Consider the following 115,343-nt stretch of genomic DNA (forward strand, 5'->3'; position numbering starts at 1 on the left):
TTACTGGTGTGGATCTTGTTGTTTCACGTGCTGGTGCTACAACATTAGCGGAATTGACAGCGCTAGGAAAGCCAAGTATTTTAATTCCAAGTCCTTATGTGACAAATAATCATCAAGAGAAAAACGCGAGATCAGTTGTCGATAAAGGGGCGGCAAAAATGCTTCTTGAAAAAGATTTAACTGCTGAAACTCTTCTTCATGATATTGATGAAATTCTATTAAATACACAAACATTACAAAATATGAAACTAGCTGCTACGCAATTAGGAATGCCTGATGCAGCAAATAAATTATTTGAAGTGATGAAACAACTTGTACAAAATAACGTTAGGTGAATGCCCTGCATACTACTGTAATACGGAGATTTCATATGGGGGAGATCATCATGAAACGATTAGCAAAGGAACTTGTCGAAGCAAAAGTTGGTAAAGTGCTAGAAAATGAAGCGTTAGCTCGTTATACAACTATGAAAATAGGTGGGCCGGCTGACATTCTAATTTTGCCAAGTAGTGTTGTTGGTGTGGAAAAGACTTTAGATTTAGTAAAGAAACATAACACAAAGTGGACAGCGATTGGACGTGGTTCTAATCTTCTCGTATCTGATAAGGGAATTGAAGGTGTTGTAATTCGTTTAGGAGAAGGATTAGATCACCTAGAAGTAGAAGGAACTACTGTACGAGTAGGAGGAGGATATCCTCTTATTAAGTTGTCAACATTACTTAGTCGCCAAGGTTTAGCTGGATTAGAGTTTGCTAGTGGTATTCCAGGAAGTGTCGGTGGAGCAGTATATATGAATGCTGGTGCACACAAATCAGATATGTCAGAAATTTTGATGAGCGCGCGTGTTATGTTTGACGATGGTACAATGAAGTGGCTAACAAAAGAAGAGATGGAATTTTCTTATCGCACTTCTGTTTTGCAAACAAAACGTCCGGGCATTGTAGTAGAAGCGGAATTGCAACTGAAAGCAGGAAATCGTGAAGAAATAGTTGGTATAATGCAAAAGAATAAGGAGTATCGTCGTGAAACTCAGCCGTGGAATCACCACTGTGCGGGGAGTATATTTAGAAATCCACTACCCAATTTCGCTGGGAATCTAGTTGAAAAGGCAGATCTACGTGGTTATCAAATCGGCGGTGCAAAAATTTCTGAAATGCATGGGAATTTTATTGTTAATACAGGATCTGCATCAGCAAAAGATGTGCTGGATTTAATTGCATTTGTCAAAAAAACAATTAAAGAAAAATTTGGTGTAGATATGCATACGGAAGTAGAAATCATTGGAAGATAGCTGTTATTTGTTCCGCTCGTTATCATTTATGGTATAATAAGAAGATAAGAACGGCATGCGTAACATGCCGTTCTTTATGTTACATAGGGGGATCGTACATGAAAAATAGTAAAGTGATTAAACTACAAGATCGTGTACCAAAACTAAAGAACCAAAAGAAGAAGAAGAAAAAACCTGTCAATCAGAGATTAATTTTATATGTGTCGATTTTATTTTTATTAGTACTTTTTTTAATTTATTTTCGATCTCCGCTTAGTAATATAAAAAAGATAAGTGTTTTAGGAAATCATTATATGACAGATGAACAGGTTATGAAGGAATCTGGAGTTACATATGAAACGAGTTATTTTCGAGTGACGGCACATAAGGCTGAAGAAAATTTGACAAAACGAAATGAAATCAAGAAAGTAATTGTCAAAAAGCGTTTTCCTAACAAAATTGATATTCACATTGAAGAGTATGTAACGATAGGTTATATAAACAAAGGTGGGAAGTTACAACCACTTCTAGAAAATGGTAAAACACTTGACGTGTTACCGAACGGAAAATTACCTGTCGCAGCTCCGATTTTTGAACCATTTAAGGAAGAGAAAATGAAAGAGTTAATTGAAGAGCTAGAAAAGTTAACTCCGACTACTCTCAGGTCTATTTCTGAAATTCATTATGCTCCAACGAATTCAAATGAAGATCATCTTACTTTATATATGAATGAAGGTTATGAAGTGAGTACAACTATACAAGATTTTGCCAAGCGTATGGAAGTATATCCACTTATTATAAAAAATATAGAATCAGGTAGAAAAGCTCTAATTGATTTAGAAGTTGGCGCGTATTTCAAATATTTAGATAACGAAGAAAAAAAGCAGTAGAATAGTAGATTTATTTCTTTTTAAATACAATAACGACAATTGTGTTCTTCTATATGTAAAATTTATTACAATTATGATTAATTTGTTGAAAAATAACTAGATTTTCTTCGATTCATGCTAGGATTGGTACAAGTTTAGCTTTTCTATGAGTACATCTTAGTGTAGACTTATATTTGGCGGTAATCTTTGCATTTGAAATACAGTTATTTCAAAGATAAAGTAGTCATTCACAGATTACGGTGATATCAATAAGTGAATGTTAAATAAAAATAAGAAAAATACCGGGTTAAAAAAGGGAAACGCATAAAGACGTTGAATATTTTTCTTATAAATAGTAAAGCTGCGATTGTTGTTCCATATATTGACTTGTATGGTATAAATAAAGAAGGAGGTGCCAAAGAATGAACAGCAATGAAATATATGTTAGTCTTGACATCGGTACATCCAATGTTAAAGTCATCATTGGTGAAATGGTTAATGACGGCTTAAACATTATTGGTGTTGGAAATGTAAAATCAAATGGTTTGAAAAAGGGCTCCATAGTTGACATAGACGAAACTGTTCGATCAATTAAAAAAGCAATTGAACAAGCTGAGCGTATGGTGGGAATTCACATTGAACAAGTTGTTGTAGGTGTGAATGCAAATCAGGTACAGCTTCTTCCTTGTCATGGAGTTGTCGCTGTTTCAAATGAAGATCGTGAAATTGGAAATGAAGATGTCTTACGCGTTCTGGATGCAGCACAAGTTGTATCAATTGCTCCTGAGCGTGAATTTATTGATGTGGTGCCTCGACAGTTCATTGTAGACGGTCTTGATGAGATTAACGATCCACGCGGGATGATTGGTGTAAGATTAGAAATGGAAGGCACATTAATTACAGGTTCAAGAACGTTACTACATAATTTACTACGTTGTGTAGAAAAAGCGGGCCTTGAAATTGTTGATATTTGTCTGCAACCTTTAGCTGCTGCGACGGTTGCTTTATCTTCTGATGAAAAAAATAGAGGTGTAGCTCTTGTTGATATAGGCGGGGGATCTACAACTTTATCAATCTTTCAAGATGGAGAATTACAAGCAACAAGTGTACTGCCTTTAGGTGGAGATCATATAACGAAGGATATTGCTATAGGATTTAAAACTTCAACTGAAAATGCAGATCAAATTAAGCTGAAATATGGACATGCTTTTTATGATACAGCATCTGAAGAAGAAGTGTTTACGGTTCCTATTATGGGAAACGATCAAACAGAACAATATTCACAATTAGAGTTATCTGATATTATTGAGGCACGTGTAGAGGAAATCTTGATGTTTGTTCAAGAAGAGGTCCGAAAGCTAGGAGTAAAACAAGTAGCGTCTGGCTACGTACTTACTGGTGGGATTGCTGCTATGCCAGGTGTTCTTGATCTTGCATATGATATTTTACATGAAAATGTTCGTATAGCAACTCCCGATTATATTGGTGTTCGTGAACCACAGTATACAATTGGGGTTGGATTAATTAAACATTCTTATCAAAAAGCGAAATTGCGCGGAAAAAATGTTCAGGAAAAGGAAGAACTTTTTGAACCAGTACCAGCACCAATGCCGGTACAGCAACAACCTGCAAAACAAACAACTCGTAAGCAAAGTAAAAATAATGAAGATAATGAGCGAATGATGTCAAAAGTAAAACGTGTATTCCGCTATTTATGGGATTAAAATTGCACACGAAAAATGAGGTTCTAGGGGGATTTCGACATGTTAGAGTTTGATACTACTCAAGATCAATTAGCGAGCATAAAAGTTATCGGTGTCGGCGGCGGTGGAAATAATGCCGTAAACCGTATGATTGAGCATGGTGTACAAGGTGTGGATTTCATCGCTGTAAACACTGATGCACAAGCATTAAATTTATCAAAAGCTGAAACAAAAATGCAAATTGGCGGAAAATTAACGCGTGGACTTGGTGCCGGCGCAAACCCTGAAGTAGGGAAAAAAGCCGCTGAAGAAAGTAAAGAACAAATCCAAGAAGCACTTCGCGGTGCAGATATGGTCTTTGTAACAGCTGGTATGGGCGGTGGAACTGGTACGGGAGCAGCTCCAGTTATCGCGCAAATCGCAAAGGAATTAGGCGCGTTAACAGTTGGCGTTGTAACACGTCCATTTACATTTGAAGGTCGCAAGCGTGCGACACAAGCTATATCTGGGATTACAGCATTTAAAGATAATGTAGATACAATCATTGTTATACCGAATGATCGTATTTTAGAAATCGTTGATAAAAATACACCAATGCTTGAAGCGTTCCGTGAAGCGGATAACGTATTGCGACAAGGTGTACAAGGTATTTCAGATTTAATTGCTACACCTGGTCTCATTAATTTAGACTTTGCAGACGTAAAAACAATTATGTCTAATAAAGGTTCTGCGTTAATGGGTATTGGTGTTGGAACTGGTGAAAATCGTGCAGCAGAAGCAGCAAAACGTGCAATTTCTAGTCCGTTATTAGAAACATCTATCGATGGTGCGCAAGGTGTTCTTATGAATATTACTGGGGGCACGAACTTAAGTTTATATGAAGTACAAGAAGCGGCAGATATCGTTGCTTCAGCTTCAGATCCGGAAGTAAATATGATTTTCGGTTCTGTAATTAATGAGAGTTTGAAAGATGAAATTGTTGTTACTGTAATTGCAACTGGTTTTGATGATAGTGTTTCAGTTCAGCCACCAAAACCATTTGTACGTTCGGCAACAACTACAAATCATGCGCAACAACAACCAGTAGCTCAACCACCAAAACAACGTGAAGTAAAACGCGAAGTGAAGCGTGAAGAGCCTGTTGTACACGAACGTAATACCGATTCAGACGATATCGATATTCCAGCATTTTTACGTAATCGTCGTAGACGATAAAAAAGAAAGGAGCTCAGCTCCTTTCTTTTTTATTACATAAACTTAAATATTTTCACATGAAAAACTTATCGCACTATTTGTAAATATGTAAATTCATTTTGATTTTTCAACATATAGGTCACGGTTATGAAAACAAAAGAACATCCCTACTCATTTTCTTACTTTATTTTTATATGGTATGAGGCTAAAATAGGTCCTGACCGTTTCTATGCATGGCCGGGCGCTCTCACCCTAAAAAGAGAGATTTTATGCTGATTTTTCAATTTGTATTTATATAGTAAGATCATCATCTAAGTTATAGAAAGTTTGCAATATATCCCTCACGACAGATTATGTCTAGAAACCACAAAATAACAAAAAAACCCCTCCGTAAATTGACACACTTTCCTATTGGATATGCTTTATACTAGTCTCAACTTAAAAAAAGAGGTGAATTGTTTGGTTGTTTACGCCGATGTTGTGTGGTTGTTAAACGCCTGCATTGATTTTCTTTTACTTTTATTAACAGCAACTGTGTTGAAAAAGAGGATCAAAAAATGGAGGTTTGTGCTAGGAGCATTCATTGGTTCTACAATTGTTATTTTTGCCTTTACTCCTTTTGCTTCTATGATGACACATCCAATTATGAAACTAGTATACTCATTACTTATTGTGTATACAGCGTTTGGATTTTCTACTTTTAGAGATTATACACAAACTGTTTTTACCTTTTATTTTGTAACATTTATGGTAGGGGGAGGGTTAATAGGGACTCATTTTTTCCTACAAACAAATGAAATGGTAGGTGGATTAGTCCAGTCAAAATCAATTTCTTATGGTGATCCTGTAAGCTGGATGTTTGTAATCTTTGGATTCCCGATCATTTATTACTTTTCAAAAAAACGTATTGAAAATGTGGAAGTCACTAAGATTCACTATGACCAAATTGTACAGGTGAATATTAAACTTGTTGAAAATGAAATTACATTAGATGGTTTAATTGATAGTGGAAATCAGCTTTATGACCCGTTAACAAAAACACCGGTTATGATTATGCATATTTCATCATTAGAGCATTGTTTACCAACATGGTTAACACAGCAGATTTATTCCAAGACAGAGATTCCGCAAATACCAGAAAATGATTCTGGCTGGGCAACGAGGCTTCGCTTAATTCCTTTTCGAGCAGTAGGAATTGATCATCAATTTTTATGGGCAATTAAGCCTGATATTGTTCAAATTCATCATGAAGGAAGTGATATGGTCGTAAACAAAGTACTAATTGGCTTAAATACACAGCAATTGTCTACAAATGGAGAGTACCAATGTATTATACATCCGAAAATGTTGATATCTCAGAAAGTTACAATTGCTTAATTATGAGAGGTGGGAGAGTATGGCGAAATTAAAATTTTATTTCATATATATTTGGTATAAAGTATTATTGAAACTTGGAATTAAGACCGATGAAATTTACTATATAGGTGGAAGTGAGGCATTGCCACCACCTTTGACAAAAGAGGAGGAAGAAGTACTCCTTAATAAGTTGCCAAAAGGTGATCAAGCGGCACGGTCATTACTTATTGAGCGTAACTTGCGACTTGTTGTGTATATAGCGCGAAAATTTGAAAATACAGGAATTAATATTGAGGATTTAATTAGTATTGGAACCATTGGGCTTATTAAGGCTGTGAATACATTTAATCCTGAAAAAAAAATCAAACTCGCAACTTATGCATCACGTTGTATAGAAAATGAAATTTTAATGCATTTACGTAGAAATAATAAAAATCGTTCAGAAGTGTCATTTGATGAACCATTAAATATTGATTGGGATGGGAATGAATTGTTATTATCAGATGTTCTTGGTACGGATGATGATATTATTACAAAAGACTTAGAGGCCACTGTAGACAGGCACCTTCTTATGAAAGCCCTACATCAATTGAATGATCGTGAAAAACAAATTATGGAGCTCCGCTTTGGACTTGCAGGAGGAGAGGAAAAAACACAAAAAGATGTGGCGGATATGCTAGGGATTTCACAGTCTTATATATCTCGACTTGAAAAGAGAATTATAAAAAGGCTTCGAAAAGAATTTAATAAAATGGTATAAAGTGATGTTTTTGAAAAGCTGTATTATCAAGGGGAGTGTATAAAACCAATCGGTATTCCGATTGGTTTTGTCATGTTTTCTTGTAAAGTGCGAATGATATTTTAATCAAAGGCAACAAAAAAACGGTATGCATAAAATTCCCTCCAAAGGAGATACTTTACACTGTACAGCAACTCCCGATAGGAGGGAACACTTTGACGAGAAACAAAGTAGAAATTTGCGGTGTTGATACAGCTAAACTTCCAGTACTAAAAAATGAAGAGATGCGTAAATTATTTCGAGAAATGCAAAGTGGAGAGATAAGCGCAAGAGAGAAATTAGTAAATGGAAACTTACGTCTTGTACTGAGCGTCATTCAGCGATTTAACAACAGAGGAGAATTTGTTGATGATTTATTCCAAGTCGGCTGCATTGGACTTATGAAATCCATTGATAACTTTGATTTAAGCCAAAATGTTAAATTTTCAACATATGCTGTGCCAATGATTATTGGGGAAATCCGGAGATATTTACGTGATAACAATCCAATTCGAGTCTCTCGTTCATTACGAGATATCGCGTATAAAGCATTGCAGGTAAGAGAAAAGCTAATTGCTGAAAATTCAAAAGAGCCAACGGCAATGGATATTGCAAAAGTGCTTGAAGTGACACATGAAGAAATTGTTTTTGCGCTTGATGCCATTCAAGATCCAGTATCATTATTTGAGCCGATTTATAATGATGGGGGCGATCCTATTTTTGTAATGGATCAACTAAGTGATGATAAACAAAGGGACGAGCAATGGGTGGAAGAATTGGCGTTGAAAGAAGGAATGAAGCGATTAAATGATCGCGAAAAAATGATTATTCGAAAACGTTTTTTTCAAGGGAAAACACAAATGGAAGTTGCCGAAGAGATTGGGATTTCTCAAGCACAAGTATCACGCCTTGAAAAATCAGCAATTAAACAAATGAATAAAACAATTCAAGGATAAGGTCTCATCATTTAAGATGAGACCTTTTTAAGTTGTGAGTCTCAAGATTCTGTTCATAGGAAAGATTACGTGTTCATATAATGGCAATAAAGTGAAACTGCTGCAGGAGGAGAATAATAATGATACGGATTTCAGAGTTTCAAATTAAGGATGTTGTAAATGTCTCTGACGGAAAAAAACTTGGAAACATTAGCGATATAGATATTGATATGAACACTGGAAAGATTCAAGCTGTCATTATTTCAAAACAAGCGCGTATGCTAGGGATATTTGGGAAAGAGGCGGAGTTTGTTATTCCGTGGAAGCAAATTGTAAAAATTGGAGAGGATGTAATATTAGTAAGAGCTGATCATGTCAATCCTGTAACAGAATCAATACAAACACCGACAATTTCTTAAAGAATATTACAAATTCCTCTTTTTTTTATGTTGTCATTATGGAAAAATAAAAGTATGGTAAAATAGACAGGAAGTACCATGCTTTTTATGTTATTTTATTAAAAGGAGCCGCTTTATGAGAGAACCATTTATATATGAGGACGGTATATTGTATTTACAAGCGTGGAAAGAACTTGGAAACATTACAGCAGGATTTACTACAAAAGATGGTGGAGTAAGTACAGGCTCCTTTCATGCGATGAATTTAGGACTACATGTAAATGATATGATGGAGAATGTTCATGAAAATAGACGTATTTTAGCAAACAAGTTACAAAAACCATTAGAAAATTGGATTTGTTCAGAGCAGGTTCATGATCAACACGTTGAAAAAGTAGGACACGGAGAAAAAGGACGAGGAATCTATTTATATGAAGATGGTATCCCAAATACAGATGGTATTTATACGACTGATAGAGAGGTATGTTTAACGTCGTGTTATGCTGATTGTGTTCCACTCTATTTCTATGCACCATCACATGGAATGGTAGGACTTGCACATGCTGGATGGAAGGGAACTGTAAAAGAAATTGCAAAAGAAATGATTCAAAAGTGGAATGCAGAAGGGGTACCAGTTCATGAGATGTATGTTGCAATTGGACCAGCCATTGGGTCCTGCTGTTATGTAGTTGATGATCGTGTATTATCAGCAGCAAAACAAGCCGTAAACGGACCTGTTCCATATAAATTGATTTCAGACGGACAATATGCAATTGATTTAAAAGAAATCAATCGTATATTATGCATTCAAGCTGGCATAAAAGAAGAGCATATTGTGATGTCGTCTCTTTGTACAAGCTGTGAAGAACAATTGTTTTTCTCGCATCGCCGTGATCAAGGGAAAACAGGAAGAATGTTGAGTTTCATAGGCTTTAAGGAGGATTGAAAACAGTGGTAGTACAAGAGAAATTAGCATTTGTAAATGCGGAAATCAAAAAAGCATGTGAACGAGCAGGGCGCTCGGCACAAGAGATTAAGCTCGTTGCAGTAACAAAAACAGTAGGAATTGAAAAAACAAATGAAGTAATAGAAGCTGGACTTACTGATTTAGGTGAGAATCGTAATGAAGGTCTTTTACAAAAGTATGAGCATTTCGGTTCAAAAGTAAGCTGGCATTTCATTGGTTCGTTACAAACGAGAAAAGTAAAAGAAATTATTGATAAAGTTGATTATTTGCATTCATTGGATCGCATTTCGCTAGCAAAAGAAATCCAAAAGCGTGCTACAAAGCAGGTTCGATGTTTTGTACAAGTGAAAACATCGTCTGAAGAATCGAAGCAGGGGATAGCAGCTGAGGAAACGATTGCGTTTATTCGTGCTTTGCAAGAGTTTGATAAAATTGAAGTGGTTGGATTAATGACAATGGCACCATTTACTGAGGAAGAAGCAGAAATCCGTCATTGTTTTAAGGTGTTACGTGGGGTGCAAAAACAAGTGCAGGAACTAGAGTTATCAAATGCTCCGTGTGAAGAGTTATCTATGGGAATGTCAAATGATTATACAATTGCAATTGAAGAAGGCGCTACATATATTCGTTTGGGAACGATTTTAGTAGGAAAAGCGTAAAAGGAAGGAGAATGTTATTATGAGTTGGTCAAAAGTAAAGTACTTCTTTTTTGACACACCAGAAGAGCGAGAAGCTTACGAAAAGGAAAAGGAGCAAGTTGAAATGAAAAAACAGGAACCTCAGCAGCAGGATATCCCGGTTACGAAAGCACAGCCAAAACAAAATATTGTAAGTATTGAAACAGCAAAGCAGTCTTCTAAAGTTGTTTTACTAGAACCGCGTACATATTCGGAAGCACAAGGTATTGCGGATCATTTGAAAGGAAGAAGAGCTGTTGTCATTAATTTGCAAAGAATGTCCACAGATCAAGCTGTACGTATCGTTGACTTTTTAAGTGGTACTGTATACGCTATAGGCGGGGATATTCAAAAATTAGGACCGAAAACATTTATTTGTACACCTGAGACTGTCGATATTGTTGGGGCCATTTCTGAGTTGTTCGGTGAAGAGGAAGAGACAAATATAAAGAGGTGGTAATACGCCATGATAACTATTTTACAAGCATTGCTTTGGATCATCCAGATTTATTCCTGGGCGCTTATTATCTATATTCTTCTATCTTGGTTTCCAGGGGCTAGAGAATCGACATTTGGTGATTTTCTAGCGCGTATTTGTGAACCATATTTAGAGCCGTTTCGGAGATTTATCCCACCTTTTGGTATGATTGATATTTCTCCAATTGTCGCAATTATTGCGTTGAAATTGGCTAGTAGTGGTTTAGTAAGTCTGTTTCGTTATTTCTTGTAACAAGAGGTTGCATGAATGAGCATCTATGAGCATTTTAGACCTGAAGAAGTGGTCTTTGTTGATAAAGCATTAGAATGGAAACAGATGGCTGAAGAATATCATCAAGTGAAACTAACGGATTTTCTTGATCCACGTCAGCAGCAAATTGTTGCTACGATAGTGGGGAATCAAGGAGATGCTACTTTACGACTTTATGGTGCTACGCCAAAAGCGGAAAGGAAAAGAGCTCTTATTTATCCGAGTTACCTTAATTTAAATGAAGAAGATTTTCAAGTTGAAGTATTAGAAATTGACTATCCTTCCAAATTTTATGCGCTTGAACATAGGCAAATATTAGGTGCATTTATGTCTCTTGGTCTCACAAGAGAAAAGTGTGGTGATATTTTGCTTCGAGAAAATCGTGCCCAAATTATAGTTGCAAAAGAGATTGTTTCGTACATTGAAATGAATTTACAATCGATAGGGAAAATGAAGGTCTCACTTTCCTCTGTACAAGCAGATAAAGTATTACAATTACAAGAAGAGTGGAGAGAACAGTCTGGAACTGTTTCATCACTTCGATTAGATGTCCTGTTAGCTGAAATGCTCCATATATCACGGCAAAAAGCACAGCCGCTTATAAAGAATGGTCTTGTGAAAGTAAATTGGAAAACGGTTGAACAAACTGCATACGAGTGTTTTCCAGGTGATGTTTTTTCAGTTAGAGGATATGGACGTGGGAAATTATTTTCTGTAGAAGGAAAAACGAAACGCGACAAATGGAGAGTTTTGTATGGTATACTAAAATGATTGGTTTTTTAGAAGGAAAATCTCTTATTTTGTCGAAGAAAAGATATAATTAAAAAGAGGAAAATTTAGATAACTACTTGGAGGTGGCGTTTGTGCCGTTAACACCATTAGATATTCATAACAAAGAATTTGGTCGCGGATTCCGTGGCTATGATGAGGATCAAGTAAATGAGTTTCTTGATCAGATCATCAAAGATTATGAATTGGTCATTCGTGAGAAGAAAGCATTAGAAGAAAAAGTTGCTCAGCTAGAAGGGAAATTGGATCATTTCTCTAACATTGAAGATACACTAAATAAATCTATCGTTGTTGCACAAGAAGCAGCGGAAGAAGTAAAGCGTAATGCACAAAAAGAAGCAAAATTAATTGTACGTGAAGCTGAAAAAAATGCAGACCGTATTATTAATGAAGCTTTAGTGAAATCAAGAAAAGTTGCATTTGATATTGAAGAACTAAAGAAACAAGCGAAAGTATTCCGCACACGTTTCCGTATGTTATTAGAAGCGCAGCTTGAAATGTTAAACAACGATGATTGGGACAAATTAATTGAGCTAGAAGAAGAAGTGGACGAGCTGTTAAAGAAAGAAGAAACAGTGTAAGCTTGACGTTTTTCTCATTATTACATATAATTTTAAACAACATATTTATTAAGAAAAACGAAGATAGGGATAAGTACCTTTTTTATACCTTATATAGCGAACTGAGGATGGTGTAAGCTCAGGATAAGGAGATAATGGGAAAATCACCCTGGAGTTCCGCGCTGAACAAAAAAGTAAGCGTAGGCGTATATTCGCGTTAAGAATACAAAGAGGACCAGTGCATATATGTATGGTCTACTAGGGTGGTACCGCGGGAGACTTTCTCGTCCCTTTTTGGGATGAGAAAGTCTCTTTTTTATTCCATTTTTTAGGGTCTTTCTTTTATACATTCGAGGAGGAATTGAGCATGGAGTATAAAAATACATTACTAATGCCGAAAACAGAATTCCCAATGCGTGGGAATTTACCAAAACGTGAGCCTGCAATGCAAGAAAAATGGGCTGAAATGAATATTTACGAAAAAGTACAAGAACATACAAAAGGCCGTCCTTTATTTGTATTACATGATGGTCCTCCATATGCGAATGGTGACATTCATATGGGACATGCATTAAATAAAGTATTAAAAGATTTTATTGTTCGTTACAAATCGATGACGGGATACTGTGCACCATATGTACCAGGATGGGATACACACGGTTTACCAATTGAACAAGCTTTAACAAATAAAGGTGTAAAACGTAAAGAAATGACGGTTGCAGAATTTCGTAAATTATGTGCAGAGTATGCATATGAACAAGTAAATCGTCAACGTGAGCAATTTAAACGCCTTGGTGTACGTGCAGATTGGGATAATCCATATATCACTCTAGAGCCAGCGTATGAAGCACAACAAATTAAAGTATTTGGTGAAATGGCGAAAAAAGGTTACATCTATAAAGGACAAAAGCCTGTTTATTGGTCTCCGACGAGTGAATCTGCTTTAGCTGAAGCTGAAATTGAATATCAAGATAAAAAATCAGCATCTATTTACGTAGCATTCCCAGTAAAAGACGGGAAAAACGTATTAGAAGGTGATGAGAAATTTATCATTTGGACAACAACACCTTGGACATTACCAGCAAACTTAGGTATTTCTGTTCACCCAGAGCTTCAATATAGCATTGTCAAAGTAAATGGTGAAAAATATATTATTGCTTCTGAACTATTTGACACAGTTTCTAAAACGTTAGAATGGGAAAATGCTGAAGTTGTGAAAACAGTTAAAGGTAGCGAACTTGAGTATACAGTTGCGAAACATCCATTCTATGATCGGGATTCTTTAGTTATGCTTGGAGAACATGTTACAACGGATGCTGGTACAGGATGTGTACATACAGCACCAGGACATGGGGAAGACGATTTCATTGTTGGGAAACAATATGGATTAGAGGTTCTTTGCCCAGTTGATGATAAAGGTGTATTAACAAATGAAGCGCCTGGATTTGAAGGTTTATTCTACGATAAAGCAAATAAGCCAATTACGGAAAAATTAGAAGAAGTGGGTGCGTTATTAAAATTAACATTTATCACGCATTCTTATCCACATGACTGGAGAACGAAAAAACCGATTATCTTCCGTGCGACAGCGCAATGGTTTGCATCTATTGAAGCATTCCGTAAAGAGTTATTACAAGCCGTTGAAGAAACGAAATGGGTGCCAGCATGGGGTGAAACACGTCTTCATAATATGGTTCGTGACCGTGGTGACTGGTGTATTTCTCGTCAACGTGCGTGGGGTGTACCAATTCCTGTCTTCTATGCAGAGAATAACGATCCAATTATTACAGATGAAACAATCAATCACGTAGCAGATCTATTCCGTGAGAACGGTTCTAACGTATGGTTTGAACGTGAAGCGAAAGATTTATTACCAGAAGGATTTACACATCCATCTAGTCCAAATGGTGAGTTCCGTAAAGAAACAGACATTATGGACGTATGGTTTGATTCAGGTTCTTCTCATCAAGCTGTTCTAGAAGAGCGCGAAGACTTACAACGTCCAGCTGATTTGTATTTAGAAGGATCTGACCAATACCGTGGTTGGTTTAACTCTTCGTTATCAACAGCAGTTGCAGTAACAGGTAAAGCACCATATAAAGGTGTTTTAAGCCATGGATTCGTCTTAGACGGTGAAGGTCGTAAAATGAGTAAATCTATCGGGAATATTGTTGTACCGAAGAAAATTATGGACCAATTAGGTGGAGATATTTTACGTCTGTGGGTATCTTCTGTTGATTATCAATCTGATGTACGTATTTCAGATGATATTTTAAAACAAGTAGCAGAAGTATATCGTAAAATCCGTAATACTTTCCGTTTCTTATTAGGAAATTTAGCTGACTTTAATCCAAGTCAAGATGCAGTAGCAAAAGCTGAACTACGCGAAGTAGATCGTTACATGCTGGTGAAACTAAATGACTTAATTACAAAAGTAAAAGAAGCATATGAAACATATGATTTTGCGGCAGTATATCATGCAATTCATAACTTCTGTACAATCGACTTAAGTTCATTTTATTTAGACTTTGCAAAAGACATTTTATACATCGAGGCTGCAAATCATCATGACCGTCGTGCAATTCAAACGGTGCTTTATGATGTTCTTGTTGCATTAACAAAACTTGTAACACCAATCTTACCGCATACAGCTGATGAAGTATGGCCATATGTTCCTGGTGTGGTTGAAGAAAGCGTTCAGCTAACTAATATGCCAGAAGCTGTTGAAATAGAAGGTGCGGAAGCGTTAAAAGCGAAATGGGATGCATTCATGACCCTTCGCGATGACGTATTAAAAGCGTTAGAAGTGGCTCGTAATGAAAAAGTAATCGGTAAGTCATTAAATGCGAGCATTACCCTTTATCCAACTGCAGAAATGAAACAAATGTTAGAGTCTATTAGTGAAGATTTAAAACAATTGTTTATTGTCTCTGAGTATAAACTTGGTGGAACAATTGAGGAAGCTCCAGCAGATGCTCCGAAATATGAGCATACAGCTGTTGTTGTGGTACAAGCAACTGGTGAAACATGTGAACGTTGTTGGATTGTTTCTGAAACAATTGGCAAAGACGTTGAGCACGAAACATTATGTGAGCGTTGTGCGACAGTTGTAAAAGAAAATTATGTAAAATAATAATGAAAAACTGACTGCTAATTATTGCAGTCAGTTTTTTATATGCATTACATGATTCACAGGTGGTAAAACCTTGTTTATGACATTATTATTTTATCAGTGATTCATCTCTTTCCTAGGAAGGAAAAATGTGTGAGCGGTAAGTGAGAAATTTTCGGACACACTAACGGTACATTGCAGCCGGGAGGAATGTACACGTGAATGAAATCTACATGGAAATCAAAGAAGAATTACAATTGATGAGAAAAGAATTACAGGAGCGACTGGCAAAAGAAGCGATGCACACATATCATATGGAATTCGGACAAGAACTAGGGTATGACATGAAGGAAGATGCGAAAAAGAAGTTATTTTTACATGATATAAGAGAAGATTTAAAAGATGTGGAACGAGCATTATTTAAAATGGAAATTGATATGTATGGAATTTGTGAAGAAACTGGAAAATATATTCCTGTAAAGCAAATGCAAATCATGCCAACAGCTCGTACAATTCATGAATTTTTATATGAGAAAGTAAATGTCTGATAGTACAATGATATTATATTACCTTTTTCCATTTTATTTTATTCTTCCGTAAAGGTTCATTGTGAAAAGACCGTAGCTATGCTAAAATTTTGAGGTACACTGTCTTTGTGGGGGAAATGAAAATGATATATTATTTAATAGCCTTATTTGTCATTGCCATCGATCAAATATCGAAATGGTTAATTGTAAAGAACATGGAATTAGGTACAAGTATCCCGATTATCGATAATGTATTATACATAACATCACATCGGAATAGAGGAGCTGCCTGGGGTATTTTAGAAGGTAAAATGTGGTTCTTCTATGTTATTACAGTTGTTTTTGTAGGGTTTATCGTATTTTATATGAAAAAGTATGCGAAAACAGATAAACTCCTAGGAGTTTCATTAGGCCTTATTTTAGGCGGAGCAATTGGCAATTTTATTGATCGTGTATTTAGACAAGAAGTGGTGGATTTCATTCACGTGTATATTTTTTCATACAACTATCCGGTATTTAACATAGCTGACTCAGCTTTATGTATTGGAGTTGTATTAATTATTATCCAAACATTATTAGAAGGAAAGAAAATGAAGGAGTAATTGAATGAGCGAAGTAGTACAAGTAACAGTTGCAGAAGAACAAAAAAATGAACGGATTGATAAGTTTGTTGCAGGTGTAAATAATGAATGGTCACGTACACAGGTGCAGCAATGGATTAAAGATGGTGTTGTAACCGTAAACGGAAATACCATTAAAGGGAATTATAAAGTAAAAGAAAAAGATGAAATTGCAGTAGCAATTCCAGAGCCAGAAGAACTAGATATTCGTGCAGAAGATATGAACTTAGAAATTTATTATGAGGATGCAGATGTATTAGTTGTCAATAAACCACGCGGTATGGTTGTACATCCAGCTCCTGGACATACAAGTGGTACCCTTGTAAATGGATTAATGTATCATTGTACAGATCTATCAGGTATTAACGGTGTAATGCGTCCTGGTATTGTGCATCGTATTGATAAAGACACATCTGGTTTATTGATGGTTGCTAAAAATGATATGGCACATGAATCTCTTGTAAATCAGCTTGTAGAAAAAACAGTAACAAGACGATATAAAGCAATCGTCCATGGTGTAATTCCACATGATAAAGGGACAATTGATGCTCCAATTGGCCGTGATAAAAAGGAACGCCAAAGTATGACGGTTGATGAAAATGGGAAGAATGCTGTTACGCATTTCCAGGTGTTAGAACGATTTAAAGATTTTACACTTGTAGAATGTCGTTTAGAAACCGGCCGTACGCACCAAATTCGTGTTCATATGAAATATATTGGATACCCGATTGCGGGAGATCCGAAATATGGTCCGAAAAAGACGTTAGATATAAATGGACAGGCGCTTCATGCAGGAATCTTAGGATTTGATCACCCTCGTACAGGGGAATATATCGAGTTTGAGGCACCAGTTCCAGCAGTGTTTGAAGAAGTCTTAAATGTTTTACGGAAATAGTATTGACAAAACAAGTGGAATTTGCGATACTAACAACAGTTAAATAATGATCCTTTAACACAGCCCCGTGAGGTTGAGAAGGTAACGGTTTGAAATACTTAGGGTATAGTTATACCCTTTTTTCAAAAGTCCTCTCGCACACGCTGAGAGGACTTTTTTTATACCATTCCTCTCACGCAAGAAAAAAGCTTGGAGGTGTAGAACATGCAAGAAAAAGCAGTCGTTTTAGATGACCAAATGATTCGCCGCGCTTTAACACGCATCAGTCATGAAATTGTGGAACGTAATAAAGGTGTTGATAATTGTGTTCTTGTCGGGATTAAAACACGTGGTATCTTTATTGCACAGCGTTTAGCAGAACGCATTGGTCAAATTGAAGGGAAAGAAATAGAAGTAGGGGAGTTAGACATTACATTGTATCGTGATGATTTAACACTACAATCTAAAAATAAAGAGCCACTTGTAAAAGGTTCTGATATTCCTGTGGACATTACGAAAAAGAAAGTTATTCTAGTGGATGATGTACTATATACAGGAAGAACGGTTCGAGCAGCAATGGATGCTCTGATGGATTTAGGTAGACCGTCACAAATCCAGCTTGCGGTTCTTGTAGACAGAGGTCATCGTGAATTACCAATTCGCGCTGATTATGTAGGGAAAAATATTCCAACATCAAGTGAAGAGCGTATTGAAGTTGATTTGCAAGAGACAGATCAACAAGATCGAGTAAGTATATACGATAAGTAAAGCCCTTTTAAATGTAGTCCTGTGAGGCTGCCAAAGGGTCTTGACTTTCGTATGTCAAATTTGACATACGAAAGTATAGGACTCTTTGTGCACAGTCACAAAGAGTTTTTTTATTGCAAAGTTTTAAACTGAAGGAGGATATAACAATGGAGCAAAAGCCAGTGTTAGACGTTCAGGAAGTACCGAAACCCGGGAAATGGTTATTTTTAAGTATACAGCATTTGTTCGCTATGTTTGGATCAACAGTGCTTGTTCCATTTTTAACAGGACTGAACCCATCAGTAGCTTTAATATCAAGTGGATTAGGAACACTAGCGTTCCTTCTTATAACAAAAGGTCAAGTACCAGCATATCTAGGATCATCATTTGCGTTTATCGCACCAATCATTACAGCAAAAACAGCAGGTGGGCCAGGAGCAGCAATGCTTGGTGGCTTACTAGCAGGACTTGTTTACATCTTAATTTCACTGGGAATTAAGAAGTCAGGATCAGAGTGGATCATGAAGTTACTCCCACCAATCGTAGTTGGTCCAGTCGTAATGGTTATCGGTTTAGCTTTAGCACATACAGCAGTTGATATGGCGATGAATGGTGCGGATGGCAAGTATAGCTTTACTCACTTTTCAGTAGCATTAGTAACATTAGCAATTACAATCATTTGCTCCATATTCGGAAGAGGATTTTTCAGCATCATACCAGTTTTACTTGGAATCGTCGGGGGATATATCTTCGCTTACTTCCAAGGGCTTGTAGATTTAAAACCGGTAGCTGAGGCAAAATGGTTTGACGTACCAGACTTCACAATACCATTTGTAACATATACTCCAGAGTTTTCATGGAAGATTGTACTCTTAATGGTACCAGTTGCACTCGTAACAATCTCAGAACATATCGGGCACCAAATTGTACTTGGAAATGTCATTAAAAGAGATCTAATTGAAAAACCAGGTCTACATCGCTCGATCTTCGGGGATGGGGTAGCAACATTAATTGCATCATTAATAGGTGGACCACCGAATACAACATACGGTGAAAACATCGGTGTACTAGCAATTACAAGAGCATACAGTGTATACCTATTCATTGGATCAGCGGTGTTCGCGATTATGTTCGGATTTATCGGTAAGATTTCAGCACTGATTCACTCGATTCCAACACCAGTTATGGGCGGAGTATCGATCTTACTTTTCGGTGTAATCGCATCAAGTGGTTTACGCATGATGGTAGATGATAAAACAGACCTAAGTGATAAACGAAACTTAATGATTGCATCAGTAATCCTGGTAATCGGTATTGGCGGCGCAGTACTACGCGTTGGAGAATCTTTCCAAGTAGAAGGCATGGCACTTGCAGCAATTGTAGGTGTACTATTAAATCTACTATTACCTGAAATGAAACAAAAACAACAATCTAAGCAGATTGCTTCATAAAAACAACCTTTTAATTCAGTCCTGTGAGACGAAAAAGGGGAGCTTCTTTCTTGCACCCTAGTCTCACATGACTAGGGTATTTTTATGCAGTTATTGTTATATAAATACCAAAGGTGTTATCATAAAAATCAGAAAGATGAGGGATGACAATGAGCCATTTGTTAACGATGAGTGAATTATCGAAAGAAGAGATTTCAGAAATCCTAAAAGACGCAGAAGATTTTGCGAATGGAAAAGAGAGAAAATCAACAGAGCAAACATTTGTAGCAAACTTATTCTTCGAAAACAGTACAAGAACAAAGTTTAGCTTCGAAGTTGCCGAGAAGAAATTAGGACTTGATGTGCTAAATTTCGAAGTAGATTCCTCTAGCGTACAAAAAGGAGAAACGTTATACGATACGATAAGAACACTAGAATCAATCGGAACAAGAGCGGTAGTCATCCGCCATCAGCAAGATCGCTACTTCGATGAACTAAAAGATAAAGTAAGTATTCCAATCCTAAATGCTGGAGATGGATGTGGAAATCATCCAACGCAATGCCTGCTAGATCTTCTAACAATTAAACAAGAGTTTGGAAGCTTTGAAGGATTAAAGATTGCGATTGTTGGAGACATTCGTCATAGCCGAGTAGCTCGTTCCAATGCGGAAGCATTAACGAAATTAGGAGCAACAATTTACTTTGCTAGCCCAGAAGAGTGGAAAGGTGAAACAAAAACATTCGGAACATACAAAGAATTAGATGAACTTGTTCCAGAAGTTGATGTGATGATGTTACTTCGTGTGCAACATGAGCGTCATGACCATTATGAAACAGACATCATGAAAGAGTATCATGAGCAGCACGGTTTAACAATTGAACGAGAAAAACGTATGAAACAAGGAAGCATTATTATGCATCCAGCTCCTGTAAATCGCGATGTAGAAATTGCGAGTGAACTTGTTGAGTGTGAGCGTTCCCGTATTTTCAAACAGATGGAAAATGGAGTTTACGTAAGAATGGCTGTGCTAAAACGCGCGTTACCAAATGTATTAGGAGGAATGAAACATGAATTATTTGTTTAAAAATGGACGCTATCTAAATGAAGAAGGAAACATTGTAGTAACAGATCTTCTCGTACAAGACGGTAAAATTGCGAAAGTAGCAGAAAATATTACGGCAGATAATGCTGAAGTAATCGATGTAAACGGAAAATTAATCTCACCTGGATTAGTAGATGTACACGTTCATCTTCGCGAACCAGGTGGTGAACATAAAGAAACAATTGAAACAGGTACACTTGCAGCAGCAAAGGGTGGCTTTACAACAATTTGTGCAATGCCAAATACACGCCCAGTACCAGACAGCAAAGAACATATGGAAGACTTGCAAAAGCGAATTAAAGAAAAAGCACATGTAAATGTATTACCATATGGTGCAATTACAGTACGCCAAGCAGGTTCTGAAATGACAGACTTTGAAACATTAAAAGAACTTGGTGCATTCGCGTTTACTGACGATGGAGTAGGGGTACAAGATGCAAGCATGATGCTAGCTGCTATGAAACGTGCAGCAAAATTAAATATGGCAGTCGTTGCACACTGTGAAGAGAATACATTGATTAATAAAGGTTGTGTACATGAAGGGAAGTTTTCTAAGAAACACGGATTAAACGGTATCCCATCAGTATGCGAATCCGTACATATTGCCCGGGACATATTACTTGCGGAAGCAGCAGATTGTCACTATCACGTATGTCACGTAAGTACAAAAGGATCTGTACGTGTAATCCGTGATGCAAAACGTGCTGGAATTAAAGTAACAGCAGAAGTAACACCGCATCACTTAGTATTATGTGAAGATGATATCCCATCAGTTGATCCAAACTTTAAAATGAATCCGCCGCTTCGAGGAAAAGAAGACTATGAAGCTTTAATTGAAGGATTATTAGATGGAACAATCGATATGATTGCAACTGACCATGCACCGCACGCTGCGGAAGAGAAAGCACAAGGTATTGAAAGAGCACCATTCGGAATTACTGGTTTTGAAACAGCATTCCCACTCTTATATACAAACCTTGTGAAAAAAGGAATTATCACATTAGAACAGCTAATTCAATTCTTAACAGAAAAGCCGGCTGATACATTTGGTTTAGAAGCAGGTCGCCTGAAAGAAGGTAGAGCAGCTGATATCACAATTATCGATTTAGAACAAGAAGAAGAAATTGATCCAACAACATTCTTATCAAAAGGAAAGAATACACCATTCGCAGGTTGGAAATGCCAAGGTTGGCCGGTTATGACAATCGTTGGTGGTAAGATCGCATGGCAAAAGGAGAGTGCATTAGTATGAAAAGACAACTTATCTTAGAAGATGGAACAGTATTAATTGGAAAAGGTTTCGGAGGAGAAATCGAAAAGTCAGGTGAGGTTGTATTTACAACAGGAATGACAGGATATCAAGAAACATTATCTGATCCATCATATTGCGGTCAAATTGTAACATTTACGTATCCGTTAATCGGAAACTACGGAATTAATCGTGATGACTTTGAATCTATTCATCCATCTGTAAATGGTTTAATTGTAAACGAAATTTGTGATCATCCATCTAACTTCCGAAGTGAAATTTCGTTAGATGCATATTTAAAAGAAAGAAATATTCCTGGATTAGCAGGAATTGATACAAGAAAATTAACGCGAAAAATTCGTCAATATGGAACATTACGCGGACGTCTTTGCAACATGGATGCGGATGTAGAATACATCGTTAGCCAATTAAAAGCGACAGTCTTTACAGATCATGTAAAACGCGTATCAACAAAAGATCCATACCCAAGCCCAGGCCGTGGTCATCGTGTTGTACTTGTTGACTTCGGAATGAAACATGGTATTTTACGAGAATTAAATAAGCGCGACTGTGATGTAATTGTTGTACCTTACAATACAACAGCTGAAGAAATTTTACGCCTAAGCCCAGATGGAATTATGTTAAGTAATGGACCTGGGGATCCAAAAGATGTACCGGAAGCGATTGAAATGTTAAAAGAAATCATTGGAAAAGTACCTTTATTTGGGATCTGTCTTGGACATCAATTATTCGCTTTAGCATCTGGTGCAAATACAAGTAAGTTAAAATTCGGTCACCGTGGTTTAAACCATCCAGTAAAACACCTTGCAACTGGAAAAGTAGCAATTACTTCTCAAAATCATGGTTATGCAGTAGAAGAAGCATCAGTTGAAAATACAGAGCTTGAAATTACACATGTAGCTTTAAATGATGGAACAGTAGAAGGTCTTCGTCATAAGAAATTCCCAGCATTTACAGTACAATACCATCCAGAAGCTTCAGCAGGACCAGAAGATGCAAATGATTTATTCGAAGATTTCTTAACAATGATTGAAAACTTCAAGAAAGAAGGGGAAGAGTTATGCCAAAACGCCTAGACATTAACACAATTTTAGTAATCGGATCAGGACCAATTGTAATTGGGCAAGCAGCGGAGTTTGATTATTCTGGTACACAAGCTTGTCAATCTCTTAAAGAGGAAGGTTACAAAGTAATCCTTGTTAACTCAAACCCAGCAACAATTATGACGGATACTGCAACAGCAGATAAAGTATACATTGAGCCATTAACATTAGAATTCGTAAGCCGTATTATTCGCAAAGAACGTCCAGATGCGATCTTACCAACATTAGGTGGTCAAACAGGTTTAAACATGGCTGTTGAACTTGCAAAATCAGGCGTACTTGACGAGTGCGGAGTTGAAATTTTAGGCACAAAATTATCAGCAATCGAGCAGGCGGAAGATCGTGATTTATTCCGTACATTAATGAGAGATTTAAACGAACCAGTACCGCCTAGTGAAATTATTCATAACCTTGATGAAGCGTATGAATTTGTAAATGAAATTGGTTATCCAGTAATCGTTCGTCCTGCATTTACGCTAGGCGGAACTGGCGGCGGGATTTGCCATGATGAAAAAGAGCTAATTGAAACTGTAACAAGCGGTTTAAAACATAGCCCAGTAACGCAATGCTTATTGGAAAAAAGTATCGCTGGTTTTAAAGAGATTGAATATGAAGTAATGCGCGACGCGAACGATAATGCGATTGTAGTATGTAATATGGAAAATATTGACCCAGTTGGTGTGCATACAGGAGATTCCATTGTTATAGCGCCAAGCCAAACATTAAGTGACCGTGAATATCAAATGTTACGTAATACTTCATTAAGAATTATTCGTGCATTAGGAATTGAAGGTGGATGTAACGTTCAGCTTGCACTTGATCCATATAGCTTCCAATACTATGTAATCGAAGTAAATCCACGTGTAAGTCGTTCATCTGCGCTAGCATCTAAAGCAACTGGATATCCAATTGCAAAATTAGCGGCGAAAATTGCAGTCGGTTTAACATTAGATGAAATTGTAAACCCAGTAACACAAAAAACATATGCTTGCTTCGAGCCAGCATTAGATTATGTTGTTTCAAAAATTCCACGCTGGCCATTTGATAAGTTTGAATCAGCGAACAGAACGCTTGGAACACAGATGAAGGCAACTGGTGAAGTTATGTCAATTGGACGTAACTTAGAGGAATCATTATTAAAAGCGGTTCGCTCTCTAGAACTTGGCATTTATCACTTAGAGTTAGATCACTTAAAAGAACTTGATAAAGAAACGATGAAAAAGCGCATTATTAAAGCGGATGATGAGCGCCTGTTTATTGTAGCAGAAGCAATTCGTCAAGGTGTAACGAAAGAAGAAATCAACTCATGGTGTGAAATGGACTTCTTCTTCTTACAAAAAGTTGAAAACATCGTAAACATGGAACGCGAAGTAAAAGCGAATGTAGGAAATATGGAAGTATTACAATCTGCGAAAGAAATGGGATTCAGTGACCACTACATCGCAGCAGCTTGGAATAAAACTGAGCGTGAAATTTACGATATGCGTAAAGAAAATAATATGACGCCAGTATTCAAAATGGTTGATACTTGTGCGGCAGAATTCGAATCTGCAACGCCTTACTACTACAGCACATATGGCGATGAAAATGAATCAATCGTTACAGATCGTAAAAGCGTAGTTGTACTTGGATCTGGTCCAATCCGCATCGGTCAAGGTGTTGAATTTGACTATGCAACAGTTCACTCTGTATGGGCAATTAAAGAAGCTGGATATGAAGCGATTATTATTAATAATAACCCAGAAACAGTTTCAACAGACTTCAGTATTTCTGATAAGTTATACTTTGAGCCATTAACAATCGAAGATGTAATGCACATCATCGATTTAGAGAAACCAGAAGGTGTTATCGTTCAGTTCGGTGGACAAACGGCAATTAACTTAGCTGCAAAATTGGAAGCGCATGGTGTGAAAATTTTAGGAACATCTCTTGAAGATTTAGACCGTGCAGAAGATCGTGATAAATTTGAAGCAGCCTTAACACAGCTTGGTATTCCGCAACCAGTTGGTAAAACAGCAACGACTGTAGAACAAGCGGTAGCAATCGCTGAAGAAATTGGTTACCCAGTATTAGTAAGACCATCTTACGTACTAGGTGGGCGTGCGATGGAAATCGTATATCGTCAAGAAGAACTACTGCACTACATGAAAAATGCGGTTAAGGTTCATGCGGATCATCCGGTATTAATTGACCGCTATATGGTTGGTAAAGAAATTGAAGTAGATGCAATTTCAGACGGTGAAAATGTATTCATTCCAGGTATCATGGAACATATTGAACGCGCTGGAGTTCACTCTGGTGACTCAATTGGAGTATATCCACCGCAAAGCTTATCTGCAAAACTGAAAGAACAAATCATTGAAAATACAATTGCACTTGGAAAAGGATTAAACATTGTTGGATTACTGAATATCCAGTTTGTAGTATTCAAAGACGAAGTGTATGTAATTGAAGTAAACCCACGTGCGAGCCGTACAGTACCATTCTTAAGCAAAATTACAGGTGTACCAATGGCGAATATCGCAACGAAAGTTATTTTAGGTCAAAACCTTGTAGAACAAGGATATGAAACTGGCTATCGCCCAGAAGAGAATGAAGTGTATGTAAAAGCCCCAGTATTCTCATTTGCGAAACTACGTTCAGTTGATACAACATTAGGGCCTGAAATGAAATCAACAGGGGAAGTAATGGGTAAAGACTTGACGCTTGAAAAAGCACTATATAAAGGACTTGTTGCTTCTGGAATTAACATTCCAACGCACGGATCAGTAATCATTACTGTAGCGGATAAAGATAAAGAAGAAGCAATGGAAATTGCAAAACGCTTCCATGAAATCGGCTATAACTTATTAGCAACAGCTGGAACAGCAAAATCGTTAACAGAGCAAAATATTCCGGTGCAAGTTGTAAACAAAATTGATTCTGAAGACTACAACTTACTTGATATTATCCGTCAAGGGAAAGCACAGTTTGTAATCAATACATTAACAAAAGGAAAACAACCAGCGCGTGATGGTTTCCGCATTCGCCGTGAATCAGTAGAAAATGGTGTGGCTTGCTTAACATCACTTGATACAACAAGAGCAATTTTAAGAGTACTAGAATCAATGACATTCTCGGCTCACGCAATGAAAGAAATCGCGCCAACAAAGCGTCACGAGGTGGTACATGCATGATGCAAAAGCAAAATATGATCGTCGTTAACCAAAAAGAAATCGCAAAAAACATTTACGAATTAGTGCTTCAAGGGGATCTTGTGCAGCAAATGAACGATCCAGGGCAGTTTGTACACATTAAGGTAGCAGAGGGCATTACGCCTCTTCTGCGCCGCCCAATTAGTATTTGTAATGTCGATCAAGACAAGAACGAATTTACAATGCTATATCGTGCGGAAGGACAAGGAACGAAAACATTAGCAAAAAGAAAACAAGGTGAACTTGTTGATGTATTAGGACCACTTGGACATGGTTTTCCTGTAGAAGAAGCGGAAGCTGGACAAACGGCTTTATTAGTAGGCGGTGGAATTGGTGTACCACCACTATATGAATTGTCACAACGTTTAGCAGCAAGGGGAGTACGTGTTATTCATATCTTAGGTTTTCAAACGAAAGATGTTGTCTTCTATGAAGAGAAATTCGCAGAGCTTGGTGATACGTATGTTGCAACGGTTGATGGTACACACGGTACAAAAGGATTTGTAACAGATGTAATTGATAGCTATGGAATTGACTTTGACATTCTATATTCATGTGGACCTTTAGCGATGCTTCGAGCATTAGAAGGGCGCTATAAAGAGAAAAAAGCCTACATTTCATTAGAAGAACGCATGGGCTGTGGCATCGGAGCATGTTTCGCATGCGTATGTCACTTACAAGAAGATCCGAGTGGACATTCTTACAAGAAGGTGTGTAGCGACGGACCAGTATTTCCAATCGGGGAGGTTGTACTATGAACAGATTGCAAGTTGAATTACCAGGATTATCATTAAAGAATCCAATCATCCCAGCATCTGGTTGCTTCGGATTTGGTCGTGAGTACGCACAGTTTTATGACTTAAGTGTACTTGGATCCATTATGATTAAAGCGACGACAGAACAACCTCGTTATGGAAACCCAACGCCTCGTGTTGCTGAAACACCGGGCGGAATGCTAAATGCAATCGGACTTCAAAATCCTGGATTAGAAAAGGTAATGAATTCTGAATTACCGTGGCTCGAGCAATTTGATCTTCCGATTATTGCAAACGTTGCTGGTTCACAGGCTGAGGATTATGTAGCGGTTGCGAAAGAAATTTCAAAAGCACCAAATGTTCATGCGCTAGAATTAAATATTTCTTGTCCAAACGTAAAGACGGGTGGTATCGCTTTTGGTACGAACCCTGAAGTTGCTGCTGATTTAACGAAGCGGGTAAAAGAGGTTTCTGAAGTGCCGGTATATGTGAAATTGTCACCGAACGTGGCAAACATTGTGGAAATTGCAAAAGCAATTGAAAATGCAGGTGCGGACGGCTTAACGATGATTAATACATTGCTTGGTATGCGTCTAGATTTAAAAACAGCAAAACCAATTTTAGCAAACCGTACAGGTGGACTATCAGGCCCTGCGATTAAGCCGGTAGCAATTCGTATGGTACATGAAGTAAGTCAAGCTGTTAACATTCCGATTATCGGAATGGGTGGTATTGAATCAGCGGAAGATGTAATTGAATTCTTCTATGCTGGAGCAAGCGCGGTTGCAGTAGGGACGGCGAACTTTATCGATCCTTTCATATGTCCAACAATTATTGAAGAGTTACCAGCATTACTAGATGAATTAGGATTTGATCATATTTCGGAATGTCAAGGAAGGAGCTGGAAGCAAGTATGTCACAGTCGTTAATTGTTGCGCTAGATTTTCCAGGGAAACAAGAGGTAGAACAATTCTTACAACACTTTGAAGGGGAAGAGTTATTTGTCAAAGTTGGTATGGAGTTGTTTTACAAAGAAGGACCAGCAATTATTACGTACTTAAAAGAAAAAGGACATAAGATTTTTCTAGATTTAAAGCTTCATGATATTCCAAATACAGTAAAGAGCGCTATGCGTAGCCTAGCTAGTCTAGATGTTGATATGGTGAACGTTCATGCTGCTGGGGGAAGCAGTATGATGAAAGCTGCGATTGAGGGATTAGAGGAAGGTAAGCAAGAAGGAAAAGAGAGACCGATTTGTATTGCAGTTACACAACTAACAAGCACTTCGGAAGCTATGATGAAAAAAGAGATCGGCATTGAGAAAACGTTAGAAGAAGCGGTTGCGCATTATGCAAAATTAACGAAAGAAAGTGGACTTGATGGAGTTGTTTGTTCAACACTTGAAGTTCCGAAATTACGTGAAGTATGTGGAGATGAATTTGTAACAGTAACACCGGGTATTCGTCTTGCAAGTGATGATATAAATGACCAAGTGCGCGTTGCAACACCGAAACGTGCGAGGGAACTTGGTTCAAGTTACATTGTGGTTGGACGTAGTATTACAAAAGCAGAAAATCCGCTTGAAGCGTATGAAACAGTAAAACAACAGTGGGAAGGTGTAACAGTATGAAAAAAGAAATCGCATCACATTTATTAGAAATTGGAGCAGTATTTTTACAACCGAATGATCCATTTACTTGGTCTTCTGGTATGAAATCACCAATTTATTGTGATAATCGTTTAACTTTATCTTATCCAAAAGTACGCCAAGCGATCGCATCTGGATTAGAAGAGTTAATTAAAGAGCACTTCGGGGCTGTAGAAGTTATTGCAGGAACAGCAACTGCTGGTATCGCGCACGCTGCATGGGTAAGCGATCGTATGGATTTACCAATGTGCTACGTACGCAGCAAAGCAAAAGGACACGGTAAAGGGAACCAAATCGAAGGAAAAGCAGAAAAAGGTCAAAAAGTAGTAGTAGTAGAAGACTTAATTTCAACTGGAGGTAGTGCAATTACATGTGTAGAAGCACTTCGCGAGGCTGGTTGTGAAGTATTAGGAATCGTATCAATCTTCACATACGAGCTTGAGGCAGGAAAAGAGAAACTAGAAGCAGCAAACGTAGCATCATATTCTTTAAGTGATTACAGTGCATTAACTGAAGTTGCAGCAGAAAAAGGTATGATCGGACAAGCTGAAACGAAAAAATTACAAGAGTGGCGTAAAAATCCAGCTGACGAGGCTTGGATTACAGCGTAACAAAGAAAACACGACCGTGGGGGGAAACTCGGTCGTGTTTTTTAATCTATTTAACAAGAATGGATACAGCACTAAATACCAACAAAATTGCCATAACTATATTAAACTGCTGTCTATATTGTAATAAGAGCTTTTGAAAAATAGAGCCAAATAGACTCCAACTAAATGTACTCATTAAGCCAACCATTCCTAAAAATAATGAGTAAATAAGGAAGCTGGAATAGGAATGGTAATAGGGGAGAATAAAGGTTGCTACTACTGTAAGCCCAAAAAGGATACCTTTTGGATTCACAAATTGTAACAAGATACCTATTAAGAAAAGATTTCGATTCTCTTCATCATTTCCCCCCGTATTTCCTTTACTAGTAAGTGTTTTAAAAGCCAAATATAGCATATAAGCTACACCAAAAATGGTTAAAGGAAATTCAATGATTGGCAGAGTACTTGTAAGTATGATGTTAAAAAAACTACACAATAATGTGAGAACAAAAAATCCAAAACTGACTCCTAAACAAAATGTAAAGGTTTTCTTTAATCCATGTTTATTCGCAAACGTCATTGCCATGATGTTATTGGGACCTGGAGTAAAACTGCTAATAAAAACAAATAACAAAAATGAAAATAAAGGCATTTTTGGACCTACCTTTCATGGGTGTATGTTATAATGTCCAAAATGAACAATATAACGTTGTGTGTTTTATTATACAAATCGGTCGTTATAATGTATATAGATAGGAGTGATTTTATGGAAGAAATTCATCTTATTCTTGCAAGAAATTTAAAAGCGATCAGAGAGAAGGAGAAATTGAGTTTAGAAAAGGTCTCTCAATTAAGTGGAGTAAGTAAAACGATGATAGGGCAAATTGAAAGAGGTGAATCTAGTCCAACTCTTACAACAATTTGGAAAATAGCGAATGGATTGAAGGTTTCCTTTACTGCTTTAATAAATAATCCGCAGCCTGATACTACTGTGGTATTAAGAAATGAAATTCAAGTATTGTCTGAAGACAATGGAAGATATAGAGTCTATCCTTCTTTTCCATTCCAAGAGGATAGACGATTTGAAGTGTACGCTGTTGAAATTGAAAAAGACGGAGTATTAAGTTCCGAATCCCATAAAGAGGGAACTGAGGAATTTATTACTGTTTTTGATGGAGAAGTAACGATTCGTGTTAGTGAATGCAACTATACATTAAAAAGTGGTGATTCAATCAGGTTTAAGGCTGATAGACCACATACATATTATAATTCGGGAGAAACATTAGCTAGATTAAGTATGACGATATATTATCCAAGTTAATAAGTAACCTAAAAAATCGGCTTCCTTAATATAAAGGAAGCCAATTTTTTACTGGAAGAATGTTTAATCAATCATTTTTTTCGTGATGATCACTTGTATACGAAGAAATAGGACTACCTCATAGAAGTGCTGAATTTTTCTTAATTATCAATATTATGAGCGCGATTATATTACTTACATAAAAGATATTAGTGTCTCCCCTCTGCAGCTTCATAGCCCTTTACAAATAATAAAGTCATATAAGAAACGATAAATGAGAAAATGCAATACATGCCAATCCAAAAGAAAAAGGATGGGGGAAACAATGTAACTCCTATTATGAGAAAAATAGCAAACGTTACAATTGGCATCACGTAATATGTTTTTGTTCTACGTGTTCCAATTACTGAAACAATGAAAATAAGTAATGGCCAAATAAATAAGACGAACACCAATTCATTCATGGTCATGTCCCCTTTTTTGAAGAAGTAATCTGTTTCTCGTAAACGTTTTGAGAATATTGTTCTTCTAATATAATTTCAACGAGGGGTTAAAAATCCCTTTGTAAAATCAGTATATTGCAACAATTCACAAAGAGAAACCGTAAGTAAAGAAAATCTTACTTACGGTTATAATGAATGTTATAATACAAATAATCCTAAAAAATGGAATGAAAGGAGGGCTTATGTTTAAGAAAATAGGTTTTTATGGTGTGATGACTTATTTAATTGTATCTATTATTTCAAGTCGATTCATTGAAAGTGATTGGATAGCGGTTATGATTGCTGTAGTTGGATTGATTTTTGCTTTATTATATCGCCGGGGAGAATGGAAAACATATGGCCGAAAAAAGAAGCTGATTTTAAGTGTTGAGTACGTTGTTTTAATGAGTACGCTCCCATTCATCTTAATGGAAGGCGGTAAACAAATGAACACGATGCAGATTCTCCAAGGGTGGTTATCTTTTCCTAAGTTACTATATTTAATTGCTATTTTAATCATAGTGGGCATAATTGTCACAAAAGTAAATGGAAAATTATTAGTAGATAATGAATTTAAAACATAAAAAGTGCTACCTCGTTAAGAGATAGCACTTTTTATTATTTTACAACATGAGTTTTATGCATCTTTTTAATCAATCGAATTTGCCCACGATGGCTGATTTCGTCTTCAAAGACATGGAACCATTTAAAGTAGTTATTTGCAGGTTTGTCATGCCAAAACGGTGTTGTCTTATAGAGCCACTCATCCGGAAGGGATTGGAACGTTGCTATCGTTTTAGCACGAACCTCTTGTAAAGTATTTATATAGTATTCTATTGGGTGATTTTTAATGTTTTGGCGTCCAAGGTCGCCCAATTCAACTCCTGGCAACCAACGTTCTAATTCTTCGTCTGTCGGCTCGCGGTCTTCAAAGGTATGAATTTGATAATAAAACTCAACTGCAGCCATATGATACAAAAGCATACCAACAGAGTTTGCCGTATCATCGTACAAATAATCGAGTTCTTCAATTGTTAAATCTTGTACATCTTGCATTGTTGTGTAACGAGCATAATTCATCATAGAAACAAGTTTTGAAAACTCTGTGTTTAATCCATCGATCTTATCAATTACGAAATTCAATCAAAATTCCTCCTAGTAAATGACATCTTTATAGAAAGATTTCTCTATGTAGGCAGGAATTCCTGTTAGAATAATAAGAAAAAAACGCCCCTATGATAAATGAAAGAATCATTACATAGAGGAGAGTTTCTTATTAGCCTATAACAATAAGGTCTCTATTCGCCTTTGTAATTACTTCATGTCCATCTTTTGTAATGACAATATCATCTTCAATTCTACAGCCACCCCAGCTAGGGATATAAATACCTGGTTCAACAGTCACAACCATTCCTTCCTGTAAAGTTGATTTACTTTCTTTTGATAATCGAAGTGGTTCATGAAGTTCTAATCCAACGCCATGGCCAGTAGAATGACCAAAGTATTCACCGTAACCGTGATCTGTAATGTAATTTCTTGTTACATCATCAATTGTTTTTGCTGATTCGCCAGGCCGGATTGCTTCGGTTCCTCGTTTTAATGCTTCTAATACAATACCATATATCTTTTCAAATTCTTTGGAGTAACTTCCAATCGCGATAGTACGTGTTAAATCAGAGCAATACCCATTGTAAAGTGCACCAAAATCTAATGTAACCATATCTCCGTTTTCAATCATCTTATTTGTGGCAACGCCGTGAGGAAGAGAAGAACGGACTCCAGAAGCTACGATAATGTTAAATGATGAGGAAGAAGCTCCTTGTTTTCGCATAAAAAACTCTAATTCATCTCGGACATCAAATTCAGATACACCGGGTTTTAGAAATCCTGTTATATGTTGAAATGCTTCATCAGCGATACGTGCTGCAATTTTGATTGTTTCGATTTCAGATTCTTCCTTAATGGCACGGATTGTTTCTACTAGTTCACTTACTTGTACAAGTTCGATGTTTGTATATTTTTTTAACGAACTATACTGTTGTAAGGTCATATTATTTTCTTCAATTCCTAGTCTTTGGATGTTTAATTTAGTTATATGATTTGCGATCTCTTGTTCCATGTTTCCTTTATGCATAATGATTTCAGATTCTTGTACCTGTGTCTTTGCTTGATCGACATAGCGGAAATCTGTAATGAATACAGCTTCAGTTGCAGATAGTAATACGGTACCAGCGCTACCTGTAAATCCAGTTGCATACTGGCGATTTTCCTTTTTCGTAATGAGTAATCCATCTATTCCATATCGATCTAGCTGTTCTTGTATTTTCTTTATTCTTGAAGTCATTTTGATTCCTCCCTTTCACTTCCTTATATAAAGCAATAATTGTGCCAATGTAATTTTCTTTGTATAAGAAATAATTACTACATAAAGTGTCTAAAAGTTTAGGAATATAACTCTTGTTTGTGTCTATATTTTTTTACACGAAACATATAAAGTGTCAATTTTTTTTATCATTATATATTGGTTTGATAGAGGGGGATAAGGGGGGAACGTCTTTGTGAAAGACAGGAAATATAATTTTATAAGAAAAAACGCAATGATCACCCATATTCATTGCGTTTTTGTTTCCTATAATCTTAGGCCTTTAATTTCATCACGGTATCAGCATCAGGTGTTACATACAATGTTTGTTGATTATCATATGTAACAAATCCTAGTTTGGCACCGCTTGGTTTTTTAACATGGCGAATTTTTGTGAAATCTACAGGAACAGAACTAGAATCTTTTGCTTTACTGTAATAAGCAGCAAGTTTGGCAGCTTCTAGCAAAGTTTCCTCGGTCGGTTCTAATGAACGAATGACAACGTGAGAACCAGGAATATCTTTTGTATGTAACCAAATTTCATCACGGCGTGCAAACTTCGTTGTTAAATAGTCATTTTGCTTGTTATTTTTACCGACAAAAATTTCTGTTCCATCGCTAGCGATATATTTATCTAATATTGGTTTTGTCGGTTTTTTCTTTGCGTTTTTTAATTTGCGGTTACGCATGTAGCCTTCTTCAGCTAATTCTTCGCGGATTTCTTCAATATCTTTTGAAGAAGCAGCTTCCATTTGTTGAAGTAAGCTATCAAAGTAAAGGATTTCTTCATTCGTTTTTTCGATTTGTTCTTCTACAATTGCAACAGAATTTTTCGCTTTTTGATACTTTTGGAAATAACGTTGTGCATTTTCAGATGGTGTTTTTAATGGGTCTAACGTGATTTTTACTGTTCCACCATTCTCGTCGTAGTAGTTAACGGCTTCAATTTCTTTATCTCCTTTTTTTAATGCATACATGTTAGCAGTAAGAAGCTCACCGAATAATTGATATTTATCTGCTTTTCCCGCGTCTTGTAATGTTTTCTTTAATTTAACTAATTTCTTTTCGTTCTTTGTTTTTTCATTGTACATAAATCGTTCTAAATCATGTGCTTGTTGTTTTACACGGTCGCGTTCTGCTTTTCCAAAGAAGAATCGATCTAATAATTCACTTACAGATGAGAATGTTTTAGCGTCACCTTTTAAATGTGTGAGCGGGAATAGATAAAAGAACTCTTTTCCATTTGCCGTTATCATTGTTGGCTCATATTGGTGTGCTTGCAGCGGTTTTTGTAATGTGAAAAATGCTTCTGATAATGCTTTTTCATTTATCATACCGGCTTTTCTTACAACTTCTTTTGCGAATAGTGGCGAAATCCCCATAAAGGTTCCGACGAGTTGTTTATCCATATTTCCAGCCAAAAAGTCTAGTGGTCTAATAAATTCATCTTGTGTTTCAATCTGCAATGGATTGATTTTATGCTGCGCTGGTGGTGCAACATATTCTGCGCCAGCATATACAGTACGATGCCTATTTACTGCTAAAGAAACGTGCTTTAAGCTATCTAAAATGATATTCGTTTTTGCGTCTACTAAAATAATATTACTGTGACGACCCATTATTTCAATCACTAATGTTCTTAACGATTCGTCACCAATTTCGTTACGGCTTCGAACGGTAATTTGAATGATTCGTTCTAAATCGACTTGTTCAATTTTCTCAATAAATCCACCTTCTAAATGTTTGCGAAGAAGCATACAAAACATTGGTGGTAATGCAGGTGAATCATAACCTTGACTTGTAAGATGCATACGTGTGTATGTAGGGTGTGCGGAAAGAAGCAGTTTTTGATTTTTTCCGTTCGCTCGAATATGTAACAAAATCTCATATTTTGAGGGCTGATATATTTTTGAAATTCTTCCTGTTTGAAGAGAATTAGCAATTTCATGTGTAATCGCTCTTGTAAATAATCCATCGAATGCCATTATGAACACTCCTTTCTAACTAAATGTTAATTATAGCATTTTTTTGGACGGGGCTGAATAAGCTTTCATTAGAGCATGTCTGCAATCAGGAGGTCGATAGCGAGATGAATTGGTATGAAATGCGTGCGCATGAAGTGGAAGAACGAACGAATACAAATGTGAAGGTAGGGCTGTCAGAGCAAGAAGCGGAAGGACGCTTAAAGAAACTAGGTCCAAATGAATTGCAAGAAGCAAAGCGGCCTTCTGCACTCGTTGTATTTTTATCACAATTTAAAGATTTTATGGTGCTTGTTTTATTTGGTGCAACAATTATTTCAGCGTTTTTAGGAGAGTATATTGATGCAATTGCGATTGTGGCAATTGTGATTATTAATGGGATCCTTGGTTTTTTTCAGGAACGAAAAGCAGAAAAATCACTCGAAGCTTTAAAGGAACTAGCCGCCCCACAAGTAACAGTTTTACGAAATGGAAAATGGATAAAGGCGCCATCAAAAGCTCTTGTTCTTGGTGATGTCATTAAATTTTCTAGCGGGGATCGTATTGGAGCAGACATTCGTCTTATTGAAGCATCTAGTTTATATATTGAAGAATCAGCTTTAACAGGTGAATCTGTACCTGTTCAAAAGAAGGTAGAAGCATTACAAGGTGAAAATGTTGCGATTGGTGATCAAAGAAATATGGCTTTTATGGGGACGATGATAACGAGAGGATCAGGAATAGGCGTAGTAGTAGGGACAGGGATGAATACTGCAATGGGACAGATTGCAAATATGTTACAAAATGCAGAGCAAATGGAAACACCGCTGCAAAGAAGGTTAGAACAACTTGGAAAGATTCTAATCGTTGTTGCCCTTATCTTAACGACGCTTGTTGTATTAGCTGGAGTGTATCAAGGAAATGAAGTGTACCATATGTTCTTGGCGGGTGTGTCACTTGCTGTTGCGGCAATTCCAGAAGGATTACCAGCAATTGTTACGGTCGCATTGTCACTCGGTGTACAGCGTATGATTAAAAAGAGAGCGATTGTTCGAAAATTACCAGCGGTAGAAACTTTAGGATGTGCTTCTGTTATTTGTTCGGACAAAACAGGAACGATGACACAAAATAAAATGATGGTAACACATATGTGGTCAGGTGGCGAAACATGGTATGTAACAGGGCAAGGCTATGAACCTACTGGATCGTTTATGAAAGATGAGCAGAAGATTAATCCAACATCGACAAGGTCGTTATATCAATTATTAACATTCGGGTGTCTATGTAATAACGCGAGTATTGTAAAAAAGAAAAAAACGTATGTTTTAGATGGAGATCCGACAGAAGGAGCACTTGTTGCAGCAGCGATGAAAGCGGGAGTATCACGTGAAGCTTTAAAAGAGAAATTTGAAATTATTCATGAGTTCCCATTTGATTCCACACGTAAAATGATGAGTGTGATTGTCCGCGATCGTGATGGTAAAAAATTTGTAGTCACAAAAGGAGCACCGGATGTTCTTTTACAAATGAGTCAAACCATTTTGTGGGGAAATAAACAGCAACCTTTAAGTGAATTGTATCGTAAAGAAGTACAGGCGGCTATTCATAGTCTTGGAAGTCAAGCGCTTAGAACAATTGCAGTGGCTTTTAAGCCGTTAAAAGTTACGGATTCAATTGAACATGAAAGAGAAGTAGAAAAAGACTTTATGCTTGTCGGGATACAAGGAATGATAGATCCACCAAGACCAGAAGTAAAACAGGCTGTAAAAGAGTGTAAAGAGGCTGGTATTAAAACGGTAATGATTACAGGTGATCATAAAGTAACAGCGATGGCAATTGCGGAGCAGTTAGGGATTTTACCGCCGAACGGTCGTGTTATAGAAGGAGTAGAATTAGCAAATATGTCTGTAGATGAACTAGAGAATATTGTGGAAGATACTTATGTATTTGCGCGTGTATCACCGGAACATAAGTTGAAAATTGTCAAAGCTCTTCAAAATAAAGATCATATTGTTGCAATGACAGGTGATGGAGTAAATGATGCTCCAGCAATAAAAACAGCTGATATTGGGATAGCGATGGGGATTACAGGAACGGATGTAGCAAAAGAAGCGTCTTCTCTTGTATTGTTAGATGATAACTTTGCCACGATTAAATCGGCAATTAAAGAGGGAAGAAATATATATGAAAATATTCGAAAATTCATTCGTTATTTATTGGCATCAAATGTTGGAGAAATTTTGGTTATGTTATTTGCGATGATGCTCGCACTGCCACTTCCGATGGTTCCAATTCAAATTTTATGGGTCAATTTAGTAACAGATGGTTTACCTGCAATGGCATTAGGGTTAGATAAAGCTGAGGGAGATGTAATGCGAAGAAATCCACGTCATCCGAAAGAAGGGGTTTTTGCGAGAGGATTGGCTTGGAAAATTGTGAGCCGTGGCTTTTTAATTGGTATTGTAACCTTGCTCGCATTTATTATTGCGTTTAATCAACATCCAAATGAATTGAAATATGCACAAACAGTAGCTTTTGCTACATTAGTTTTAGCGCAGCTTATTCATGTATTTGATTGCCGAAGTGAACATTCTATATTCCATCGTAATCCTTTTGGAAACGTGTATTTGGTTGGAGCAGTTATTATCTCGGTGTTATTAATGCTTGTGGTTATTTATTATCCACCATTGCAACCGATTTTTAGTACGATGCCAGTTCAAGCGAGAGATTGGTTATTAATTGTTGGTCTATCGTCTATTCCAACATTTTTATTAGTGGGCTCTTTATTGACAGGGAAAAAGGAGAAGAAGAAGCGTGTGTTGTATAAGAAAGGGCTAAACTTGAAATAGTCAATGATATGAAAATGTGATATAATTTACGAAAGGTAGTAGAGTTGCATCTCTATTACCTTTTTCATTGAGTTATTTCATGGCGTGGATGTGATAAAAATGATTTCTAGTATGACAGGTTTTGGAAGGTCGAAGGTAGAAAACGAAACTTTTCAAATTACAGTAGAAATGAAGTCAGTGAATCATCGGTTTTTAGAGATGAACATTCGACTTCCGAAACAAATGATGGTTTTTGAGGACAAAATTCGTAAGTTAATTGCAGAACAAGTTCGCCGCGGACGTATTGAAGTGTCTGTTAGCATTACGGGTGAAGGGCTTGTGGAAAGAAAGCTGAGTGTGAATTGGCCACTTCTTGAGCAGTACAAATCCATTATGGAAGACGTGAAAACAAAATTTCAATTACAAGATTCCATTACGCTTCAACAACTCATGGAGATGCCAGAAGTAACGGCAATTGAGGAAATGGAAAATGAAAATGAACAATTTGAACAAAGTTTATATGAAGCTGTTCGCCAAGCTGCTAGTATGTTAAAAACAATGAGAGATGGCGAAGGAGAACGCTTACATAAAGATATAGTATATCGTCTACAAGAGATTCATAATTGTGTAAATGCGATTATTCCGCACGCACCGATTGTGATTCAAAAATATCGTGAGCGATTAGAAAATCGCTTAAAGGAATTACATAATCAGGATTTAGATGAACAACGACTGCTGACAGAAGTAGCGATGTTTGCAGAGCGGTGTGATATTCATGAAGAATTAGTTCGTTTGCAAAGTCACTTGGATCAATTTCAAGAAGCGCTTGAGATTGCAGAGCCTGTTGGAAGAAAAATGGACTTTATCGTACAGGAGATGCATCGTGAAATTAATACAATTGGTTCTAAGGCAAACGACTTAACAATTTCAAAATATGTTGTAGAAATGAAAAATAATCTTGAAAAAATTCGTGAACAGGTACAAAATATTGAGTAGCTGTCAAAAAATATATAAAGTTATACGTGGTGGGGAAATCGGATAGACTTACTAGGAGGCGCAAACTATGGCCATGCGGTTTTTAAATATTGGATATGGAAATATCGTATCTGCTCATCGAATTATTGCAATTGTAAGTCCGGAGTCAGCTCCTATTAAACGAACAGTGCAGGAAGCGCGTGAACATAACGTGTTATTAGATGCTACGTATGGGAGAAAAACAAGGGCGGTTATTGTTATGGATGATGGACATATTGTATTAAGTCCAATTCAACCAGAGACGATTGCACATCGTTTAAATAATAAAGAAGATTTAAGTGAGGAAGGGTAGGTTTTACATATTTATGAGAAGTAGAAGAGGGTTGCTCATCGTTCTTTCAGGACCTTCTGGCGTTGGGAAAGGGACAGTTCGAAAAGAATTGTTCAGCCATGAAGATACAAAATTCCAATACTCTATTTCAGTAACGACACGTAAGCCACGTGAAGGTGAAGTAGATGGTGTGGATTATTTCTTTAAAGAGAGAGAAGAGTTTGAAGAAATGATTCGTAACGAAAAGCTACTTGAGTGGGCAGAGTTCGTTGGGAATTACTATGGAACACCAATCGATTATGTTGAAAAGACATTGCAAGAAGGAAAAGATGTGTTCTTAGAAATTGAAGTACAAGGAGCAATCCAAGTAAAGAAAGCTTTCCCTGAAGGTGTATTTATTTTCTTAGCTCCTCCAAGCTTATCAGAGCTTAAGAATCGCATCGTGGGTCGTGGTACAGAGACTGAGGATGTTATTGAAAATCGTTTAACTGTAGCAAAAGAAGAAATCGAGATGATGGACGCTTATGACTATGTAGTAGAAAATGATAAAGTAGAACTTGCTTGTGATCGCATTAAAGCTATTGTGGTTGGTGAACATTGCCGCCGAGAAAGAGTAGCGAAATATTATAAAGAAATGACGGAGGGTATATAATATGTTAAATCCATCAATTGATTCATTACTAAAAAAAATCGACTCTAAATATACATTAGTAACGGTAGCTGCAAAACGCGCTCGTGAAATGCAAATAGCTAACAACTGTGCAATTGAAAAACCTGTTTCTCATAAATGTGTAGGAAAAGCGTTGGAAGAAATCGATGCAGAAGCATTAAATTATGTACCAAGCGAAGAGAAAGTATCTGATTAAGGCATTCTCTTCGACAAATGAAAACATAGAATTTATACTTTTCTATGTAACGGTAACAACCTATTTACAAGTAGGTTGTTATTTTTTTACGATAGAGCTAAAAAGACATAGCTTTTTGTTTAATGAAATACTGGCACTGACGAACTGGAATGAATACATTCCAGCAGAATAAGTTTGAAAAAGAAAGAGGACGAGTCATATGCTAAAAGAGAAAAAGATACTTCTATGTGTGACAGGGGGCATCGCTGTTTTTAAGGCAGCTGCGTTAACGAGTAAATTAACACAAGCAGGGGCACTTGTAAAAGTAATGATGAGTGAATCGGCGATGAAATTTGTTACACCTCTTACATTTCAAGCGCTTTCTCGCCATGATGTATATACGGATACATTTGATGAAAAAGATTCAGCAGTTATCGCTCATATTGATTTAGCAGATTGGGCAGACATTGTGCTTGTTGCTCCAGCAACAGCAAATTGTATCGGAAAACTAGCAAATGGTATTGCTGATGATATGATTACAACAACATTGTTAGCTACTACAGCTCCAGTCTGGATTGCACCTGCTATGAATGTGCATATGTATGAAAATAAAATTGTTCAAAAGAATATGATGACGTTAAAAGCATTGGGATATACATTTATTGAGCCTGGAGAAGGTTTTTTAGCATGCGGGTATGTTGCGAAAGGTCGATTAGAGGAACCGGAAACAATTATTAATCGGTTACAAGAAGCTTTTTCAGAACATAAACCATTAAAAGGAAAGAAAATTTTAGTAACTGCTGGTCCAACTCGTGAGAAGATTGATCCAGTACGTTTTATGACGAATTTTTCTTCAGGGAAAATGGGGTATGCGCTAGCGGAAGTTGCTGCTCACTTAGGAGCGGATGTAATACTTGTTTCCGGTCCAACTGCAATCACACCACCTGTAAATGTAACAACTGTGCAAGTAGAATCTGCACAAGATATGTTAGAAGCTGTCATGCAACATTATGGATCTATGGATGTCGTTATTAAAACAGCAGCAGTAGCAGATTATCGCCCAAAATTTGTGCATGATCAGAAGATGAAAAAGAAAAGTGGCGATGCAGTTATTGAGTTAGAAAGAACAATTGATATTTTGAAAACTCTCGGGGAGAAAAAGGAGCATCAACTTCTTATCGGTTTTGCTGCTGAAACGACAAATATAGAAGAATATGCAACGAAAAAGTTACGTGAAAAAAATGCGAATATGATTGTAGCAAATGATGTGAAAGCGCAAGGCGCAGGATTTGGTACGGATACAAATATTGTAACAATGTATAGAAAAGATGGAGAAATTATTCGATTGCCTCTTTTAACAAAGAAAGAAGTTGCACATGAAATTTTAATGCAAATTGAAGCAATGTTAGAAGAGGATCGTGTATGAAATTTGCAAGTGTAATTGTTGATGTACCGGCACGGCAAACAGATCGCCCGTTTGATTATATAATCCCTAAGAAATGGGAAGATATTGTACAAACAGGTATGCGTGTAGTCGTTCCGTTTGGTCCAAGGAAATTACAAGGTTTTATTATTGAAATAAAAGATTCAGTTGATGTGGAAAGTAAGAAGTTAAAAGCGTTGTATGAAATACTAGATGTTACCCCAGTTTTAAATGAAGAGTTATTAAAAATTGGATTTTGGCTAACAGATGAAACGCTATGTTATATGATTTCAGCTTTTCAAGTTATGCTTCCAACTGCAATAAAAGCAACTTATAAAAAGCGACTACAGCTCCATAAACCAGAAGAAGTAGCGCCGGAAATTTGTAATTTATTTCAAGGGAAAGAAGCGATAGATTGGGAAGAAGTTGCCGCGCACCCACATATGTATCGCACAGTTCAAAAAGAGATAGTAAATGGAACGATTGAAGTCATCTATAAAGTAAAGGATAAAGTGCAAAAGAAGAAACAAAGAGTGGTTCAACCAGAATTGCCACAGGAACAATTAGAGGCAGCTGCATTTGAGCTGAAAAGTAAAAAGCAACAGGATGTACTTTATTATTTTGTAGAAAATTATCACAGTGTGGCATTAAAAACATTAACGGAAGAGCTGCAAATAACAGATGCACCTGTGAAGTCGCTTGTAAAAAAAGGATTGCTTTTAGAAAAGTATGTTGAAGTATACCGTAACCCATATGACGACGAAGCTTTTGAACAGACAAAGCCATTTCCGCTCACAGATGAACAAAACCAAGTGATTACGCCTATTTTGTCATCTATTGAGGATGGAACATATAATCCGTTTTTACTATATGGTGTTACAGGAAGCGGTAAAACAGAAGTGTATTTGCAATCCATTGCTGCGGTATTAAAAAAAGGTAAGGAAGCCATTGTACTCGTTCCTGAAATTGCATTAACACCACAAATGGTGGACCGTTTTAAAGGACGATTTGGCTCGCAAGTTGCAGTTCTTCATAGTGCTCTTTCTGTTGGGGAAAAATATGATGAATGGCGAAAAATTTTAAGAAAAGAAGTAAAGGTTGTTGTTGGAGCACGCTCTGCTATTTTTGCTCCATTTGAAAACTTAGGAATTATTATTATTGATGAAGAACATGAATCAAGTTATAAACAAGAAGATAATCCGAGATATCATGCTAGGGATGTTGCGATTTGGCGAGGACAATATCATAATTGTCCAATTGTGCTCGGCAGTGCAACACCGACACTGGAATCGTTTGCTAGAGCGAAAAAAGGTGTTTATGAGCTACTAACTATGCAAAAGCGTATGAATGAACAGGCGTTGCCAACAGTAGAAATTGTTGACATGCGTGAGGAACTGCGTGATGGAAATCGATCGATGTTTTCCAAGTTACTTTATGAGAAGATAGCGGACCGGTTAGAAAAGAAAGAACAAATGGTTCTTTTTTTAAATCGAAGAGGCCATTCAACGTTTGTCATGTGTCGTGATTGTGGTTATGTCGTGCAATGTCCACACTGTGATATATCACTCACCTATCATAAAATGAATCATCGTTTAAAATGTCACTATTGTAGTTATGAGGAAAGTATGCCAACTGCTTGTCCTGCTTGTAACAGTTCGTATATTCGTTTCTTTGGGACAGGAACACAAAAGGTAGAAGAAGAAATTACAAAGCTATTTCCAGAGGCAAGGGTTATTCGTATGGATGTTGATACAACGAGTCGCAAAGGAATGCATGAAAAGTTATTAAAAGCCTTTGGTGAAGAGAAAGCTGATATCTTACTTGGAACACAGATGATAGCTAAAGGGCTTGATTTTCCAATGGTTACGCTTGTTGGTGTTTTAACAGCTGATACGATGCTGCATTTACCGGATTTTCGTGCAAGCGAGAAGACGTATCAGTTATTGACACAGGTGAGTGGACGTGCAGGTCGACATGAATTACCAGGAGAAGTAGTGATTCAAACATATACGCCAGAACATTATAGCGTAGAACTGGCAAAGAATCAGCAGTACGATGTATTTTTTGAACAAGAAATGCAAATGAGAAAAATGAGGCAATACCCGCCGTATTACTATGTCGCACTTGTAACCGTTTCACATCCAGAGTTATTAAAAGCAGTTCAAGTAACGGAAAAAATTGTCGGTTATTTACGAACGCATTGCTCACAGCAAACAATGGTGTTAGGACCGGTTGCTTCAGCAATTCCAAGGATAAAAGATAGATATCGATACCAATGCATGATAAAATACAAGCGGGAACCAAACTTAAAGTACGTGCTTAAAATGGTAAATGAACATTATCAGGCAGAAATGCAAAAAGATTTGCAGATCTCAATCGACTTTAATCCAACAATGTTAATGTAGCGGAGGAAAATATGGCAGTTTTAGAAATTGTAAAGCACCCAGATGAAGTGTTAGAAACCCCATGTGAACGGGTAATCAACTTTGATAAAAAGTTAGTGAATTTGTTAAAAGATATGCACGAAACAATGTTAGTTGCAGATGGAGTCGGTCTAGCAGCGCCGCAAGTCGGTGTAAGTTTGCAAGTGGCAGTTGTTGATATTGGTGATGACACTGGAAAAATCGAACTGATTAATCCAGTTATTTTAGAAAAACGTGGTGAACAAGTAGGTCCCGAAGGCTGCTTAAGCTTTCCGGGACTTTATGGTGAAGTGGAGCGTGCAGAGTATATTAAAGTACGTGCGCAAAATCGTCGTGGTAAAATCTTTTTGTTAGAAGCAAATGATTTTTTAGCACGCGCAATCCAACATGAAATCGATCATTTACACGGTGTGTTGTTTACATCAAAAGTGACGAGATATTACGAGGAAAATGAATTAGAAGAGATGTAAAAGGAGCGGTTTTTGAATGATAAAAGTAGTATTCATGGGAACACCGGACTTTTCTGTACCGGTGCTTCGTCGTCTTATTGAAGATGGATATGATGTGATTGGTGTTGTAACGCAGCCAGATCGTCCAGTAGGCAGAAAAAAAGTTATGACACCAACACCTGTTAAGGTGGAAGCGGAAAAACATGGTATCCCAGTATTACAACCGTTAAAAATTCGTGAAAAAGACGAATATGAAAAAGTATTGGCATTAGAGCCCGATTTAATTGTAACAGCTGCGTTTGGACAAATTGTGCCAAATGAAATTTTAGAAGCACCGAAGTACGGATGTATTAATGTCCATGCTTCATTACTGCCAGAGCTTCGCGGTGGTGCACCAATCCATTATTCCATCATGCAAGGAAAAGAAAAAACAGGTATTACAATTATGTATATGGTGGAAAAATTAGATGCTGGTGATATTTTAACGCAAGTAGAAGTGGAAATTGAAGAGCGTGAAACAACTGGTTCATTATTTGATAAATTGAGTGAGGCTGGAGCGCATTTATTATCAAAAACAGTTCCACTTTTAATACAAGGGAAATTAGAACCAATTAAACAAAATGAGGATCAAGTAACATTTGCTTACAATATTAAACGTGAACAAGAAAAGATTGATTGGACGAAAACAGGAGAGGAAGTATATAACCATATTCGTGGTTTAAATCCGTGGCCAGTTGCTTATACGACTTTAGCAGGACAAGTTGTAAAAGTATGGTGGGGCGAAAAAGTTCCTGTAACTATGCAGGCTGAAGCGGGTTCTATTGTAGCGATTGAAGAAGATGGTTTCGTTGTGGCAACAGGGAATGAAACGGGTGTTAAAATTACTGAACTGCAGCCATCTGGTAAAAAACGTATGAGCTGTTCACAATTTTTACGTGGAACAAAACCTGAAATTGGGACGAAGTTAGGAGAAGACGCATGAGACAGAATGTTCGTGAGTTAGCTCTTGATGGTTTAATGCAAGTTGAAAAAAGTGGTGCTTATAGTAACTTACTTTTAAATAACTTGATTGAGAAGAGTCAAATTGATAGAAAAGATGTTGGTTTATTAACAGAAATCGTTTATGGAACGATTCAACGTCGTGATACGCTTGATTATTATTTACAACCATTTTTAAGAAAAAAGGTAGAGGCATGGGTAAAAGTTTTACTACGTCTGTCCCTATATCAAATGGTATATTTAGATCGTGTTCCAGAAAGAGCGGTAATTCATGAAGCGGTTGAAATTGCAAAACGCCGTGGTCATAAAGGGATTGCAGGAATGGTAAATGGAGTACTGCGCTCAATTCAACGTGAAGGTGTGCCGTCTTTAGAAGAAATACAAAATCCGATATCGCGACTTGCTGTTGCAACGAGTCATCCAGAATGGCTTGTAAAAGAGTGGACTGCAGCATATGATTTAGAAACAGCGGAAAAAATGTGTGAAATGAACTTGATTCCACCTGTTTCAGCAGCGCGTGTAAATGTCGATAAGGGAACAGTAGAAGAAGCGATTAGCTTATTAGAAGATGAAGGCGTAGAGGCAAAACGTGGTGATTTATCCGAAGATGCTATCCAACTTGAAAAAGGAAATGTAGCGCATACAGAAGCGTTTCAAAAAGGTTTCCTCTCTATTCAAGATGAAAGCTCAATGCTTGTTGCACGTGCTCTAGAACCAGAAGAAGGAGATATGGTTCTAGATAGCTGCGCAGCACCTGGTGGGAAAACAACACATATTGCAGAACGCTTAAAGGGAACTGGACAGGTGATGTCGCTTGATTTACATCCGCATAAAGTTCGTTTAATTCAGCAACAAGCGAAGCGCCTTGATTTAGAAAATGTTGAAACAAAGGCACTTGATGCCAGAAAAGTTCAAGAGCATTTTGCAAGCGAAAGCTTTGATAAAATATTAGTGGATGCACCGTGTTCTGGGTTTGGTGTAATTAGACGTAAACCTGATATTAAATTAGGGAAAGAGAAAGGCGATAGTGAAAGACTGTCGACAATTCAGCTATCGATACTAGAAAAGGTAGCTCCTCTGTTAAAAGCAGGTGGTCGCCTTGTTTATAGTACGTGCACAATTGAAAAAATAGAAAATGAGCAAGTGATAGAGCGATTTTTACAAGAGCATCCTGAATTTACATGGGATACTACTATGAAAGAACGCATGCCAGAAAAATTACGTCCCTATATAAATGAGGGACAAGTACAAATTTTACCGCATTATTTTGCAACAGATGGCTTTTATATTGCTTGTTTAAGAAAGAAGGTGTAGCATCATGGAAACGACTGTAAAAAAACAAAAGAAAAATTTAGAAACAAAAAAACCATCTATTTACTCTTTACAACTTCATGAAATGCAAGATTGGTTAAAGGAAAAAGGTGAACCGAAATTCCGTGCAGGTCAAATTTTTGATTGGTTATATAAAAAACGTGTAAAAAATTATGAGGATATGACAAACCTTTCCAAAGGATTGCGTGATAAATTGTCGAATTCCTTTGATATTACTACTTTAAATACGCTAGTAAAACAAACATCTTCTGATGGAACCATTAAATTTTTATTCCAATTATATGATGGGTATTCTATTGAGACAGTATTAATGCGACATGAATATGGAAATTCCATTTGTGTAACAACGCAAGTTGGATGTCGTATTGGCTGTACATTTTGTGCATCTACACTAGGTGGTTTAAAACGAAATCTAGAGGCTGGGGAAATTGTAGCACAAGTAGTTGAGGTTCAACGTGCGCTTGATGAGACAGAAGAACGCGTGAGCTCTCTTGTTGTAATGGGTATCGGAGAACCGTTTGATAATTACGATAATTTAATGGCGTTCCTACGCATTGTAAATCATGAAAAAGGAATCCACATTGGTGCGCGTCATATGACGGTTTCAACAAGTGGAATTATCCCGAAAATTTATAAGTTCGCTGAAGAAGATATGCAAATTAACTTTGCGATTTCATTGCATGCTCCAAATACAGAATTACGTTCAAAATTAATGCCAATTAACCGTGCATATAAGCTGCCAGATTTAATGGAAGCTATTAAATACTATGTAAATAGAACGGGGCGTCGTATTACATTTGAATATGGTTTATTTGGAGGAGAAAATGACCAAGTTGAGCACGCTGAAGAACTTGCTCAATTGTTAAAAGGTGTAAAGTGTCATGTGAACTTAATTCCGGTAAACTACGTACCAGAGCGCGATTATGTAAGAACGCCACGTGAGCAAATTTTCTTATTTGAAAAAACGCTAAAAGACCGTGGAGTGAATGTAACGATTCGCCGTGAACAAGGTCATGATATTGATGCTGCCTGCGGTCAGTTGCGTGCAAAGGAGCGCAAAGAAGAGACGAGGTGACAAGATGAAAGCCGTGTTTCTATCGGATAAAGGTAAAGTTCGTCAACATAATGAAGATAGTGCAGGAGTTTTTCATAATTTAGATGGAGATATTTTAGCTGTAGTAGCTGATGGAATGGGAGGTCATCGAGCTGGCGATGTTGCTAGCTCGATGGCCATTCAATTATTCCATGATTATTGGAAGCAAACGTATAGTATGGATACACCAAAAAAGGCGGAAGAATGGTTACATATAAACGTTGAAATGATTAACGAGAGGGTATACGAATACTCGAAGCAACATGTAGAGTGCAATGGTATGGGAACCACTGTTATTGTTGCAATTTGTACGGCAGGGTTTGTAACAATTGGACATATAGGAGATAGTCGTTGTTACATGTTATCAGATGGTGAGATTTCACTTATAACTGAGGATCATTCACTTGTAAATGAACTTGTCAGGTATGGTGAAATTTCAAAAGAAGATGCAGAGTATCATCCAAAAAAGAACGTGCTTTTACGAGCGCTTGGAACAGAAGAAAAAGTTGGATTAGATGTTAAAACATTAGTGTTAGAAGAAAATGATCAATTGCTTCTTTGCTCTGACGGATTATCAAATAAAGTTGCTATGGATGATATGCGAAAAATTTTGCTATTAAACGAACAGCTCGAGACAAAGGGAGAACGTCTTATTCAACTTGCGAATGATCGTGGTGGAGAAGATAATATTACTCTTGTCATTGTTGATTATGTGGATTCGGCAAACGAAAGTAGGTGAATAACAACGTGATGATTGGAAAACGCCTAAACGACCGTTATAAGCTGCTAAAAATGATTGGTGGCGGAGGAATGGCCAATGTATATTTAGCTCATGATGATATACTAGGCCGGGATGTAGCGGTAAAAATACTACGACTCGATTATGCGAATAATGATGAGTTTATTAAACGTTTTCATCGAGAAGCGCAATCTGTTACAACGTTGTCGCATCCAAATATTGTGAATATGTATGATGTTGGGGAAGAAGATGGAATTTATTATCTTGTTATGGAATATGTACCTGGACAAACATTAAAGCAATACATAAATCAGCGTGGGATGTTACCTATAGGGGAAGCCCTTGATATTATGGAGCAGCTAACATCTGCAATGGCACACGCTCATCATTTTGAAATTGTCCATCGAGATATAAAACCACATAACATCTTAATTCGGAATGATGGAATTGTGAAAGTGACCGATTTTGGTATTGCGACAGCTACAAGTGCAACGACGATAACGCATACGAACTCTGTACTCGGTTCTGTTCATTATTTGTCGCCAGAACAAGCGCGCGGAGGCATAGCAAATAAACAATCGGATATTTACTCACTTGGGATTGTTATGTTTGAATTGTTAACAGGTCGTCAACCTTTCTCAGGGGAATCGGCAGTTGCGGTAGCTTTAAAACACTTACAAAATGAGACGCCGTCTCCAAAGCGATGGAATCCGGATATTCCACAAAGTGTAGAAAATATTATTTTAAAAGCAACCGCAAAAGATCCATTTCATCGCTATCAGTCTGCTAATGCGATGAAAAGAGACATTGAAACAGCTTTATATCCAGAACGGATTAATGAGCAACCATTCTATATACCTGAAGATATGGAAGCGACGAAAGCAATTCCAATTATTCAACAAGAACAATTATTTGAAAATGTAAGTGATGAAACAATTGTATTGAATGGAAGTAAGGTAGACGAACAGATAAAAAATGAAGAAGTGAAACCAAACGAGAAAAAAAAGCGAAGTAACAAATTGTTGAAAATTTTAATTACAACATTTTTACTTTTAGCAATCGGTATAACGTTAGCCCTTACTGTGATTCCAGGGTTCTTTATACCGAAAGAAGTGAAAATTCCAGATGTGTCTAGTATGAAATATGAAGCAGCTGTGAATGCACTTGTTGAGAAAGGTTTTGAGGTTGCTGAGCCTAACATTGTTTATACAGATAAAGTAGAAGCAGGAAAGGTGATTAAAACAAATCCAGCAGCGGGAAGAGTTGTAAAGGAAAATACAAAAATCACTATTTATCAATCTGGCGGAAAACAAAAGAATAAGATGAGTAATTTAATTGGGCAAGATTTTGAAACCTTGAAAAAAGAATTAGAAGGGAAGTATAAAATTATTGTCCCATACTATATTGAAAGTGAAAAACCAAAAGGTGAAGTTGTTGAGCAAATTCCAACGGCAGATCAAATGGTTGTTGAAGCTGAGCAAGATGTAAAAGTGTGGATAAGTAAAGGTCCGTACCAAATTCGACCTGTTGATTTTTCTGGGTGGACTGAAAATAGCGTGAATAGCTATTTAAGTGAAAAGAAACTGGTTCCAGATGTGAAAAGAGAATATTCAGATACAGTTGATAAAGGACTGGTAATTTCACAATCACCAAAACCAGGAATACCGCTAAAAGAAGGGGATAAAGTAACGATTACTGTCTCTGATGGTCCGAAACCAAAAGTAACGAAAACAGTAAAAGTGGATAACATCCCGATTCCTTACGAGTCTCCTGTAGTAGGTGAGAAAAAACCGCAAACAATTGAGATATATAAAGAAGATATGCAGCAGAAAATGGATAAACCGATTGAAACACGGACGATAACAGAGTCAACTACTATTTCTTTAGCATTTGTTATCCAAGAAGGAACAAAAGGTCATTATAAAATTGTTCGAGATGGAACGACAATTATTGATAAAGATGTACCATATCCAGCTGAGTAAAGGTGTGTCTCCATATTATGGATTCCACCTTCTTTGTATGGAAAGTGGAATTTGTTGTTCTTGCCTGTTATGCTGTTAACGTAGCGGATGGGAAAAATGGCGAAAATTTACGTTTTGAAATAGAAGAACGGCCATAAAAGTGAAGTGAAAATAAAGGGGAATCTGAACTGGTAGTTAGTTTTATCCCAGTACTCGCTGGCAGTACCTCGTCTCAAAGCATGTAAAAGTCTGTTTGATGAAGGGCTGATAAAAATTTTACTTTATATAGAATAAAGGAGAATTATATGGCAGAAGGAAAAATTGTAAAAGCTTTGAGTGGCTTTTATTATGTGCAGCATGAAGATGGCATTACACAATGTCGCGGTCGTGGTGTGTTCAGAAAAAATAAAATTACACCGCTTGTAGGAGATCAAGTAGTTTTTCAAGCGGATAATCCGAATGAAGGCTATGTTTTAGAGGTTTTTGAGCGGAAGAATGAACTTGTTAGACCGCCAATTGCTAATGTAGATCAAGCAATCCTTGTTTTTTCAGCGGTTGAACCAGATTTTAATCCGGGGTTATTAGATCGATTTCTCGTATTAATTGAACATCATAACATTAAACCGATTATTTGTATTAGCAAAATGGATTTAGTAGATGAAAAAATGCGAGAAACTGTTGAATCTTATGCGAATGATTATCGTGAAATGGGATATGATGTGTTGTTTACTTCTATAAATACATCGGAAAGTATTGATATTCTCAAACCATTTTTAGAAGGTTGTGTCTCAGTTGTTGCAGGACAGTCTGGTGTGGGTAAATCTTCCATGTTAAATGTATTACGCCCAGATTTAGCGTTAAAAACGAATGATATTTCCTCTCATTTAGGACGTGGAAAGCACACGACAAGACATGTGGAATTAATTGCAGTAGGAAGCGGTCTTGTTGCAGATACACCTGGTTTTAGCTCTCTTGATTTTATTGACATAGAAGTAGAAGATCTTACGCATTGTTTTCCAGAGTTGAAAGAAGAAAGCCAATACTGTAAGTTTAGAGGGTGTACACATCTTTCAGAGCCGAAATGTGCGGTAAAAGCTGCAGTTGAAGAAGGAAAGATTACGCAATATCGTTATGAACATTACAAACAATTTGTAGAAGAAATTAGAGAGAGAAAGCCGAGGTATTAATTATGATTAAAATTGCACCATCGATTTTATCAGCAGATTTTTCCAAACTAGGGGAAGAAATTAAAGATGTAGAAAAGGGCGGAGCGGATTATATCCATGTTGATGTAATGGACGGCCATTTTGTTCCAAACATTACAATTGGTCCATTAATTGTAGAAGCGATTCGTCCAATTACATCTTTACCATTAGATGTACATTTAATGATTGAAAATCCGGATAACTATATTCCTACTTTTGCAAAAGCTGGAGCGGATATTATTACTGTTCATGTAGAGGCTTGCCCACATTTACATCGTACAATTCAATTAATTAAATCGCATGGTATTAAAGCTGGGGTTGTATTAAATCCTCACACACCAGTTTCAATGATTGAACACGTATTAGAAGATGTTGATATGGTATTACTTATGACAGTAAATCCAGGGTTTGGTGGACAGAAGTTTATTCATTCTGTATTACCGAAAATTAAACAAGTTGCAGAGATGGTCAAAGAGCGTAATTTACAAGTAGAAATCGAAGTTGATGGTGGTGTAAACACTGAGACTGCAAGACTTTGTGTGGAAGCAGGAGCGAATGTTCTTGTAGCAGGATCGGCAGTTTACAATCAAAAAGACCGCGGTGAAGCAATTCGAATAATTCGTGGATAAGGAATAGATGTAAGAAAACTTTCATGACCTGTAAGAACGGGATAATGTGAAAAAAGGTAATCTACCGAATGGCAGATTGCCTTTTTCTATAGAAGGGAAAGAAAAGATGATTATTCATATTTTAGCTGGAGGACCTAAGGAGTATTGTGCCGATTTCTCTCTTTATGAAAACGAGGAAGTAGTATGGGCTGCGGTTGATCGTGGTGTATATTATTTGTTGCAAAGAGGAATCGCACCTACTGTTGCATTTGGTGACTATGACTCGGTTACAGGTGAAGAATTAGCGTGGATGCAAAAACAGACAGATGAGTTACATATTGTTCCGCGGGAAAAAGATCAAACGGATTTAGAAATTGCAATTCATTGGGCATTGGAGCAAAAGCCGAAATTGATTCGTATTTTTGGTGCTACAGGTGGAAGGCTTGACCATGGATTAGCGAATATTCAAATGCTTTTAAAAGGATTAGAAGCGCATACTGAAATGTATATCGTTGACAATAAAAATGAAATCTCTGTAAAAAAAGTAGGCACATATACAATTGAAGAAAATGAACAATTTCCATACGTATCCTTTGTACCTGTTACGGAAATTGTAAATGGTATTACACTTCGCGGTTTTAAATATCCTCTCACTGATAAAACGATAGAATGGGGATCCACGCTTTGTATTAGTAATGAACTCATTGTGGAAAAAGGTACTTTTTCATTTACTTCTGGCATATTAATGGTGATAAGAAGCACTGATTAAAGAAACACTTTTGCTGCTTGCATCATATAGTAAACAAGTGGAGTAATGGGGGTTAGGAGGGAAACCATGAGATTTTATACAATTAAGTTACCTAAATTTCTTGGTGGAATTGTTCGCGCGGTGTTAAATACCTTTAAAAAGGACTAAAAAAGCACCATTAATGGTGCTTTTTTCATGAGGATAATAAAAAAAGAGCCTATCGGCTCTTTTTTTTATTATTAAACACGTTCGATTTTGCCAGATTTTAATGCTCTAGCAGAAACGTAAACACGTTGAACTTTACCGTCGATGCGTACGCGAACTTTTTGAAGGTTAGCGCCCCATTTACGTTTTGTAGCGTTCATTGCGTGAGAACGAGAGTTACCAGAACGAGCTTTTCTTCCAGTAATAGCACAAACACGAGCCATCTATATTTCCCTCCCTTAACTACCTTACCATACGTAATTTTTTCAATGTTAGTCTTTTATGCGATGCTAAAAACACTACTATAATTTAACACAACTAAAAAGAGAATGCAACAGTGTATAAAAAAGAAATCAAGAAAAATTACTTGACACCAAATGTTAATAAAGAAAAGTAAAAATCAAGAAAAATTACTTGACATATTATAGTAGTACATGTTGTATAATAACAATGGACTATTTTGCTCGTCATAAATATGAGAGCGAAAAGAAAGAACGATGGAATTTTCTTTAAAAAGATTATATGATAGTAATTAAAGTAGTCTAGCTCACTTTCACCATTAATGAAGGGGGAAACGAGATGTCAATTGAAATTAAAACGAAGTACGGTCAAATTGATATTAGTACAGATGTAATTGCAACAATTGCTGGAGGTGCCGCGGTAGATTGCTACGGTATCGTTGGTATGGCTTCAAAGAATCAATTAAAAGATGGATTAACAGACATTTTACGAAAAGAAAACTTCACTAGAGGCGTTATTGTTCGTAAAGACGAAGATGAAGTACATATTGATATGTATATTATTGTGAGCTATGGTACAAAAATTTCAGAGGTAGCACATAACGTCCAAACGAAAGTGAAATATACATTAGATCAAACGGTAGGACTAGCAGTAGATTCTGTAAACATCTACGTACAAGGAGTTAAAGTAATAAACTTGTAATGTGCATTAAGGAGGAAAATCTGTGTCAATTCAAAAAATTGATGGAAAACGTTTATCACAAATGATTATTCAAGGAGCGAATAATTTAACGAACAATGTTCAGCTTGTTGATGCATTGAACGTTTTCCCAGTTCCAGATGGCGATACCGGTACAAATATGAATTTATCAATGACTTCAGGCGCACGTGAAGTAAAATCAAACCCTTCGCAGCATGCTGGTAAAGTCGGTGTAAGCTTAGCAAAGGGATTATTGATGGGCGCGCGCGGTAACTCAGGAGTTATTTTATCTCAATTATTCCGAGGTTTCTCTAAGTCTATTGAGCTAAAAGAAGAGTTAACAACAGTTGATTTTGCAGCAGCTTTAGAAGCTGGTGTAGAAACAGCGTATAAAGCGGTTATGAAACCGATTGAAGGAACGATTTTAACAGTTGCAAGAGAAACGGCTAAATATGCAGTCACAGTTGCGAAAAAACAACGCGACTTTGTTTTGTTTATGGAAGACGTTGTAAAAGAAGCGAATGCATCGTTAAATCGTACGCCAGATTTATTACCTGTATTAAAACAAGTTGGCGTTGTAGATAGCGGTGGTAAAGGTCTTGTTGTTGTATACGAAGGCTTTTTAGCTGACTTAAAAGGAGAGACAATCTCTTCAGATGAAATTGCGCAACCATCTATGAATGAAATGGTACGTGCAGAACATCACCGTAGTGTACAAAGCCAATTGAGTACAGAAGATATTAAATACGGATATTGTACGGAGTTTATGGTGAAATTAGAGCCTGAAAAAGTAAAGGAACATAATTTCTCTGAACAAAAATTCCGTGAAGATATTAGTGTATATGGAGATTCACTACTTGTTGTATCGGACGATGAAATTGTAAAAGTTCATATTCATGCAGAACATCCTGGGGATGCAATGAACTACGGTCAACGTTACGGTAGTTTGATTAAAATTAAAGTAGAAAATATGCGTGAACAGCATACTGCTCTATTAGATGGACCAACACCAATGCATGAAGAAGTGAAAGAACAGAAAGAAAAACAGCCGTATGGTATCGTAACTGTAGCGATGGGATCCGGTATTAAAAACTTATTTGAGAGCATTGGTGCAACTGAGGTTATCGAAGGTGGTCAAACGATGAATCCGAGTACGGAGGACATCGTGAAAGCAATTGAAGACACAAATGCTGAAAAAATCATTATTTTACCGAATAACGGGAATATTGTGATGGCAGCAGAACAAGCTGCTTCTGTTGTTGATCAAGAAGTTATTGTTATTCGCTCAAAGACTGTTCCTCAAGGAATGGCTGCGATGTTGGCATTTAACCCAGCTGGAACATTAGAAGAAAATGAAGAGAATATGAAAGAAGCGCTAACGCATGTGAAAACAGGTCAAATTACGTATGCAGTTCGTGATACGGAAATTGACGGTGTAGAGATTCAAAAAAATGATTTCATGTGTATTGCAGATGGGAAAATCGTATCTACAAATGCTACAAAGGTAGATGCAGGGAAGCAGCTGCTAGAAAGCATGATTGATGAAGATTCTGAGATCGTAACAATTTTGCAAGGTGAAGATGCAACAGATGAAGAGGTTGCAGAATTAGTTGCGTTTGTAGAAGAGAAGTTTGAAGAGGTAGAGGTAGAGGTACACCAAGGAAATCAACCTGTATATTCTTTCATTTTCTCTGTAGAATAAGATAAATTCCTTTTGATAATAAGGGGAAAATTGTTTATTTGCTAATGAGCAAGAATGAATGACGTAAATTGTCTGCAGTTCTTATTCAAAAGGCTAGTATATGGATGAGAAAAGGGCCTTACTGCTATAGTGAGGCTCTTTTCTTTCATATATCTTTTTTCGAATTATACATGATAAAAAATTCACATAGTTTGCTTGTTTAAATAAGTAGACATTTATATAAATACAAATTGAAAAATAGATAGAAAACTTTTTTTTAGACGGTAGAGATGGTCCGATCATGGATAGAGGTGGTTGCCTATTTTAACCCCATGTCATGTGAAAGCAGAGTGAATGTCTCCTTTTGTTTTTGTAGCTGCGACGTATATGTTAGAAAATCAAAATCGTTTTATATAGGTGATCATGTATAAGGCTAGTGTCCTTTAGAATGCCTATGATAGAATAGAAAAGGCAGAAGTGGGCGATTACAAGCTAGGACGACATTAGATGTATGAGTTATATGGAATTGTATATCTATCTAAATTGGTATATAGAATATACTTGAATAAAACTAAGAAAAATGATGTGACGGAGCGTGAAAATCTTGAATGAAGTTGTGCAAATTCCTATTACGGATGTAAAGGGAATCGGGGAAGAGACATCTGAATTATTACATGAGATGGGAATTTATACAGTTTCCCACTTATTAGAGCATTTTCCGTACCGTTATGAAGACTACGCGATGAAAGATCTGGCAGAAGTGAAGCATGAAGAGCGTGTAACAGTGGAAGGGAAGGTACATAGTGCTCCTTTATTACAATACTATGGAAAGAAAAAATCACGTCTTACTGTTCGTGTGCTTGTTGGACGCTATTTAATTACAGCTGTATGTTTTAATAGACCGTACTATAAGCAAAAATTGAAGCTTGATGAAACGGTGACGATTACTGGGAAATGGGATCAGCATCGTCAGACGATTTCTGTTTCTGAGCTTCACTTTGGTCCAGTTGTACGTCAGCAAGAAGTAGAACCTGTGTATTCCGTCAAAGGAAAATTAACAGTAAAGCAAATGCGACGTTTTATTGCACAAGCTATAAAAGAATATGGTAACTCTATAGTTGAAGTGTTACCAGATGGTTTATTAAGCCGTTATAAGTTGCTACCTCGATATGAAGCACTTCGGGCATTGCATTTTCCAGTTGGACAAGAAGATTTAAAGCAAGCGCGTCGACGATTTGTATATGAAGAATTTTTCTTATTCCAGCTCAAAATGCAAACTCTTCGTAAGATAGAAAGAGAAAATTCAAAAGGGACAAAAAAAGATATTTCTATGAAAGAATTAGAAGAGTTCACTGATGCGCTTCCATTCCCGCTCACTGGTGCGCAGCGCCGCGTTGTTTCTGAGGTTATGAAAGATATGCAGTCTCCTTATCGGATGAATCGGTTATTACAAGGAGATGTTGGATCGGGAAAAACGGTCGTAGCTGCGATTGCTCTTTATGCAGCAAAACTTGCCTATTATCAGGGAGCGTTAATGGTTCCTACTGAAATATTGGCAGAACAACACTATCAGTCACTAGCAGAGACATTTTCTCATTTTAATATGAACGTAGAATTATTAACAAGCTCGGTTAAAGGAGCACGTCGTCGTGAAATTTTAGCAAAACTTGAACAGGGCGAGATAGATGTTCTTGTTGGGACGCATGCTTTAATTCAGGATGAGGTCATTTTTCATAGACTTGGACTTGTTATCACTGATGAACAACATCGCTTTGGTGTAGCGCAGCGTCGCGTTTTGCGAGAGAAAGGTGAGAGCCCAGATGTGTTGTTTATGACAGCAACACCTATTCCTCGTACATTGGCAATTACAGCCTTTGGAGAGATGGATGTTTCTATTATTGATGAAATGCCAGCTGGACGTAAAGTGATTGAAACGTATTGGGCAAAACATGACATGTTAGAACGGGTTCTTGGCTTTGTGGAGAAGGAAGTGAAGAAGGGGAGACAAGCTTATGTAATTTGTCCACTTATTGAAGAATCTGAAAAGCTTGATGTGCAGAATGCAATTGATTTACATAGCATGCTAATGCATCATTATCAAGGGAAATTTCAAGTAGGATTAATGCACGGACGCTTATCTTCTCAAGAAAAAGAAGAGGTGATGGAGCAATTTAGTGAAAATACAGTGCAAATTCTTGTTTCAACAACTGTAGTTGAGGTTGGTGTTAACGTGCCGAATGCAACAGTTATGGTAATTTATGATGCGGAACGTTTTGGTTTATCGCAATTGCATCAGCTTCGAGGTCGTGTTGGGCGTGGGAGTGAGCAATCTTACTGTTTGTTAATTGCGGATCCGAAATCGGAAACTGGGAAAGAGCGTATGCGCATTATGACGGAAACAAATGATGGATTTGTATTATCGGAAAAAGATTTAGAGTTACGTGGTCCTGGGGATTTCTTTGGAAGTAAGCAAAGTGGTCTACCAGAGTTTAAGGTAGCTGATATGGTACATGATTATCGAGCATTGGAAACGGCGAGACAAGATGCATCCATACTGGTTGATTCAGAAGCATTTTGGCATAATGAACAGTATGCGCCGCTGCGTGTATATCTTGAAGGAACAGGTGTGTTTCAAGGGGAAAAGCTCGATTGAAAGTGAAATGTGCAAATTTTTTTGTTGCATTCTACTTTTAATGATTATATACTACTGTTAGTACCTAGTCATAAAAATGGATGGTGCGGTATGAAAAAAAGAAGAAGTAAGAAAGAAAGACAAGCATTATTACAACAAACAATAGAAACAAATCCTTTCATCACGGATGAAGAATTAGCAGAGCAATTTCAAGTAAGTATACAAACGGTTCGTCTTGATCGAATGGAATTATCTATTCCAGAGCTAAGAGAGCGAATTAAATATGTAGCAACACGGCAACATGAAGAAGATGTGAAATCTTTACCGTTAGAAGAAGTGGTAGGGGAAATAATTGATATAGAATTAGATAGACATGCAATTTCTATCTTTGAAGTAAAGATGGAGCATGTATTTAAAAGAAATCAAATTGCACGTGGGCATCATTTGTTTGCTCAAGCAAACTCACTAGCTGTTGCAGTTATTGATGAAGAACTAGCTTTAACTGCAAAGTCTACCATTCGATACATTCGTCCTGTAAAATTAGGAGAACGCGTTGTTGCAAAAGCACGCGTTGAGGATGTGGAGAATGATAAAGGACGGACGGTTGTCAAAGTGCGTAGCTTTGTTGGAGAAGAACTTGTTATTACAGGCACTTTTGAAATGTATCGATCTAGTAACTATAGTGAGGAAGGTAACAATTTATGAAAATCGTAATAGATGCAATGGGTGGCGATCACGCTCCAAAAGCAGTTGTATTAGGAGCAATGAAAGCTATTAAGGAATATTCAGATTTACATATAACATTAGTAGGAAAAGAAGAGGGAATTCGTCAATATTTAACAAATGAAGAACGTATTACAATCCTTCATACAGACGAAATGATTGAAGCAACAGACGAGCCGGTAAGAGCTGTTCGCCGTAAAAAGCAAGCTTCAATGGTGCTCGCAGCACAGCAAGTAAAAGATGGTATAGCAGATGCTTGTATATCAGCGGGTAGTACAGGAGCTTTGATGGCGGCTGGATTATTTGTTGTAGGTCGAATGGAAGGGATTGAACGACCAGCTTTATCCCCTACAATGCCAACTGTGGATGGCGAAGGTTTTGTGATGCTAGATGTTGGAGCAAATGTTGATGCAAAACCGATCCATTTATATCAATACGCGGTTATGGGGTCTGTTTACGCTGAGAAGGTAAGAGGGATTCAAAATCCACGCGTCGGACTTTTAAATGTTGGTACGGAAGATGGGAAAGGAAATGATCTTTCAAAACAAGTATTTTCCATGCTAAAAGATGCACCAATTAATTTTGTAGGAAACGTTGAATCAAGGGATTTATTACAAGGTGTAGCCGATGTAGTTGTATGTGATGGTTTTACTGGTAATGTTGCATTAAAATCATTAGAAGGAACTGCACTTGCATTATTTTCTATGTTAAAAGAACAATTAATGAGTTCGTTCACAAGTAAATTAGCGGCAGCGGTATTAAAACCGAAGCTGATGGTATTAAAAGATAAAATGGATTATTCGGAGTATGGCGGAGCGGCTTTATTTGGATTAAAAGCGCCTGTCATTAAGGCTCATGGATCTTCTAATGATCAATCGATTTTTAGTGCGATTCGTCAAACGAGAGAAATGGTAGCGAAAGAAGTAATTCCTACAATTTCAAGTGTAATGGAGAAAGAGCCGCTTCAATAAGAGGAGGATTTGAAATGGGAAAACTGGCATTTCTTTTTCCGGGCCAAGGTTCACAGGCAGTTGGAATGGGACAGCAATTAGCAGGGAATAATAAAGAGGTTGCAAGAATATTTCAAAAAGCAGATGAAGTTTTACAAGAGTCTCTTTCATCGTTGATTTTTGAAGGACCTCAGGAAAAGTTAACATTAACGACAAATGCGCAGCCAGCACTATTGACGACAAGTATTGCAATCTTAACAGCTTTGAAACAATATGATATTACGCCCGATTATGTTGCAGGACATAGTTTAGGTGAGTATAGCGCACTTGTGGCAGCGGGAGCATTAACATTTGAAGATGCTGTTTACGCTGTGAGAAAACGTGGCGAATATATGGAAGAAGCTGTGCCGAGTGGAGAAGGTGCAATGGCTGCTATTTTAGGAGCAGACCCAGATGTTCTGAAACAAGTTACAGAAGAAGTGACGAGTGAAGGTCATGCTGTGCAAATTGCTAATATGAATAGCACGAAGCAAATTGTTATTTCTGGAACGAAACGAGGAGTAGAACTCGCTTCTCAAAAAGTGAAGGAAAATGGTGCGAAACGAGCAATCCCACTTCGTGTGAGTGGTCCATTCCACTCTTCATTAATGAAGCCGGCAGCTGAGAAGTTTCAAAGTGTTCTAAACGAAATTACAATTCAAGATGCGAACATTCCAGTTGTTGCGAACGTTACGGCAAATTGCGTAAGTCGTAGTGAAGATATTCAAGAAAAGCTAATTGAACAGCTCTATTCACCTGTGTTATGGTACCCATCTATTGAACAAATGGTAGAACAAGGGGTAGATACATTTATTGAAATCGGTCCTGGGAAAGTTCTTGCTGGTCTTATGAAATCAATTGCTCCATCTGCGAAGGTATATGCGATATATGATGAAGAGACATTGAAAGATACCATTTCAAGTTTGAGAGGAGAAAGCGGATGTTAAAAGGGAAAGTAGCGTTAGTAACAGGTGCATCACGCGGGATTGGTCGTGCAATTGCAATTGATTTAGCAAAGCAAGGAGCATCGGTTGTAGTAAACTATGCTGGTAATGAGCAGAAAGCAAACGAAGTAGTTGATGAAATAAAAAAACTTGGTTCAGAAGCAATCGCAGTAAGAGCGGATGTTGCTAATACTGAAGAAGTTACAAGCCTGGTAAAGCAAACTGTAGATACATTTGGACAAGTTGATATTCTTGTGAATAATGCCGGAGTAACAAGAGACAATTTATTAATGCGTATGAAAGAAGAAGAATGGGATACAGTTATTGATACAAACTTAAAAGGTGTATTCTTATGTACAAAAGCAGTATCTCGTTATATGATGCGTCAGCGCCATGGTCGCATTATCAATATCGCTTCTGTTGTCGGTGTTACAGGAAATCCTGGTCAAGCGAATTACGTTGCAGCAAAAGCGGGAGTAATTGGATTGACTAAGACTTCTGCGAAAGAATTAGCTAGTCGCAATATAACAGTTAATGCAATTGCTCCAGGGTTTATCGCTACTGATATGACAGATATATTAGGCGAAAACGTAAAAGAGGAAATGCTAAAATTAATACCTGCTGCTAAGTTTGGAGAAGCGCAAGATATTGCGAATGCTGTTACATTTTTTGCTGCTGATCACAGCAAATATATTACAGGACAAACACTACATGTTGATGGCGGTATGGTAATGTAATAAAAGAAAAGATTTCACCTAGTTTTTTTGTGAAATATTTAATATAATATTTGAGGGGAGGTGAATGAATTATGGCAGATGTTTTAGAGCGTGTAACGAAAATCATCGTGGATCGTTTAGGAGTAGAAGAAACAGAAGTAGTACCAGCTGCAAGCTTTAAAGAAGATTTAGGTGCAGACTCCCTAGATGTAGTTGAACTTGTAATGCAATTAGAAGATGAGTTTGAAATGGAAATTTCTGATGAAGATGCAGAGAAAATTGCTACTGTTGGCGATGCTGTGACTTACATAGAGAGTCATCTATAATGTTTGAGCGAAGTCCCGTTTTATAGCGGGGCTTTCTCGGCTTATATCTGGAGGGACCTATGCCGTACCGAAAATATAGAGAAAAGAAATACGAAACAAAATATCGTGAAGCTTTTAAAACGTTCCAACAAAAAATAGGTATTACGTTTACAGACGAAAAATTATTGATTCAAGCATTTACGCATTCATCGTATGTGAATGAGCATCGAAAAAAGCCACATGAAGACAATGAACGTCTTGAATTTCTCGGAGATGCTGTATTAGAACTAACTGTATCACAGTATTTGTTTCAAAAATATCCGACAATGAGCGAAGGAGAATTAACAAAGTTGCGTGCAGCTGTTGTGTGTGAACCATCTCTTGTCCGTTTTGCGAATGAAATGTCATTTGGTAATCTCGTTCTATTAGGAAAAGGTGAAGAAATGACAGGCGGACGTGAACGACCAGCTTTATTAGCGGATGTCTTTGAAGCGTTTATTGGTGCCCTTTACCTTGATCAAGGATTGGATACAGTTTGGGAATTCTTAAAAGAAATTGTATATCCGAAAATTAATGAAGGTGCTTTTTCTCATGTGATGGATTATAAGAGTCAATTACAAGAATTAATTCAACGTGATGGTAGCGGTAATATTGAGTACCAAATTTTGCAAGAAAAAGGACCTGCTCACAATCGAGAATTTGTGTCACGTGTGACATTAAATGGCGTAGCTCTTGGTCTTGGTAGCGGCAAGTCGAAAAAAGAAGCAGAACAACAAGCTGCTGCAGAGGCGTTGAAAACGTTAAAAGAACAATCATAAGGAATCCCCCTTTAAATGAGGGGGATTCCTTGTGCATAGAATAAAACTTTATATTTATTTCGATATAAAAAATAAATATGAATCCGTACAGTAGCTTGGTTTTACAGACATAAACCATGGAAACGGAGAATAGGGGGAAGGCCTTTCGTGTTTTTAAAGAGATTAGAAATAGTAGGATTTAAATCCTTTGCGGAGCGTGTATCTGTTGATTTCGTCCCAGGTGTAACCTCTGTAGTTGGTCCCAATGGAAGCGGAAAGAGTAATATTACAGATGCAATTCGCTGGGTGCTTGGTGAACAATCTGCAAAATCATTACGCGGTGCAAAAATGGAGGATATTATTTTTGCGGGAAGCGATACACGAAAAGCAGTTAATGTTGCAGAGGTAACATTAACATTAAATAATGAAGATCAGCGTTTACCAATTGAGTATAATGAGGTGAGTGTTACACGTCGTGTTACTCGCTCGGGAGATAGTGATTTTTTTATTAACAAGCAATCTTGTCGACTAAAAGATATTGTTGATTTATTTATGGATTCTGGTATGGGACGAGAAGCTTTCTCGATTATTAGCCAAGGGAAAGTAGAAGAAATTTTGAGCAGTAAATCTGAAGAACGTCGTGGTGTGTTTGAAGAAGCGGCAGGCGTATTAAAATATAAGCTTCGTAAAAAGAAAGCTGAAGGGAAATTAGGAGAAACACAAGAAAATTTAAATCGTGTGCAAGATATTATTCACGAATTAAGTAGTCAAGTAGAACCGCTTGAACGACAAGCTTCTATTGCGAAAGATTATCTTGAGAAAAAAGAAGAATTAGAAAAAGTTGAAGCCGCTCTTATTGTATATGAGATTGAAGAATTACATGAAAAATGGGAAGCGCTTAGAAAGCAGTTTGGACATAATAAAGATGAAGAAGTAAAAATGTCAACGCATTTACAAAAAAGTGAAACAGAGCTCGAGGAATTGCGCGGACAATTGCAAGCGATTGATGAATCTGTAGATTCCTTGCAAGAAGTTCTCCTTCTTTCTAGTAAAGAGTTAGAAAAATTAGAAGGTCAACGTGAATTATTAAAGGAACGAAAGCAAAATGCAACAACGCATTGCGCGCAGCTTGAGCAATTAATTATTGAGTTGACAGAGAAAGCTAAGATTTACGATGGAGAAATAGAAACAAGTACAGAAGAACTTATGAAATTTGCGAATCAGGTAAAAGAGTTAGAACAGAAGCTACATGAAAATGAGAAACTTCTTTCTACATATGTGGAAGACCTGGAAGAGCAAATTGAACATTTAAAAGGTGATTATATTGAATTGTTAAATCAACAAGCAAGTAACCGTAATGAACTATCTATGCTTGAGGAACAATTCAAACAACAAAATTCTAAAAATCAACGCCTTGATGAAGAAAATGAAAAGTATGTACAAATGCGCCTGCAAATTACAGCTAAAAAGGCAAAACTTGTAGAGGGTTATGAACAAGTAAAAGAGAAAGTTACAAGTGTTATTACAAATATACAAAAAACAGAATCGGCACTTGGAAAATGTAAGGCGCAATATAGTGAAAATGAAACAAAATTGTATCAAGCATATCAATTTGTTCAACAAGCTCGTTCTCGAAAAGAAATGCTAGAAGAGATGCAAGAAGATTACTCTGGATTCTATCAGGGAGTGCGTGAAGTATTAAAAGCTCGTGAAAACAAGCTTCAAGGTATTGAAGGTGCGGTAGCTGAACTACTTACGGTACCGAAAGAATATGAAGTTGCTATGGAGATTGCACTGGGCGCAGCGATGCAACACGTTGTTGTTCAAACGGAAGAGCATGCCCGCAAGGCAATTGCCTTTTTGAAGCAAAATCGCCATGGGCGTGCAACGTTTTTACCGCAGGCAGTTGTTAAAGGAAGATCGTTATCAATTGAACAACTACGCATGGTAAAGCAACATCAAGCGTTTGTAGGTGTGGCAGCGGAACTCGTGCATTACGATAATAGATATGAAAACATAATTTCAAATTTATTAGGAACAGTCATTGTTGCTAAAGATTTAAGAGGTGCGAATGAACTAGCAAAGCAATTGCAATATCGTTACCGTATTGTAACGGTTGAAGGTGATGTTGTGAATCCAGGCGGTTCTATGACTGGTGGAGCTGTGAAGCAAGCTAAATCATCCTTATTAGGACGCCAGCGAGAATTAGAAGAGTGGAGCAAGAAACTTGCTGAAATGGAAGAAAAAACTTCTAAGTTAGAAAACTTCGTTAAAGCGTTAAAACAAGAAATTCAAGAAAAAGAAGTTAAGATAAAAGAATTACGTCACGATGCGGAACAAGAGCGTGTCGTTGAACAAAAATTAAAAGAAGAAATTAATCAACTAGAGCTAGAAGAGCATCGCATTAATGACCGTTTATCCATCTATGATTTAGAAATAGAAGGATTTTTACAAGATCAAGTGAAAATGCAAGGGCGAAAACAAGAGTTGGATGGAATTTTAGCAGAGCTTCAAAAAGATATCACAGAGCTTGATGAAAGAATTATTGCTTTAACCAAGCAAAAAAGTGAGCAGCATTCTTCAAGAGAAAAAGTTCAGACAGAGATGACGGAGCTAAAAGTACAAGCGGCAGAACAGCAGCAACGTTTGTCTAATCAAAAAGAGAAAGTAGCTCGTTTAACGAAAGAACAAGAAGAAACAGAGCGAACATTGGTAAAAACAAAAGAAGATTTAGCGTTCTTAAAGCAAGAAATGACATCCAATTCAAGCGGTGAAGAGCAAATTACGAATATGATTGAAAAGAAAGCACACGATCGAAATCAAACATCGGAATTAATTAGTTCTCGTCGTGAGCAACGTCTGACTCTTCAAGAACGGGTAGAACATATAGAGCGTGAAGTAAAAGAGACGAAAGGACGACATAAATATGTTCTTGAGGTCTTAAAAGATCAAGAAGTGAAAATCAATCGTCTCGATGTTGAATTAGAAAATAGATTGCAACATTTACGCGAAACGTATACGATTTCATTTGAAGCAGCAAAACTGAAATATACAATGACGATGCCTGCAGAGGATGCGCGTAAAAAGGTGAAATTAATTAAAGTATCTATTGAGGAACTCGGAACCGTAAACTTAGGGGCGATTGAGGAGTACGAACGTGTAGCGGAACGACATGAGTTCTTGTTAGAACAGCGAGACGATTTAGAGGAAGCAAAAGCGACATTGCACCAAGTTATTATGGAAATGGATGAGGAAATGAAAAAACGTTTCTCTACTACATTCCAAGCAATTCGTATGGAATTTCAATCCGTTTTCTGTGAGTTGTTCGGCGGGGGAAGAGCAGACTTAGTGATGACAAATCCGGAAGATTTATTAAATACGGGCATTGATATTGTTGCGCAGCCACCAGGTAAGAAACTACAAAATCTAGGTTTGCTTTCAGGTGGAGAACGTGCTTTAACCGCAATTGCACTGCTATTTGGTATTTTAAAAGTGCGACCTGTTCCGTTCTGTGTACTAGATGAGGTTGAAGCGGCGCTTGATGAAGCAAATGTAGCTCGTTTTGCGCAGTATTTGAAAAAGTTTAGTGATGAAACGCAGTTTATTGTTATTACACATCGAAAAGGTACGATGGAAGAATCGGATGTACTGTACGGGGTGACAATGCAAGAATCAGGTGTTTCTAAGCTTGTTTCCGTTCGTTTAGGTGACGGGGAAGAAGAACTTGTTACAAGTGAATAGGAAGGATGAGAAGAATGAGTTTCTTTAAAAAATTAAAAGAAAAGATTTCAAAGCAAACAGATACTGTAACTGAAAAATTTAAGCAAGGATTAGAAAAAACAAGAAATTCATTTGCGGATAAAGTAAATGATCTAGTATATCGTTATCGTAAAGTTGATGAGGATTTCTTTGAAGAATTAGAAGAGATTTTAATTGGTGCAGATGTTGGTATTACAACTGTAATGGAGCTTATCGATCAGCTGAAGGAAGAAGTACAACGTCGTAATATTCAAGATCCAAAAGAAGTACAAGCTGTTATTTCTGAAAAATTAGTAGGGATTTACAAAGGTGATAAGGACTTCAGTAATGAACTGAATATGCAACAAGATCAATTAACGGTTATTTTATTTGTTGGTGTTAATGGTGTTGGGAAAACGACAACAATTGGTAAAATGGCTCATAAGTTTAAATCAGAAGGCAAGTCTGTCCTATTAGCAGCAGGAGATACGTTCCGTGCAGGAGCGATTGAACAGCTAGAAGTATGGGGAGAGCGTGTTGGTGTGGAAGTAATTAAACAAGGATCTGGTTCTGATCCAGCAGCTGTTATGTATGATGCAGTTCAAGCTGCAAAAGCGCGTAAAGCAGATGTCTTGCTATGTGATACAGCAGGACGCCTGCAAAATAAAGTGAACTTAATGAAAGAGTTAGAAAAAGTAAAACGTGTCATTGAGCGTGAAATTCCAGGTGCTCCTCATGAAGTGTTGCTTGTCATTGATGCAACGACTGGACAAAATGGTTTAAGTCAAGCAAAAACATTCCGTGAAGCAACAAATGTTACAGGTATTGTTTTAACAAAATTAGACGGAACGGCTAAAGGTGGTATTGTATTAGCAATTCGTAATGAGATGGACGTACCAGTGAAATTTGTTGGGCTTGGAGAACAAATGGACGACTTACAACAATTTGATCCAGAACAATATGTGTATGGTTTATTTGCAAATTTAGTAGAAAAAGAAGAAATATAAAGTGGAAGAAGCGGTGTTATCGCTTCTTTTTTATAAAAAATATAGGATGTTAAGAAAAAAACTTGACACTCTTTTAGACTCCATGTAAACTAATCCATGTAAAGGGAAATCACTTAACAAAGGATGATCCAACATGCTCGAAAAAACAACGAGAATGAATTATTTGTTTGATTTTTACCAATCGTTGTTAACGCAAAAACAAAGAAGTTATATGTCGCTTTATTATTTAGATGATTTATCTCTTGGTGAAATTGCGGAAGAATTTGATGTGAGTCGCCAAGCAGTGTATGATAACATTAAACGGACTGAAGCGATGCTTGAAGAATATGAAGAAAAATTAGTATTACTTCAAAAGTTTCAAGAGCGAAAGCGACTTGTTGCAAAGCTAAAACAGCTAATCGGCGAAGAAGAGCATGTGAATGAAGAAATGAAACAAGTTGTTGAAGCTATCGAAAAATTAGATTAGGAGGGCGGCAATATGGCATTTGAGGGATTAGCCGACCGACTTCAACAGACGATGCAAAAAATCCGCGGCAAAGGAAAAGTTTCCGAAGCCGATGTAAAAGAAATGATGAGAGAAGTTCGTCTAGCTCTTTTAGAAGCGGATGTTAACTTTAAAGTAGTAAAAGATTTTGTAAAGCGTGTGTCTGAGCGTGCTGTCGGACAAGATGTGATGAAGAGTTTGACACCTGGACAACAAGTAATTAAAGTTGTACAGGAAGAACTGACAGAACTTATGGGTGGAGAGCAAAGTAAAATTGCTGTCGCTAATAAGCCTCCAACTGTTATTATGATGGTTGGACTTCAAGGAGCAGGTAAAACAACAACGACAGGTAAACTTGCGAATTTGCTTCGTAAAAAGCATAATCGTAAACCAATGCTTGTTGCAGCTGATATTTACCGTCCAGCAGCGATTAAACAGCTTGAAACACTAGGAAAGCAATTGGATATGCCTGTATTCTCATTAGGAGATCAAGTAAGTCCTGTTGAAATTGCAAAACAAGCGATTGCAAAAGCAAAAGAAGATCATCATGATTATGTTTTAATCGATACAGCAGGTCGTCTGCATATTGATGAAGAACTAATGGATGAATTAGCGAAAGTAAAAGAAGTTGCTAAGCCGGATGAAATTTTCCTGGTTGTCGATGCGATGACAGGACAAGATGCGGTCAATGTTGCACAAAGCTTCCATGAACAGTTAGGTTTAACAGGTGTTGTATTAACAAAATTAGATGGTGATACGCGCGGTGGTGCAGCATTATCTATTAAAGCAGTAACAAACACACCAATTAAATTTGCTGGTATGGGCGAAAAGTTAGATGCACTTGAAGCATTCCATCCTGAACGTATGGCATCTCGTATTTTAGGGATGGGTGACGTTCTAACATTAATTGAAAAGGCGCAAGCCACAGTTGATGAAGAAAAAGCAAAAGAACTTGAGCAAAAAATGCGTACGCTTTCGTTTACACTTGATGATTTCCTTGAGCAACTTGGACAAGTGCGTCAACTTGGACCGCTTGATGAATTGCTAGGGATGCTTCCAGGTGCAAATAAAATCAAAGGGCTGAAAAATGCACAAGTTGATGAAAAGCAAATTGGGCATATTGAAGCTATTATCCGTTCTATGACAAAAGTAGAACGCGAACAACCGGAAATAATCAATGCTAGTCGTAAAAAACGCATTGCCAAAGGTAGCGGTACAACCGTACAAGAAATCAATCGTCTATTGAAACAGTTTGAAGATATGAAAAAAATGATGAAGACGATGACAGGCATGCAAAAAGGTAAGAAAAAAGGACTAGGTGGATTGAAGTTTCCATTTATGTAAGGAAAAAAAGATGGCTCTGTTAAGAAAAAATACTTTACAAAGCAATAGTCTTTTTGCTAATATAATTATCTGTGTGAAATAAATTCGGAGGTGCTTTATAAATGGCAGTTAAAATTCGTTTAAAACGTATGGGAGCTAAAAAGACTCCTTTCTATCGTGTAGTTGTTGCAGATTCTCGTTCTCCTCGTGACGGACGTTTCATCGAGGAAATCGGTACTTACAATCCAGTTGCTCAACCAGCTGAAGTGAAAATCAACGAAGAAGCAGCATTAAAATGGTTAGGAAACGGTGCGAAACCATCTGATACAGTTCGTAATCTTTTCTCTAGCCAAGGCATTATGGAGAAATTCCACTTATCTAAACAAGGTAAGTAATTGAGGTAATGGCTATGAAAGGGTTAATCGTAACGATCGTCAAGCCTCTTGTAGATCATCCTGAAGATGTAAAGGTTACACAGGAACTTTGCAACGGAGAGATAAAATATCGATTAACCGTACATCCTAAGGATGTTGGAAAAGTCATTGGAAAGCAAGGGCGAGTTGCGAAAGCAATTCGAATGCTCTTGTATTCAGTGGGACATCATAATCATGAAAAAGTTACACTGGAAATTCAATAAATATGAAAAGGGCGAGGATCTATTCCTCTCCCTTTTTTAACATTTTAAGAGAAGTTGCATGTTCTACATATGGAATGGAGATGCTTAAATTATATAGAAAACAGGGGTGACATGCTGTTTATGACAAAATGGTTTAACGTAGGAAAAATTGTAAATACTCATGGTGTTAGAGGAGAAATTCGTGTCATTTCTCGTACTGATTTTCCAGAAGAACGATATCAGGTAGGGAATACACTATACATATGGAGCGATAAAGGAGCGGAACCGCTTCCGGTAAAAATCACTTCTCATCGTCAACATAAAACATTTGATTTATTGACATTTGAAGGATATAACAACGTGGATGAAGTAGAGAAATTTAAAGGGTCTCTATTAAAAGTACCAGAAGATCAATTAGGTGAACTTGCTGAAGGTGAGTATTATTACCATGAAATTATTGGTTGTAAAGTTGTAACAGAGGATGGAGAGGCGTTAGGGACGATAAAAGAAATTCTATCTCCTGGTGCAAATGATGTATGGGTAATTAAACGTCCAAAAGGACAAGATCTTTTAATTCCATATATTGATGATGTTGTACTGCAAGTTAACATCGAAAATAAACTAGTAACCATTCATGTGATGGAAGGATTGCTATAATGAAAATTGATATTTTAACATTATTTCCAGATATGTTCACTGGTGTATTTGGATCTTCAATTTTAAAAAAAGCGCAAGAAAAAGAAGCAGTTAAGCTGAGGGTTGTAAATTTCCGTGACTATACAACAAGTAAGCATAACAGTGTGGATGATTATCCGTACGGCGGAGGTGCAGGTATGGTTTTAACTCCGCAACCCATTTTTGATGCTGTAGAAGAATTAACGAAAGAAACAGAATGTAAACCAAGAGTTGTATTAATGTGCCCGCAAGGAGAACGATTTACCCAGAAAAAGGCAGAAGAGCTTGCTGGGGAAGAACATGTTATTTTTGTGTGTGGTCATTATGAAGGATATGATGAACGGATTCGCGAACATCTTGTAACAGATGAGATTTCTATTGGTGATTATGTGTTAACGGGTGGAGAATTAGCATCTATGGTTATTACGGATAGTGTTGTGCGTCTTTTGCCAGGAGTGCTTGGAAATCAAAACTCACAAGTGGAAGATTCTTTTAGTACGGGCTTATTGGAACATCCACATTATACACGTCCAGGCGATTTTCGTGGTATGAAGGTACCGGATGTACTCATGTCAGGAAATCATAAGAATATTGAAGAATGGCGTCATAAGGAATCATTGCGCCGCACATATACGCGTAGACCGGATTTACTTGAAGAACGTGAGTTGTCAAAGCAAGAAGAAAAATGGCTTGAGCAGATTAAAGAAGAACAATAACAGCTGCATATATTTTCTATTGCAACAGGCCTAGCAATGTGCTATTATAACATTTGTGCTACTGAAAGCAGTAGCCGTATTAACGATGTTCCGCTGTAATTTATTAATGACTTTATAAGAGCATCTGTTTAAAGGAGAGAATTGAATATGCAACAATTAATCGCAGAAATTACAAAAGGCCAATTAAAAACTGACCTACCTTCATTCCGTCCTGGTGACACTTTACGTGTACACGTAAAAGTAGTTGAGGGTACTCGTGAGAGAATTCAGCTTTTTGAAGGTGTTGTAATTAAACGTCGTGGTGGCGGAATTAGTGAAACGTTCACAGTTCGTAAGATTTCTTACGGTGTAGGTGTTGAACGTACATTCCCAATTCACACACCAAGAATCGCGAAAATCGAAGTACTTCGCCGTGGTAAAGTACGTCGTGCTAAGTTATACTACTTACGTAACCTTCGCGGTAAAGCAGCACGTATTAAAGAAATTCGATAAGACATGTATGGGAGCTTGTAAATGCACAAGCTCCCTTTTTCCAATCTATATGAAATTTTGATATAATACGGACAGCTTACAAAATTGTGGAGGGGAAATGCATGAAGAAAGAGAAGAGTTCCCTTTGGGAATGGATAAAAGCAATTTTGATTGCTGTTGTGTTGGCTGGTGTCATTAGGCAGTTTTTCTTTGCGCCGATTCTTGTAGATGGCGTATCAATGTCACCGACGCTACATGACCGTGATCGAATGATTGTTAATAAAATCGGCTATCACATTGGAGAACCGAAGCATTTTGATATCATTGTATTCCGAGCGACAGAGGAAAAAGATTATATTAAACGTGTTATCGGCTTACCAGGCGATGAGATTGAGTATCGTAATGATAAACTCTATATTAACGGAAAACCTTATGAGGAACCGTATTTAGACAAGCAGAAAAAACAACTTACTGATGGACCACTTACATATGATTTCAAACTTGAAGAAATCACAGGTAAAAAAACAGTTCCAAAAGGTCAATTATTTGTACTAGGTGACAATCGTCGTTTTAGTAAAGATAGTCGTACCATTGGAACGATTTCGATGGACCAAGTAATTGGGAAAGCGAATACGTTATATTGGCCATTAAAAGATGCACGTATTGTGAAATAAATGAGAAAAAGAAGGTGGCAACATGGCAATCCAATGGTTTCCAGGGCATATGGCAAAAGCGAGGCGCCAAGTAACAGAGAAGTTAAAGTTAATCGATGTTGTAATTGAACTTGTAGATGCTCGTTTACCTTTATCTTCCCGAAATCCGATGATTGATGAAATTATTACACATAAACCAAGATTGGTTGTTTTAAATAAAGCTGATATGGCAGATGATCGTTTAACTAAGCAATGGATTGTTTACTTTGAAGAGAGAGGTCATAAAGCAATTTCAATTAATGCACAAGCTGGACAAGGTATGAAAGAAATTACGGCAGCATGTAAAGTACTTGTAAAAGAAAAGTTTGATAAAATGATTGCGAAAGGGATTAAACCAAGAGCAATTCGCGCATTAATCGTTGGGATTCCGAACGTTGGAAAATCTACGTTAATTAATAAATTAGCCAAGAAAAACATCGCGAAAACAGGCGATCGCCCAGGTGTTACAACAGCTCAACAATGGATTAAAGTGGGTAAAGAGATGGAACTGTTAGACACGCCAGGTATTTTATGGCCAAAATTTGAAGATGAGTTAGTAGGACTTCGCCTTGCAACGACTGGTGCAATTAAAGACTCTATTTTAAACTTGCAGGATGTAGCGGTTTATGCACTTCGCTTTATGGAAAAATATTACCCAGAACGTTTGCAAGAGCGTTATAAATTAAATGTAATTCCAGAAGATATTGTAGAATTATTTGATGCAATCGGAAAGAACAGAGGCTGTTTAATGGGCGGTGGCCTTGTTGATTATGATAAAACATCAGAACTTGTTCTGCGAGAACTTCGGGGTGGTAAACTCGGAAAAATGACATTTGAAACACCAGATGAATTTGTAGAAGAGGTATAAGACGTGCGTTTGTGCGTCTTTTCTTTTTGGTTATGTTTAAAAGGAGTGTACACTAATGCAAAAAATTACGATACAAGAAGTGGAAAGTATACTACAAGAGATTACGAATGAAGAAGATGAACGTTTTCAAATGTTGACGCAAGATGAACGAAAAGGTGTTCAAAAATTAATTGTGAAATGGCATAAACAAAAAGAACTGGTACAAAAAGAAAGAGAGCAATTTTTAGAGATGTCTAAATATGAACAAGCATTGCGTGAACGGGGGCTCTCCTATATTGCGGGGATTGATGAAGTAGGGAGGGGACCACTAGCTGGGCCTGTTGTTACGGCTGCTGTCGTTCTTCCGGAGGATTTCTATGTGCCAGGGTTAAATGACTCTAAAAAGCTAAGTGAAGCGAAACGTGAGCGTTTCTATAATGAAATTAGAGAAAAGGCAATAGCGATTGGTGTTGGAATTGTATCACCTCAGGTTATTGATGAGATAAATATTTATCAAGCAACAAAACGAGCAATGTTAGATGCGATTGCGAATTTATCATGTACACCAGATCATTTATTAATTGATGCAATGAAACTTCCTACTCAAATTCCACAAACGTCTATTATTAAAGGAGATGCCAAAAGTATTTCTATCTCGGCTGCTTCCATAATTGCGAAAGTCACACGTGATCGTATGATGAAGGAGCTAGGTAAGGAACATCCTGAATATGGTTTTGAACAGCATATGGGGTATGGAACGAAACAACACTTACAAGCGATTGAAACATATGGTGTATTAGAAGAACACCGAAAAACATTTGCCCCGATTAAAGATATGATTGAAAAATAAACTGTGAATTCACAGTTTATTTTTTTATTTTCGCATATTAACATTACTATTTTCAAAAAAGAATAAAGCGATTTCAGTTTTCTGACACTTTATTGTAGACAGCGTGGCAATCATTTTATACAATGGCAATGTAGTGTTTTTTAAACATTAAAAAACTTTTTGAGTAAAACAGGAAAACAGGGGAGGATGGGACCATGAATATCCATGAGTACCAAGGTAAGGCAGTCCTTAGAAGCTATGGGGTTAGCGTTCCGAACGGAAAAGTTGCCTTTACAGTAGAAGAAGCTGTAGAAGCAGCGAAAGAATTGGGAACAGATGTATGTGTAGTGAAAGCGCAAATTCACGCTGGTGGACGCGGCAAAGCTGGCGGTGTAAAAGTTGCGAAAAATTTAGATGAAGTTCGTACATATGCGGAAAGTATTTTAGGTACTACGCTTGTTACACATCAAACAGGTCCTGAAGGTAAGGAAGTAAAACGCTTACTTATCGAAGAAGGTTGCGATATTAAAAAAGAATATTATGTTGGTCTAGTTTTAGACCGTGCGACTTCTCAAGTTGTTCTAATGGCTTCTGAAGAAGGCGGCACAGAAATTGAAGAAGTAGCAGAGAAAACACCAGAAAAAATCTTTAAAGAGTATATCGATCCAGCAGTAGGTCTGCAAGGCTTCCAAGCACGCCGCATTGCATTTAACATCAATATTCCAAATGAGCTTGTAGGACAAGCTGTGAAGTTTATGATGGGCTTATATCGTGCTTATATCGAAAAAGATTGTTCTATTGCAGAAATCAATCCACTTGTTACAACAGGTGACGGGAAAGTAATGGCATTAGATGCAAAATTAAACTTTGATTCTAATGCATTATATCGTCATAAAGATATTTTAGAACTTCGTGATCTTGAAGAAGAAGATCCAAAAGAAATCGAAGCTTCTAAATATGACTTAAACTATATTCCTTTAGATGGAAATATTGGTTGTATGGTAAATGGTGCAGGGTTAGCAATGGCAACAATGGATATCATTAAACATTATCATGGTGATCCAGCTAACTTCTTAGATGTTGGTGGCGGTGCTACAGCTGAAAAAGTAACAGAAGCTTTCAAAATTATTCTTTCTGACAAAAATGTAAAAGGTATTTTCGTTAACATTTTTGGTGGCATTATGAAATGTGACGTAATCGCAGAAGGTGTTATTGAAGCAACGAAACAAGTAGGTCTTGAATTACCACTTGTTGTTCGTCTTGAAGGTACAAATGTTGAATTAGGGAAGAAGATTTTAAATGAATCTGGTTTAAATATTGTTGCAGCAGAATCTATGGCAGACGGTGCACAAAAAATTGTTTCACTAGTGGGCTAATAGAAAGCGGGGGAGAAAAATGAGCGTATTAGTTAATAAAGATACAAAAGTTATTGTACAAGGTATTACGGGTTCACAAGGTTTATTCCATACAAAGCAAATGATTGAATACGGTACGAAAATTGTCGGTGGTGTAACACCTGGTAAGGGTGGCACTGCAATTGAAGGCGTACCTGTCTTTAATACAGTAGAAGATGCTGTAAAAGCAACGGGCGCAAACGCTTCAGTTGTATACGTTCCACCCGCTTTTGCGGCTGATGCAATTATGGAAGCTGTTGATGCAGAGATTGATTTAGTAGTATGTATTACAGAAGGAATCCCTGTATTAGATATGGTAAAAGTAAAAAAATATATGGTAGGTAAACAGACACGTTTACTTGGACCGAACTGCCCGGGTGTAATTACACCTGATGAATGTAAGATTGGGATTATGCCAGGATATATTCATAAAAAAGGTCATGTAGGTATTGTATCTCGATCTGGTACATTGACATATGAAGCTGTACATCAATTAACACAAGAGGGCATTGGTCAATCAACTGCTGTAGGTATCGGTGGTGACCCTGTTAATGGTACAGACTTTATCGATGCGTTAAAAGCGTTTAATGAAGATGAGGAAACACATGCTGTTATTATGATTGGTGAAATCGGTGGAACAGCAGAAGAAGAAGCTGCTGAGTGGGTAAAAGCAAATATGACAAAACCTGTTGTTGGATTTATCGGTGGTCAAACAGCGCCTGCAGGGAAACGTATGGGCCATGCTGGTGCCATTATTTCTGGTGGAAAAGGTACAGCTGCTGAAAAAATTAAAACAATGGAAGCTTGTGGTATCAAAGTTGCTGAAACACCAGCTGTTATGGGTGAAACTTTAATCTCTGTTTTAAAAGAAAAGGGATTATTTGAAACTTGTAAAAACTATTAATCTTTTTGAAAGACACCTTCGTGCTAGAGGGTGTCTTTTTACATTTTTTACAGTTAACATAATAAAAATTATGGGTGAGGAGAATAGTTATGAAAAAGGAACGATTGCTCCATCTTCATTATGTGTTAGCAGATCATTGGAAAGCATTAACTCGCTTATTATATATTGATCCAGAGGTAAAAAAACTGTATAGTTTTAGTGCGATGGAATTGGAAAAATATACTGGGTTAACTTCGAAAAAATCTTCAGAATTAGTTAGCTTCTTACAAACAACTACCCCTTCGCAATGTATACGCCATTTAGAAAAAAATCATATTTTTTATATTACAATATGGGATGAGGATTACCCGAAATTGTTGCGTGAAATACCGAATCCTCCCTTTGTTTTATACGGAAAAGGGCAAAGGAAGTTTCTTAATAAAGCAAACAAAATAGCTGTAGTGGGAACAAGAAAACCGTCTTTATATGGAAAAGATAGCATACAATCTATTTTACAACCGCTGATATACAAAGACTGGTTAATTGTGAGCGGCTTTGCAAGTGGAATTGATACAATCGCCCACGAAATTACAGTGCATCAACAAAGTTCAACTATTGCTGTATTAGGACATGGGTTACAGTATATGTATCCAAAAGAAAGTAATTATTTTTATAATATGTGGAAAAAACATATGTTGCTATTAACTGAATATCCACCTCATTACCCTCCACGAAAATGGTATTTCCCAAAAAGAAATCGAATTATAAGTGGACTTTGTAAGGGTGTTTTAGTTGTAGAGGCGAAATCAAGAAGTGGATCACTTATTACTGCAGATTTCGCTTTAGAGCAAAATAGAGAAGTATTTGCGCTTCCTGGCCCCATATTTAAGGAAAGTTCAGCAGGGACAAATCAGCTTATTCAGCAAGGCGCGAAACTTGTGCAGAAAGCGGAGGATATTCTCGAGGAATTTTTAATTTAACCTTATATTTTTATGTTTTTATTAAACAATTATTGACAAATGGTAGACTATCACTGTATGGTATACTCATTCTTGATTGACAAAAACAAGAGAAATCAATAAGATTAATGAAGACTTGAATCCACCTCTTAAGGAGGCACTAGCATGTCAGATTACCTCGTAATCGTGGAGTCGCCTTCTAAGGCGAAAACCATTGAGAAATATTTAGGAAAAAAATACAAAGTCGTCGCGTCTATGGGACATGTTCGCGATTTACCAAAAAGTCAGATGGGGATAGAAGTCAAAAATAACTTCAATCCGAAATACATTACCATTCGTGGTAAAGGTCCTGTTTTAAAAGATTTAAAATCAGCAGCAAAAAAAGTGAAAAAAGTCTATCTCGCAGCCGATCCAGACCGCGAGGGAGAAGCAATCGCTTGGCATTTAGCGAATACGTTGAATGTAGATGTTGAATCAGATTGTCGGGTTGTATTTAATGAAATTACAAAAGATGCAATTAAAGAGTCATTTAAACATCCTCGTGCAATCAATATGGATTTAGTAGATGCGCAACAAGCAAGGCGGATACTTGATCGACTTGTTGGTTATAATATTAGTCCTTTATTGTGGAAGAAAGTCAAAAAGGGATTAAGCGCAGGACGCGTACAATCTGTAGCAGTTCGCTTAATAATTGAGCGTGAAAAGGAGATTCAAAGTTTTATTCCTGAAGAATTCTGGACAATTAAAACAGAATTTGTAAAAGGAAAAGAAACATTTGAAGCGTCATTTTACGGTGTGAACGGTGAAAAAGTTCAGCTAACAAATGAGACGCAAGTAAAAGAAATAATTGAAAAAATGAAGGACAATGCGTTCTCAGTTGAAGATGTAACGAAAAAAGAGCGAAAACGGAATCCTGCATTACCATTTACAACATCTTCCTTGCAGCAAGAGGCGGCGCGCAAATTAAATATGCGGGCGAAGAAGACAATGATGCTTGCACAACAGCTTTATGAAGGGATAGATATTGGTAAGCAAGGAACTGTGGGTCTTATTACGTATATGAGAACAGATTCAACACGCATTTCAGAAACAGCTCAAGAAGAAGCACGTTCTTACATTACTGAAGCGTTTGGTTCGGAATACATAGGAACAGAGAAGAAGAAAGAAACGAAAAAAGCAAATGCACAAGATGCGCATGAAGCAATTCGTCCAACTTCTGTGATGAGAAAGCCAGAGGAACTGAAAAGTTTCTTAAGTCGTGATCAACATCGTTTGTATAAATTGATTTGGGAACGATTTGTTGCAAGTCAAATGGCATTTGCTATAATGGATACCGTTACAGCTAAACTCATTAACAATGATGTTCAGTTCCGTGCAAGTGGATCAGTAGTTAAATTCCCAGGATTTATGAAAGTATATGTAGAGTCAAAAGATGATGGTGCAGAAGAAAAAGATAAAATGTTGCCTCCATTAGAAATAGGAGAAACGGTATTTTCAAAAGATGTGGAACCAAAGCAGCATTTTACGCAGCCACCGCCACGTTATACGGAGGCTCGCTTAGTTCGGACACTTGAAGAACTTGGAATTGGGAGACCGTCTACTTATGTACCGACACTCGAGACGATTCAAAAACGAGGATACGTTGCATTAGATAATAAACGATTTGTTCCTACTGAACTTGGAGAAATTGTAATTGAACTCATTTTAGAGTTTTTCCCGGAAATTATTAATATTGAGTTTACTGCCAACATGGAGCAAAGCCTTGATGAGGTAGAAGAGGGGAAAGCAAATTGGGTAAAAATTGTTAATGATTTCTACGTAGGTTTTGAACCCCGTTTAGAAAAAGCGGAAAAGGAAATGCGTGAAGTTGAAATTAAAGATGAACCCGCTGGGGAAGACTGTGAGTTGTGTGGTCACCCGATGGTCTTTAAAATGGGTAAATATGGGAAGTTTATGGCTTGCTCAAATTTCCCTGATTGTCGAAATACAAAACCGATTGTGAAAGAAATTGGTGTAACTTGTCCGAAATGTGATAAAGGACAAATTATTGAACGTCGAAGTAATAAAAAGAAGCGTCTTTTCTATGGATGCGGCACATATCCAGAATGTGACTTTGTATCTTGGGATAAACCGATTGGCCGGAAATGTCCAAAATGTGAAGGTATGCTTGTAGAGAAGAAATTGAAAAAAGGCGTTCAGGTACAATGTATTTCTTGTGATTATGAAGAGGAACAACAAATGTGAGCGTAACTGCTCACATTTTTTTCGGAATAGAAAAGGAAAGGTGAAAAATATATGACAACACAAGTAGTAAACGTCATTGGTGCAGGTCTTGCAGGGAGTGAAGCAGCTTATCAAATTGCAAAACGTGGTGTCCAAGTGAACTTATATGAAATGAGGCCTGTAAGACAAACACCGGCTCATCATACAGATAAATTTGCTGAGTTAGTATGTAGTAACTCACTTCGTGCAAATACATTAACGAACGCTGTTGGTGTTATTAAAGAAGAAATGCGCCAAATGGATTCTGTTATTATTCGTGCGGCAGACGAATGCTCTGTGCCAGCAGGAGGAGCGTTAGCTGTAGATCGTCATGAGTTCGCAGCAAAAGTAACAGAGTATGTGAAAAATCATCCAAACGTAACTGTGATGAACGAGGAAATTACAGAAATTCCAGAAGGACCAACTGTTATTGCAACGGGCCCGCTTACATCTCCAGGTCTTTCTGCACAGCTGAAAGAACTAACTGGTGAAGATTATTTTTATTTTTATGATGCTGCTGCACCGATTGTCGAGAAAGATAGCATTGATATGAACAAAGTATATTTAAAATCTCGTTATGATAAGGGAGAAGCAGCATATTTGAACTGCCCGATGACAGAGGAAGAGTTCGATCGTTTTTATGATGCTTTAATTGCTGCGGAGACAGTGCCATTAAAAGAGTTTGAGAAAGAAGTATTCTTTGAAGGGTGTATGCCTGTAGAAGTAATGGCTGGCCGTGGCAGACAAACATTGGTATTTGGTCCGATGAAACCAGTCGGGTTAGAAGATCCAAAAACAGGAAAAACACCGTATGCTGTTGTTCAATTACGTCAAGATGATGCAGCAGGAACGTTATACAATATTGTTGGGTTCCAAACACATTTAAAATGGGGACCTCAAAAGGAAATATTGCAGTTGATTCCAGGATTAGAAAATGCCGAAATTGTACGCTATGGCGTAATGCATCGTAACACATTTATTAATTCGCCTAAGTTACTTCGTCCAACGTATCAATACAAACATCGTGATGATCTATTCTTTGCAGGTCAAATGACAGGTGTGGAAGGATATGTAGAATCAGCTGCTTCAGGTCTGTTAGCAGGCATTAATGCAGCTCGTCTTGTAAAGGGAGAGGAGCCTGTTGTATTACCTTCTGTAACTGCAATGGGAAGTATGGCGAATTATATCACTGCAACAAATGCGAAAAATTTCCAACCGATGAATGCGAACTTTGGTTTATTTGCACCGTTAGAAAAGAAAATTAAAAAGAAACAGGAGCGAAATGAAGCGTATGCAACACGCGCTTTAGAAACAATTCAAAATTTTGTAAATATTTAGTTAAATTTCTTGCAAAGGCTACTGAGTTGTGATACGATTTAGTAGCCTTTATTGAGGTGAGTTATATGAATGTGAAGAAATTGTTACAATTATTCGTTGGATATTTACAAATTGAAAGAAATTATTCAAAATATACAATTGCAAGTTATCAAAATGATTTAGAACATTTTGTGCAATTTATGGAGCGAGAAGGTATATCCTCTTTTTTAGATGTTACATACGTAGATGTTCGTTTGTACTTAACAATGTTACACGATGAAAAGTTAGCCCGTAAATCTGTCGCAAGAAAAGTATCAAGTTTACGAAGTTTATATCGTTTTCTGATGCGTGAAGGATATCGAGAAGATAATCCGTTTGCACTTGCGTCACTCCCCAAAAAAGAATGGTCAATCCCAAAGTTTTTGTACGTCGAAGAATTAGAGAATTTGTTTGAAGCTTCTGACATGGAAACACCGCTAGGTCAAAGAAATCAAGCTTTATTAGAGCTAATGTATGCAACAGGGATCCGTGTGAGTGAATGTGTAAGTTTACAACTTACTGATATTGATTTTTCGGTAGGTACAATTCTAGTGATGGGAAAAGGCAAAAAACAAAGGTACGTTCCGTTTGGGAGCTATGCACAAGATGCTTTAACTACTTATATAGAAAACGGGAGAAAACAGTTAGCTAAAAAAACAGAGGAACACTCTCAAATGGTGTTTTTAAATGCAAAGGGTACGCCGTTAACAGATCGAGGTGTGCGTTATATTTTAAATGAGCTCATTAAGAAAACTTCCCTTACAATGCGAATAAGTCCACATATGTTAAGGCATACATTTGCCACACATATGTTAGATGAAGGCGCAGATTTACGAACTGTGCAGGAGTTATTGGGGCATGAAAATTTATCAGCGACACAAATTTATACGCATGTTTCAAAAGAAAGATTGCGTTCTGTTTACATGAAGCATCACCCGCGGGCATAAATTGCTTTTAAAGCTATAAAAACATATAAAGGAGTTTTTTCTATGGGAAATTTCCACGCTACAACGATATTTGCCATTCACCATAATGGAGAGTGTGCTATGGCTGGCGACGGACAAGTGACATTTGGTAATGCTGTTGTAATGAAGCATACAGCACGTAAAGTTCGCAAACTCTTTCAAGGAAAGGTGTTAGCTGGATTTGCAGGCTCTGTTGCAGATGCATTTACTCTATTTGAAATGTTTGAGGGAAAATTAGAAGAGTATAATGGGAATCTACAACGTGCCGCAGTCGAAATGGCGAAACAATGGCGTGGTGATAAAATGCTACGTCAATTGGAAGCAATGCTAATCGTTATGGATCAAACGACGTTACTTCTTGTTTCGGGAACAGGAGAAGTAATAGAGCCAGATGACGGTATTTTAGCAATCGGTTCAGGTGGGCATTATGCACTTGCTGCTGGCCGCGCTTTAAAGCAACATGCGAGTGAACATTTAACAGCAAAAGCAATTGCGAAAGCAAGTTTAGAAATTGCTGGTGACATTTGTGTGTATACAAATCACAATATTATTGTGGAAGAATTGTAGAATCGTAAGGGAGGCATTTTATATGCATTTACATTTTACTCCGCGTCAAATTGTAGAAAAATTGGATCAATATATTATTGGTCAAAAAGATGCAAAAAAAGCGGTTGCAGTAGCGCTTAGAAATCGATATCGCCGCAGTAAACTAGCAGAAGATTTACGCGATGAAATTGCTCCGAAGAACATTTTAATGATCGGACCGACAGGAGTCGGAAAGACAGAGGTAGCGCGACGAATGGCTAAGCTCGTTGGAGCACCTTTTATTAAGGTTGAAGCGACGAAGTTCACAGAAGTTGGATATGTCGGCCGAGATGTAGAATCGATGGTGCGTGACCTTGTGGAAACATCAGTTCGCATTGTGAAAGAAGAAATGGTCGTAAAGGTTAAAGATAAGGCTGAGGAGCAAGCGAATCAGCGACTTGTTGAAATTTTGGTACCAAGTCCGCAAAAACAATCCGGATTCAAAAATCCGTTAGAAATGTTGTTTGGGGGAAATCAAAACACAAATCAGACAGCTGAAACACACGATAATATAGAAATTGAAAAGAAGCGCCAAGAAGTTGAAAAGAAACTTGCAGCTGGCTTACTTGAAGATGAAATTGTATCGATTGAAGTGACGGAACAACAATCTTCGATGTTTGATATGTTGCAAGGGACTGGCATGGAACAAATGGGGATGAATTTCCAAGATGCATTAGGGAGTTTTATGCCGAAAAAAACGAAAAAACGAAAACTTTCTGTAAAAGAAGCAAGAAAAGTCTTGACAAATGAGGAAGCACAGCGCTTAATTGATATGGATGAAGTTACACAAGAGGCTGTTTATCGTGCTGAACAGCTCGGGATTATTTTTATTGATGAAATTGACAAAATTGCTGGTAAGCAGTCGAATAGCGTGGATGTATCGCGTGAAGGTGTACAGCGTGATATCTTGCCAATTGTCGAAGGATCGAATGTTGCAACGAAATATGGATCGGTGAAAACAGATTATATTTTATTTATTGCGGCTGGTGCTTTCCATATGTCTAAACCGTCTGATTTGATTCCAGAACTGCAAGGAAGATTCCCGATCCGAGTGGAATTAACAAAATTATCGGTAGATGATTTTGTTAAAATTCTTGTAGAACCTGATAATGCTTTAGTGAAACAATATATAGCATTATTAGCAACTGAAGGTATAGAAATTGAATTTTCTGACGATGCTATTCGTAAGATTGCTGAGATTGCTTATCAAGTTAATCAAGATACGGATAATATTGGAGCGAGAAGACTTCATACTATTATGGAGAAACTTCTTGAAGATTTATCGTTTGAAGCATCTGAAATTACGTTAGAAAAAATAACGATAACACCTCAATATGTAGAGGAGAAATTAGCAACAATTGCTAAAAATAAAGATGTGAGCCAGTTTATTTTGTAATAGTGTCATCAGGTGACTCGCCCTAGTTTCCAAGTGATGAAAAAATATGAGAGTAACATGTAGGAGGAACTTTTGAAATGGAATTATTAGCAAAAACGAGAAAATTAAATGCGTTATTACAGAGCGCTGCAGGAAAACCTGTAAACTTTAGAGAAATGTCAGACACAATGTGTGAAGTAATTGAAGCGAACGTATTCGTTGTAAGTCGCCGTGGTAAATTATTAGGATATGCAATTCACCAACAAATCGAGAACGAACGTATGAAACAAATGCTTGCAGAGCGTCAATTCCCAGAAGAGTATACACAAAGCCTATTTAACATTACGGAAACATCTTCAAACTTAGATGTAGATAGCGCGTATACAGCATTCCCTGTAGAAAACAAAGAATTATTTGGTCAAGGTTTAACTACAATCGTGCCAATCGTTGGTGGCGGTGAGCGTTTAGGTACACTAGTGTTAGCTCGTCTTGGTCAAGAATTCTTAGATGATGATTTAATCCTTGCTGAATACAGCTCTACTGTAGTAGGTATGGAAATCTTACGTGAAAAAGCAGAAGAAATCGAAGAAGAAGCTCGTAGTAAAGCAGTTGTTCAAATGGCGATTAGCTCTTTATCTTACAGTGAGTTAGAAGCTATTGAGCACATCTTTGAAGAATTAAACGGAACAGAAGGTTTACTTGTTGCAAGTAAAATTGCTGATCGCGTAGGGATTACACGTTCTGTAATCGTAAACGCACTTCGTAAATTAGAAAGTGCAGGCGTTATTGAATCACGTTCTTTAGGTATGAAAGGAACATACATTAAAGTATTAAATGACAAGTTTTTACATGAACTTGCTAAATTAAAAACAAACTAATTTGCAAAAAAATCTCTCCTTCTATGAGGAGAGATTTTTTATTTTCCGAGAGATTTATTATGAATTTGTGCGAAGTATATATTTATCTTCTCTTGTGGATAAGGATTTTTTAAGTGAAACTATATAAAGCCACTGTAATGTAAAACAAAAGGTAACCAGTACTTGTTCTTTGTTTGTGTTAAATTCTGGTGAGGCAGGAAGATGGTCTAATCGGTTCAATGCATAGAAGGATGGTCTCTATTACTTAAACAGAAAGGATTTTGGAGGCTTTTCAATTTGCATGTATATAGCATTGAATAAGAGGAAAAAGACGAATAGAATCATAATCAAAAAGAAAGTTTCACATTGTTCGTATTTTCGACTTGATTGTACAATTTCATTATGATATAGTAAGCAGTGGTGTCAGTACAAAGTACACACGTTTACTGATTTAAGTGTTGGTGCTACGCTTGTAGTTTCGCTTAAAGATGAAGTAAACGGAGGATATCAAAAACCATTTAGGAGGAACTAAACTATGTCAGTAATTTCTATGAAGCAATTGCTTGAAGCTGGTGTTCATTTCGGACATCAAACTCGTCGTTGGAACCCAAAAATGAAACGTTACATTTTCACAGAGCGTAACGGTATCTATATCATCGACTTACAAAAAACTGTGAAAAAAGTTGAGGAAGCTTTCAACGTAATGCGTAACATCGCTGCTGAAGGTGGAGACATCTTATTCGTAGGTACAAAAAAACAAGCACAAGAAGCTATTAAAGAAGAAGCAACTCGTGCTGGTATGTACTTCGTTAACCAACGTTGGTTAGGTGGAACGTTAACAAACTTCCAAACAATCCAAAAGCGTATCAAGCGTCTTAAAGACATCGAAAGAATGCAAGAAGATGGTACTTTCGAAGTACTTCCTAAGAAAGAAGTTGTTCAACTTAAAAAAGAGTTAGAGCGTCTTGAGAAATTCTTAGGCGGCATTAAAGATATGAAAGGTCTTCCAAGTGCATTATTCGTAGTAGACCCTCGTAAAGAGCGTATCGCAGTTGCTGAAGCACGCAAATTACACATTCCAATCATCGGTATCGTTGATACAAACTGTGATCCAGACGAAATCGATCACGTAATTCCAGCAAACGATGATGCAATTCGTGCTGTAAAACTTCTTACATCTAAAATGGCAGACGCGATCCTTGAAGCAAAACAAGGTGAAGAGACTGTTACTGCGTAACAAATTTGGAAAGGTGATAAGGGGTTCGGCCTTTTATCACCTTTTTTAAGGTATAAATACATATTTTAGGAGGATGAAAAGTATGGCAATCACTGCACAAATGGTAAAAGAACTTCGCGAAAAAACTGGCGCAGGTATGATGGACTGCAAAAAAGCTTTAACAGAAATGAATGGCGACATGGAGAAGGCAATTGACTTCTTACGTGAGAAAGGTATTGCGAAAGCTGCGAAAAAAGCAGACCGCATTGCTGCTGAAGGTTTAACTTACATCGAAACAAACGGTAACGATGCTTTAATCTTAGAATTAAACTCTGAAACTGACTTTGTTGCGAAAAACGAAGGTTTCCAAGCTTTAACAAAAGAATTAGCTGATCACTTATTAGCTAACAAACCTGCATCTGTTGAGGAAGCTATGACTCAAACAATTGCAAACGGTAAATCAGTAGAAGAGCACATCAATGAAGCAATTGCTAAAATTGGTGAAAAACTTACACTTCGTCGTTTCGAAATCGTAACAAAAACTGATGCAGATGCATTCGGTGCTTACTTACACATGGGTGGACGTATTGGTGTAGTAACAGTTCTTGAAGGTTCTACTGATGAAGCAGCTGCTAAAGACGTAGCAATGCATGTTGCAGCAGTTAACCCTAAATACATCGACCGCGATGCTGTAACAGCTGAAGAAGTTGAGCATGAGCGTCAAGTATTAACGCAACAAGCTTTAAACGAAGGCAAGCCTGAAAAAATCGTTGCTAAGATGGTTGAAGGTCGCCTAGGTAAATTCTTCGAAGAGATTTGCTTACTTGACCAAGCATTCGTTAAAAACCCTGATATGAAAGTTCGTCAGTTCGTTGAGTCTAAAGGCGGAACAGTTAAAGGATTCGTTCGCTACGCTGTTGGTGAAGGTATCGAGAAGCGTGAAGACAACTTTGCTGAAGAAGTAATGAACCAAGTAAAAGGTAACAACTAATACAGTTTAGGGAACACATTGTGTTCCCTTTTTTAAAATAAAGATGTAAGCCATTGGAGGTTCATTATGAGTAAACCGAAATATAATCGTGTCGTTTTAAAGTTAAGCGGTGAAGCTTTAGCTGGTGAAAAAGGATTTGGAATTAACCCAGCTGTTATTAAATCAGTTGCAGAACAAGTGAAAGAAATTGCAGAACTTGATGTAGAGGTTGCTGTTGTTGTAGGTGGCGGAAACATTTGGCGTGGAAAAATCGGAAGCGAAATGGGCATGGATCGTGCAGGAGCGGATTACATGGGCATGTTAGCGACAGTTATGAACTCATTAGCTCTTCAAGATAGCTTGGAGAACATTGGGATTCAAACGCGTGTTCAAACTTCTATTGAAATGCGTCAAGTGGCAGAACCTTATATTCGCCGTAAAGCGATTCGTCACTTAGAGAAGAAACGTGTTGTGATTTTCGCAGCAGGTACAGGTAACCCATATTTCTCTACAGATACAACTGCAGCTTTACGTGCGGCGGAAATCGAAGCTGATGTTATTTTAATGGCGAAAAATAATGTAGACGGTGTTTACAGTGCAGATCCTTCTGTTGATGAAACCGCTACGAAATATGAATCACTGACATACTTAGATGTATTAAAAGAAGGTTTAGGTGTAATGGATTCTACTGCTTCTTCATTATGTATGGATAATGATATTCCACTAATTGTATTCTCAGTTATGGAAAAAGGAAATATTAAACGTGCCGTTTTAGGCGAAAATATTGGAACAATTGTAAGGGGGAAATAAATATGGGACAACAAGTATTAAAAACTGCAAATGAAAAAATGGAAAAAGCAGTTGGTGCTTACTCTCGCGAGTTAGCTTCAGTTCGTGCTGGCCGTGCAAGCGCGTCTGCTTTAGATAAGGTACAAGTTGATTACTATGGTGCACCAACACCTGTTGTGCAATTAGCGAACATTACAGTTCCTGAAGCACGTTTACTTGTCATTCAACCTTATGATAAAACATCTATCGGTGATATTGAAAAGGCAATCTTAAAAGCTGATTTAGGTTTAAACCCTTCTAATGACGGATCAGTAATTCGTATCGCATTCCCTGCATTAACGGAAGAACGTCGTAAAGACTTAGTAAAAACTGTTAAGAAATATGCTGAAGAAGCAAAAGTAGCAGTTCGTAACGTACGTCGTGATGCGAACGATGATCTTAAAAAGCTTGAAAAAGCTGGCGATATTACAGAAGACGATTTACGAGGATATGCTGAAGATATTCAAAAAGAAACAGATAAATATATTGCAAAAGTTGACGAAATCGCAAAAAACAAAGAAAAAGAAATCATGGAAGTGTAATAGCGATACCTTCGCAAATATGACCCTCTTCTTAAGGGGGTCTTTTTACACTTTTAGGCATACGTCTGCTTGTTGGAGGGTATGAATGATGTTTAAAAAGTTTCCTTTTTTTAAAGGTAAAAAGGTCGCATCGTTTGATCATCTCGTTGAAAAAGTGAAAAAGGGATATATCCCAGAGCACATTGCGATCATTATGGATGGTAATGGAAGATGGGCAAAGAGAAGAGCAATGCCCCGCATTGCCGGACATCATGAAGGAATGCAAGTAGTAAAAAAAATTACGAAATTTGCTAGTAAACTTGATGTAAAAGTGCTGACTCTTTATGCTTTTTCTACTGAGAACTGGAAAAGACCGAAAAAGGAAGTCGAATATTTAATGAAACTTCCAGAAGAATTTTTAGGTACATTTTTACCAGAGTTGATTGAAGAAAATGTACAAGTTCGAGTAATTGGACAAAAAGATCGTCTTCCTACGCATACGCGCAGAGCGATGGAAAAAGCCATGGAAGATACAAAAGAGAACACGGGATTAATTCTCAATTTTGCGTTAAACTATGGAAGTCGCGATGAAATCGTTTCTGCTGTGCAACATATGATGAAAGATAACGAAGAAGGGAAAGTTCGTTCAGAAGATATAAATGAAGAAATGATTTCTTCATACTTAATGACAAGTTCTTTACCTGACCCAGACTTGCTTATTCGTACAAGTGGGGAATTGCGTATTAGTAATTTCATGCTATGGCAAATTGCGTATTCGGAGCTTTGGTTTACAGATGTGTATTGGCCAGATTTTACCGAGGAACATTTGCTACATGCAATTACAGACTTTCAACATAGAGGGCGCAGATTCGGAGGCGTGTAGAAAGAGAGGGTTTGGTAGTGAAACAGAGAATTATTACTGGAGTGATTGCTGCCGCGCTATTCATTCCCATCGTATTTTATGGTGGCGTGCCTTTTACAGTTTTAGTGTATGCACTTGCTTCTATTGGATTATATGAATTAGTTCGTATGAACAAGCTTACATTTATTTCGGTGCCAACGTTTTTAGCTGCATTATTATTATGGATTATTTTAGTTCCAAGTAATGCACGAGGAGTTTTTGATTGGATTGGATTAGATAAATTAGAAATCACATTTTTGATTGTGTTATTACTTTTATCATATACAGTCCTTTCGAAGAATACATTTACTTTTGACAATGCTTCATTTTTACTTATGGCAACGACGTATGTTGCAATGGGATTCTTGTATTTAAATGAAACGAGAATAGCCGGGATTGAATATGTGTTTTATGCATTGTTTGTTATTTGGGCAACTGATTCAGGCGCATATTTCATAGGAAAAGCAGTTGGAAAAAGAAAATTATGGCCAGAGATTAGTCCGAATAAAACGATAGAAGGCTCATTAGGCGGTATTCTGTGTGGTATTGTTGTTGCTTTTGTGTACAATATGTTTTTCCAAGTACATGAGAATATTGGAATGGTAATTATTGTTACAGTTGCAATATCTATTTTTGGACAAATTGGTGATTTGGTGCAATCCGCATTTAAACGCCATTACGGTGTGAAAGATTCAGGTACAATTTTACCTGGGCATGGTGGAATATTAGATCGAACAGATAGCTGGTTGTTCGTATTACCGATTTTACACTTCTTACATTTCATTTCATAATAAAACGAGGGGTTGGAATCATGAAAAACATTAGTTTATTAGGGGCAAGTGGATCGATTGGAACACAAACTTTAGACGTATTACGCTTGCACCCAGACCAATTCCGTCTCGTTGCTTTTTCTGTAGGGAAAAATATTGACTACGCAGTAAAAGTTATTCAGGAATTTTCTCCTCAGCTTGTCTCCGTACAAAGAGAGGAGGATGTTGTCAGGTTACAATCCGTTTCTGGAAATACAAAAGTAGTATGTGGTGACGAAGGACTATTAGAGGTAGCTCTTCATCCGAGTGCAGAAGTTGTTATAAATGCTGTTGTAGGTAGCGTAGGATTGTTACCAACACTTCGTGCAATTGAGGCAAAAAAAACAATTGGAATTGCGAATAAAGAAACATTAGTAACTGCAGGACACATTGTAATGGAAGCTGCACGCAAACATAATGTGTCATTACTTCCAGTAGATAGTGAGCATTCAGCTATTTTTCAATGCTTGAATGGAGAAAATGAAAAACGAATCTCGCGCTTAGTTATCACTGCTTCAGGCGGGAGTTTCCGTGATAAAACGAGAGATGAATTGCATCATGTAACAGTAGAGGATGCGCTTCGTCATCCAAACTGGTCAATGGGTTCGAAAATTACAATTGATTCTGCTACAATGATGAATAAGGGGCTGGAAGTAATCGAAGCGCATTGGCTTTTTGGCATACCTTATGAGCAAATCGATGTTGTTTTACATAAAGAAAGCATTATTCATTCTATGGTTGAATTTGAGGACCGTAGTGTAATGGCACAGCTCGGCTCACCAGATATGCGCGTACCAATTCAATATGCACTTACATATCCTGATCGATTACCACTTTCAGATACAAAACAGTTAAATTTATGGGAAATTGGAACACTGCATTTTGAACAAATGAACCAAGAGCGTTTCCGTTGCCTACGCTTTGCGTATGAAGCTGGAAAAACGGGCGGAAGCATGCCAGCTGTAATGAATGCAGCGAATGAAGTTGCTGTAGCAGCCTTTTTACAAAAGAAAATTGGCTTCTTAACAGTAGAAGATCTCATTGAAAAAGCAATGCACCATCACAATGCCATTGCGCGTCCGAGCTTAGAGGAAATTCAGGAAATTGATGCAGCCACAAGACGGTTTGTGATGGAACAAATTTAGCAAAGGTGGTTATGGAATTGAATACAGCGATTGCCTTTATATTAATTTTTGGTGCACTCGTATTTTTCCATGAGCTAGGGCATCTATATTTCGCCAAAAGAGCGGGTATTTTATGCCGCGAGTTTGCGATTGGTTTTGGACCAAAAATATTTTCATTTGAAAAGAATGAAACGGTATATACAGTTCGGCTGCTGCCACTTGGAGGCTATGTTAGAATGGCTGGCGAGGATGCAGAAACGGTTGAATTAAAACCAGGAAAAAAAGTTGGACTTGTGCTAAATGGAAACGAAGAGGTTATGAAATTAGTTCTAGACGGGCGCGAAAAGTATCCGAATGTTCGCGTGATTGAAGTAGAACAAGCGGATTTAGAACATAATCTCACAATATCTGGTTACGAAGAATACGAGGAGGAATTGCAAACTTTCCGTGTGAATGAAAAAGCGCGTATTGTTTCAGCTGGAGAAGAAATCCAAATCGCTCCGTTTAACAGGCAATTTGGTTCTAAAACGTTAGGGCAGCGAGCGTTAACAATCTTTGCAGGTCCTGCTATGAACTTCATTCTTGCGTTTGTTATTTTTGTTATCATTGGATTGGTACAAGGTATTCCTGTTGATAAGCCAATGATTGGAAAAATAATGAAGGATAGTGTTGCAGAACAAGCAGGATTGAAACAACATGATACGATTCAAGCAATTGATGGGAAAGACACGAATACGTGGAAAGATGTTGTTTCGATTGTACGTGAGCACCCAAATAAAGAAATTACCCTTCAGGTAAAACGTGATAGCGAACAATTTAATGTAAAAGTAACGCCAACAGCTGATAAAGAAGGTAAGGAAGAGGTTGGTAGAATTGGTGTATACTCTCCTGTAGAGAAATCTATTGTTGGTTCTATTCAATCAGGTTTTGAGCAGACGTATACATGGACAAAATTAATTTTTGATTCCCTGATGAAATTAGTAACGGGGCAGTTTTCTATTAATGATTTATCAGGTCCGGTAGGGATTTATAATTTAACAGACCAAGTAGTAGATTATGGTTTCACTCGTGTTCTGAGCTTGGCGGCTGTTCTAAGTATAAACCTTGGTTTATTCAACTTATTACCTGTTCCTGCTCTTGATGGAGGACGCTTGTTCTTCTTCTTAATCGAAGCGTTGCGAGGGAAACCAATTGATCGTCAAAAAGAAGGAATGGTTCACTTTATTGGTTTTGCGTTATTGATGTTACTTATGTTAGTTGTAACGTGGAATGACATTCGGAAGTTTTTCTTGTAAAATAAAGTGGAATAAAATTCACGATATTTTTTGTGAATAATGAATGAAATGAATAGAACTCTTAAAGTAGCAATCCCTCACCTAATTTGAGGTGGGGGGTTTTACTGCGTATTAGAGTAAATTAAAGAGGTGCGAATAGATGAAACAAAGTACGGTATTTAGTCCTACATTACGTGAAGTACCAGCTGATGCTGAGATTAAAAGTCATCAATTGCTACTTCGTGCAGGGTTTATGCGTCAAAACGCTTCTGGTATTTACAGTTTTTTACCACTTGGGTTAAAAGTATTGCACAAAGTGGAACGTATTGTTCGAGAAGAGATGGAACGAGCAGGGGCTGTAGAATTATTAATGCCAGCAATGCAAGCGGCTGAATTATGGCAAGAATCAGGTCGCTGGTATTCTTACGGTTCTGAGTTAATGCGTATGAAAGATCGTAATGATCGTGAGTTTGCATTAGGAGCAACGCACGAGGAAGTTATTACAGATCTTGTACGTGATGAGATTAAATCTTATAAAAAATTACCGTTAACACTATATCAAATCCAAACAAAATTCCGTGATGAGCAAAGACCTCGTTTTGGTTTATTACGCGGAAGAGAATTTTTAATGAAAGATGCTTACTCTTTCCATGCGACACAAGAAAGTTTAGATGAAGTTTATAATCGCATATATCAAGCATATTCTAATATTTTTTCTCGCTGTGGCTTGAATTTCCGTGCTGTTATTGCTGATTCTGGAGCAATGGGTGGTAAAGATACACATGAATTTATGGTATTATCGGATGTAGGAGAAGATACAATTGCGTATTCTGATACATCTGATTATGCAGCAAATATTGAAATGGCTCCAGTTGTTGCTTCATATACAAAGAGCGATGAAGCCGAAAAAGCACTTGAAAAAGTAGCAACACCAGATCAAAAAGCAATTGAAGAAGTTTCTGCATTTTTAAATATCGAAGCATCAAATTGCATCAAATCTATGGTCTTTAAGGTCGATGAAAAGTTTGTTGTTGTACTTGTTCGCGGGGATCATGAAGTAAATGATGTAAAAGTGAAGAACGTATACGGCGCTTCAGTTGTTGAACTTGCTTCATATGACGAAGTAAGAGAACTGTTAAATTGTGAAGTGGGCTCTCTAGGCCCAATTGACGTAGCAGATGATGTTGAAGTCATTGCTGACCATGCAGTAGCAGCAATTGTAAATGGTTGCTGTGGAGCAAATGAAGAGGGATTCCATTATGTAAATGTAAATCCAGAGCGTGACTTTAAGGTGAGTCAATATACAGATTTACGTTTCATTCAAGAAGGAGATCAATCTCCGGATGGACAAGGGACAATCCGTTTTGCCCGTGGTATCGAAGTTGGACATGTATTTAAATTAGGTACACGTTATAGCGAAGCAATGAATGCAACGTTCTTAGATGAGAATGGAAAAACGAAGCCACTTATTATGGGATGCTATGGTATTGGGGTATCTCGTACAGTTGCGGCAATTGCCGAACAGTTTAATGATGAGAATGGTCTGGTTTGGCCAAAAGCTGTTGCACCATTCCATGTACATGTGATTCCAGTAAATATGAAGTCTGACGCACAACGCGAAGTAGGCGAAACAATCTACAATTCATTACAAGAACAAGGTTATGAAGTATTGTTAGATGATCGTGCGGAGCGTGCAGGTGTTAAATTTGCTGATGCGGACTTATTCGGTCTTCCAGTTCGAGTAACAGTTGGTAAAAAAGCTGATGAAGGCATCGTTGAAGTAAAAGTACGTGCTACAAATGAATCTGCAGAAGTGAAGGTAGAAGAACTTCATGCATACATTACTAATATTGTAAAATAAGAAGAGGTACCTCCAGGTGAGGTACCTTCTATTTCTATGTAAAGTAAAAGGTAATGAGTTAAAAGGAAGAAATCTTTCTTTGCCGAAAGTTTCGATTTATAATAGCAGATGGAAGGAGGATGTTTATGTCGTTAACAAATGAACAACAAGAGCGATTTCAAATTTTGCTCCAGCAGCTGCAGATGCCTGAAGACCTTGTAAATCAATATTTACAAGGTGGTGGTATACAAAGGTTAGTTGTCGATAAAGCGAATAAAAGCTGGCATTTTGATTTGCAAGTGCCACGTATTTTACCAACGGAATTATATGAATTGCTTGAAACGCAGCTTAAGCAGTCATTTTCACATATTGCAAACACGTCATTTGCACTAATGACGGAGAATAAACAATATACGGAAGAAGAGGTCAAAGCATATTGGCCGCTCTGTACAGATCGAATTACTTTTTCACCTATGTTTGCATATTTAAAGAAGCAACTTCCATATGTGAATGGGGTAAAGTTGTTACTTGATGTAAATAACGAGTTAGAATCTACGACTTTAAAGAAAAATCTAGCGAAGCCAGTAGGGGATCAATATGAAGTGTTTGGGTTTCCACGTTTTCAGCTGGAAACGAATATAAAGCAAAACGAAGAGGAAGTTCAAAAGTTTCGTGAGCAAACACAGCAAGAGGATCGCCAGCGTGTTATACAAGCTATGGAAGAGATGGCTAAGAAGCAAGCTGAAGAAAGCGATGTTGTACATGAAGGACCAGTTGTGCTTGGGTATCTTATTAAGCCGGATGAAGAAATCACACCGATGCGCGAAATTCAAGATGAAGAAAGAAGAAAAACCGTTCAAGGCTATGTCTTCCATGTGGAAACGAAAGAACTTCGCAGTGGACGTACGTTATTAACTTTAAAAATGACGGATTATACGGATTCCATTATGATTAAGATGTTTTCGCGTGATAAAGAGGATCTTCCGCTTCTGCAATCTTTGAAAAAAGGAATGTGGGTAAAAGCTCGAGGCTCGGTTCAAAACGATACATTCGTTCGTGACTTAGTAATGATTGCGAACGATATTAACGAAATAACAGGGCCTTCTCGTAAGGATAAAGCACCGGAAGGAGAAAAACGAGTAGAGCTACATTTGCATACACCAATGAGTCAAATGGATGCTGTTACCGGAGTATCTAAGCTCGTCGCGCAAGCTGGAAAATGGGGACATGAAGCGATTGCGGTTACAGACCATGCAGTTGCGCAGTCTTTCCCGGAAGCATACTCTGCTGGTAAAAAAGCAGGTATCAAAGTTATTTATGGTGTGGAAGCAAACTTAGTAAACGATGGTGTTCCAATTGCGTATAATGAAGAACACAGGTTGCTTGCAGATGAAACATATGTTGTCTTTGATGTCGAAACAACAGGGTTATCTGCAGTATATGATACGGTTATTGAATTAGCGGCAGTAAAAGTGAAAGGCGGCGAAATTATTGATCGCTTTGAATCTTTTGCAAATCCGCATCAACCGCTATCAGCTACAATCATGGAGTTAACTGGTATTACAGATGATATGTTGACTGATGCACCAGAAGTAGGAGAAGTATTTAAAAAGTTTGAAGAGTGGATGGGTGATCATACACTTGTTGCACATAATGCAAGTTTTGATATGGGATTCATAAATGTAGGATTTAAGAAATGCGGCTTAGACAAGCCCCAAAACCCAGTTATTGATACATTAGAACTAGCTAGATTCTTATTCCCAGAGATGAAGAACCACCGCTTAAATACAATGTGTAAAAAGCTTGATATCGAATTAACACAACATCACCGTGCGATTTATGATACAGAAGCAACAGGATATTTGTTAGTAAAAATGTTAAAAGATGTGATTGAAAAAGGTTATGAGTATCACGATCAATTAAATGACAGTATGGGACAAGGCGATTCGTATAAGCGTGGAAGACCGAGTCATGTCACCTTGCTTGCAACATCTGATGAAGGTTTAAAAAACTTATACAAACTTGTTTCATATTCACATATTAATTATTTCTACCGAGTACCACGAGTGCCACGATCATTATTGAAAAAATATCGAGAAGGTATATTAGTCGGAACAGCTTGTGATAAAGGTGAAGTATTTGAGGCGATGATGCAAAAGGCACCAGAAGAAGTAGAAGAAATTGCCCAGTTTTATGATTACATTGAAGTGATGCCTCCAGAGGTGTTACGTCATTTAGTAGAACTTGAGTTAGTTCGAGATGAAGGACAATTAAAAACGATTATTTCCAACTTAGTAAAATTAGGTGAAACGTTAGATAAACCGGTTGTTGCGACAGGAAATGTACATTATCTAGATCCAGAAGATGCAATGTATCGGAAAATTTTAGTAAGCTCACAAGGTGGAGCCAATCCTTTAAATCGTCATTCATTACCACCTGTATATTTCCGCACAACAGATGAAATGTTAGATTGCTTCTCGTTCCTAGGAGAAGAAAAAGCAAAGGAAATTGTTGTGACAAATACACAAAAAATCGCATCATTGATTGGTGACGTTCATCCAGTAAAAGATGACTTATACACACCGAAAATTGAAGGTGCAGATGATGAAACACGTGATATGAGTTACAAAATGGCGCGGAGTATCTATGGTGAAGAACTACCAGAAATTGTAGAAGCCCGTCTAGAAAAAGAATTAAAAAGTATTATTGGACATGGATTTGCCGTAATTTATTTAATTTCACATAAGCTTGTGAAAAAATCATTAGTTGATGGTTATCTTGTAGGTTCACGTGGATCGGTAGGATCATCATTTGTTGCGACAATGATGGAGATTACTGAAGTAAACCCATTACCACCACACTATGTATGTCCAAAATGTAAGCAATCAGAGTTCTTTAACGATGGTTCTGTAGGTTCTGGTTTTGACTTACCTGATAAAGATTGTCCAACATGTAATATTCCTTATGTAAAAGATGGACACGATATTCCTTTCGAAACATTCCTTGGTTTTAAAGGGGATAAGGTTCCCGATATTGATTTGAATTTCTCCGGAGAATACCAACCACGAGCACATAACTATACGAAAGTACTGTTCGGTGAAGACTATGTATATCGTGCGGGAACGATCGGTACGGTTGCAGAGAAAACAGCTTATGGTTATGTAAAAGGTTATGCATCTGATCATAACTTAACGATTCGAAATGCTGAAGTTGATCGCCTTGTTGCAGGGTGTACTGGCGTAAAACGTACAACGGGGCAGCATCCAGGTGGTATTATTGTTGTGCCAGATTACATGGATATTTTTGATTTTTCACCAATTCAATTCCCGGCTGATTCAGTAGGGGCGGAGTGGAGAACGACACACTTTGATTTCCACTCTATTCATGATAATTTATTAAAACTTGATATACTAGGGCACGATGATCCGACCGTTATTCGTATGTTACAAGATTTAAGTGGAATTGATCCGAAAACAATACCAACTGACGATCCAGAAGTAATGAAAATCTTCTCAGGTCCAGAGTCATTAGGTGTCACAGAAGAACAAATTAATTGTAAGACCGGTACACTTGGTATACCGGAGTTTGGTACGAAATTCGTAAGACAGATGTTAGAAGAAACAAAGCCAACGACATTCTCAGAGCTTGTCCAAATTTCTGGCCTATCCCATGGTACAGATGTATGGCTTGGTAATGCGAATGAACTAATTTATAACGGTACATGTACACTGAGTGAAGTTATTGGTTGTCGTGATGATATTATGGTGTATTTAATTTATCAAGGGTTAGATCCATCTTTAGCGTTTAAAATTATGGAGTCGGTGCGTAAAGGTAAAGGTGTACCAGAAGAATGGGAAGAGGAGATGCGTAATAACAATGTACCAGGTTGGTATATTGATTCTTGTAAAAAGATTAAATATATGTTCCCTAAAGCCCATGCAGCTGCGTATGTGCTAATGGCTGTACGTATAGCTTACTTCAAAGTTCACTTTGCACTTCTGTTTTATGCTGCATACTTTACAGTACGTGCAGATGACTTTGATGTAGAGGCAATGGTAAAAGGATCAGCATCAATCCGTGTGAGAATTGATGAAATTGCACAGAAAGGATTAGATGCTTCTCCTAAAGAGAAGAGTTTATTAACGGTTTTAGAAATGACACTTGAAATGTGCGAACGTGGATATTCATTCCAAAAGGTTGATTTATATCGTTCCCATGCAACGGACTTTATTATTGATGGAGATACGTTAATCCCGCCATTTAATGCAATACCTGGTCTTGGTACAAATGCTGCTATAAGTATTGTAGAAGCACGTGAAAATGGTGAGTTTTTATCAAAAGAGGACTTGCAGCAGCGTAGTAAGGTTTCTAAAACAATTATTGAGTATTTAGATAGTCAAGGTTGTTTAGGTGATTTGCCAGATCAAAACCAATTATCACTGTTCTAATAGGTAGGAAAATTCTTTGCAAATCGCTATTTGCTATGTTATACTATTAACCGAGATAACCATGTCATGTATATTGTGCAAAAAAAAGAGTGGGGAAACCCACTCTTTCGTGTTACTATCTATGTTTTATCTACGTATGTAGGTAGAATGTTTCTGTCGTATATACATATTTTGTTACAAGTTTTACTTCTTAAATTTGGTAATACTAAGACAGATATTCCCTGCTAAGTGGCAGGGGCTTTTGTTAGCTAACGAGAAAGAATAAGATAGACCGCAATAAAACAGAGCGGAGCTTTTCTTTCAAATGGTACATGGCGGCAGAAAGGAGGCTGTTTATGGATAAGAAAGTCACAGAAGTTGTTGAAGCACTCGCGCAGCCGATTGTTGAAGAGTTAAATCTTGAACTGGTAGATGTAGAATATGTGAAAGAAGGAAAAGACTGGTTTTTACGCGTATTCATCGATTCTGAAACAGGAGTAGACATTGAGGAATGCGGTGCGGTAAGTGAACGTTTAAGCGAAGCTTTAGATAAAGAGGATCCAATTCCTCATCTTTACTTTTTGGATGTATCATCTCCTGGAGCGGAACGCCCATTAAAGAAAGAAAAAGACTTCCAGCAAGCGGTAGGAAGACAGGTGGCAATTAAAACATATGAGCCGATTGATGGCGAAAAGATGTTTGAAGGAAAGCTACTGTCCTATGATGGTACAACAATTACACTATTATTAACAATTAAAACACGTAAAAAAGAAATCCAAATTCCAATGGATAAAGTTGCCAATGCGCGACTTGCTGTTACGTTTTAGTAAGAAGGGGGATCTTCATGAGCACTGAGTTGTTAGATGCTTTGCTCGTATTAGAATCAGAAAAAGGTATTAGCAAAGATATTATTATTGATGCAATTGAAGCAGCTTTAATCTCTGCTTATAAACGCAATTTTAACCAGGCACAAAATGTACGTGTTAGCTTTAATCCTGAAGTGGGAACAATTCAAGTTTTAGCACGTAAAGACGTTGTAAGTAATGTGTTTGATCCACGTCTTGAAATTTCTGTAGAAGAAGCAAGGCAAATTAACCCGAACTATCAAGATGGCGACGTATTAGAAATTGAAGTAACGCCAAAAGATTTCGGGCGTATTGCAGCACAGACTGCAAAACAAGTTGTGACACAACGTGTACGCGAAGCGGAACGCGGTGTTATTTATTCAGAATTTAGTGATCGTGAAGAAGATATCATGGTTGGTATTGTACAACGCCAAGATGCTCGCTTTATTTATGTAAGCTTAGGAAAAGTCGAGGCATTATTACCAGTAAGTGAGCAAATGCCGAACGAACAATATAAACCACACGATCGTATTCGTGTCTTTATTACAAAAGTAGAAAAAACGACAAAAGGACCACAAATTTACGTATCACGTACACATCCAGGTCTTTTAAAACGTTTATTTGAAATTGAGGTACCAGAAATTTATGATGGAACTGTAGAAATTCGTTCTGTAGCACGTGAAGCAGGCGATCGTTCTAAAATTTCTGTATATGCAGAGAATATCGATGTTGATCCAGTAGGTTCTTGCGTAGGTCCAAAAGGACAACGTGTACAACGCATTGTAGATGAACTAAAAGGTGAAAAGATTGATATTGTTCGCTGGTCAAACGATCCAGTTGAATATGTAGCAAATGCTTTAAGTCCATCACAAGTTGTAAAAGTACTTGTAAATGAAGAAGAAAAAGCAACGACTGTAGTAGTTCCGGATCACCAGCTTTCATTAGCGATTGGTAAACGTGGACAAAATGCGCGTCTTGCAGCAAAATTAACAGGTTGGAAAATTGACATTAAGAGCGAGTCTGATGCGAAGCAACTTGGCATTGTAACAGAAGAAGACAGCATGATCGCATTCGATTCAGTTGAAGACGAAATCGAATAGAGGTGATGATGGTGAGCAATCGGAAAGTTCCGTTAAGAAAATGTGTTGCAACGCAAGAAATGAAATCAAAACGCGAGCTCGTTCGCATTGTTCGTTCCAAAGAGGGCGAAGTGTCCATTGATTTAACTGGAAAGAAATCAGGACGCGGTGCATATTTGTCAAAGGACAAGGAATGTATTATTCAAGCACAAAAGAAAAATATTTTGGAACATCATCTAAAAGCGAAGATCGACAGTTCTCTTTACGAAGAGCTTCTTGAGCTCGTTGAGAAGGAGTCGAAATAGGTGTCCGATTGGAAAGCGTTTTTAGGACTAGCAAACCGTGCTCGAAAAATAATTTCGGGTGAAGAACTCGTTTTAAAAGAGGTACGAAGTGGCAAAGCAAAGCTTGTGTTGCTTTCTGAAGATGCGTCAGTGAACACTACAAAGCGCATCACTGATAAAACCACGTACTACAACATACCAATGAGAAAAGTCGAAAATCGACAACAATTAGGGCATGCGATTGGGAGAGACGAGCGAGTCGTTGTAGCTGTGTTAGATGAAGGCTTTGCGAAAAAGCTGCGTAGCATGCTCGATACAACTTACCGGGGGTGAAGGTATGAGTAAGATTCGAGTGTATGAATATGCAAAGAAACACAATATCTCAAGTAAAGATATTATTACAAAACTAAAAGAAATGAATATCGAGGTTTCGAATCATATGACAATGTTAGACGATGAAGTAGTAAACAAATTAGATAATCAATATAATACTGGAGCAGAAAAACCTTCTGTTGCAGATGAGTTTGAAGTAGAAGAAAAAGTTGTTCGCAGCAAAAAGAACAGTAATAAGAAGAAGAAAAAAGGCAAAGGAAATGAAGACAAACGTCAAGAAAACTTTGCTGGAAGACAACAAACGCAAGTTGTAGAAACACCAGACAAAATCACTTTCTCTGGTACGCTTACAGTAGGCGATCTTGCAAAAAAACTAGGAAAAGAGCCATCTGAACTTATTAAAAAGCTCTTTATGCTAGGTATTATGGCAACAATTAACCAAGATTTAGATAAAGATACAATTGAGTTACTTGCTGCTGATTACGGAATCGAAGTAGAAGAAGAAGTAATCGTAAGTGAAACAGAGTTTGAAACATTTATCGACGAGCAAGACGATGAAGAAAACTTAAAAGAGCGTCCAGCTGTTGTTACAATTATGGGACACGTTGACCATGGTAAAACAACATTGCTTGATTCTATCCGTAATTCAAAAGTAACTGCTGGCGAAGCTGGTGGAATTACACAGCACATTGGTGCATACCAAGTTGAAGTAAATGACAAGAAAATTACGTTCTTAGATACACCAGGTCACGCAGCGTTTACAACAATGCGCGCACGTGGTGCACAAGTTACAGATATTACAATCCTTGTTGTTGCAGCAGATGATGGTGTTATGCCACAAACTGTTGAAGCAATTAACCATGCTAAAGCAGCAGGAGTACCAATTATTGTTGCTGTGAATAAAATGGATAAACCATCGGCAAATCCGGATCGTGTAATGCAAGAATTAACAGAATATGAATTAGTTCCAGAAGCTTGGGGCGGAGATACAATTTTTGTACCAATTTCTGCAATTCAAGGTGAAGGAATTGACAACTTGCTAGAAATGATTCTACTTGTAAGTGAAGTAGAAGAATATAAAGCAAACCCAAATCGTTATGCAACTGGTACTGTAATTGAAGCACAGCTTGATAAAGGTAAAGGAACAATCGCAACATTACTTGTACAAAATGGTACACTTCGAGTAGGAGATCCAATTGTTGTTGGAACGTCATTCGGACGTGTTCGTGCGATGGTAAGTGACATCGGGCGTCGTGTAAAAGTTGCTGGTCCATCTACTCCTGTTGAAATTACAGGTTTAAATGAAGTACCACAAGCGGGCGATCGTTTCATGGCATTTGCTGATGAGAAGAAAGCGCGTCAAATTGGTGAATCACGTGCACAACAAGCATTGCTTGCACAGCGTGGTGAAAAATCTAAATTAAGCCTAGAAGATTTATTCCAACAAATCCAAGAAGGCGATGTAAAAGAAATTAACCTAATTGTGAAAGCGGACGTACAAGGTTCTGTAGAAGCAATGGCAGCATCACTTCGTAAAATTGATGTTGAAGGCGTAAAGGTGAAAATTATCCACACAGGCGTAGGTGCGATTACAGAGTCTGATATTATTTTAGCTTCTGCATCTAATGCAATTGTAATTGGATTTAACGTACGTCCTGACGTAAACGCGAAACGTACAGCTGAGTTAGAAAATGTTGATATTCGTTTACACCGTATTATTTATAAAGTAATCGAAGAGATCGAGGCGGCAATGCAAGGTATGCTTGATCCTGAATTCGAAGAGAAAGTAATTGGTCAAGCGGAAGTTCGTCAAACATTTAAAGTAACAAAAGTTGGAACAATCGCAGGTTGTTACGTAACAGACGGTAAAATTACGCGTGATAGCGGTGTTCGTATTATCCGTGATGGTGTAGTAATTTACGAAGGTCAACTTGATACGTTAAAACGTTTCAAAGACGATGTGAAAGAAGTTGCACAAAACTATGAGTGCGGTATTACAATTGAGAAATACAACGATCTTAAAGAAGGAGACATCATTGAAGCATACATTATGGAAGAAGTGAAGCGATGATTATCGCTTCACTCTCATTCGAGTGTATGATCTATGATGTGCATTCTTTAAAAGAGAAACGTGCAATTTTACAGCGTGTGCTAACCCGTGTGAAACAGCGTTACAATGTGGCTATTTCGGAAGTAGGACATCAAGATGTATGGCAACGTACAGAAATTGCAATTGTTTCCGTATCCTCAAATCGTGTTGTCTGTGAAAAAGAAATAAATCGTGTACTTGCGTACATTGATTCATTTCCTGAGATTGAACGTACGATAACACAATTGGAATGGTATTGAATGAGGTGAATAGTTATGAAACTACGTGCAAACCGTGTTGGCGAGCAAATGAAAAAAGAATTAGGTGACATTATTAGTCGCAAAATTAAAGACCCACGTGTTGGATTTGTTACAGTAACAGATGTACAAGTGAGTGGAGATTTACAAATTGCTAAAGTGTATATTTCTGTTTTAGGAGATGAAGAGCAGAAAGAAAATACATTAAAGGGTTTAGCGAAAGCGAAAGGCTTTATTCGTTCAGAAATTGGCCAACGTATTCGTCTTCGTAAAACGCCGGAGATTTCCTTTGAATTTGATGAGTCTATCGGATATGGTCATCGAATTGATACACTTTTACATGAAATTAATAAAGACGGTAAACGTGAAGAATAATGGATAGACATTTGTCTATCCATTTTTTCAATGGAAAGTAAGTTTTGCATATAGATGAGTGTTCTAAAATGAGGCTAAAGAGAGCTGAGTAGTTCGAGGTGCGGAAGTCAGGGGGATACGGTATATAGACCTTATCTATTACGAGAACCAAACTGAAGACACAGGCGAAGAAATGCGTTAATATTTTCTACAAAAGTATTATGATGAGGTGAACATATGGAAGGTGTAGTACTATTACATAAACCAAAAGGAATGACATCACACGATTGTGTATTTAAATTAAGAAAGATATTGCGTGAAAAGAGAATTGGTCATACAGGAACATTAGACCCAGATGTAACAGGAGTATTACCAATTTGTGTAGGGCGTGCCACAAAGATTGCGCAATTTTTAACAAGCGAAACAAAAACATATGAAGGTGAAGTTACAATAGGGTTTTCAACAACAACAGAAGATGCTTCTGGTGAAGTGGTGGAAAAACAAGATGTAAATCGCGTAATTACACGTACCGAAGTGGAAACCGTATTAGCAGAATTAACGGGTACACTTGAGCAAGTACCTCCCATGTATTCAGCTGTAAAAGTAAACGGAAAGAAACTATATGAATACGCAAGAGCAGGGCAAGAAGTTGAACGCCCGGTTCGTACAATAACAATCCACGAATTTGTATTACTTGATGATCGTGAAGTATTTGAAGGGAAGAATCTTTCATTCCGCTTCCGTGTTACATGTAGCAAAGGAACGTATGTGAGAACATTAGCGGTTATGATTGGTGAAAAACTAGGGTTCCCAGCACATATGTCACATCTTGTGAGAACAGCTTCAGGAGAATTTTTGCTAGAAGATTGCATATCATTTGAAGAAATTGAAGAAAACATGCAAAATGGAACAGTAGAGTCTATTTTTATCTCAATTGATGAAGCGTTAAGTAAATTTCCAAAAATGGTTGTAGATGAAAAACAAGCAGAAAAGATAAAAAATGGTATGTTTTTAAAGAATGAATTGCAAGTTACAGCGCCGTTAATTACAATATTTGATAAAAATGAACGTTGTTTAGCGATTTATGAACATCATCCAAAACACCCTGGCATGTTAAAGCCAATGAAAGTGCTTGTTAACAATCAAGAACTAAAGCTATAATAAATTATTGGAAGGATTATTACAGAAAAAGGTGAATTCAGGCGTGAAACTCATTCATTTAACTCATCCACACGAACAAAATAAAATAGAATTACCACCTACTGTAATGGCATTAGGATTTTTTGATGGCATTCATTTAGGGCATCAACGTGTGATTCGAACAGCAAAAAAAATAGCGGATGAAAGAGGATATAAAAGTGCTGTCATAACCTTTCATCCACACCCATCTGTTGTTTTAGGAAAAAAAGAAGCGCATGTGGAGTATATTACACCGTTATCTATTAAAGAAAAAGTAATTGCAGATTTAGGAATTGATATGTTATATGTGGTGAAATTCGATGAATCATTTGCTGGATTACAGCCACAACAGTTTGTAGATGAATATATTATTGGGCTAAATGTAAAACATGTAGTAGCAGGTTTTGACTATTCATATGGCCGTTTAGGAAAAGGGACGATGGAGACTTTACCATTTCATGCAAGAGGGGAGTTTACACAGACCGTGATTGAAAGAGTTGAGTTTCAAGAAGAGAAAGTAAGTTCCACAGCATTACGAAAACTGATTCGAAATGGAGAAATGGAACAAATCCCATCTATTTTAGGTAGGGCTTATACAGTAGAGGGAACGGTTGTGCACGGAGATAAACGTGGACGTCAAATTGGCTTTCCAACAGCTAATGTAGCTTTGAGCGATGAATACCTTCTGCCACCTGTTGGTGTATATGCGGTAAGATTAAAAGTTCATGATGAGTGGCATGATGGCGTATGTAACATTGGCTATAAACCAACATTTAAAGAAGATGAACGTAAATTGTCTATTGAAGTGCATCTATTCCATTTCAATGAGGATATATATAATCAGGTTGTTACTGTTGAGTGGCATATGCGTATTCGAGAAGAGAAAAAATTTAATGGTATTGATGAATTAGTTACCCAAATTGCAAAAGATAAAAAAACAGCACAAGAATATTTTAGTACTGGAAAGAATATACTTGCTTTTTCGAATGAAAAGTAGTATTCTATGTTATGTACTTTATGACAACCATTGCTTGGCATTGCGACTCACCGACGCTTGCTCGGTAATTGGGGGTTTAATTAATAGGAGGTGAAATAGGATGGCTTTAACACAAGAGCGTAAAAATGAAATCATTGCACAATTTAGAACTCATGAGACTGATACTGGTTCTCCAGAGGTTCAAATTGCTGTCCTAACAGAGCAAATTAATACTCTAAACGAGCACTTACGTACTCACAAGAAAGATCATCATTCACGTCGTGGTCTATTAAAGATGGTTGGTAAACGTCGTAACTTACTTACTTACCTTCGTAATAGCGATATCACACGTTACCGTGAATTAATCACAAAGCTTGGCTTACGTCGATAGTCAAAGAAGCGGGAATATTCCCGCTTTTTTGTTAGGTAAAAATATATCTTCTACTCTTAATAGCTTACTTAAATTTCGGTAATACTAGAGGAAGAATATTGTGATATATTAGCCATTTACATAGAAGAATTGAATATTTTAAACTGAGAGGGGTACTTAAATGAGTCAAGAAAAGCAAGTCTTCTCGATAGATTTAGCTGGTCGTCAGCTAACAATTGAAACAGGCCAGCTTGCAAAACAAGCAAATGGGGCAGTATTAGTAAGATATGGCGACACAGCAGTTCTATCTACAGCAACTGCATCAAAAGAGCCAAAAAATGTAGATTTCTTCCCGCTTACAGTAAACTATGAAGAGCGTTTATATGCAGTTGGAAAAATCCCAGGTGGTTTTATTAAACGTGAAGGTCGTCCAAGTGAAAAAGCAATTTTAGCAAGTCGTTTAATTGACCGACCAATTCGCCCACTTTTCGCAGATGGCTTCCGTAATGAAGTACAAGTTGTCAGCATCGTTATGAGTGTTGACCAAGATTGTTCTTCTGAGATGGCAGCTATGTTAGGTTCTTCATTAGCGTTATCGATCTCAGATATTCCATTTGAAGGTCCGATTGCTGGTGCAACAGTTGGTCGTATCGATGGCGAATTCATTATTAACCCAACAGTTGAACAGCAAGAGAAAAGTGATATTCATCTTGTTGTAGCGGGTACAAAAGATGCGATTAACATGGTAGAAGCAGGTGCAGATCAGGTACCTGAAGAAACAATGTTAGAAGCAATTATGTTCGGTCATGACGAAATTAAACGTTTAATTGCTTTCCAAGAAGAGATTGTACAAGCTATTGGTAAAGAAAAAGCAGAAGTAGTGCTTTATGAAGTTAATGCCGATCTTGATACAGTTATTCGTGAAATGGCAGAGAAAGATATGCATGCTGCAATTCAAGTGCATGAAAAACACGCGCGTGAAGATGCGATTAGCGAAGTGAAAAAACGTGTAATTGAGCATTATGAAGCACAAGAAGTTGATGCAGAAATATTAGGACAAGTAAATGAGATTTTATATAAAATTGTAAAAGAAGAAGTACGTCGTCTTATTACAGTTGAAAAAATCCGCCCAGATGGACGTAAGAGTGACGAAATCCGCCCGTTAGCATCAGAGGTAGGTATTTTATCTCGTACGCACGGTTCTGGACTATTTACACGTGGACAAACACAAGCACTAAGTATTTGTACATTAGGTGCATTAGGCGATGTGCAAATTTTAGATGGTCTTGGTGTAGAAGAATCGAAACGCTTTATGCATCATTATAATTTCCCATCCTTTAGTGTTGGTGAAACAAGACCGATGCGTGGACCAGGTCGTCGTGAAATTGGTCACGGTGCATTAGGTGAACGTGCTCTTGAACCTGTAATTCCATCTGAAAAGGACTTCCCGTATACAGTTCGTCTTGTATCAGAAGTATTAGAATCTAATGGATCTACTTCACAAGCAAGTATTTGTGGAAGTACGTTAGCGATGATGGATGCGGGTGTGCCATTAAAAGCACCAGTTGCTGGTATTGCAATGGGTCTAGTGAAATCTGGTGAGCACTACACAATTTTAACGGATATTCAAGGCATGGAAGATCATCTAGGTGATATGGACTTTAAAGTGGCAGGTACAGCAAAAGGTGTAACTGCATTACAAATGGACATTAAAATTGAAGGTTTATCTCGCGAAATTTTAGAAGAAGCATTACAACAAGCTAAAATCGGGCGTATGCATATTCTAGATCATATGTTGTCTGTGATTGCTGAACCGCGTAAAGAGCTATCTGCATATGCTCCAAAAATTATTACAATGACAATTAATCCAGATAAAATTCGCGATGTTATTGGACCAAGCGGTAAACAAATTAATAAGATTATTGAAGAAACAGGCGTGAAAATTGATATCGAACAAGACGGTACAGTATTTATTTCATCAATTGATCAAGAAATGAATGAAAAAGCGAAGAAAATTATCGAAGATATCGTTCGCGAAGTACAAGTGGGCGAAATCTACTTAGGAAAAGTAAAACGTATCGAGAAATTCGGAGCTTTCGTTGAATTATTTAGTGGTAAAGATGGACTTGTTCATATTTCTGAACTTGCACTTGAGCGTGTAGGTAAAGTAGAAGACGTTGTGAAAATCGGTGATGAGATTTCAGTAAAAGTTATCGAAATTGATAAACAAGGTCGTGTGAACTTATCTAGAAAAGTATTGTTAAAAGAAGAGCAAGAAAAAGAAGCAGCAAAAGAAGAAGCTTCACAAGAAGAAAATATACAAGAACAGAAGTAAGTAAAAAAAGCCAGGATTCCTGGCTTTTTTTGTTAAATAAAAATACATTTGATGCATAGATTTTTATTAGTGAAAGGTATAGTTTTCATGATAACGCTTAAATTAACAAAGATAAGAAGAGAATGGACTTTTCTTATTTGTATAGTTAATGGGAGGGTTTAGATGAGAACTCGTATCTTTGTATTCATAGCTATATTCTTATTTTGTATAGGCCTATGCTCGTATTCAGTGTTGGCAAATGACGATTTATATGAAAAAATTCAGAAACAAGCGAAACAGTATTCAATTGCACCACAAAATGCGATAATTGATAAGATTTGGAAGGCGACACCAGGGTATAATGGTAAAGAGGTTGATATTGAAGCATCATATAATTACATGAAGAATATAGGGAATTTTGATGAGAAGCACCTTGTATATCGGGAAGTTTCACCAAGCATACACTTAGAAGATTTATCGCCTTCTCCTATTTATCGTGGAAACCCAAATAAAAAAATGGTAGGATTAACCATAAATGTGGCATGGGGAAATGAATATCTTCCGCGTATATTAGAAACATTGAAAAAGCACAATGTAAAGGCAACGTTTTTTCTAGAAGGACGCTGGGTAAAAGAAAATTTACGATTTGCAAAAATGATCGTAGATGCAGGGCAAGAAGTAGGAAATCATTCTTATACACACCCAGATATGAAAACGCTATCTAGAACTCAGATACAAGAACAATTACAAAAGACAAATCAAATTATTGAGGCAGCTACAAATCAAAAAGTACGATGGTTTGCACCACCGAGTGGAAGTTTTCGTGATGAAGTTGTAGAAGTAGCGGCCGGGTTAAAGATGGGGACTATTATGTGGACAGTTGATACAATTGATTGGAAACGCCCTGAGCCTGAAGTACTTCTTCAGCGTGTGATGAGGAAAGTGCACCCAGGTGCAATTGTACTGATGCACCCGACATCCCCAACAGCGGAAGCGCTTAATACAATGATTTTACAGTTGAAAAAACAAGGATATAAAGTAGGTAATATTACGGAATTATTAGATGAAAAACGCATTGATTAAATACATTTACATGACATTCATGTTCAAACTTGTTATCATTAAATAATAGCAATTATTTAGAGAAACTGGCATTAGGAGGAAAGTTTTTGATTAAAAAATATACTTGTAAAAATGGTGTAAGGATCGTTATGGAGAACATACCAACTGTACGTTCAGTTGCGATTGGTATATGGATTCATGCTGGTTCTAGAAATGAAAATGAGAAAAATAATGGGGTTTCGCACTTTTTAGAGCACATGTTTTTTAAAGGAACAGAGACGCGTAGTGCAAGAGAAATTGCAGAATCATTTGATAGCATTGGTGGGCAAGTAAATGCGTTTACTTCAAAAGAATATACGTGCTATTATGCGAAAGTGCTAGATGAACATGCTAAGTATGCGTTAGATGTTTTAGCGGATATGTTCTTTAATTCAACATTTGATGAAGAGGAATTGAAGAAAGAGAAGAATGTTGTATTTGAAGAAATTAAAATGTATGAAGATACACCAGATGATATCGTACATGACATGTTAACGAAAGCAACATATGAAACGCATCCGCTTGGATACCCAATTCTAGGTACAGAAGAAACGCTTGAAACATTTACAGGGGATACACTGCGTCAATATATAAAAGATCATTATACACCTGAAAATGTTGTAGTTTCGATTGCTGGAAATATTGATGAAACATTTGTTCAAACGGTGGAACAATATTTCGGTAACTATGAGGGAACAACAAATCGTGAACAAGTACATAGCCCAATTTTTCATTTTAATAAAGTTGCTCGCAAGAAGGAAACAGAGCAAGCTCATTTATGTTTAGGATTCCAAGGATTGCAAATGGGACATGAAGATATTTATAACTTAATTGTATTAAATAATATATTAGGTGGAAGTATGAGTAGCCGCTTATTCCAAGAAGTGCGTGAACAAAGAGGATTAGCATACTCAGTGTTCTCGTATCATTCTTCTTATGAAGATACAGGGATGTTAACACTTTATGGTGGTACAGGAAGCCAACAATTAAATACTTTATATGATACAATGCAAGAAACTTTAGAGACGTTGAAAAATACCGGTATTACAGAGAAAGAACTTGTGAACAGTAAAGAACAGCTTAAAGGAAATTTAATGTTGAGTTTAGAGAGTACGAATAGTCGTATGAGTCGTAATGGTAAAAATGAATTACTTCTTAGAAAACACCGTTCTCTTGATGAAATTATTGAGAGTGTAAACAAAGTGACGAAAAAAGATGTAGATACATTGGTTCGCACTATGTTTACCAATGAATTTTCTGCAGCACTAATTAGTCCAAATGGAGAGCTTCCAAAAGGAATGAAATAAGGCGAAATAACCGTATCTCTTACGAGGAGATGCGGTTATTTTTATGTAGTAAGCTTTTTAACGTTATAAGAGATTTTGAATGTTAGGAAGAGGATTTCATTTTCTTGGTATTTTTTAGAGATATGTAGAATACGTACTTATTACAGGATGAGATTTGAGAATATTGTACGAAAGATTTTGGGTAAAGGAGAGAGTGACATGCGTTTAAGTGAATTAAGTGGAAAAGAAATTGTGGATTTGGAACGTGCGGAAAGAATGGGGATTTTAGGTCATGCTGATTTAGAAATAAACGAGAAGGATGGGAAAATTCAAGCTCTTATTATACCAGTGGGAAAATGGGGTGGTTTCAAAAGAGAACAGCAAGAAGTAAGGGTAGAATGGAGCCGGATTAAAAAGGTCGGTCATGATATGATTATTTTTGATCTTGCAAACCGTCCAGGCTCACAGTAAAAGATAACCATTTCGGTTGTCTTTTTTTTCTATTTCTAGGTAGTAATACACTACTTTCAGGCTTAGTAAAAAGTGGGAGATAAAATGCTCCCCTATAGAAGTTCAATTGGAGAAGGCTAATAATTCATGTTAATAAAAGAACACCTAATGAATATAGCTTTATTTTATAGAATTTCACATGTTTAGAAATAGTGGATGCCTTTGTTTTTCAATCACCTCTAACTCGTACGGTACATATGATGTGGAGGAAAAAGAAAAAGTAGGCGCTTTTCTTATAAATGATAGAAAAAAGAAGGTGAAGTAGGGAATGTTGACTGAGATGCACATCGCTGTCATAGGAGGAGACGCAAGACAGCTAGAAGTGATTCGTAAGTTAGTTGAACTTGATGCAAAACTTTCATTAGTAGGGTTCGATCAGCTGGATCATGGTTTTACAGGGGCAGCAAAAGAGAGTATGCAAGATCTAGATTTCACTTCTTTAGATGCAATTATTTTGCCGGTAGCAGGAACAAATGCAAAAGGGGAAGTAGATACTATTTTTTCAAATGAAAAAATTGTGATTACGAAGGAACAAGTTGAAAAAACACCAGCAAGCTTTACTATATATTCAGGAATTGGTACACCGTATTTGGAGAATATTGTAAATACTACAAATCGAAAACTTGTGAAATTATTCGATCGTGATGATGTAGCGATCTACAATTCTATTCCAACGGTAGAAGGAACATTAATGATGGTTATTCAAAATACAGATTATACGATTCACGGTTCGAATGTAATGGTTTTAGGATTTGGTAGAACTGGAATGAGTGTAGCTAGGGCTTTTCAATCACTAGGAGCGCATGTCAAAGTAGGAGCAAGGCGCTCGGAACATATCGCTCGTATTTCAGAAATGATGTTTTCTCCTTTTTATATGCATAACATCGAGGAGGAAGTAAGTGATATTGATATTGTTATTAATACAATTCCACACCTTGTTGTAACAGCAAGTGTCATTTCACGGATGCCGGCGCACACTTTAATTATTGACCTAGCCTCTAGACCAGGTGGCACGGACTTTCGCTATGCAGAGAAACGAGGAGTTAAAGCATTGCTAGCGCCAGGTCTTCCCGGAATTGTTGCACCGAAAACAGCGGGGCAAATTTTGGCGAATGTTCTTTCTCAGCTATTAACAGCAGAGATGGTTGCAAGAGAGGAGAATGGGAAATGAGTTTGAAAGGGAAGCGGATTGGCTTTGGATTTACAGGTTCGCATTGTACGTATGCAGAAGTTATGCCACATGTAGAAAAGCTGATTGCAGAGGGGGTGGAAGTACTGCCAGTTGTTTCATACACTGTACAAACAACAAATACTAGATTTGGTGAAGGGGCAGAGTGGATTGAAAGAATTGAGGAGATAACAGGAAATAAGGTTATTAATTCTATCGTAGGGGCAGAACCACTTGGTCCCAAAATACCATTAGATTGTATGGTGATTGCTCCACTAACAGGAAATTCAATGAGTAAATTTGCTAATGCGATGACAGATTCTCCGGTACTAATGGCAGCAAAGGCAACGCTTCGGAATGGGAAACCCGTTGTATTAGCTGTTTCGACAAATGATGCTCTTGGTCTAAATGGTGTAAACCTAATTACACCAAGAGGATGACGACAAAAAGCAAACGCTTATTTGTCGCCATCTTTAGGGAGCTTAGGGTAGAGCACAAGCTTGAAATCGTCGAGCCTTTGCCATTTTTCTTTCGTGTAAATAGCTTTTTTCAGAACAGACTTTAACAGGCTATTCTTTTTCATTGGATCATCTGTTTTGAAATAAAGATTTAATACATGCTCTACTTGAGGAATCGTATCTTTTTTTACGCGTTCCTTTGTTATTTCAGTATTAATTTCCTTTTGGAGGTTCTCCATCATGTCAGTAATTTCATTCATGCGATCTGATACAACATTAGAACGTTCCAAAAACATATCAACCGTATAAACGCCTCGTTCTAATAAATCGTGTAAATTATTTTTTTGCTTTTGAACATCTAATAATTCTTTTTCAAGCTTGCGTAATGTAGCTTGATTTATTTTTATTACTTGCTTTTCTTTAGAAAGACTGTCTTGAATATTTTTAGCAAAATCAGCTTTGTAATTGATATACCATTCCTTTAAAGCCTCGAGTAAACGTCTTTCGATTAATTCTGTATAGCTTGATTTGTTTTCACAACCACGGTGTTTACAATCCATTGTCTTTTTTCGATTCTTTGGATACCTTTGCACCATGCTGTATCCGCATTTCCCACATCTGATAATTCCGGCTAGGGGATTCTTTAATCCATTCGTATTATAAGGAACGTGATATCTTGTATTTAATTTCTCCTGTGCTTTTTCAAATAAACTTTCTGAGATAATCGAATCATGTTTTCCATCTGCAATAATCCATTCTGATTTATCTTGTCTAGTGCAACTACGTTTCGTTGCATCCGGATGTTTCACTTCTTTTCTTTTTTGCCACGTTACTTTTCCGATGTAAATATTATTTTTTAACATATCTAACACGCTGTATGGATTCCAGTCGTTCCCTAATTTACTTTTATAGCCAAGCTGATTTAATTTGTTCGTAATCATGGAGGCTCCCATATCCTCATTTGCATACCATTCAAATATCATTCTGACAACAGAGGCTTCTTCTAGATTAATCGTTAACGTACGCTCACGCTTATTTAAGCGATGGATATCGTATCCGTATGGTGCGTGCGTACCAAGGTAATTGCCAGCCTCTACACTTGCAATACGACCACGTTGCATCCGGCGGGTAATAATCTTTAACTCTTTACGCGCCATAAACGCCTCAAATTCACTGTATTCTTCGTCCCACTCATCGTTAAGGTCATAAGTCTTCCTAGGTGTCATAATCTTCGTATTGGAGCGTTTAAATGTCTCTAAAATGATTCCTTGTTCTTTCATGCCACCACGACCTAAACGGTCCATATCCATGCAAAGAACAACGTCATATTTGTTATCCTCAATTTCTTCGAGTAGTGCTAACATCTCAGGACGTTTCACTAAGCTCTCACCAGAAACGATTTCCTCACGAACAGCTAAAACATTTAAACTTTTCTCTTTAGCGATTTTCAGCAGGGTAGTGCGGTGTTTTGCTAAAGTTTCGCCTTCACCACGTGCTTCGGCTTCTAGATCAGCGCGTGATTTACGTAAGTAGATCGCGGTTCTCATAGCAGTACCTCCTGTATTCAGTATTAATTATACGAAGA

At 37.3% G+C, this 115,343-nt stretch carries 110 protein-coding genes, 2 pseudogenes and 1 other annotated feature (1 of these 113 running past the window's edge); of the genes and pseudogenes, 105 read left to right on the plus strand and 7 right to left on the minus strand.

Annotation, left to right across the window (positions count from 1 at the left end; all coding sequences use genetic code 11):
• The 30 genes and pseudogenes from murG to pyrE form a co-directional block, all read left to right on the plus strand.
• Positions 1-335, plus strand: partial view of an undecaprenyldiphospho-muramoylpentapeptide beta-N-acetylglucosaminyltransferase gene (murG, locus tag CN288_RS03925; RefSeq protein WP_026590247.1) — the end only. It extends 769 nt beyond the left edge of the window; only the last 335 of its 1,104 coding nucleotides appear in the window; its start codon lies off the left edge, out of view; it ends in the stop codon at positions 333-335.
• A 50-nt stretch (positions 336-385) separates the two neighbouring features.
• Entirely contained in the window at positions 386-1,291 is a 906-nt protein-coding gene (murB, locus tag CN288_RS03930; protein WP_026590248.1) for a UDP-N-acetylmuramate dehydrogenase, read from the plus strand.
• Positions 1,292-1,389: 98 nt separating this feature from the next.
• Positions 1,390-2,160, plus strand: coding sequence for a cell division protein FtsQ/DivIB (locus CN288_RS03935; protein ID WP_026590249.1), 771 nt, complete (start codon positions 1,390-1,392; stop codon positions 2,158-2,160).
• Positions 2,161-2,282: 122 nt separating this feature from the next.
• Positions 2,283-2,378: pseudogene (locus CN288_RS29395) on the plus strand (small basic protein); the annotation flags it as partial.
• 183 nt (positions 2,379-2,561) lie between these two features.
• Complete coding sequence (ftsA, locus tag CN288_RS03940) at positions 2,562-3,863, plus strand: cell division protein FtsA (RefSeq protein WP_026590250.1); 1,302 nt, start codon at positions 2,562-2,564, stop codon at positions 3,861-3,863.
• Between the two features lie 39 nt (positions 3,864-3,902).
• Positions 3,903-5,057 (plus strand): cell division protein FtsZ, encoded by a 1,155-nt coding sequence (gene ftsZ / locus CN288_RS03945; protein ID WP_026590251.1) that lies wholly within the window; start codon positions 3,903-3,905, stop codon positions 5,055-5,057.
• Positions 5,058-5,495: 438 nt separating this feature from the next.
• Positions 5,496-6,413, plus strand: coding sequence for a sigma-E processing peptidase SpoIIGA (gene spoIIGA, locus CN288_RS03950; protein ID WP_026590252.1), 918 nt, complete (start codon positions 5,496-5,498; stop codon positions 6,411-6,413).
• Positions 6,414-6,432: 19 nt separating this feature from the next.
• The gene (sigE, locus tag CN288_RS03955; RefSeq protein ID WP_026590253.1) at positions 6,433-7,152 is read left to right on the plus strand and encodes an RNA polymerase sporulation sigma factor SigE; all 720 of its coding nucleotides are present in this window, start codon (positions 6,433-6,435) and stop codon (positions 7,150-7,152) included.
• A gap of 194 nt (positions 7,153-7,346) precedes the next feature.
• Positions 7,347-8,126 (plus strand): RNA polymerase sporulation sigma factor SigG, encoded by a 780-nt coding sequence (sigG, locus tag CN288_RS03960; protein ID WP_003199794.1) that lies wholly within the window; start codon positions 7,347-7,349, stop codon positions 8,124-8,126.
• Between the two features lie 119 nt (positions 8,127-8,245).
• Positions 8,246-8,524, plus strand: a complete 279-nt coding sequence (locus CN288_RS03965; protein ID WP_026590254.1) for a YlmC/YmxH family sporulation protein — start codon at positions 8,246-8,248, stop codon at positions 8,522-8,524.
• 115 nt (positions 8,525-8,639) lie between these two features.
• The gene (gene pgeF / locus CN288_RS03970; RefSeq protein WP_026590255.1) at positions 8,640-9,449 is read left to right on the plus strand and encodes a peptidoglycan editing factor PgeF; all 810 of its coding nucleotides are present in this window, start codon (positions 8,640-8,642) and stop codon (positions 9,447-9,449) included.
• A 5-nt stretch (positions 9,450-9,454) separates the two neighbouring features.
• Positions 9,455-10,129: a YggS family pyridoxal phosphate-dependent enzyme gene (locus tag CN288_RS03975; protein WP_026590256.1), complete on the plus strand. Its 675-nt coding sequence runs from the start codon at positions 9,455-9,457 to the stop codon at positions 10,127-10,129.
• A 19-nt stretch (positions 10,130-10,148) separates the two neighbouring features.
• Positions 10,149-10,607 (plus strand): cell division protein SepF, encoded by a 459-nt coding sequence (locus CN288_RS03980; RefSeq protein WP_026590257.1) that lies wholly within the window; start codon positions 10,149-10,151, stop codon positions 10,605-10,607.
• A gap of 6 nt (positions 10,608-10,613) precedes the next feature.
• Complete coding sequence (locus CN288_RS03985) at positions 10,614-10,877, plus strand: YggT family protein (RefSeq protein WP_026590258.1); 264 nt, start codon at positions 10,614-10,616, stop codon at positions 10,875-10,877.
• A gap of 15 nt (positions 10,878-10,892) precedes the next feature.
• Positions 10,893-11,666 carry a YlmH family RNA-binding protein gene (locus CN288_RS03990; RefSeq protein WP_026590259.1) on the plus strand — a complete coding sequence of 258 codons (774 nt, stop codon included), beginning with the start codon at positions 10,893-10,895 and terminating at the stop codon, positions 11,664-11,666.
• A 92-nt stretch (positions 11,667-11,758) separates the two neighbouring features.
• Positions 11,759-12,265 carry a septum site-determining protein DivIVA gene (gene divIVA / locus CN288_RS03995; RefSeq protein WP_016116021.1) on the plus strand — a complete coding sequence of 169 codons (507 nt, stop codon included), beginning with the start codon at positions 11,759-11,761 and terminating at the stop codon, positions 12,263-12,265.
• Between the two features lie 51 nt (positions 12,266-12,316).
• Positions 12,317-12,539: a binding site (T-box leader), on the plus strand.
• A gap of 72 nt (positions 12,540-12,611) precedes the next feature.
• On the plus strand, positions 12,612-15,377 hold the full coding sequence (gene ileS2, locus CN288_RS04000; RefSeq protein WP_026590260.1) for an isoleucine--tRNA ligase: 2,766 nt from the start codon (positions 12,612-12,614) through the stop codon (positions 15,375-15,377).
• Between the two features lie 197 nt (positions 15,378-15,574).
• The gene (locus CN288_RS04005; protein WP_026590261.1) at positions 15,575-15,904 is read left to right on the plus strand and encodes a molecular chaperone DnaK; all 330 of its coding nucleotides are present in this window, start codon (positions 15,575-15,577) and stop codon (positions 15,902-15,904) included.
• A 122-nt stretch (positions 15,905-16,026) separates the two neighbouring features.
• Entirely contained in the window at positions 16,027-16,485 is a 459-nt protein-coding gene (gene lspA / locus CN288_RS04010; protein WP_026590262.1) for a lipoprotein signal peptidase LspA, read from the plus strand.
• Between the two features lie 4 nt (positions 16,486-16,489).
• A complete protein-coding gene (locus CN288_RS04015; protein WP_026590263.1) occupies positions 16,490-17,398 on the plus strand; it encodes an RluA family pseudouridine synthase in 909 nt (302 codons plus the stop codon).
• 204 nt (positions 17,399-17,602) lie between these two features.
• The gene (gene pyrR / locus CN288_RS04020) at positions 17,603-18,145 is read left to right on the plus strand and encodes a bifunctional pyrimidine operon transcriptional regulator/uracil phosphoribosyltransferase (RefSeq protein ID WP_001156487.1); all 543 of its coding nucleotides are present in this window, start codon (positions 17,603-17,605) and stop codon (positions 18,143-18,145) included.
• A 146-nt stretch (positions 18,146-18,291) separates the two neighbouring features.
• A complete protein-coding gene (gene uraA, locus CN288_RS04025; protein WP_026590264.1) occupies positions 18,292-19,575 on the plus strand; it encodes a uracil permease in 1,284 nt (427 codons plus the stop codon).
• Positions 19,576-19,724: 149 nt separating this feature from the next.
• Positions 19,725-20,639 carry an aspartate carbamoyltransferase catalytic subunit gene (locus CN288_RS04030; RefSeq protein ID WP_026590265.1) on the plus strand — a complete coding sequence of 305 codons (915 nt, stop codon included), beginning with the start codon at positions 19,725-19,727 and terminating at the stop codon, positions 20,637-20,639.
• Positions 20,623-21,909 (plus strand): dihydroorotase, encoded by a 1,287-nt coding sequence (gene pyrC / locus CN288_RS04035; protein ID WP_098301822.1) that lies wholly within the window; start codon positions 20,623-20,625, stop codon positions 21,907-21,909. Before CN288_RS04030 ends, pyrC begins: the two co-directional genes overlap by 17 nt.
• Complete coding sequence (locus CN288_RS04040) at positions 21,906-23,003, plus strand: carbamoyl phosphate synthase small subunit (protein ID WP_026590267.1); 1,098 nt, start codon at positions 21,906-21,908, stop codon at positions 23,001-23,003. Before pyrC ends, CN288_RS04040 begins: the two co-directional genes overlap by 4 nt.
• Positions 22,988-26,206 carry a carbamoyl-phosphate synthase large subunit gene (gene carB, locus CN288_RS04045; protein WP_026590268.1) on the plus strand — a complete coding sequence of 1,073 codons (3,219 nt, stop codon included), beginning with the start codon at positions 22,988-22,990 and terminating at the stop codon, positions 26,204-26,206. Before CN288_RS04040 ends, carB begins: the two co-directional genes overlap by 16 nt.
• A complete protein-coding gene (gene pyrK, locus CN288_RS04050) occupies positions 26,203-26,982 on the plus strand; it encodes a dihydroorotate oxidase B electron transfer subunit (protein ID WP_026590269.1) in 780 nt (259 codons plus the stop codon). The genes carB and pyrK overlap by 4 nt, the downstream gene beginning before the upstream one ends.
• Positions 26,979-27,908, plus strand: coding sequence for a dihydroorotate oxidase B catalytic subunit (gene pyrD, locus CN288_RS04055; protein ID WP_026590270.1), 930 nt, complete (start codon positions 26,979-26,981; stop codon positions 27,906-27,908). The genes pyrK and pyrD overlap by 4 nt, the downstream gene beginning before the upstream one ends.
• Entirely contained in the window at positions 27,893-28,609 is a 717-nt protein-coding gene (gene pyrF / locus CN288_RS04060) for an orotidine-5'-phosphate decarboxylase (protein ID WP_026590271.1), read from the plus strand. The genes pyrD and pyrF overlap by 16 nt, the downstream gene beginning before the upstream one ends.
• Positions 28,606-29,238, plus strand: coding sequence for an orotate phosphoribosyltransferase (gene pyrE, locus CN288_RS04065; RefSeq protein WP_026590272.1), 633 nt, complete (start codon positions 28,606-28,608; stop codon positions 29,236-29,238). The genes pyrF and pyrE overlap by 4 nt, the downstream gene beginning before the upstream one ends.
• Before the next feature lie 46 nt (positions 29,239-29,284).
• Here the strand turns inward: pyrE and CN288_RS04070 are convergent, their stop codons facing one another.
• Complete coding sequence (locus CN288_RS04070; RefSeq protein WP_026590273.1) at positions 29,285-29,869, minus strand: LysE family transporter; 585 nt, start codon at positions 29,867-29,869, stop codon at positions 29,285-29,287.
• A 114-nt stretch (positions 29,870-29,983) separates the two neighbouring features.
• Here CN288_RS04070 and CN288_RS04075 point away from each other — a divergent pair, with 114 nt between their 5' ends.
• Complete coding sequence (locus CN288_RS04075; RefSeq protein ID WP_026590274.1) at positions 29,984-30,538, plus strand: helix-turn-helix domain-containing protein; 555 nt, start codon at positions 29,984-29,986, stop codon at positions 30,536-30,538.
• A gap of 188 nt (positions 30,539-30,726) precedes the next feature.
• On the opposite strand, the gene CN288_RS04080 is transcribed toward CN288_RS04075, so the two are convergent.
• Positions 30,727-30,981, minus strand: coding sequence for a YbeF family protein (locus CN288_RS04080; protein WP_026590275.1), 255 nt, complete (start codon positions 30,979-30,981; stop codon positions 30,727-30,729).
• Positions 30,982-31,202: 221 nt separating this feature from the next.
• Here CN288_RS04080 and CN288_RS04085 point away from each other — a divergent pair, with 221 nt between their 5' ends.
• Positions 31,203-31,583, plus strand: a complete 381-nt coding sequence (locus tag CN288_RS04085; RefSeq protein ID WP_026590276.1) for a YoqO family protein — start codon at positions 31,203-31,205, stop codon at positions 31,581-31,583.
• A 34-nt stretch (positions 31,584-31,617) separates the two neighbouring features.
• Here the strand turns inward: CN288_RS04085 and CN288_RS04090 are convergent, their stop codons facing one another.
• The 3 genes from CN288_RS04090 to CN288_RS04100 all read right to left on the minus strand — a co-directional run bounded on the left by CN288_RS04090 (position 31,618) and on the right by CN288_RS04100 (position 35,346).
• Entirely contained in the window at positions 31,618-32,142 is a 525-nt protein-coding gene (locus CN288_RS04090; protein WP_026590277.1) for a DinB family protein, read from the minus strand.
• A 133-nt stretch (positions 32,143-32,275) separates the two neighbouring features.
• Complete coding sequence (locus CN288_RS04095; protein WP_026590278.1) at positions 32,276-33,343, minus strand: M24 family metallopeptidase; 1,068 nt, start codon at positions 33,341-33,343, stop codon at positions 32,276-32,278.
• A 293-nt stretch (positions 33,344-33,636) separates the two neighbouring features.
• A complete protein-coding gene (locus CN288_RS04100) occupies positions 33,637-35,346 on the minus strand; it encodes an Rqc2 family fibronectin-binding protein (RefSeq protein WP_026590279.1) in 1,710 nt (569 codons plus the stop codon).
• 104 nt (positions 35,347-35,450) lie between these two features.
• Between CN288_RS04100 and CN288_RS04105 the strand changes: the two genes are divergently transcribed.
• The 17 genes from CN288_RS04105 (at position 35,451) to spoVM (ending at position 53,449) form a co-directional block, all read left to right on the plus strand.
• Positions 35,451-38,171, plus strand: coding sequence for a calcium-translocating P-type ATPase, SERCA-type (locus tag CN288_RS04105; RefSeq protein WP_026590280.1), 2,721 nt, complete (start codon positions 35,451-35,453; stop codon positions 38,169-38,171).
• Positions 38,172-38,270: 99 nt separating this feature from the next.
• Positions 38,271-39,146, plus strand: a complete 876-nt coding sequence (locus tag CN288_RS04110; protein ID WP_026590281.1) for a YicC/YloC family endoribonuclease — start codon at positions 38,271-38,273, stop codon at positions 39,144-39,146.
• 67 nt (positions 39,147-39,213) lie between these two features.
• Entirely contained in the window at positions 39,214-39,477 is a 264-nt protein-coding gene (gene remA, locus CN288_RS04115) for an extracellular matrix/biofilm regulator RemA (protein ID WP_001251459.1), read from the plus strand.
• Positions 39,478-39,490: 13 nt separating this feature from the next.
• A complete protein-coding gene (gene gmk / locus CN288_RS04120) occupies positions 39,491-40,108 on the plus strand; it encodes a guanylate kinase (RefSeq protein ID WP_026590282.1) in 618 nt (205 codons plus the stop codon).
• Between the two features lies 1 nt (position 40,109).
• Positions 40,110-40,322: a DNA-directed RNA polymerase subunit omega gene (gene rpoZ, locus CN288_RS04125; RefSeq protein WP_026590283.1), complete on the plus strand. Its 213-nt coding sequence runs from the start codon at positions 40,110-40,112 to the stop codon at positions 40,320-40,322.
• 199 nt (positions 40,323-40,521) lie between these two features.
• Entirely contained in the window at positions 40,522-41,727 is a 1,206-nt protein-coding gene (gene coaBC, locus CN288_RS04130; protein ID WP_090687129.1) for a bifunctional phosphopantothenoylcysteine decarboxylase/phosphopantothenate--cysteine ligase CoaBC, read from the plus strand.
• Complete coding sequence (gene priA / locus CN288_RS04135) at positions 41,724-44,129, plus strand: primosomal protein N' (RefSeq protein ID WP_026590285.1); 2,406 nt, start codon at positions 41,724-41,726, stop codon at positions 44,127-44,129. The genes coaBC and priA overlap by 4 nt, the downstream gene beginning before the upstream one ends.
• An 11-nt stretch (positions 44,130-44,140) precedes the next feature.
• Complete coding sequence (def, locus tag CN288_RS04140) at positions 44,141-44,617, plus strand: peptide deformylase (protein WP_026590286.1); 477 nt, start codon at positions 44,141-44,143, stop codon at positions 44,615-44,617.
• Between the two features lie 16 nt (positions 44,618-44,633).
• Positions 44,634-45,578, plus strand: coding sequence for a methionyl-tRNA formyltransferase (gene fmt / locus CN288_RS04145; RefSeq protein WP_026590287.1), 945 nt, complete (start codon positions 44,634-44,636; stop codon positions 45,576-45,578).
• The gene (gene rsmB / locus CN288_RS04150; RefSeq protein ID WP_026590288.1) at positions 45,575-46,909 is read left to right on the plus strand and encodes a 16S rRNA (cytosine(967)-C(5))-methyltransferase RsmB; all 1,335 of its coding nucleotides are present in this window, start codon (positions 45,575-45,577) and stop codon (positions 46,907-46,909) included. The genes fmt and rsmB overlap by 4 nt, the downstream gene beginning before the upstream one ends.
• A 4-nt stretch (positions 46,910-46,913) precedes the next feature.
• Complete coding sequence (rlmN, locus tag CN288_RS04155) at positions 46,914-48,002, plus strand: 23S rRNA (adenine(2503)-C(2))-methyltransferase RlmN (RefSeq protein WP_026590289.1); 1,089 nt, start codon at positions 46,914-46,916, stop codon at positions 48,000-48,002.
• 4 nt (positions 48,003-48,006) lie between these two features.
• On the plus strand, positions 48,007-48,759 hold the full coding sequence (locus CN288_RS04160; RefSeq protein WP_026590290.1) for a Stp1/IreP family PP2C-type Ser/Thr phosphatase: 753 nt from the start codon (positions 48,007-48,009) through the stop codon (positions 48,757-48,759).
• 8 nt (positions 48,760-48,767) lie between these two features.
• Positions 48,768-50,741 (plus strand): Stk1 family PASTA domain-containing Ser/Thr kinase, encoded by a 1,974-nt coding sequence (gene pknB / locus CN288_RS04165; RefSeq protein WP_090687124.1) that lies wholly within the window; start codon positions 48,768-48,770, stop codon positions 50,739-50,741.
• A gap of 284 nt (positions 50,742-51,025) precedes the next feature.
• The gene (gene rsgA, locus CN288_RS04170; RefSeq protein ID WP_026590292.1) at positions 51,026-51,907 is read left to right on the plus strand and encodes a ribosome small subunit-dependent GTPase A; all 882 of its coding nucleotides are present in this window, start codon (positions 51,026-51,028) and stop codon (positions 51,905-51,907) included.
• 2 nt (positions 51,908-51,909) lie between these two features.
• Complete coding sequence (gene rpe / locus CN288_RS04175; protein ID WP_026590293.1) at positions 51,910-52,554, plus strand: ribulose-phosphate 3-epimerase; 645 nt, start codon at positions 51,910-51,912, stop codon at positions 52,552-52,554.
• A 106-nt stretch (positions 52,555-52,660) separates the two neighbouring features.
• A complete protein-coding gene (locus CN288_RS04180) occupies positions 52,661-53,302 on the plus strand; it encodes a thiamine diphosphokinase (RefSeq protein WP_090687121.1) in 642 nt (213 codons plus the stop codon).
• 66 nt (positions 53,303-53,368) lie between these two features.
• Complete coding sequence (gene spoVM, locus CN288_RS04185) at positions 53,369-53,449, plus strand: stage V sporulation protein SpoVM (protein WP_001213600.1); 81 nt, start codon at positions 53,369-53,371, stop codon at positions 53,447-53,449.
• Positions 53,450-53,520: 71 nt separating this feature from the next.
• On the opposite strand, the gene rpmB is transcribed toward spoVM, so the two are convergent.
• Positions 53,521-53,709, minus strand: a complete 189-nt coding sequence (rpmB, locus tag CN288_RS04190) for a 50S ribosomal protein L28 (protein WP_000124776.1) — start codon at positions 53,707-53,709, stop codon at positions 53,521-53,523.
• Positions 53,710-54,064: 355 nt separating this feature from the next.
• On the opposite strand from rpmB, the gene CN288_RS04195 reads away from it, so the two are divergent.
• From CN288_RS04195 to dpaB, 56 genes and pseudogenes are all read left to right on the plus strand, one after another.
• Positions 54,065-54,427, plus strand: coding sequence for an Asp23/Gls24 family envelope stress response protein (locus CN288_RS04195; protein WP_000021109.1), 363 nt, complete (start codon positions 54,065-54,067; stop codon positions 54,425-54,427).
• 22 nt (positions 54,428-54,449) lie between these two features.
• A complete protein-coding gene (locus CN288_RS04200; protein ID WP_026590295.1) occupies positions 54,450-56,126 on the plus strand; it encodes a DAK2 domain-containing protein in 1,677 nt (558 codons plus the stop codon).
• Between the two features lie 583 nt (positions 56,127-56,709).
• Positions 56,710-58,758 (plus strand): ATP-dependent DNA helicase RecG, encoded by a 2,049-nt coding sequence (gene recG / locus CN288_RS04205; RefSeq protein WP_026590296.1) that lies wholly within the window; start codon positions 56,710-56,712, stop codon positions 58,756-58,758.
• Positions 58,759-58,848: 90 nt separating this feature from the next.
• Positions 58,849-59,442 carry a transcription factor FapR gene (gene fapR, locus CN288_RS04210; RefSeq protein WP_026590297.1) on the plus strand — a complete coding sequence of 198 codons (594 nt, stop codon included), beginning with the start codon at positions 58,849-58,851 and terminating at the stop codon, positions 59,440-59,442.
• Positions 59,439-60,431: a phosphate acyltransferase PlsX gene (gene plsX / locus CN288_RS04215; RefSeq protein WP_026590298.1), complete on the plus strand. Its 993-nt coding sequence runs from the start codon at positions 59,439-59,441 to the stop codon at positions 60,429-60,431. Before fapR ends, plsX begins: the two co-directional genes overlap by 4 nt.
• Before the next feature lie 14 nt (positions 60,432-60,445).
• Positions 60,446-61,396, plus strand: coding sequence for an ACP S-malonyltransferase (gene fabD / locus CN288_RS04220; RefSeq protein ID WP_026590299.1), 951 nt, complete (start codon positions 60,446-60,448; stop codon positions 61,394-61,396).
• Entirely contained in the window at positions 61,390-62,130 is a 741-nt protein-coding gene (fabG, locus tag CN288_RS04225; protein ID WP_026590300.1) for a 3-oxoacyl-[acyl-carrier-protein] reductase, read from the plus strand. Before fabD ends, fabG begins: the two co-directional genes overlap by 7 nt.
• 71 nt (positions 62,131-62,201) lie before the next feature.
• The gene (acpP, locus tag CN288_RS04230; RefSeq protein WP_000786062.1) at positions 62,202-62,435 is read left to right on the plus strand and encodes an acyl carrier protein; all 234 of its coding nucleotides are present in this window, start codon (positions 62,202-62,204) and stop codon (positions 62,433-62,435) included.
• Positions 62,436-62,494: 59 nt separating this feature from the next.
• Positions 62,495-63,232, plus strand: coding sequence for a ribonuclease III (rncS, locus tag CN288_RS04235; protein WP_026590301.1), 738 nt, complete (start codon positions 62,495-62,497; stop codon positions 63,230-63,232).
• A 147-nt stretch (positions 63,233-63,379) separates the two neighbouring features.
• Positions 63,380-66,952 (plus strand): chromosome segregation protein SMC, encoded by a 3,573-nt coding sequence (gene smc / locus CN288_RS04240; RefSeq protein ID WP_026590302.1) that lies wholly within the window; start codon positions 63,380-63,382, stop codon positions 66,950-66,952.
• A 14-nt stretch (positions 66,953-66,966) separates the two neighbouring features.
• Positions 66,967-67,956 carry a signal recognition particle-docking protein FtsY gene (gene ftsY, locus CN288_RS04245; protein WP_090687111.1) on the plus strand — a complete coding sequence of 330 codons (990 nt, stop codon included), beginning with the start codon at positions 66,967-66,969 and terminating at the stop codon, positions 67,954-67,956.
• Between the two features lie 133 nt (positions 67,957-68,089).
• Entirely contained in the window at positions 68,090-68,422 is a 333-nt protein-coding gene (locus tag CN288_RS04250) for a putative DNA-binding protein (RefSeq protein ID WP_026590304.1), read from the plus strand.
• Positions 68,423-68,434: 12 nt separating this feature from the next.
• Positions 68,435-69,784: a signal recognition particle protein gene (gene ffh / locus CN288_RS04255; RefSeq protein ID WP_026590305.1), complete on the plus strand. Its 1,350-nt coding sequence runs from the start codon at positions 68,435-68,437 to the stop codon at positions 69,782-69,784.
• Positions 69,785-69,885: 101 nt separating this feature from the next.
• On the plus strand, positions 69,886-70,158 hold the full coding sequence (rpsP, locus tag CN288_RS04260; protein ID WP_026590306.1) for a 30S ribosomal protein S16: 273 nt from the start codon (positions 69,886-69,888) through the stop codon (positions 70,156-70,158).
• Between the two features lie 14 nt (positions 70,159-70,172).
• Positions 70,173-70,400 carry a KH domain-containing protein gene (locus tag CN288_RS04265; RefSeq protein WP_026590307.1) on the plus strand — a complete coding sequence of 76 codons (228 nt, stop codon included), beginning with the start codon at positions 70,173-70,175 and terminating at the stop codon, positions 70,398-70,400.
• A gap of 120 nt (positions 70,401-70,520) precedes the next feature.
• Complete coding sequence (rimM, locus tag CN288_RS04270; protein WP_026590308.1) at positions 70,521-71,036, plus strand: ribosome maturation factor RimM; 516 nt, start codon at positions 70,521-70,523, stop codon at positions 71,034-71,036.
• On the plus strand, positions 71,036-71,770 hold the full coding sequence (trmD, locus tag CN288_RS04275) for a tRNA (guanosine(37)-N1)-methyltransferase TrmD (RefSeq protein WP_026590309.1): 735 nt from the start codon (positions 71,036-71,038) through the stop codon (positions 71,768-71,770). The genes rimM and trmD overlap by 1 nt, the downstream gene beginning before the upstream one ends.
• 147 nt (positions 71,771-71,917) lie before the next feature.
• Entirely contained in the window at positions 71,918-72,262 is a 345-nt protein-coding gene (gene rplS, locus CN288_RS04280; protein ID WP_017151244.1) for a 50S ribosomal protein L19, read from the plus strand.
• Between the two features lie 101 nt (positions 72,263-72,363).
• Complete coding sequence (lepB, locus tag CN288_RS04285) at positions 72,364-72,915, plus strand: signal peptidase I (RefSeq protein ID WP_026590310.1); 552 nt, start codon at positions 72,364-72,366, stop codon at positions 72,913-72,915.
• 22 nt (positions 72,916-72,937) lie between these two features.
• Entirely contained in the window at positions 72,938-73,801 is an 864-nt protein-coding gene (ylqF, locus tag CN288_RS04290; protein ID WP_026590311.1) for a ribosome biogenesis GTPase YlqF, read from the plus strand.
• Between the two features lie 55 nt (positions 73,802-73,856).
• Positions 73,857-74,630 (plus strand): ribonuclease HII, encoded by a 774-nt coding sequence (locus CN288_RS04295; RefSeq protein WP_026590312.1) that lies wholly within the window; start codon positions 73,857-73,859, stop codon positions 74,628-74,630.
• Between the two features lie 194 nt (positions 74,631-74,824).
• Entirely contained in the window at positions 74,825-75,985 is a 1,161-nt protein-coding gene (gene sucC, locus CN288_RS04300; protein ID WP_026590313.1) for an ADP-forming succinate--CoA ligase subunit beta, read from the plus strand.
• Positions 75,986-76,004: 19 nt separating this feature from the next.
• Positions 76,005-76,907 carry a succinate--CoA ligase subunit alpha gene (sucD, locus tag CN288_RS04305; RefSeq protein ID WP_026590314.1) on the plus strand — a complete coding sequence of 301 codons (903 nt, stop codon included), beginning with the start codon at positions 76,005-76,007 and terminating at the stop codon, positions 76,905-76,907.
• Between the two features lie 89 nt (positions 76,908-76,996).
• Entirely contained in the window at positions 76,997-77,866 is an 870-nt protein-coding gene (gene dprA, locus CN288_RS04310) for a DNA-processing protein DprA (protein ID WP_026590315.1), read from the plus strand.
• Between the two features lie 144 nt (positions 77,867-78,010).
• Positions 78,011-80,089 carry a type I DNA topoisomerase gene (gene topA / locus CN288_RS04315; protein ID WP_026590316.1) on the plus strand — a complete coding sequence of 693 codons (2,079 nt, stop codon included), beginning with the start codon at positions 78,011-78,013 and terminating at the stop codon, positions 80,087-80,089.
• A 51-nt stretch (positions 80,090-80,140) separates the two neighbouring features.
• The gene (gene trmFO / locus CN288_RS04320) at positions 80,141-81,445 is read left to right on the plus strand and encodes an FADH(2)-oxidizing methylenetetrahydrofolate--tRNA-(uracil(54)-C(5))-methyltransferase TrmFO (protein ID WP_026590317.1); all 1,305 of its coding nucleotides are present in this window, start codon (positions 80,141-80,143) and stop codon (positions 81,443-81,445) included.
• A gap of 65 nt (positions 81,446-81,510) precedes the next feature.
• Positions 81,511-82,410 carry a tyrosine recombinase XerC gene (gene xerC, locus CN288_RS04325; RefSeq protein ID WP_026590318.1) on the plus strand — a complete coding sequence of 300 codons (900 nt, stop codon included), beginning with the start codon at positions 81,511-81,513 and terminating at the stop codon, positions 82,408-82,410.
• Positions 82,411-82,452: 42 nt separating this feature from the next.
• On the plus strand, positions 82,453-82,995 hold the full coding sequence (gene hslV / locus CN288_RS04330) for an ATP-dependent protease proteolytic subunit HslV (protein ID WP_003199482.1): 543 nt from the start codon (positions 82,453-82,455) through the stop codon (positions 82,993-82,995).
• A 22-nt stretch (positions 82,996-83,017) separates the two neighbouring features.
• A complete protein-coding gene (hslU, locus tag CN288_RS04335; protein ID WP_026590319.1) occupies positions 83,018-84,409 on the plus strand; it encodes an ATP-dependent protease ATPase subunit HslU in 1,392 nt (463 codons plus the stop codon).
• Positions 84,410-84,486: 77 nt separating this feature from the next.
• Entirely contained in the window at positions 84,487-85,266 is a 780-nt protein-coding gene (gene codY, locus CN288_RS04340; RefSeq protein WP_026590320.1) for a GTP-sensing pleiotropic transcriptional regulator CodY, read from the plus strand.
• 514 nt (positions 85,267-85,780) lie between these two features.
• Complete coding sequence (gene rpsB / locus CN288_RS04345; RefSeq protein ID WP_026590321.1) at positions 85,781-86,482, plus strand: 30S ribosomal protein S2; 702 nt, start codon at positions 85,781-85,783, stop codon at positions 86,480-86,482.
• An 82-nt stretch (positions 86,483-86,564) separates the two neighbouring features.
• On the plus strand, positions 86,565-87,452 hold the full coding sequence (tsf, locus tag CN288_RS04350) for a translation elongation factor Ts (protein ID WP_026590322.1): 888 nt from the start codon (positions 86,565-86,567) through the stop codon (positions 87,450-87,452).
• A gap of 66 nt (positions 87,453-87,518) precedes the next feature.
• The gene (gene pyrH, locus CN288_RS04355; RefSeq protein ID WP_026590323.1) at positions 87,519-88,241 is read left to right on the plus strand and encodes a UMP kinase; all 723 of its coding nucleotides are present in this window, start codon (positions 87,519-87,521) and stop codon (positions 88,239-88,241) included.
• Between the two features lie 2 nt (positions 88,242-88,243).
• Positions 88,244-88,801, plus strand: coding sequence for a ribosome recycling factor (frr, locus tag CN288_RS04360; RefSeq protein ID WP_026590324.1), 558 nt, complete (start codon positions 88,244-88,246; stop codon positions 88,799-88,801).
• An 85-nt stretch (positions 88,802-88,886) separates the two neighbouring features.
• On the plus strand, positions 88,887-89,663 hold the full coding sequence (locus CN288_RS04365) for an isoprenyl transferase (RefSeq protein ID WP_026590325.1): 777 nt from the start codon (positions 88,887-88,889) through the stop codon (positions 89,661-89,663).
• 17 nt (positions 89,664-89,680) lie between these two features.
• Entirely contained in the window at positions 89,681-90,472 is a 792-nt protein-coding gene (locus tag CN288_RS04370; protein ID WP_026590326.1) for a phosphatidate cytidylyltransferase, read from the plus strand.
• 20 nt (positions 90,473-90,492) lie between these two features.
• Positions 90,493-91,635 (plus strand): 1-deoxy-D-xylulose-5-phosphate reductoisomerase, encoded by a 1,143-nt coding sequence (dxr, locus tag CN288_RS04375; RefSeq protein ID WP_026590327.1) that lies wholly within the window; start codon positions 90,493-90,495, stop codon positions 91,633-91,635.
• Between the two features lie 17 nt (positions 91,636-91,652).
• Positions 91,653-92,909, plus strand: a complete 1,257-nt coding sequence (rseP, locus tag CN288_RS04380; RefSeq protein ID WP_026590328.1) for an RIP metalloprotease RseP — start codon at positions 91,653-91,655, stop codon at positions 92,907-92,909.
• A 139-nt stretch (positions 92,910-93,048) separates the two neighbouring features.
• Positions 93,049-94,749 carry a proline--tRNA ligase gene (locus CN288_RS04385; protein ID WP_026590329.1) on the plus strand — a complete coding sequence of 567 codons (1,701 nt, stop codon included), beginning with the start codon at positions 93,049-93,051 and terminating at the stop codon, positions 94,747-94,749.
• Between the two features lie 125 nt (positions 94,750-94,874).
• A complete protein-coding gene (locus CN288_RS04390) occupies positions 94,875-99,176 on the plus strand; it encodes a PolC-type DNA polymerase III (protein ID WP_026590330.1) in 4,302 nt (1,433 codons plus the stop codon).
• Between the two features lie 335 nt (positions 99,177-99,511).
• Positions 99,512-99,982 carry a ribosome maturation factor RimP gene (rimP, locus tag CN288_RS04395; protein WP_026590331.1) on the plus strand — a complete coding sequence of 157 codons (471 nt, stop codon included), beginning with the start codon at positions 99,512-99,514 and terminating at the stop codon, positions 99,980-99,982.
• 17 nt (positions 99,983-99,999) lie between these two features.
• Positions 100,000-101,100 carry a transcription termination factor NusA gene (gene nusA / locus CN288_RS04400; protein WP_026590332.1) on the plus strand — a complete coding sequence of 367 codons (1,101 nt, stop codon included), beginning with the start codon at positions 100,000-100,002 and terminating at the stop codon, positions 101,098-101,100.
• An 11-nt stretch (positions 101,101-101,111) separates the two neighbouring features.
• Positions 101,112-101,384 (plus strand): RNase P modulator RnpM, encoded by a 273-nt coding sequence (gene rnpM / locus CN288_RS04405; protein WP_026590333.1) that lies wholly within the window; start codon positions 101,112-101,114, stop codon positions 101,382-101,384.
• Positions 101,385-101,696, plus strand: coding sequence for a YlxQ family RNA-binding protein (locus CN288_RS04410; RefSeq protein WP_026590334.1), 312 nt, complete (start codon positions 101,385-101,387; stop codon positions 101,694-101,696). It begins immediately after the preceding gene.
• A 4-nt stretch (positions 101,697-101,700) separates the two neighbouring features.
• Entirely contained in the window at positions 101,701-103,767 is a 2,067-nt protein-coding gene (infB, locus tag CN288_RS04415) for a translation initiation factor IF-2 (RefSeq protein WP_026590335.1), read from the plus strand.
• A complete protein-coding gene (locus CN288_RS04420; RefSeq protein ID WP_026590336.1) occupies positions 103,764-104,045 on the plus strand; it encodes a DUF503 domain-containing protein in 282 nt (93 codons plus the stop codon). The genes infB and CN288_RS04420 overlap by 4 nt, the downstream gene beginning before the upstream one ends.
• Before the next feature lie 15 nt (positions 104,046-104,060).
• Positions 104,061-104,417 (plus strand): 30S ribosome-binding factor RbfA, encoded by a 357-nt coding sequence (gene rbfA / locus CN288_RS04425; RefSeq protein ID WP_017151269.1) that lies wholly within the window; start codon positions 104,061-104,063, stop codon positions 104,415-104,417.
• A 216-nt stretch (positions 104,418-104,633) separates the two neighbouring features.
• Positions 104,634-105,557: a tRNA pseudouridine(55) synthase TruB gene (gene truB / locus CN288_RS04430; protein ID WP_026590337.1), complete on the plus strand. Its 924-nt coding sequence runs from the start codon at positions 104,634-104,636 to the stop codon at positions 105,555-105,557.
• Positions 105,558-105,600: 43 nt separating this feature from the next.
• Entirely contained in the window at positions 105,601-106,572 is a 972-nt protein-coding gene (gene ribF, locus CN288_RS04435) for a bifunctional riboflavin kinase/FAD synthetase (protein ID WP_026590338.1), read from the plus strand.
• Positions 106,573-106,672: 100 nt separating this feature from the next.
• Positions 106,673-106,942: a 30S ribosomal protein S15 gene (gene rpsO, locus CN288_RS04440; protein ID WP_001229392.1), complete on the plus strand. Its 270-nt coding sequence runs from the start codon at positions 106,673-106,675 to the stop codon at positions 106,940-106,942.
• A gap of 160 nt (positions 106,943-107,102) precedes the next feature.
• Positions 107,103-109,256: a polyribonucleotide nucleotidyltransferase gene (gene pnp, locus CN288_RS04445; protein ID WP_026590339.1), complete on the plus strand. Its 2,154-nt coding sequence runs from the start codon at positions 107,103-107,105 to the stop codon at positions 109,254-109,256.
• Between the two features lie 162 nt (positions 109,257-109,418).
• Positions 109,419-110,318 carry a polysaccharide deacetylase family protein gene (locus CN288_RS04450; protein ID WP_026590340.1) on the plus strand — a complete coding sequence of 300 codons (900 nt, stop codon included), beginning with the start codon at positions 109,419-109,421 and terminating at the stop codon, positions 110,316-110,318.
• An 86-nt stretch (positions 110,319-110,404) separates the two neighbouring features.
• Positions 110,405-111,643, plus strand: coding sequence for a M16 family metallopeptidase (locus CN288_RS04455; RefSeq protein ID WP_026590341.1), 1,239 nt, complete (start codon positions 110,405-110,407; stop codon positions 111,641-111,643).
• A gap of 198 nt (positions 111,644-111,841) precedes the next feature.
• Positions 111,842-112,093, plus strand: coding sequence for a YlmC/YmxH family sporulation protein (locus CN288_RS04460; protein ID WP_026590342.1), 252 nt, complete (start codon positions 111,842-111,844; stop codon positions 112,091-112,093).
• A 307-nt stretch (positions 112,094-112,400) separates the two neighbouring features.
• Complete coding sequence (dpaA, locus tag CN288_RS04465; protein WP_098301824.1) at positions 112,401-113,303, plus strand: dipicolinic acid synthetase subunit A; 903 nt, start codon at positions 112,401-112,403, stop codon at positions 113,301-113,303.
• Positions 113,300-113,725: pseudogene (gene dpaB / locus CN288_RS04470) on the plus strand (dipicolinate synthase subunit B); the annotation flags it as partial. The gene dpaA and the pseudogene dpaB, both read left to right, overlap by 4 nt.
• Positions 113,726-113,757: 32 nt before the next feature.
• On the opposite strand, the gene CN288_RS04475 reads toward dpaB, so the two are convergent.
• Complete coding sequence (locus tag CN288_RS04475) at positions 113,758-115,305, minus strand: recombinase family protein (protein WP_098301825.1); 1,548 nt, start codon at positions 115,303-115,305, stop codon at positions 113,758-113,760.
• Positions 115,306-115,343: the final 38 nt, after the last annotated feature.

Origin of the sequence: Bacillus sp. AFS023182, assembly GCF_002560575.1 — a bacterium.
GTDB lineage: Bacteria > Bacillota > Bacilli > Bacillales > Bacillaceae_G > Bacillus_A > Bacillus_A arachidis.

Bases quoted from the DNA above. Each gene is read 5' to 3' on its own strand.
- murB (WP_026590248.1), top strand. From the start codon at position 386: ATGAAACGATTAGCAAAGGAACTTGTCGAAGCAAAAGTTGGTAAAGTG.
- CN288_RS03935 (WP_026590249.1), top strand. From the start codon at position 1,390: ATGAAAAATAGTAAAGTGATTAAACTACAAGATCGTGTACCAAAACTA.
- ftsA (WP_026590250.1), top strand. From the start codon at position 2,562: ATGAACAGCAATGAAATATATGTTAGTCTTGACATCGGTACATCCAAT.
- ftsZ (WP_026590251.1), top strand. From the start codon at position 3,903: ATGTTAGAGTTTGATACTACTCAAGATCAATTAGCGAGCATAAAAGTT.
- sigE (WP_026590253.1), top strand. From the start codon at position 6,433: ATGGCGAAATTAAAATTTTATTTCATATATATTTGGTATAAAGTATTA.
- CN288_RS03965 (WP_026590254.1), top strand. From the start codon at position 8,246: ATGATACGGATTTCAGAGTTTCAAATTAAGGATGTTGTAAATGTCTCT.
- pgeF (WP_026590255.1), top strand. From the start codon at position 8,640: ATGAGAGAACCATTTATATATGAGGACGGTATATTGTATTTACAAGCG.
- CN288_RS03980 (WP_026590257.1), top strand. From the start codon at position 10,149: ATGAGTTGGTCAAAAGTAAAGTACTTCTTTTTTGACACACCAGAAGAG.
- CN288_RS03985 (WP_026590258.1), top strand. From the start codon at position 10,614: ATGATAACTATTTTACAAGCATTGCTTTGGATCATCCAGATTTATTCC.
- CN288_RS03990 (WP_026590259.1), top strand. From the start codon at position 10,893: ATGAGCATCTATGAGCATTTTAGACCTGAAGAAGTGGTCTTTGTTGAT.
- ileS2 (WP_026590260.1), top strand. From the start codon at position 12,612: ATGGAGTATAAAAATACATTACTAATGCCGAAAACAGAATTCCCAATG.
- lspA (WP_026590262.1), top strand. From the start codon at position 16,027: ATGATATATTATTTAATAGCCTTATTTGTCATTGCCATCGATCAAATA.
- CN288_RS04015 (WP_026590263.1), top strand. From the start codon at position 16,490: ATGAGCGAAGTAGTACAAGTAACAGTTGCAGAAGAACAAAAAAATGAA.
- pyrR (WP_001156487.1), top strand. From the start codon at position 17,603: ATGCAAGAAAAAGCAGTCGTTTTAGATGACCAAATGATTCGCCGCGCT.
- uraA (WP_026590264.1), top strand. From the start codon at position 18,292: ATGGAGCAAAAGCCAGTGTTAGACGTTCAGGAAGTACCGAAACCCGGG.
- CN288_RS04030 (WP_026590265.1), top strand. From the start codon at position 19,725: ATGAGCCATTTGTTAACGATGAGTGAATTATCGAAAGAAGAGATTTCA.
- pyrC (WP_098301822.1), top strand. From the start codon at position 20,623: ATGAATTATTTGTTTAAAAATGGACGCTATCTAAATGAAGAAGGAAAC.
- CN288_RS04040 (WP_026590267.1), top strand. From the start codon at position 21,906: ATGAAAAGACAACTTATCTTAGAAGATGGAACAGTATTAATTGGAAAA.
- carB (WP_026590268.1), top strand. From the start codon at position 22,988: ATGCCAAAACGCCTAGACATTAACACAATTTTAGTAATCGGATCAGGA.
- pyrK (WP_026590269.1), top strand. From the start codon at position 26,203: ATGATGCAAAAGCAAAATATGATCGTCGTTAACCAAAAAGAAATCGCA.
- pyrD (WP_026590270.1), top strand. From the start codon at position 26,979: ATGAACAGATTGCAAGTTGAATTACCAGGATTATCATTAAAGAATCCA.
- pyrF (WP_026590271.1), top strand. From the start codon at position 27,893: ATGTCACAGTCGTTAATTGTTGCGCTAGATTTTCCAGGGAAACAAGAG.
- pyrE (WP_026590272.1), top strand. From the start codon at position 28,606: ATGAAAAAAGAAATCGCATCACATTTATTAGAAATTGGAGCAGTATTT.
- CN288_RS04070 (WP_026590273.1), bottom strand. From the start codon at position 29,869: ATGCCTTTATTTTCATTTTTGTTATTTGTTTTTATTAGCAGTTTTACT.
- CN288_RS04075 (WP_026590274.1), top strand. From the start codon at position 29,984: ATGGAAGAAATTCATCTTATTCTTGCAAGAAATTTAAAAGCGATCAGA.
- CN288_RS04080 (WP_026590275.1), bottom strand. From the start codon at position 30,981: ATGAATGAATTGGTGTTCGTCTTATTTATTTGGCCATTACTTATTTTC.
- CN288_RS04085 (WP_026590276.1), top strand. From the start codon at position 31,203: ATGTTTAAGAAAATAGGTTTTTATGGTGTGATGACTTATTTAATTGTA.
- CN288_RS04095 (WP_026590278.1), bottom strand. From the start codon at position 33,343: ATGACTTCAAGAATAAAGAAAATACAAGAACAGCTAGATCGATATGGA.
- CN288_RS04100 (WP_026590279.1), bottom strand. From the start codon at position 35,346: ATGGCATTCGATGGATTATTTACAAGAGCGATTACACATGAAATTGCT.
- CN288_RS04105 (WP_026590280.1), top strand. From the start codon at position 35,451: ATGAATTGGTATGAAATGCGTGCGCATGAAGTGGAAGAACGAACGAAT.
- CN288_RS04110 (WP_026590281.1), top strand. From the start codon at position 38,271: ATGATTTCTAGTATGACAGGTTTTGGAAGGTCGAAGGTAGAAAACGAA.
- remA (WP_001251459.1), top strand. From the start codon at position 39,214: ATGGCCATGCGGTTTTTAAATATTGGATATGGAAATATCGTATCTGCT.
- gmk (WP_026590282.1), top strand. From the start codon at position 39,491: ATGAGAAGTAGAAGAGGGTTGCTCATCGTTCTTTCAGGACCTTCTGGC.
- rpoZ (WP_026590283.1), top strand. From the start codon at position 40,110: ATGTTAAATCCATCAATTGATTCATTACTAAAAAAAATCGACTCTAAA.
- coaBC (WP_090687129.1), top strand. From the start codon at position 40,522: ATGCTAAAAGAGAAAAAGATACTTCTATGTGTGACAGGGGGCATCGCT.
- priA (WP_026590285.1), top strand. From the start codon at position 41,724: ATGAAATTTGCAAGTGTAATTGTTGATGTACCGGCACGGCAAACAGAT.
- def (WP_026590286.1), top strand. From the start codon at position 44,141: ATGGCAGTTTTAGAAATTGTAAAGCACCCAGATGAAGTGTTAGAAACC.
- fmt (WP_026590287.1), top strand. From the start codon at position 44,634: ATGATAAAAGTAGTATTCATGGGAACACCGGACTTTTCTGTACCGGTG.
- rsmB (WP_026590288.1), top strand. From the start codon at position 45,575: ATGAGACAGAATGTTCGTGAGTTAGCTCTTGATGGTTTAATGCAAGTT.
- rlmN (WP_026590289.1), top strand. From the start codon at position 46,914: ATGGAAACGACTGTAAAAAAACAAAAGAAAAATTTAGAAACAAAAAAA.
- CN288_RS04160 (WP_026590290.1), top strand. From the start codon at position 48,007: ATGAAAGCCGTGTTTCTATCGGATAAAGGTAAAGTTCGTCAACATAAT.
- rsgA (WP_026590292.1), top strand. From the start codon at position 51,026: ATGGCAGAAGGAAAAATTGTAAAAGCTTTGAGTGGCTTTTATTATGTG.
- rpe (WP_026590293.1), top strand. From the start codon at position 51,910: ATGATTAAAATTGCACCATCGATTTTATCAGCAGATTTTTCCAAACTA.
- CN288_RS04180 (WP_090687121.1), top strand. From the start codon at position 52,661: ATGATTATTCATATTTTAGCTGGAGGACCTAAGGAGTATTGTGCCGAT.
- spoVM (WP_001213600.1), top strand. From the start codon at position 53,369: ATGAGATTTTATACAATTAAGTTACCTAAATTTCTTGGTGGAATTGTT.
- rpmB (WP_000124776.1), bottom strand. From the start codon at position 53,709: ATGGCTCGTGTTTGTGCTATTACTGGAAGAAAAGCTCGTTCTGGTAAC.
- CN288_RS04195 (WP_000021109.1), top strand. From the start codon at position 54,065: ATGTCAATTGAAATTAAAACGAAGTACGGTCAAATTGATATTAGTACA.
- fapR (WP_026590297.1), top strand. From the start codon at position 58,849: ATGAAAAAAAGAAGAAGTAAGAAAGAAAGACAAGCATTATTACAACAA.
- plsX (WP_026590298.1), top strand. From the start codon at position 59,439: ATGAAAATCGTAATAGATGCAATGGGTGGCGATCACGCTCCAAAAGCA.
- fabD (WP_026590299.1), top strand. From the start codon at position 60,446: ATGGGAAAACTGGCATTTCTTTTTCCGGGCCAAGGTTCACAGGCAGTT.
- fabG (WP_026590300.1), top strand. From the start codon at position 61,390: ATGTTAAAAGGGAAAGTAGCGTTAGTAACAGGTGCATCACGCGGGATT.
- acpP (WP_000786062.1), top strand. From the start codon at position 62,202: ATGGCAGATGTTTTAGAGCGTGTAACGAAAATCATCGTGGATCGTTTA.
- rncS (WP_026590301.1), top strand. From the start codon at position 62,495: ATGCCGTACCGAAAATATAGAGAAAAGAAATACGAAACAAAATATCGT.
- ftsY (WP_090687111.1), top strand. From the start codon at position 66,967: ATGAGTTTCTTTAAAAAATTAAAAGAAAAGATTTCAAAGCAAACAGAT.
- CN288_RS04250 (WP_026590304.1), top strand. From the start codon at position 68,090: ATGCTCGAAAAAACAACGAGAATGAATTATTTGTTTGATTTTTACCAA.
- ffh (WP_026590305.1), top strand. From the start codon at position 68,435: ATGGCATTTGAGGGATTAGCCGACCGACTTCAACAGACGATGCAAAAA.
- rpsP (WP_026590306.1), top strand. From the start codon at position 69,886: ATGGCAGTTAAAATTCGTTTAAAACGTATGGGAGCTAAAAAGACTCCT.
- CN288_RS04265 (WP_026590307.1), top strand. From the start codon at position 70,173: ATGAAAGGGTTAATCGTAACGATCGTCAAGCCTCTTGTAGATCATCCT.
- rimM (WP_026590308.1), top strand. From the start codon at position 70,521: ATGACAAAATGGTTTAACGTAGGAAAAATTGTAAATACTCATGGTGTT.
- trmD (WP_026590309.1), top strand. From the start codon at position 71,036: ATGAAAATTGATATTTTAACATTATTTCCAGATATGTTCACTGGTGTA.
- rplS (WP_017151244.1), top strand. From the start codon at position 71,918: ATGCAACAATTAATCGCAGAAATTACAAAAGGCCAATTAAAAACTGAC.
- lepB (WP_026590310.1), top strand. From the start codon at position 72,364: ATGAAGAAAGAGAAGAGTTCCCTTTGGGAATGGATAAAAGCAATTTTG.
- ylqF (WP_026590311.1), top strand. From the start codon at position 72,938: ATGGCAATCCAATGGTTTCCAGGGCATATGGCAAAAGCGAGGCGCCAA.
- CN288_RS04295 (WP_026590312.1), top strand. From the start codon at position 73,857: ATGCAAAAAATTACGATACAAGAAGTGGAAAGTATACTACAAGAGATT.
- sucC (WP_026590313.1), top strand. From the start codon at position 74,825: ATGAATATCCATGAGTACCAAGGTAAGGCAGTCCTTAGAAGCTATGGG.
- sucD (WP_026590314.1), top strand. From the start codon at position 76,005: ATGAGCGTATTAGTTAATAAAGATACAAAAGTTATTGTACAAGGTATT.
- dprA (WP_026590315.1), top strand. From the start codon at position 76,997: ATGAAAAAGGAACGATTGCTCCATCTTCATTATGTGTTAGCAGATCAT.
- topA (WP_026590316.1), top strand. From the start codon at position 78,011: ATGTCAGATTACCTCGTAATCGTGGAGTCGCCTTCTAAGGCGAAAACC.
- trmFO (WP_026590317.1), top strand. From the start codon at position 80,141: ATGACAACACAAGTAGTAAACGTCATTGGTGCAGGTCTTGCAGGGAGT.
- xerC (WP_026590318.1), top strand. From the start codon at position 81,511: ATGAATGTGAAGAAATTGTTACAATTATTCGTTGGATATTTACAAATT.
- hslV (WP_003199482.1), top strand. From the start codon at position 82,453: ATGGGAAATTTCCACGCTACAACGATATTTGCCATTCACCATAATGGA.
- hslU (WP_026590319.1), top strand. From the start codon at position 83,018: ATGCATTTACATTTTACTCCGCGTCAAATTGTAGAAAAATTGGATCAA.
- codY (WP_026590320.1), top strand. From the start codon at position 84,487: ATGGAATTATTAGCAAAAACGAGAAAATTAAATGCGTTATTACAGAGC.
- rpsB (WP_026590321.1), top strand. From the start codon at position 85,781: ATGTCAGTAATTTCTATGAAGCAATTGCTTGAAGCTGGTGTTCATTTC.
- tsf (WP_026590322.1), top strand. From the start codon at position 86,565: ATGGCAATCACTGCACAAATGGTAAAAGAACTTCGCGAAAAAACTGGC.
- pyrH (WP_026590323.1), top strand. From the start codon at position 87,519: ATGAGTAAACCGAAATATAATCGTGTCGTTTTAAAGTTAAGCGGTGAA.
- frr (WP_026590324.1), top strand. From the start codon at position 88,244: ATGGGACAACAAGTATTAAAAACTGCAAATGAAAAAATGGAAAAAGCA.
- CN288_RS04365 (WP_026590325.1), top strand. From the start codon at position 88,887: ATGATGTTTAAAAAGTTTCCTTTTTTTAAAGGTAAAAAGGTCGCATCG.
- dxr (WP_026590327.1), top strand. From the start codon at position 90,493: ATGAAAAACATTAGTTTATTAGGGGCAAGTGGATCGATTGGAACACAA.
- CN288_RS04385 (WP_026590329.1), top strand. From the start codon at position 93,049: ATGAAACAAAGTACGGTATTTAGTCCTACATTACGTGAAGTACCAGCT.
- CN288_RS04390 (WP_026590330.1), top strand. From the start codon at position 94,875: ATGTCGTTAACAAATGAACAACAAGAGCGATTTCAAATTTTGCTCCAG.
- rimP (WP_026590331.1), top strand. From the start codon at position 99,512: ATGGATAAGAAAGTCACAGAAGTTGTTGAAGCACTCGCGCAGCCGATT.
- nusA (WP_026590332.1), top strand. From the start codon at position 100,000: ATGAGCACTGAGTTGTTAGATGCTTTGCTCGTATTAGAATCAGAAAAA.
- infB (WP_026590335.1), top strand. From the start codon at position 101,701: ATGAGTAAGATTCGAGTGTATGAATATGCAAAGAAACACAATATCTCA.
- CN288_RS04420 (WP_026590336.1), top strand. From the start codon at position 103,764: ATGATTATCGCTTCACTCTCATTCGAGTGTATGATCTATGATGTGCAT.
- rbfA (WP_017151269.1), top strand. From the start codon at position 104,061: ATGAAACTACGTGCAAACCGTGTTGGCGAGCAAATGAAAAAAGAATTA.
- truB (WP_026590337.1), top strand. From the start codon at position 104,634: ATGGAAGGTGTAGTACTATTACATAAACCAAAAGGAATGACATCACAC.
- rpsO (WP_001229392.1), top strand. From the start codon at position 106,673: ATGGCTTTAACACAAGAGCGTAAAAATGAAATCATTGCACAATTTAGA.
- pnp (WP_026590339.1), top strand. From the start codon at position 107,103: ATGAGTCAAGAAAAGCAAGTCTTCTCGATAGATTTAGCTGGTCGTCAG.
- CN288_RS04450 (WP_026590340.1), top strand. From the start codon at position 109,419: ATGAGAACTCGTATCTTTGTATTCATAGCTATATTCTTATTTTGTATA.
- CN288_RS04460 (WP_026590342.1), top strand. From the start codon at position 111,842: ATGCGTTTAAGTGAATTAAGTGGAAAAGAAATTGTGGATTTGGAACGT.
- dpaA (WP_098301824.1), top strand. From the start codon at position 112,401: ATGTTGACTGAGATGCACATCGCTGTCATAGGAGGAGACGCAAGACAG.
- CN288_RS04475 (WP_098301825.1), bottom strand. From the start codon at position 115,305: ATGAGAACCGCGATCTACTTACGTAAATCACGCGCTGATCTAGAAGCC.